Here is a 109,903-nt window from a genome sequence, read left to right as displayed (position 1 = left end):
AGAGACCGTCTTCACTTGGCCGTTGGCGTCGAAGCGGCGCTCGACCATGCAGCGGAACGAGGTGACGCTAAAGAATTCCGGCAGACCGTGCAGCATCTTGCGCGCCAGCAGCTCGAAGCTGGCGTCGGCGCCTTCATAGGCATAGCCATCGGCCTCGCGTTCCTTGACCACTGATATCAGCGCGTCGAGCCGGTGGTCGTCTTTCGGCATGTCGATGCCGCGCCTTTTCAACTCGGCGAGGAAATTGGCTTTGCCGCCCTGGTCCGAGACCATGACGCGGCGGCGGTTGCCGACCGCTTCCGGCGGCACATGCTCGTAGGTGGCCGGCTCCTTGGCCAGCGCCGAGGCATGAATGCCGGCCTTTGTGGCGAAGGCGGAAGCGCCGACATAGGGCGCCTGCGCCTCCGGCGCGCGGTTCAGCAATTCGTCGAAGGCGCGGGACAGGCGCGATATCCCAGCCAATGCTTCGGCCGAGATGCCTGTCTCGAAGCGGTTCGAAAAGGCCGGCTTCAGCGCCAGCGTCGGCACGATCGAGATCAGATTGGCGTTGCCGCAGCGCTCGCCGATGCCGTTCAGCGTGCCCTGGATCTGGCGCGCGCCGGCCTCGACGGCGGCCAGCGAATTCGCCACCGCCTGGCCGGTGTCGTCATGGGCATGGATGCCGAGATGGTCTCCGGGAATGCCTGAGGCGATGACCTTCTCGACGATGGCGCGCACTTCCGACGGCTGCGTGCCACCATTGGTGTCGCACAGCACCACCCAGCGCGCGCCGGCGTCATAGGCGGTCCTGGCGCAGGCGAGCGCATAATCGGGATTGGCCTTGAAGCCGTCGAAGAAATGCTCGCAGTCGACCAGTGCTTCCTTCCCGGCGCCAACCGCCGCCTCGACCGAGGCTTTGATCGCCTCGAGGTTTTCCTCGTTGGTGCAGCCCAGCGCGACGCGGACATGGTAGTCCCAGCTCTTGGCGACAAAGCAGATGGCGTCGGACTTCGACTGGACCAGTGCGGCAAGGCCTGGATCGTTCGAGGTCGACACCCCTGCCCGCTTGGTCATGCCGAAGGCGACGAATTTGGCACTGGCCGTGCGGTGCTCGTCGAAGAAAGCGGTGTCGGTCGGGTTGGCGCCGGGATAGCCGCCCTCGACATAGTCGACGCCGAACTCGTCGAGCAGCCCGGCGATGGCGATCTTGTCCTCGACGGAAAAGTCGATGCCCGGGGTCTGCTGGCCATCACGCAGTGTCGTGTCGAAGAGATAGAGGCGTTCGCGGCCCATGATCATTTCCCCGCAAACCGATCCGTCGCCCGGATCAGCCGGTCGAGGATGCCCGGTTCCGAATAGGCATGACCGGCGCCCTCGATCAGATGGAAGTCCGCCTTCGGCCACGCCTTGTGCAGCGCCCAGGCGTAGCGCGCCGGGCACGGCATGTCATAGCGGCCGTGGATGATGGTGCCGGGGATGTCCTTCAGCTTGAAGGCATCACGCAGCAGTTGTCCTTCCTCCAGCCAGCCGGCATGGACGAAATAATGGTTCTCGATGCGGGCGAAGGCCACTGCGTAGTCGTCTTCGCCAAACGGGCTGCTGGTTTCCGGATCGGGCAACAGCGTGATCGTCTCGCCTTCCCACAGGCTCCAGGCGCGGGCGGCCTCGACCTGTGCGTTGCGGTCGCTGCCGACCAGCCGCTTGCGATAGGCGGCCATCATGTCGCCGCGCTCGGCCTCGGGGATCGGCGCCAGGAAGCGCTCCCATTTGTCGGGGAACATTTCCGAGACGCCGAACTGGTAATACCATTCGAGTTCCGCGCGCGTCAGCGTGTAGATGCCACGCACAACCAATTCGCTGACCCGCTCGGGGTGCGTCTCGGCATAGGCCAGCGCCAAGGTCGAGCCCCACGAGCCGCCGAACACCAGCCATTTGTCGAAGCCGCACATGTCGCGCAGGCGCTCGATGTCGGCGACCAGATGCCAGGTGGTGTTGGCCTCGAGCGAGGCGTTGGGCGTCGACTTCCCGCAGCCGCGCTGGTCGAACAGGATGACATCGTAAAGCTTCGGATCGAACAGCCGCCGGTGCTTCGGGGAAATCGTGCCACCCGGTCCGCCATGCAGGAATACGGCCGGCTTGGCACCCCTGGTGCCGGAACGCTCCCAGTAGACCTGATGGCCGTCGCCGACATCCAGCATGCCGGACTCGTAGGCCTCTATCTCCGGATAGAGGGTGCGCAGTTCACTGCTCATAATTTCAGGCCCTGCTGCGGCCAATTGGCCGTCTCGTGATCCGGATGCTGGAAGGAGATGATCGATTCCTGCCGGGTGTAGTAGTCGGGATCGTCATGGACCGGCGCGTCGAAGATCTTCTCCACCCATGGCAGCCGGGCGGCGTAGTTGATCTGGATCTGCGTTGCGAGGTCGGAGCGATCGTCAAAAGCGCCGATGGCGATTTCGAGCCCGCCGGGCTGCCGATAGGTCAGTGGCGTGCCGCAGCGGGCGCAGAAGCCGCGATCGATGTTGACCGACGACTGGAAATAACTCGGCTCCTCGCGCACCCATTCGACGCCGTCCTTCGGCACCGTCACCAGCGCGCCGAAGAAGGAACCGAACTGTTTCTGGCACATGCGGCAATGGCAGATGGACGGGCGTCCAAGCGCCCCACGAATGCGAAAACGTACGGCGCCGCACTGGCAGCCGCCGGTTCGAACGGTTTCAGTCATGATCTTTCCTCCGGCGGCCATTGTTCGGTGTCGTGGTCGGGGTGTTGGTAAGAGATGAGATCGGCGAGATAGGAGGCCGACGAAATATCGGCCATCGTGTCCTCGCCGGGCAATTCGTGGATGTGATCGACATAGGGGAGTTTTGCTTCGGTGCCCCACTGGATGGTCGGCGCGATCTCCTCCGCATGGTCGAAGGCCGCGACGGTAAGCGCGATGCCATCGGGCGCCTCGAAGGTCAGCGGCGTGCCGCAATCGGCGCAAAAACCACGCCAAGCGGCGTTGGAGGAGCGGAAGCGTTTGGGCTCGCCGCGCGTCCAGTCGAGTTTTGCGCCGCGCACGGACACCAGCGGCAGGTAGAAATTGCCGCTTGCCTTCTGGCACATGCGGCAATGGCAGACGGAGGCGTCGCCCAGCGCGCCTTCGACACGGAAACGCACGGCGCCGCACTGGCAGCCGCCTGTATAGACCGGTCTGTTGTCTAGGCTCATCGTTTCACTCCGGGGCATGGCAGACGGCTTCGACATTGTTGCCGTCGGGGTCGAAGACGAAGGCGCCGTAATAGTTCGCGTGATAGTGCGGGCGCAGGCCCGGCCCGCCATTGTCCTTGCCGCCGGCAGCGATGGCGGCTGCGTAGAAGGCATCGACCTCGGCGCGGTTGCGCGCGGTGAAGGCAACGTGCTGGCGGTCTTTCGGCTTGTCCTTGCCGGCATGCAGCCAGAACACCGGCCGGTCGCGACCATAGCCGCCAACCTTGGCACCGCCGGTGTATTCCTGCGGCACCATGTAGAGCAGTGAGGCACCGAGCGGCGCCATCGCCTTGTCGTAAAAAGCTTTCGACACGTCGAAATCGGAAACGGTGATGCCAAGATGGTCGATCATGGAACTACCTCCCTTGCTGGTTCGCCGGCCGGCATTTCGGCAGCGGCCAGGCCGGCTTCGATCACTATGTGCTGGCAGACATTGTCGATGTCGCGAATGACGTCGTCGTTCCAGAAGCGCAGGATGGTCCAGCCGCTGCTCTTCAAATTGGTGCTGCGTGTTGCATCGCGCTCGGCGTGTTCAGTTTCCGCGTGCTGGGAGCCATCAACCTCAACGACCAAGCGGTGCGTCGGACAGGCAAAATCAACAATGTAAGGTCCGATCGGCACCTGCCGGCGAAAGCTCAGCCCCATCAGTCGATGGGCGCGAAGCTCGTTCCAAAGTCTCAACTCGGCGTCGGTCATCACATGACGCATGGACTTTGCGTTCTTGCGCTGACGCGGCGGAACGAGATCGTGACCCATCAGGCACCCGAGTCTTCGTGATTGGCGAAAGCGTCGATGAGAGCCGATCTCCCCCCTTGCGGGGGAGATGCCCGGCAGGGCAGAGGGGGGTGCTGTCCCTCCAGCCTATCAACGAATTGCTGCCATGCCCTCAAGCTGGTCCGGGGTTGCGAATGGGTAACGTCGAAAGTTGGTGATCCTTCCCACCCCCCTCTGTCCTGCCGGACATCTCCCCCGCAAGGGGGGAGATCGGCCATCACAAAAGCCGTCGCCAGCCTTGCATACATTTCGACCTCCACCCTCACCGCTTTACCTCCCAGGTGGTGATGCGGGTGCCGGAGACGGGGTCCTTGCCGTCCTTCAACTGGATTCCCTGCGCCAGCAATTCGTCGCGGATGCGGTCGGCCTCGGCCCAATTTCCAGCGGCGATCAGTGCAAGCCGTTTGGTGATCGCCTTGGCGATGGCGTCTTCATCAACCTTGGCCGGCGCGACGTCGAAGCCGAGGAACAACAGTGCCGCCTTCAGCGAAGCGGCAGCATCGTTGCCCGCTGCGGCAGCGTTGCCGCCAGCAGCAGCACTGAAATCCACAGCCTCGCCGGCCAACTGCGTCAGCACCTGGAACGCAGAATAGGTTGCGAGATCGTCCGACAGGGCTTCCACCACTTCCACCGGCAATTGCTTTGCCGCCGCCGGTGCCAGATCCGCCGCCCGCTTCCATTTGCGCAGCGTGTTTTCCGCCTCTTCCAGCTTGCGCACGGAAAAGTCGATCGGCTCGCGATAATGCGTCATCAGCATCGCCAGCCTGAGCACCTCGCCCGGCCATTTGCGGCCGCCAAAGGTATCTGTCTCCAGCAACTCGTTGATCGAGTAGAAGTTGCCCAGGCTCTTGGACATCTTCTGCCCCTCGACCTGCAGGAAGCCGTTGTGCATCCATACCTTGGCCATCACGTCAGTGCCGTGGGCGCAGCGCGACTGGGCGATCTCGTTTTCGTGATGCGGGAAGATCAGGTCGAGCCCGCCGCCATGGATGTCGAAGACCTCGCCGAGATAGGCGGCCGACATCGCCGAGCACTCGATGTGCCAGCCCGGCCGGCCTCTGCCCCACGGGCTTTCCCAGCCCGGCTCTTCCGGCGAGGACAGCTTCCACAGCACAAAATCGCCAGGGTTCTTCTTGTGGGGATCGACGGCGACGCGAGCGCCGGCCTGCTGTTCGTCGAGATTGCGCTTCGACAATTGGCCGTAGTCCGGCATCGAGGCCGTGTCGAACAGAACTTCGCCTGCCGCAACATAAGCATGGCGGCGTTCGATCAACCGTTGAATCAAGGAGATCATGTCGACTTTGCCATCGGCGCGCGGCTCGACGAATTCAGTGGCGCGTGGCTCGACCGTCGGCTCCAGGCAACCGAGCGTCGCCACATCCTTGTGGAACTGGTCGGCGGTCTTTTCTGTGACCCGACGGATCGCCTCGTTCAGCGACAGTTTTCCCGAGGCAATCTCGCCGCCGAAATCACGCAAGGCGCGGGCGTTGATCTTGTCGTCGACATCCGTGATGTTGCGCACATAGGTGACATGCGCGTGCCCGTAGAGATGGCGCAGCAGGCGGAACAGCACGTCGAAGACGATCACCGGCCGCGCATTGCCGATATGGGCAAAGTCGTAGACCGTCGGGCCGCAGACATACATGCGCACATTGCGCGGATGGATCGGGAAGAAATCCTCCTTGGTCCGCGTCAGCGTGTTGTAGAGGCGCAGGCCCTTCGATGCGTCAGACATTCGTGCCTTCCCGGTGCGTTACCTTTTGGTTGGGGCCACTTGCGCTGAGACGCAAATCAGGCACCAGCCTGCTGGCCGGGGCGTTTGTCCACTCTAGAAGGAAGATAGGCGAAAACGTCCGGACCAGCGCGAAGCTAGCCAATAATGCAAATGCCACAAATGGCGAAAGACGTTCTCATGAGCGGCTTTATCGCCTCAGCCAGTGTTGCCGTCAAGTCGCAACTTTCGGCAAAAGAGTCGCTGGATCACAGGTAATGACGCGGTGAAACATTTTATTAAACATGTCGGCACAGTCATGAAACATTCGCCGGCTAGATCACCAGATGTCACGATTTGGTCGGATTCGACTAGCAAACGCGGACACGAAGATGTTACCAGGGAAGAGAAAAATGCCCCGAACCAAGCAGGACCCCAGCAGCGACAAGCAACCGGCGCTCGCCAGCCAATACCGGGCGATCGGCCCGGCCGCGATCGTCGCCGCCCTTCTCCACACAGCGAAGAAGAAAAAGCCGGTGCAGAAGATCATATCGCCGCGCGCTGCCTGATGTGACGTGCGGCCGGCCGGTCGCCAGCAGTGGGGCGCCGGCAATGAAGGCGCTGAAGCGCCCCAGGAAATAGCAGCTACTGCTAAAACCCAGCTACTGCTAAAACAAGGTCATCTGACTGTCGTCCGCGCCGGGCTTCTGGCGCCTGGCCTTCTCGGGCGCCGGCCCCACGATGCCCCTTTCCTGAATCTCCGGTCCGGTGTTGGCGACTGTGTTGACGAGGTCGGAAACCGGGATAGCCTCGAAGAAATCGAGCTGAGCCGGTCTGAGCAGGTCAGCCACGTCGCGCGGCTCCAGCGTGCGGCAATCCAGCCAGCGGGCGAAGTCCTGCGGATTTATCACCACTGGCATCCGGTCATGGATATGAGCGATGCCAGCATTGGCGTTGACGGTCAGGATAGCGCCAGTGTCCATTTCCGAACCGCCCGGCTCGGCATAAGTCTCGATCAGCCCGGCGAAGGCGACAAGCCCGCCATGCTTCGGCCGCACCCAATAGGGCTGTCCCCTCTTGCCGCCTGGCTCTTTGCGGTTCGTTTGGCGCCATTCGTAGAAGCCGGAAGCCGGCACCAAAGCGCGGCGATGGCGCATGGCGGTACGAAACGAGGCCTTTTCCGTTGCTCCCTCCGATCGGGCGTTGAACAGCAGCGGAAACTCACGCGTGTCCTTCACCCAGGTCGGGATCAGCCCCCAGCGCACCAGCATCGGCTGCCGATCGGGCAGGTTCGAGCCTGGCGCCTGCGGCAAGCCTGCAATCGCCATCAGGACCGGCTGCGTCGGCGCGATATTGTAGCGGGCTGGAAAATCCTCCAGCTCCGCCAGACCGAGAAAAGCGGCAGTCTGGTCCGGCGTGGCGGTCAAGGCAAAGCGTCCGCACATAAACTAAAACTCGTTGAATTGGTCGGATGCGAAGGTGGCGATGGAACCGGCGTTGCGCAACCGTTAATGCTTCTTCACGCCGGACCGGTCCACAACCGGCTGCAGCAAATGACGATCGGAGATCCATGGACGAGATGCGTAAGATACTCCCGGCTGTCTCGGTCGCCATTGTCCGCGGCGACACGGTGCTGCTGGTCAAGCGGGCGCGGCAGCCTTCGCAGGGATTTTACGCGTTTCCGGGCGGGAAGGTCGAGGCCGGCGAAACGCTGGAGGAAGCCGCACAACGCGAATTGCTGGAAGAAACCGGATTGGAGGCGCACAACTACCGCCCCCTTCGGGAAATCCATATTGACGGCAACAGCGACGGGCACCCGGTCGACTATCTGCTGACGGTGTTCGGCGCCACCTATGCCGGCGGCGACCCTGTGGCCAGCGACGACGCCGAGACCGCCGCCTTCTATACGCTCAGCGAAATGACGGCGCTGCCGCTTGCCGCTTCGGTGTTTGCCATTGCCGACGAATTGCTCAGGAATGCGGGGGCGTAGTCTCCAAAATCGCCTTGCAGGCGACAAATTGTTTGGCCACATAGACTTATGATCCGCGCATCGCTTTTCCTTGCAGCTTGCCTCGCCGCCAGTACGGCAATCGGGGCGCGGCCGGCTCTGGCCGCCGAGTCGCCGTTCGAACCGGGGCTGATGCGGCTGGCGGAGGTGCTCGGATCGCTGCATTTCCTGCGTAATCTATGCGGCGAGAAGGGCGACCAGTGGCGGGTCGAGATGGAGAAGCTGATTGCTTCGGAAAACCCGGATCCGGAGCGGCGCGCCCGCTTCATCGCCAGCTTCAACCGCGGCTACCGCTCCTTCGGCGGCACCTACACGCAGTGTACCGCCTCGGCGACCGAAGCCATCAGCCGCTACATGAAGGAAGGCGAGACGCTGTCGCGCGACATCGCCTCGCGCTACGGCAACTGACTTTCGTACCTCTGCTTGTGCCGGTGGCGTCTTAGTGCAATCCTTATGTTGCACTTCTGCAACGGTATTAACGAAACGTTACGGCGCGGATGTGGAATTAACTCAAACTGAAGGTTTTCATCCCGCTCGCCGGCCTAATCGGCTAAGTTTGAATCGGATCGAACGCAGGTTTGCAAAACGTGACCAGCCCTTGTCGAAACGACCCTATAAATGTCGTATTTACAAGTACTTACTTAACCTGCGTGTAAAAGGGACAGCCCAAGCGCTGATCCGCATCTGCCGGATCGCCGCTTGAAAAGGGTGGACATCGCAATGGAACATGGCGTCAACGACATCGACGCGCTGGTCAGGGAAGAAAAGCGCCTGACCGCCGTGGAAAGCCACAGCGAGGCCTGGGCGGAAGGGCTTTCGGCCGGAATCGAGCCGGAAATCATCGCCGAGGCGGCCCTCGAAACCGCGTTCGGCGAAATGCTGCGCGCCAATGGCGAGACCTCAGCCCTTGCCCTGCTCGACCGCATGCGTGAAAAGGTAATTGCCGGGGCCTTCGAACCAGGACGGCTGCGGCACTGAACCGGCATCAGGATCTTTGACCACGGCGTGCCGCTTGGGCGTCACGCCCCGAGTATACCTGGGCGGGCCTGGGCACCTGGGCGGGCCTGGGCACCTGTAAGGGCCTGGGCAACTGGACGGAATCATGGAGAGGCAGACGGTGAATTTTTCGACGTCAGGCCAGCCGCGCGGCTTAGCCCTCAGCATCCGGCTCGCCGCTTTTTGCACCGCGGTTCCGCTAGCGCTTTGCCTCGCAAGCAGCCCTGTTTATGCGCTGAGTGAAATCAAGCGCGAGGACCTGCCCTCGCCAGTCATGCCGCCCGCCGATGATGACATGTCGCCGCCCGGAACCGCGGTGCCGATGCCCGACCCGCCCGGCACGGCACCGCCTGCGGCCAGCCAGCCGACGTCGCCCGACGAACGGCAACAGATCAAACCAGGCGGGCCAACAGACGATGGTGGCATCGCCAATCCGCAAGCCGATCCGGATGAACCCTTGCCCGAGGTCGTCTACGATCTCGGCAAGCTGCCGGAGCCGGTCAGGCGCATGCACGATCTGATTATCGGGGCCTGCAAGAGCGGCGACATCGAAAAGCTCCGGCCGCTGATCGGCCAGGGCGATAGGATGACCCAATTGTCGCTGAGCGAGATCGAAGGCGACCCGATCACCTTCCTGAAAGGTCTTTCGGGCGACACGGAAGGCCAGGAAATCCTCGCCATCCTGGAAGAGGTGCTCAGTGCCGGCTACGTCCATGTCGATGTCGGCACGCCGCAGGAGCTCTATGTCTGGCCATATTTCTTCGCGCTGCCGCTGGACAAGCTCGACGCCAGGCAGCGGGTCGAGCTGTTCAAGATCGTCACCGCCGGCGACTATGACAGCATGAAGCAGTTCGGCGCCTACATCTTCTACCGCGTCGGCATCACGCCGGACGGACAGTGGACTTTCTTTGTCGCCGGAGACTGAGCAGCATTTCGCCCTGCCTAAAGCCCGCCTAAATTTAGAGCATTGGACCCTAAATAGGTTTTGGGAAATCCGATGCTCAAAGAAAGAGATAGAGCGGCGGTACGATTCGAAGTCCACCGCTCTAATTTAGACCGGCAGCGCCTCGGAGAACTCCACCGCCCGGCCCTGCCCTGGCGTGACGATCTCGCCTTCCCACATCACACGCCGGCCACGCACGATGGTGCCGACCGGCCAGCCGGTCACTTCTCTGCCGTCATAGGGCGTCCAGCCGGCCTTCGAGCCTGCCTGCGCATTTGTGATGGTCTCGCGTCGCTTCAGATCGACGATGGTGAAATCGGCGTCGTAGCCGGCAGCGATGCGGCCTTTCCTGGCCATGCCGAAGGTACGCTGCGGGCCGTGGCTGGAGAGGTCGACGAAACGTTGCAACGTCAGCCGGCCGGCATTGACGTGATCCAGCATGATCGGCACCAGTGTCTGCACGCCGGTCATGCCGGACGGCGAGGCCGGATAGGGTTTTGCCTTCTCGGCCAGCGTGTGCGGGGCGTGGTCGGAACCCAGCACATCGACAATGCCTTGCGCAATGCCATGCCAGATGCCGTCGCGGTGGCGCGATGCGCGCACCGGTGGGTTCATCTGGATCAGCGTGCCAAGCTGCGCATAATCGTCCGCGCTCAGCGTCAAGTGATGCGGTGTCGCCTCGCAGGTCGCGACGTCCTTGTGCCGTTCGAGGAGGGCGATCTCCTCGGCGGTCGAGATGTGCAGCACATGGATGCGCGCGCGAGCCTGGCGCGCGATGCGCACGAGGCGCTCGGTGCAGCGCAAGGCGGCGATCTCGTCGCGCCACACCGGATGCGAGGACGGGTCGCCCTCGATCCGTTCGCCGAACCGCTCGCGCAGCCGGAATTCGTCCTCGGAGTGAAAGGCGGCGCGGCGGCGCGTATTCCTCAGGATCGAGGCGACGCCCTCGTCGTCCTCGACCAAAAGGTCGCCGGTGGACGAGCCCATGAATACTTTTATACCGGCAGCACCGGGTAGCCGCTCCAGTTCGCCGGCATCCCCGGCATTGTCGCGGGTGCCGCCGACCCAAAAGGCAAAATCGCAATGCATGCGGCCGGTGGCGCGCCGAACCTTGTCGGCAAGGGCTGCTTCGCTAGTGGTCAGCGGATTGGTGTTGGGCATCTCGAAGACGGCGGTGACGCCGCCCAGCACCGCTGCCCGCGAGCCTGTCTCCAAATCTTCCTTGTGCTCCAGCCCCGGCTCGCGGAAATGCACCTGGCTGTCGACGACGCCGGGCAGGATGTGCAGGCCGCGACAGTCGACTGTCTCGCCGGCGGAAGCCTGGCCGAGATCGCCGATGGCGGCGATGCGCCCGCCGTTGATGCCGATGTCGCGCCGGCCCTCGCCATCGTGGTTGACCACCGTGCCGCCTGTCAGGATGAGGTCGTAGGTCGTGGCCATGCTGATCCGGTCTCTTGCGGGGGGAGTGTCAGCGGCTTACGTAATGGCCGACTGTTTTGCAAGATCAGGTTGTTTTCCGCCTATGCCCTTTGCCCTACTGAAAGATCGCGCACTCGTTTCCGTGTCAGGCCCGGATGCAGAGAACTTTTTGCAGAACATTCTGACCACCGACCTCGACACACTGGCTGCCGGCGAAGCAAAGCCTGGCGCCTTGCTGACGCCACAAGGCAAGATTCTGTTCGACTTCCTGATCTCCCGCGCTGGTGAGAATTCCTTCCGCCTCGATTGCCAAGCCGATATATCAGATGATTTCATCCGACGGTTGATGCTCTACAAATTGCGCGCCAAGGTCGAGATCGCCAAGGCAGATCAAGGGCTTGTCGCTGTTGCGTGGGGTAACGATTCAACCACTTCGCAATTTGATTCAACACCGGTTGCCGATGCACGGTTCCTCGACGCAGCCGTCAACCGCTTTTATTGCGTCACCGCCGCGGGCGGCGATCCGGCCGCATGGCAAGCTCTGCGCGTCGCCCATGGGATTGCCGAAAGCGGCAGCGACTATCAGCTCGGCGACGCCTTCCCGCATGATGTGCTGCTCGACGAGACCGGCGGTGTCGGCTTCAGGAAGGGCTGCTATGTCGGCCAGGAGGTGGTCTCGCGCATGCAGCATCGCGGCACCGCCAGACGGCGGGTCCTGATCGTTTCGGCCGAACGGCCCCTGCCGGCTCCTGGCGCCGAACTGACAGTTGCCAGGCGACCGGTCGGCACGCTTGGCACTGTCGCCGGCACGGCTGGCCTCGCGATCGCCCGTATCGACCGCGTCAAGGCAGCGCTCGACGCCGGCCAGCCGATCATGGCGGATGACGTCCCTGTGTCGCTCACCATTCCGGCCTGGGCGAAGTTCACTTTTCCGCTGGAAACCGTTGGCCCGCAGGAATCCGTCGGCGCGGAGGAGGCCTGATGGCGGCCGACCGTGCGGGCGCGCCACCACGCGCCTGGCAGCGTATGCTGTCGGGCCGTCGGCTGGATCTGCTTGACCCCTCGCCGCTCGACATCGAGATTTCGGACATCGCCCATGGGCTTGCCCGCGTCGCCCGCTGGAACGGCCAGACCAGCGGCGATCACGCCTTTTCCGTTGCCCAGCATTCGCTGCTGGTCGAGGCGCTTTTCGGCGAGCTGGTCCCGGACGCCCCGGCCGACGCGCGGCTGGCGGCTTTGCTGCACGACGCGCCGGAATATGTCATCGGTGACATGATCTCACCGTTCAAATCGGTGATGGGCGGCAGCTACAAGGAGTGCGAACTGAGGCTGCAGCGCGCCATCCATCGGCGCTTTTCGCTGCCGGTCGAACCTAGTGCGGGCCTGCGCAAGAAGATCAAGCGCGCCGACCAGATCGCCGCCTATTTCGAGGCAACGCTGCTTGCCGGCTTTTCGACCGCCGAGGCAACCGAATTCTTCAGCCGGCCGCGCGGCTTCAATGCCGACCGCTTCGATTTCACCCCACGTTCGGTGACCTGGGCGCAAAACGCGTTCCTCAAACGATATGCGGCAATCGAGAAATCGCGGCGCCAAACGCTGCAGCCGGCCCACTGAAAAACGGTAAATTAACCGGAGGGGATCACAGTGCCGTGTTCGATCACGGTCTGCAGGCAGCCTCATGTCCGTCACTCATGTCAAGGCTGGTTCGCCCGTCCGCGGACGGAGGGCCGAAGGCATAAGTCTGCCGCGACGGATAGAAGACGAACTGCGCAAACAGAATGATCGTTTTTCGGCCGCCGTCGAGAACATGTCGCATGGGTTGTGCATGTTCGATGCCGACGAGCGCATGATTATCTGCAACGGCAATTATATCAGCATCTTCTGCCTTGACGCCGAGATCGTGCAGCCCGGTATCCGGTTTTTCGACATCCCAGCACAGCGTCGACATCGGCGTCGCCGCGCACAGCGCCGAAGAACTCTACGCCATCCGAAAGCCCTATATCGACCGGGCGAAACCCTCGACCTACGAGGAAACGCTGTCTGATGGCCGCATCATCAACATCTCGCACCGGCCGCTGGCTTCAGGCGGCTGGGTGTCGATCTATGAGGATATCACCGAACAACGGCGCGCCGAGCAGGAGCTGAAGGAGCAGCATCGACGCTTCGACGCGGCACTCGCCAACATGTCGCAGGGCCTTTTGATGTATGACGCGGACAGCAGGCTGATCGTGCGCAACGAACGTTTCCTGGAACTCTACCTCGTGACCCCGGCCGATTTTCCGCTTGGCATGAGCCACGGCGACGCGCTCGAGCAGCTCGTGCGCCTGGGTATTTATGCAGAGATCGACATCAAAAGCGAAATCTCGAAAACCGCGGCCTGCCTTCAAGCCGGGGAAATGCGGTCAACCTACCGCCATCTTGCCGATGGCAGAACTCTTTTGGTCGTGCGGCAGCCGATGAGTGGCGGCGGCTGGGTCGCAACCTTCGACGACGTCACCGAGCGCAGGCGCGTCGAAGAGCGCATGACCCACCTTGCACATCACGACACGCTGACCAACCTGCCCAATCGCTCGATGTTCCGCGAACGGCTTGACCAGGCCTTGGGCGAGGCCAAGGACCTGGCGATATTTTCGCTCGACCTCGACCGCTTCAAGGCTGTCAACGACACCTGGGGGCACCCGGCGGGCGACTGGCTGCTGAAATGCGTGGCCGAGCGGCTGCAAAATTGCCTACGCAACGAAACGGACGTGGTCGCCCGTTTCGGCGGCGATGAATTCGTCATCATCCAGTTCAATACAAAAGGTGCCGGCTCAAAAGGTGCCGGCGATGCGGAAAAATTGGCAAAACGCATTGTCGACATTATCGGAAAGCCATTTCGCGATAAAAGCCGCGACATGCATGTCGGCATCAGCCTTGGCATCGCCCTTTTCCCCAATGACGGCAGGGACGCCGACACGCTGCTAAAAAACGCCGACATGGCCCTTTACAGAGCGAAAAGCGAAGGGCGCAACGTCTATCGATTCTTCGAGCCAGGCATGGATGCGATGGTGCGGGCACGGCGCGCACTCGAAACCGACCTCGAGACAGCGCTGCCGCGGCGGGAATTCGAGCTTGATTTCCAACCGATCATGAACATCGCCTCCAGCGAGATCGTCGGCGCCGAAGCCCTGATGCGGTGGCACTCGCCGGCACGCGGCTTGGTGCCGCCAGAGGACTTCATCCCGGTCGCCGAAGAAATTGGGCTGATCGCGCCGCTCGGCGAATGGGCGCTGAGGAAAGCCTGCACGGTGGCGGCGGGCTGGCCGCATGGGCTGCGCATCGCGGTCAATGTCTCGGCTGTGCAGATCAAAAGCGGCACCTTTGCCCGCAGCGTGATCTCCGCGCTGGCATTTTCCGGCGTGCCGGCCGATCGGCTTGAATTGGAAATCACCGAAACGGTGTTGATGGATGAGAGCGATACCGTGCTCAAGACGCTCAGGCAGTTGCGCGACCTCGGCATCCGTATCGCGCTGGACGATTTCGGCATCGGTTATTCGTCGCTCGGCTATCTCCGCCGCTTCCCTGTCGACAAGATCAAGATCGACCGCTCCTTTATCCGCGACATCGACAACCGCGACACGGCCGCGATCGTGCGCACGATCATCGGGCTGGGTGCGCAGCTTGGTATGACCGTCACCGCCGAAGGCGTCGAAACCGAAGCGCAACTTGAATTCCTGCGCAGGGAAGGCTGTGTCGAGGCCCAAGGTTACCTGATTGGCATGCCGTCGAATGCGGCGGACATCCAGCGCCTGCTGAGATCGAACGAGACGCTCAGCCAATCCGGTTGAGGCATTGAAATCCGCTGGATGGATTCAGTTCCCGTCTACACCGCTTGGTGCCCTACCGTCCCGGCCGGTCGAGCCGCTCCAGGAACCATTGCGTCAGCCGCACCCAGACCTCGTCTTTTTCGCCGGAATCTTCCCAGCCATGGTCGAGGTTGGGATTGTCGTTGACCTCGATGACGAAGACACCGTCCTTGGTCTCCTTCAGGTCGACGCCGTAGAGGCCGTCGCCGATGCAGCGCGCCGCCCTCACCGCCGTCTCGACGACATGGGCCGGCGCCTCTTTCAAGGTAAAGGTCTTGATGCCGCCCTGGTCGGGCTTGCCGTTGGCCTTGTGGTTGACGATCTGCCAGTGCTTCTTGGCCATCAGATAGTGCACGGCAAACAGAGGCTGGCCACCGAGCACGCCGACGCGCCAGTCATATTCGGTCGGAATGAATTTCTGTGCGATCAAGAGATCGGAATCCTCCAGCCATTCGGTGGCAAGCGTTTTCAGCTCCTCGAAGGTGGCGCATTTTTTGACGCCGCGTGAAAACGACGAGTCCGGGATCTTCAGCACCAGCGGAAAGCCCAGCGTCTGCGCCGCAACTTCGAGATCCGAGGTGCCGGCGATCATCACCGTCGGTGGCACCGGAACCTTGTTGTAGGTCATCAGCTCGTTGAGATAGACCTTGTTGGTGCAGCGGATCATCGACAGCGGATCATCGATGACAGGCATGCCTTCCTGCTGGGCGCGGCGCGCGAAGCGGTAAGTGTGGTTGGAGATCGAAGTGGTCTCGCGGATGAACAGCGCGTCGTAGTTGGCGAGTTTGGCCAGATCCTTTTTGGTGATCGGCTCGATTTCGACGCCCATTTTTTCGGCGATCTTGGCCCAGTAGCGCAGCGACGAGATCTCCGATGGCGGCAACTCCTCATGCGGATCGACCAGCGTGGCGAAGGTGTAGCGCGCCGGCGTGCGGCCCTTGGTGTCACGCCACTCGCGGTTGGTGTAGGTCTCAAGGCACTGAAGGAAGCGCTTTTCTTCCTCCTCGGTCATCCTGGCCAGCGGATGGAAGCCGATCTTGCGGATCGATGCCCATTCGGCGCTGTCCGTAATGTGGACTTCCAAAGCCGGCGCTCGGAACCAGTCGAACAAAAGCTTGGCGAAGCGATCCCATATCCTCGACGGGCCGATGCCGAAGAAGATGCAGACTTTTTGCGGAAAGGCGCCGCCCAGATCCTTGCGGCATTTGTTGAGCGCGAGTTCCAGCTCCGGCAGCGCATGATCGTAGAGCTTGCGCTCGGACAGGTCGATCATCGTCTCGACCGTCGGGATGACCTTGTGGCCGCGCGAACCGGCGAGCAGCGAGGCATAGTAGCCGCGGCTTTGGTAGCCGTAATTGTTCGACAGGTTGATGACCTTCGGCCGCTGGCCGCGGAACAGCGCCGGATGGGCAAGATAGTCGCGATTGGTGATGATCTTGTGCGGTGTCGCCACCTGATCGAGATCGTTCTGCCGGCCGGTAAGGATGACCCAGGTCATTGTCTGTCGCGCTTTCCGAGGGTGATGGCGGCACGCAATCCATCGCGGCCGAACTGCGCCATATTCATGAAGATGCCGTAAGGCACGGGAATGTTGGCGGCATCAAGAATGGTCTCCTGTCTCTCGTCTTCGACCCAGGGATCGTGGATCAGGATATGGTCGCCGTCGTCGCCGATGGCCAGCACCCAGTGCGGAACCTTCTTGCCGAACATCAGGAAGCCGCTGATCAGGACCAACACCAGTTTCCCATCGGCGATCGCGGTGCGGATGTCGTCGATGGCGAATGGACGGTAATTCACCGGGATGCCGTAAAGTTCCGCGCGCCGGCGAAAGTCGACCTGCGCCAGTTCCATCACCCGGCGCTTGTCTTGGCTGCGCACCGACTGCAGGAACAGCGCGCCATGGAAGGATACATATATCTCGGCAGAGAGCCCGCTTTCGTGGCCGGCAACGGCGAGGCCGAACGGCTCGCAGCCGCCAGGCCCCGACATCATGAAAACGGTGGTCGCCTCGCGCCACAAACGGATTTCCATGACCGGGTCGGGCACGAAGCCGGGCTCGAAATTGGCCATTGCCATCATCAGGCAGCACGGGCCGCAGGTGAATTCGCAGGTCTGCTGGTAGAACGGCACCTTGGTGGCGACCGGAATGTCGCCCCGCAAGGTCTTTTCGTAGCGCAGCGCAGTGGCGCCGTCCTCGTAATAGCCCGGTTCGCGGCCGATCTTGCGATAGCCGCTCTGCTCGTAGATGCGAATGGCTCGGCTGTTGTCCTCGCGCACCTCAAGGCGCAGCATCATGCGGTTGTGTTCGAAGGCGGTCTCCTCCGCCGATGCCAGCAGCATGCGGCCAATGCCGAGCCCGCCGAAAAAGGGACCGATGGCGATGGAATAGAGCCGCGCGACGCCGCTGCCTTTGCGAAACAGCACAACCGCATAGCCGGCGACGCGGCCGTCGCTTTCGGCAACCAGCAGCTCGGCCCTTTCGCGTTCGATCAGCTGGCGAAAGGAGCGGCGGGAAATGCGGTCGCTCGAGAAAACAGCCTTCTCGATGACGGCGAGGTCATCGACGTCGGACGCGCGGGCCTTGCGAATCTCGGCAGGCATGCGGGCTCAGAAAACCTCGATTGGGTTGTGGAAAAGGCCCTGGTCAGAAGTGTCGACAACACAGCCGAAGCGCCAGCCTCCGTCAAGCGCTATCGCACCTCGATTCGGGCTCAATTGTGACAGTTTCGGCTGGTGCATGACCCCGAAAATCGAAATCGATTTTCGGAAAGGATCATGCACAAAAAACAGGCGCAGCTCAGCTGGCCCGCCCGGCCAGAAGCTGGCTGTAGGCGCTTTTGGCCACCGCAGTCAGCTGCGCGCGCGGCAGCGAGCCGACGACGGCGCAGCCATAGCCCTTATCCAGCCAGTAGACGGCCTCGGGGCCGTTCTCTTCCGACCCATAGGTGCCCTTGGCCTTCTCGGCCGATTCGGCCGTGACGAACAGCGAGATGCGCTCGCCTTTGTCGTCCTCATAAAGCAGCATCGCGGCCTTGCTCTCGCCAGCGGGCAGCAGCCGGCCGCCGACGAGCTGGAATCCTTGCGCCGCCAGATCCGGTGCAACCAGCTTCAGGCCGACCCGATTGGACAGCCAGGTCTGCAGATGATCCTTGTCGCTGGCGGGCACTTCCACCGCATGCCGCTGCTCGGCGGCATAGATGACATGGGCTGCGATCGCCTGCTCGGCGAGCTGGTCCTCGGCGGGGTCTTCCAGACCGAGATGGTCGATGCCGGCGACATAACCGCCAACACCGCCAATCGCGAGCATCACCGCTGCGGCAGCCGCGAGCCACCAGCGCGAGCTCAATGCCGCCGTCTTGACCGGCGCCTCGCCGAGCACGGTCTTCTGCAACCGCGCCGGCACCGGTTCGTCGAGCACGCCGGCGAAGGCGGCACGAAGGGCTGCGCGGTCGGCGATATAGCGGGCGCTCCTCGCCTTCATTTCAGGATTGGCGTCGAGCCAGACGTCGTACGCCGCGCGCTCGTCAACCGGCAACTCGCCATCGAGAGCCATATGGATGTCGCGTTCGGAAAAATCGCGCCGGGTCATTTCTCGACAATCCTTATCGTCCGGCGACGCGCGGCGTCATCCAGCAGCCCGCGCAACTCATCACGCCCGCGCGCGATGCGCGACATCAGCGTGCCGGCCGGCACTCCGAGGATGTTGGCGGCCTCGGCATAGGAAAAGCCTTCGATGGCGACCATGACCAGTGCTGCGCGCCGGTCGGGACTGATCGCCTGTAATGCGTCGATAATCTCGCGCGAGGCGATGCTCTCCATCTGCTCGGCGGGTGCTGCCTGCGCTTCACCCGCTTCCAGTGGCAGCATCGCGGCTTCGCCGCGCCGGTTCACCTTGCGCATCTGATCGATGAACAAATGATGCATGATCGTAAACAGCCATCTCCTAGGGCTTTCTCCAGTCTGCCAATTGTCGAGCCGCACAAGCGCCCGTTCGAGACAGTCCTGAACGAGATCGTCGGCGGAATCGCGGTCGCGCAGCAGCGAGCGCGCATAACGGCGCAGGCGTGGTATTTCGCCAAGGATTGCTGCCTTCTTTTCGTCCATGACCGCTGGTTCTGAGGTCGCCCTTGTTCAGCCGATTGAACGCGCCTTCGCGGCGCGGCGCAAGCGGCCGGCGCGAAACGGTCCGCCGCCCCGGTCACCCAAGCAATGCAATAACGCTGGCGCGGACCGGTTTATTCCCGGCCGGCGCTGGTGCCACCCTGTCAAGGCGCTGCACGCTATGAAGAGAAGCCTGAGGTTGAAGCGCGCCCTGAAGGGCGTATATTCTGAGTCGTATATTTGGTATATTCGAACTTGGATATACGTTTGGAGAATCGATTTGTCTCTGTACATCCGCGATAACGAGGTCGACGCGCTGGCTCGTCAGTTGCAGTCCGCCATCAAGGCCCCAACTAAGACTGAAGCGGTGCGAATCGCTCTCAAGCGCGAGCTTGAACGAGCGAACTCTGTCCTTCCGCTGAGCGAGCGTATCAAAAAGTATCAGGATGCCGCGAGGGCACTCGGTCCCGATGACCCCACCTTCGATATGAAGAAATTCATGGACGAGGCCTGGGGGGAACCCGATGTTTCTTGATGCTTCCGCCATTATTGCGCTGATTTTGAGAGAGGCAGATGCGGAACGTCTGCTGAGAAGGATTGAAACTGCCGAGACGCTCTATTTCTCGCCGAGTTCCGCTTTTGAAGCTATCCTCGGAATCGCCCGCAGGAAATCTGTGGCTGAAAGCGGCGATCAAGCTCCGACACCGCCTGCTCTGATCGATCAATGCCAAACCATCGTCATCGGCTTCTTGGCCGAACTCAAGGCCGTGGAAGTTCCACTGGATGGTGCCATTCGCGAACTCGCAGTCAAAGCCGCGCGCGACTACGGTCGATATGTCGGCCATCCCGCCAAGCTGAATTTCGGCGACTGCTTCAGCTATGCATGCGCCAAGGCCTACCGGGTACCTACAAGGGCAATGATTTCTTGCAGACCGATCTGGCCTGAATACTATCCGGCTTCGGATTTGGCTGCTCTTGTCAGCAGCCGCTGGTAGAACAGGCCGATGCCGATCAGTACCGCGCCGAGGCCGATGAAGGACAGCGCCCTCAGCACGCCTTCCAGTTCCGACATATCGAAGAGGAAGACCTTCAACACGGCGACCGAGATCAGCGCGGCCGACGCGATGCGCAGCACCTGCGACTTCAGCCAGACGCCGGCAGTGAGCAGCGCCACACCGATGATCAGCCACAGCGCGGAATAGGTGTAGGTCTCGAGCTGACCGAGGCCGCTCCACAGGCCGATGAACTCGCCCCTGAACAGCCGCCGCACCGACAGCGTCGCATAGACGAAGGCAAGCAGTGCTGCCACCAGCGCCAGCATCGCGGCATACCATTTCGGCCGCTTGTCTCTGCTATAGAGCGCGAGCCCGCCGGCAGCGGCGGCCGGCAAGAGATAGGCGAGGAACAGCAGGTTGAACACCGGGATTCGCCCGGTCGATTCGTCGGTGAACAGCGGGTTCAGCGCCAAGAAATGCTGGACGACGATGAAGGCGACCGAGACCACGCCCGCGGCAAGCGAACCATAACGCAGCACCGAGCTTGGCGAGCGCATGTCGATGGCGACCAGGATGGCGCCGGCGCCAAGGGCGATCAACGTGTAGATCGCCTGCTCGGCGAGCGTCGCAGCACCCGTGTCGATGACGCCGTCATGCATGGCGTGGCGGACCAATATGGCAACCGTGAGCAGCGCAAACAGTGCTGCGCCCGCTTCCATGGCGAGGCGCGGCCGGCCATTGGTGGTGCGGGCGAGCTGCCAGGCAGCAAAGCCGAAGGCCAGCGCCGGCACGCCGTACCCTGGCAGCAGCCAGTTGAACACCGGCGTCGTCGACAGGAATTCGGCGCCGACGATTGTCGGATCGAAGGCGATACGGCCGAGTACGGCAATGACCGCGCCGACCGAAATCCAGCCGAGCACCGGATAGGCGCGCCAGCGGGTGACCAGCGCCGGCACGATGGCCGCGGCTCCCAGGAGGATGGTGGTCCAGCCGGACCCAAAGGCCATGTAGAGCATCAGCAAGGCAGCGACTGCTGCCCCGCCAAGCGCGAACGAGACGGCAGCACCGCCCCGTAGCGGCGGCTGTTCACCGCGCGCGATCCACTCGCCGCCGGTGGCGAAGACCACCACCAGAAGGGCTGCAATCGCCGCGTAGACAAGATCGCGGTCGAGATTGCCGAAGGTGAACCAGAGCGCCAACAGAATGACCAGCGGTGAGACAGCGCCCCATGCCGCCCATGAGGCGGCGCGGATTTGTGCCGACGCGGCAAATTTGCGCGCTGTCCAGAAGCCGGCGCCGATGAACACAACTCCAAGAAAGATACCGATCCTGAGCATCAGCGTATCGGCAACTGCCGCCGGCAGACCTTCGACGCCGAGAACGCCACCTGAAAAGTCTGAAGCGACGGAGGTTGGCGGAATGATGCCGAGATAGACCAGCACCGTCGCCAGCCCTGCGGCGTGCAGAAGCGCCAGCGCCAGCGGCCGGTAAAGCGCTACCGCGACCAGGGCTGCGATAAGGGCTGCTCCCGGCAGAGCATCGCCGGCAGCGTATGCCGGGTCGACGAACAGCGACATCGCCGAAAGGCCGACGAAGAAGCCAGGTGCGATCGACGGCCAGTCGAAGCCCCTGGCGGGCTCTGCTTCGCCACCGCGACGGCCGAGCCAGATGAAGGCAAGTACGGCCAGGGTCACCGCATTGATGAAGAGAATGACAGGCAAGTTGGTGCCCGGCGCATCAGTCATGTAAAGAATGGTCCACAGGCCGGTGCCGACGAACGCTGCCGTCATCAGCAATTTCCAGTCGCGCACGCGGGCGATGACGCCGGTGGCGGCGAGCACGATCGCCAAATAGCCGAACAGCGCCCAGGGATTAGGCGCCTGCGAAGCGACCAGCATCGGCGTCACCACCGCGCCGAGCAGGCCGACGCCGGCCAGCGCCTGACCGTGGACGAGCGCGGCCGCGATGGTCGCCACACCGATGGCGCCGAGCAGCGTGAAGGCGAGCGCCGGCCCGATGAAGCCGTAAACGCCATGCGCGGCATAAACCGTGCCGAACAGGATGAAAGCACCGGCCGCCGTCAGGATCGCCGGAATATAGGCGCCGGCGACGCCCTGCACCGGCACCCTGAAGCCGGTGCGGCGGATGAACTCGCCGACGGCGACCAGCACCAGCCCGAGCATTGCTGCCATGCTCAGCCGCACACTGGGACCGAAAATGCCGGCCTCGATGGTGTAGCGGATCAGGAACAGGCCGCCCAGCGCCAGCGCGATGCCGCCGACCCAGACCGCCCAGCGGGTGCCGAGCGCCGTTTCGATGTCGGGCTTTTTCGCCGCTTTCGCCGTCGCGGTGGCCGGTTGCGCAGGTGCAGATCCAGCCGGCGCCGCTTCGCCTGCAGCCCACGGGCCGGATGCAATCTCCCCGGCTTCAACCTCTGTGGACGGCTTTTCCTCAGCCTCGCCCGCCGGTGGCGGGACAATATCGGTCACGGCCGCAACTGCCGCGTCTGCTGGCATGCTGTCGTTTGCAGCCTGTTCTACCGGCTTGGCCTGTGGCGGGGCCACATGCGCGCCCGAAAGCACGAGACTGCGCAGTGCACCAAGTTCGCGCTCGATCAGGCCGATGCGGCTCTGCTGGCGCGAGACAATGACGAACAGCGCGATGATCGCGACTAGACCGATCAGGCTTTCGAACATGGCGGTTCCCCCAAACCAGGCCAGTAGTTACTGACAAATACGGCCAGACGGCCAGCCGAGTCAGCGCGCCGCCAGATTGGCGGCCGGAAAGATCGAGCACGTTTCGGTACCGAAAGCCAGCAGCGGCGCCGGGTATTTGTTGCCGATGATGCGCTGGAGCAATTCCAGGCCGGTATATTTAGGGATGTCGCCGCGCGGATTGGTGCCAAGGCCGAGCGGCGAGACCCGGCCGGGATAGAGTTCCACTTCGCTCATGTAATGATTTCTCTGGCGGCGGTCTCGGCGCCAATCTCCTTGCCCGCTGCGTGGTGCTTGCGCAAGGCGACGAGAAAGCCGGCGCGGGCACCGGGCGCCTCGATCCCGCGCGGCTCGTAGACATGGCGGGTAAAAAAGAAGCCGGTCAGCCGGAACGCGTCCTCGATCGCCGCCGGATCGGCGCGCAGGCTGGAGCCGCGCTGTAGGAAGGCGGGGAGCACCAGCATCTTGTCGCGCCATGGCGCGCCTGCCGCGCGTGACACGGCACGCCCGGATTTCGGCGAGACATAGGCGAGGTCCTGCCTGGCGCCGGTCGCCGCACACTGGCTGAGATCGAGGCCGAAGCCGAGTTCGTCGAGAATCAGCAATTCGAAGCGTGCCACCAGCTCGCCGGCAGCGTCTGCATCGTCGAGATGGGCGATCATCACGGCCAGCGTCTCGTAGAGGCCGTCATGGGCGTCGCGCTCGGGCAGCAGGCGCAGATGCGCAGCCATAGTCTGCAGCCCATAGATGGCGACGGCGCTGTCCATCAGCCGGGCGGCGTTCATCTCGATCGCCTCGACCTGAAAGGTGCCGAGGTGTTCGTCGAGCCGCGCCCGCCACAACAGGTCGACACGGTTCCCAGGCTGCAGAACCGGCTGCTGCTTGCGCGAGCGGCCGCCGCGCACAAGGCCGAGATGGCGGCCGTGCGCACGCGTCATGACCTCAAGAATGGCGCTGGTTTCGCCATGCTTGCGGGTGCCGAGAATGATTCCCTCGTCGCGCCACTCCATCAACGGAGCTTGTCACCGGTTCGGTGGCGAAATCAAGATTGCTGAGCCTCGGATGCCAAGGCTCCAATCTCGGGGTTAACAAAGAGCCGTGACAGTCACGCCGACGAGTGGCGCAACCTGAAACAAAAAAACCGCCGCGGCGGCGGTCGCTGGCGCAAATCAGCACTATGCTGAATTACTAGAATAACTGACGGCACAAAGCAAGAACAAAATCGCTTCAGCTGCGCTGCCCCTCATTGCCCTGCCGGGCATTTCTCCCCGTATAGTGACCTATCGCATTCACACATCTCGGTTGCGCTTTGGGGCGAAGCTCGATTCTATTTCGGCGGGAAAGACGAAGGAGGTTTGAATGACCGGGATCGAGTACGGGCTGGGGCGATTTGGCGATCGCCGCCTGGAAAAAGGGGGGCCTGCTTGCATGCCGCGCTGGTCGCGCGGCCCGGATCGTGTATCCGCCGGCTCGGCGGTAGGCGGGCGGGCGAGATGCAGTTCACGCGATTTCTGCGCAATCGCTCAGTGAGCGCTGCGGAGATGTCGCGGCATGCCAGCGAACAGACCGGGCGGCGCGCGGCCGGTCGCCATGTCGTTGCCGTGCAAGACAGCTCGGAATTGGTGCTGGGTTCTCGGCGGGCGCGGGCAGGCTATGGGCCGGTCGGCAATGGCAATGCAGCAGGTCTGCTGCTGCACCCTGTGCTGGCGGTGGAGACCGGCACGGGAGCGCTGCTGGGCCTGGTCTCGATGCAGGTCTGGAACCGCAGCGCAGGAGAACTGGCGCCGCGGCGCAAGCGGGCGACGGCGAACAAGGAATCGCAGCGCTGGATCGACGCAACCAAGCAGGCCGGCGCGGTTTTGGAAGGGGCGGCCAGCATCACCATGGTGTCGGACCGCGAGAGCGACTTTTACGAGCTCTTCGCGGAGCGCCCGCACAATGTCGAGCTGATCGTGCGAGCCTGCCAGAACCGGCGGATCGAGGCCTCGCAGGAAGAGCCAGGCTTGCTGTTCGCCTTCATTGACGCCCAGCCTGAGCAAAGCCGCTTTGCAGTGACCATCCCCGCCGCGCCCGGACGACGCGCACGCGATGCCGAACTGGCGGTGCGCTTCGCGCCGGTGACGGTGCGGCGACCGTGCAACGGAGCCGATCCGGCGTTGCCCGAGACGCTCGGTTTGACACTGGTCGATGTTCGCGAGGTGTCGAAGCCGAAAGACGGCAGCGAACCGGTGCATTGGCGGCTTTTGACCACCCATAGTGTCACCACCGCGGCCGAAGCGCGCCGTGTTGTCGACCTCTACCGGTCGCGCTGGACCATCGAGGAGTTCTTCCGCACCCTCAAGACGGCAGGCTTCGATATTGAGGCGGCCGACATCGGCGACCCGCACGCCATGATCAACTTCGCCGCCGCCGCCACGATCGCCGCCGTCACCATCAAGCAACTCGTGCAGGCCCGCGACGGCAACACCGATCAGCGCCTCGGCGATGCTTTCGATCCCGACGACCGTCCCATTCTCGAAGCCGTCTCAGCCAAGCTTGAAGGCAAGACCGAGCGACAACGCAATCCCCATCCCAAAGGATCTTTGGCCTTTGCAGCCTGGGTTATCGCTCGCCTCGGCGGTTGGACCGGCTACTACGGCAAGCCAGGCCCCAAGGTCATGCGCATCGGTCTCGCCGAATTCTCCGCCATCAAATACGGAGCCACGCTCGATGTTCATAATGTGTGAATCCGATAGGTATAGTGACGGGGAGAAGAGGCTGGCCGTAGCTTTGTTGCACTTTCTGCATTGGCGATTGGCGAAACCGTCGATGGTGGCGTCCTTCGCCCCGTTTACGGGGAGAAGATGCCGGCAGGCAGATGAGGGGCGGCGCAGACGTTCGCAAATGCTGCGCCAGCCTCGCAAGCGGGCCAGTCGGGCCAATCAACCTGCGTGAACATACCCGGGCAACAAAAAAGCCCGCGAACCTTGCGGTCCGCGGGTTGCTGTCAATTGCTGCCGATCAGCTCTTCAGCGCGGCATTGCAAAGGCTGTAGAAGCCGCCGCCCTTCTGGATCCACTTGAGGCCACCCAGCGTATCGGCCTCCTTGTTGGCGTGGTACTGGTCGCGGCAGGTATGCATACGGGCCTTGGACGGGGTTTCGCTGCTGTATTTGGTGGAGATCGCCTTCGGAAACGTCACACCCTGGGGAGCGGTGACGGTCGGCTTTTCCGGCTGGCTGGTGAGGCTTGCCTGATCGGCTGCCGGCTTGGTGTCGTCGTCGAAAGCACTGGCACCGCACTGGCTTATGCGGAAGTCATTCCATTTCATGCCGTTCAGCGTGTTGGCGGTCTTGGCCGCCCGATATTTGGCGCCGCACTCCGCCCTGCTGAGGCCGCTGCCTGCCTTGGCAGTTGCCGCTGCCTTGGTCGTCGCAGCGGCGGCCGCATCGTCGCTGGCAGCGCTGGTGCTGTCCGCCGCGGCTGGCGTGGCGTCGGCGGCGTCGGTACCGCATTCTGCCTTGCGGAACTGGTTCCAGTTCTGCCCGCCAAGTGTTCCGGCGTCCTTTGCCGCGTTATACTTGGTGCTGCATTCAGTCATGGTCAGCGCATTGGCGGGCGCCGCCAGGAATAAAGTCACGACGGCGAGACCCGTCAAAGTGGCAAGTCGATGGATGAGCATGCGTCTTCTCCCTCCGATGTTCACGATATGTACCAAGTGAGCAATAGCACTCAACGACTGGTTGCGCCAGAGGCTAAATGGCGTAAAAGCTGTCGGAAAGTGCATTATTTCGATAAAGTCGTAGCCAGCTCCTGTCCGCCAGGTAAATTTTCCCGAGCGCTTTTGCACGGAAAGCGCGCATAGAGCGGCCCCACAGTGAGGGACTGCCTGACATGGCGGGTTGGATCGAGTGTCGCCGGTGCGGCGCAATTGAATGCCCGATCCAGGGCCACTCGACCCGCGGATTACGAATTCAGTGCCTGCTGACTGACACAACAAAGAATCCAGATGCAGTCTGAAGTTCCTGAACGCTGCTGCCGCAACCAGCGCAGGAAACTTGAAAATCCACGCACGAGCGTGACACAAAACACACAAAACAACAATTTTCTAAGGATTGGTGACCTATAATCATGCATTGTGATGATAGGGCTCGGGCCAATTTATGGCATGACGTGCCGGAAAAGAACCATCGGGAAGCTGGCTAGCATGGCAGGAAGTTATTTCGGTACGGACGGCATTCGCGGGCGCGCCAACAGGTTTCCAATGACGGCTGAGGTCGCCATGCGGGTCGGCATGGCCGCCGGCCTTTCGTTCCAGCGCGGCAACCATCGCCACCGCGTCGTGCTCGGCAAGGACACCAGACTTTCCGGCTATATGATCGAGAATGCGATGGTGTCGGGCCTGTGCGCCGCCGGCATGGACGTGTTCCTGCTCGGCCCGATTCCGACGCCCGCGGTCGCCATGCTGGTGCGCTCGTTGCGCGCCGACATCGGCGTGATGATCTCGGCCTCGCACAATCCTTACTACGACAACGGCATCAAGCTGTTCGGCCCAGATGGCTACAAGCTCTCCGACGAGATCGAGGAGCGCATCGAGGGGATGCTCGACAGGGATATCGACCTGGCGCTCGCCGATTCGGACGGGCTCGGCCGCGCCAAGCGCGTCGACGGCGTCCATGACCGCTACATCGAATTCGCCAAGCGCACGCTGCCACGGTCGATGTCGCTTTCGGGCCTGCGCATCGTCGTTGACTGCGCCAACGGCGCTGCCTACAAGGTGGCGCCCGAGGCGCTGTGGGAACTCGGCGCCGAAGTCGTTGCCATCAATGTCGAGCCCAACGGCTTCAACATCAACAAGGAATGCGGCTCGACCCATCCGGCCGGCCTGCAGAAGAAGGTGCACGAAGTGCGCGCCGATATCGGCATCGCGCTCGACGGTGATGCCGACCGCGTCGTTATCGTCGACGAGAATGGCGCGATCGTCGATGGCGACCAGATCATGGCACTGATCGCCGAATCCTGGCACCAGAGCGGGCGGCTGGCCGGCGGCGGCGTCGTCTCGACGGTGATGTCCAATCTCGGCCTCGAACGCTTCCTCGGCGACATGAACCTGCAGTTGCACCGCACCAAGGTCGGCGACCGCTATGTCGTCGAGCACATGCGTGCGCACGGCCTGAATGTCGGCGGCGAACAGTCGGGCCACATCGTGCTGTCCGATTTTTCCACCACCGGCGACGGCCTCGTCTCGGCGCTCCAGGTGCTCGCCTGCATCAAGCGGCAGAACCGGCCGGTCAGCGACCTGTCGAAGAAGTTCGCGCCGGTGCCGCAGCTGCTGAAGAACGTTCATATTTCCGGCGGCAAGCCGCTCGAGGAAGCCCTGGTCAAGGCGGCGATCGAAGATGGACGCCACCGCCTGGGCAAGGCTGGGCGCCTGGTCATCCGGCCGTCCGGCACGGAACCGCTCATCCGCGTCATGGCGGAAGGCGACGATCAGCAACTGGTCGAGGCTGTCGTCAACGACATCGTCGAGGTCATTTCGGAAACGCGCAGCGCCGCCTGATCCTGCAGCTTTTGCCAGTTTGAAAGCCCGCCTTCCGGCGGGCTTTTTATTGGGTTGCACTCCAATTAATCCATGGGAAATGACGCGAAATCCTGAAAGATTTGGAGATTCATGGTTAAGCGATACGGTTAAACGCGTTTTAACTTTTCCAATTCATTATCCACAACTGAAGCCAATCAGATTCGGACGCGTTCGCTGTGCCGAGGGTTCTCAGGGGTGACAAGCATGTTCAATACAGCAAGAATGGTCCTCTTTGCCGCGCTGCTCGCGGGCGTGGCCGGACCAGTGTTCGCTGCCGACTTCGTCGAGCCGCCTGTGGTCGAGCCGGCCCCGCCGCCGCCCGTCTACGAGCAGCCGGTCGAATATGGCGGCTGGTACATTCGCGGCGATATCGACTACCACTGGTCGAAGTTCCGCGGCGGCGACTACATCACTTATAGCGCGGCCCCGCCGCAGAATCCCGGCAGCTTCGACAGCGGCAAACTGGAGGGCGCCTTCTCGGCCGGTGCCGGCGTCGGTTACCAGATCAACCAGCATTTTCGCACCGATCTCACTCTGGACTGGATGAGCAAATCCGATTTCCGCGGCTCGACCAGCGGCTTCTGCGGCATTAATCAAACGCCCTGCACCTCAACCGACACCTCGTCCTATTCGGCGCTTCTGCTCCTGGCCAATGCCTACGTCGATATCGGCACCTGGCACGGCATCACGCCCTATGTCGGTGCCGGCATCGGCGGCGCCTGGGTCAAGTGGGATACGCTGCACAACAGCGATATCGACGGCGATTTCGAGCATCATGGCGGCAAGGACTGGCGTTTTGCCTATGCTGCCATGGCGGGCGCATCCTACTGCCTGACTGATCGGGTCAAGCTCGATCTCGGCTACCGCTTCAGCCATATCGAAGGCGGCAAGATGTTCGACTACGCTTCAGACAGCAATGTCGGTCCCGGCTATGACAAGGGCATCAATGTGCACGAAGTACGCGGCGGCCTGCGCTATCAGTTCGGCAACTCGGACTGCGCCCAGCCGGAGCCGATCGCCTACGAACCCGAACCGGTCTACACCAAGTAATCGCTTCGAAAGCAGGTTTGCGCATCGCCCGGCGAAAGCCGGGCGGTTTCCGTTTGTGTCGGGAAAGCGCATCAAAATCAATTCGCTAACCCCTTGTTATCCTTAACCGCCACTTAACCACTATGGTTAACAATGCTTCCTGAAACGGCGCTCGCGATCGCGAATGGCGCCACCTTCGGGAGTCGGGATCATGACAGTCAAATCGCGTATAGCGCTGGCGCTTGCAGCAATCGCCCTGACGCCGCTGTCGCAGGCACTTGGTGCCGACTACGATCCGCCGATCTATGTCGACCAGGCGCCGGACTATGTGCCGGTCGAAGTCGGTTCGGGATGGTATCTGCGCGGCGATGTTGCCTATTTGCCGGAAAAGAGCTTCGAAGATGAGGATTTCGCCTTCACACCGGCGAGCTTCAGCGACAATGAGGATCCGATCTTTGCCAGCATCGGCTTCGGCTACCATTTCAATGACTATCTGCGTGCCGATCTCAATTTCGGCTATCTGCCCGGCAATAAGATCGGCGTCGGCTATGATGACGGAACGACCGTGGCATCAGCGTCCCTGAAGAACTACGCCTTCTCGGGCATGCTCAATGGCTATGTCGATCTTGGCACCTATGTCGGGATCACGCCCTATCTCGGCGCGGGTATCGGTGTCGTCCAGAGCAATCGCAAGCTTTCAGCGAGCTATTTCACCGACAACAATGACCCTACCGACGATTTCGTTCTGCAGGACGACAAGACCCAGTATTCCTTCGCTTACACGCTGAATGCAGGCCTTGCCTATCAAGTGTCCAAGAATGTTTCCGTAGACCTGGGCTATCAGTATTTTTCCGCGCCCGACGCCGAATATGCGACTGCCGAGAGCCTGACTTCCTATCCGATCGACAAAGGGATCAGCAATCATCAAGTCAAGCTCGGGTTGCGTTACGACCTCTGGTAGGTGCTGCGCACGCGGCAATCTAGACGGCGGATCTTCGGGGCCGCCGTTCGTGTTTCGAGGCCATGACATTCTCATCACAAGTGATCAGTATCCCGACAGCGACAAAAACTTTCCCCTTGACGCCTGACGCCTGAACGCATATCGCCGTCCGTGGGCCACCCCTCCCCAACGAGGGGCCACTATCTGGAAGGATAGACCACGATGACGACGCATACGAAGCCCGGACTCCGTCCGGCAAATCCCAATTTTTCCTCAGGTCCCTGTGCAAAACGTCCCGGCTGGTCGGTCGAGGCGCTGACCAATGCCGCGCTCGGACGCTCGCATCGCGCCAAGATTGGCAAGACCAAGCTCGAACAAGCGATCGAGTTGACGCGAGAGATCCTCCAGATTCCCGCAGATTACCGCATAGGCATCGTGCCGGCGTCGGACACCGGCGCGGTCGAGATGGCGCTGTGGTCGCTGCTTGGCGAACGCGGCGTCGACATGGTCGCCTGGGAGAGTTTCGGTTCCGGCTGGGTCACCGACGTGGTCAAGCAGCTGAAGCTCGCCGACGTGCGCAGGATCGAAGCCGGTTACGGCGCGTTGCCGGATCTGACAAAAATCGACTTCGACCGCGATGTGGTCTTCACTTGGAACGGCACGACATCAGGCGTGCGTGTGCCGAACGGCGATTTCATTCCGGCCAGCCGCAAGGGCCTGACCATCTGTGACGCGACGTCGGCGGCCTTTGCGCAAAAGCTCGATTTCCAGAAGCTCGATGTCGTCACCTTCTCCTGGCAGAAGGTGCTGGGCGGCGAAGGCGCACACGGCATGCTGATCCTCAGCCCGCGCGCCGTCGAGCGGCTGGAAAGCTACAAGCCTGTCTGGCCGCTGCCGAAAATCTTCCGCCTGACCTCGGGCAGTAAGCTCATCGAAGGGATATTCAGGGGCGAAACCATCAACACGCCATCGATGCTGTGCGTCGAGGACTATCTCGACGCGCTGCGTTGGGCGAAGTCGATCGGCGGGCTCGATGCGCTGATCGCCCGCGCCGACGCCAATGCCGCCGTTCTCGACGGTTTCGTCGATAAATCCGCATGGCTCGGCCATCTGGCCACCGACCCGGCGACGCGGTCGAACACATCCGTCTGTCTTTCCTTCACTGACCCGGATGTCGCCGCGCTCGATGCGGACGGACAAGCGGTGTTCGCCAAGGGCATCGTCTCGACGCTCGACAAGGAAGGCGTCGCCTACGATATCGGCGCCTATCGCGATGCGCCGCCCGGCCTGCGCATCTGGTGCGGCGCGACGGTCGAGACCTCCGACCTAGAAGCGCTGCTGCCGTGGCTCGACTGGGCCTTCGCCGCACAAAAGGCGTCGCTCAAGGCGGCCGCCTGATTTTCCCGTGGCGGCCCCCGGGGCCGCCCATTCCCAAACGGATCAAATCTCATTTGAAGGAGGCCGCCATGGCGCCCCGCGTTCTCGTCTCAGACAAACTCTCCACCACTGCCGTGCAGATCTTTAGGGATCGCGGCATCGACGTCGACTACCTGCCCGATCTCGGCAAGGACAAGGAAAAGCTGCTCGAAGTGATCGGCCAGTATGACGGCCTTGCCATCCGTTCGGCGACCAAAGTTACCGAGAAGCTGATCAACGCTGCCACCAAATTGAAGGTGGTCGGCCGCGCCGGCATCGGCGTCGACAATGTCGACATCCCGGCGGCGAGCCGCAAGGGCATCATCGTCATGAACACGCCGTTCGGCAATTCGATCACCACCGCCGAGCATGCCGTCGCCATGATCTTCGCGCTGGCCCGCCAGATACCGGAAGCCAATGCCTCGACCCATGCCGGCAAGTGGGAAAAGAACCGCTTCATGGGAACCGAGATCACCGGCAAGACGCTGGGCATCATCGGCTGCGGCAATATCGGCTCGATCGTCGCCACGCGCGGCGTCGGCCTGAAGATGCATGTCATCGCCTTCGACCCGTTCCTGTCGGACAGCCGTGCCGAGGAGCTCGGCGTCGAGAAGGTCGAACTGGACGAGTTGTTCGCCCGCGCCGATTTCATCACCCTGCACACCCCGCTGACCGACAAGACGCGCAACATCATCGACGCCGCAGCGATCGCCAAAATGAAGACCGGCATGCGCATCATCAACTGCGCCCGTGGCGGGCTAATCGTCGAGGCCGACCTGATCGCGGCGTTGAAAAGCGGCAAGGTGGCGGGCGCTGGCATCGACGTGTTCGAGGTCGAACCGGCGGAGAAAAGTGAGCTGTTCGGCATGGAGCATGTGGTGGCGACGCCGCATCTCGGTGCGTCGACGATGGAGGCGCAGGAGAATGTCGCCCTGCAGGTCGCCGAGCAGATGGCCGATTATCTGATCAAGGGCGCCGTTTCCAACGCCATCAACATGCCGTCGATCACCGCCGAGGAGGCGCCGCGCCTAAAACCTTTCGTCAAGCTGGCCGAAGTGCTCGGCGCCTTTGTCGGCCAGGTCACCGAGGACCCGATCAAAGAGGTCGAGATCCTGTTCGACGGCTCGACCGCGACGATGAACACGCGCGCCCTGATCAGCGCCACCCTTGCCGGGCTGATCCGGCCGCAGGTCTCCGATGTCAACATGGTGTCGGCGCCGATCATGGTTAAGGAGCGCGGCATCATCGTCGCCGAGGTCAAGCGCGACAAATCGGGCGTGTTCGACGGCTATATCAAGCTGACGGTCAAGACCGAGCATAGGACACGTTCGATCGCCGGCACCTGCTTCTCGGACGGCAAGCCGCGCTTCATCCAGATCAAGGGCATCAACCTTGACGCCGAGGTCGGCCAGCACATGCTCTACACGACGAATGCCGATGCGCCCGGCATCATCGGCCTGCTCGGCACGGTCTGCGGCGAGAACGGCGTCAACATCGCCAATTTCCAGCTCGGCCGCAACCGGCCTGGCGGCGATGCCATTGCGCTGCTCTATCTCGATGCGCCGTTTCCGGAAAACGTGCTGGAACAGGTGCGGGCGCACAAGTCGATCGACTCCGCCAAACGGCTGCATTTCGATGTGGGCGGCGCCTGAATCGTGCCCGCGCGCCCGCGTGCTCTACAAGCACACGGGGCGTTTCGACAATAATGGCTGCCAGGCTCTGGATTGCACCATCCCCTCTCGGCGTCGAATATTTGCCGGCTAAATCGCCATCTTCCTTCCGCTGTATTCGGCGAGGCTGATACCGCCGAGCACCAGCACGAGGGCCAGTCCTTGATAGAGCTGGAACGTCTCACCGACGATCAGCACCGACAGCAGCGTGCCGAAGATCGGCACCAGGTTGATGAACAGGCCGGCCCGGTTGGCGCCGATCAGCTCGTTGCCCCTGATATAGAAGATCTGCGAGACGACTGAGGCGCCGATCGCGGTGTAGAACGCTATCGCCCAGCCGCGCGCATCGGGGACGAGGACCTTGCCGGCGGCCGCTTCCCACAGGAAGAAAGGCAGCGAGGTGACAAGTGCGGCAATCGACAGCGCCAGCATCAGGCTTTGCCAGCGTATGGCCGGCTTCAGCCGCAGCCCGACCGAGTAGAAACTGTAGCAAAGCACCGCGATCAGCATGATGGCGTCGCCGAAGTTGAGATCCAGCTTGAGAAGCTGGCGCAGGTCGCCGTGGCTGGCGGTCACGGCGACGCCGATGATCGTCAGCACGACGCCGGCGATCTGCACCCGGTTCACACGCAGGCGAAACAGCACGAAATTGGCGAGGATGATCACGATCGGTATCGCCGCCTGCTCGATCGAGACGTTGATCGCCGTCGTGTAGTTGAGGGCCGTGTAGAAGATCGCGTTGAAGAAGGTGAAGCCGCAAGCGCCGAGCCCGCCAAGCAGCAACCAATGCTGGCGCACCACCGGCCAGTCCTCGCGCAAAGTTCGCCAGCCGATCGGCAGCATTATCAGAACGGCCAAAACCCAGCGCAGGAAGACCAGCGTCATCGGCGAAATATGGTCGACTGCAAGCTTGCCGGCCACGGAGTTGCCGCCCCACAGCAAGGTGGTGAACAGCAGGAACAGATAGGCGGTTCGATACATAGCTAAAATTTCCAACCGGGAGGGCAGGCGAAGGGTCTTTTGCCGACCTAAAGCGCGTCGCGCCTGAACGGAGCATATGCGACGCGCTTTAGGTTCTTGTTTCTATGCAGGTCGTTATCGCAAAACCGCTGCGCACTTTTGCGCGACATGCATTATTGTGGTGGTTCGCCCAAGTAAATGATGTCAAAGGCGAAAATTGTTGTGCCTCAGGGCGCTTTCGGCGGCAAAGAATGGTCGCGCTTGCCGGGTCTTGAGGTTATAGAAGCCTGTCGTTTCGAACCATTTCAAGCCGCTCCGGGCGGCGCCTCAAGGGAAAAGAAACATGGCCAATGTGGTGGTCGTCGGCTCGCAATGGGGCGACGAGGGCAAAGGCAAGATCGTTGACTGGCTGTCGGAGCGCGCCGACGTCGTCGTACGTTTCCAGGGCGGCCACAATGCCGGCCATACGCTGGTCGTCGATGGCAAGGTCTACAAGCTGTCGCTGCTGCCGTCCGGCGTGGTGCGGCAAGGCAAGCTGTCCATCATCGGCAATGGCGTCGTCTTCGATCCGCATGCCTTCGTCGCGGAAGTGGCGAAATTGAAGGCGCAAGGCGTCGAGGTGACGCCGGAGCGCCTGAAAATAGCCGAAAACACCGCGCTTATCCTGTCCTTGCATCGGGAGCTGGACGGATTCCGCGAAGACGCCGCCTCCAATTCCGGGACGAAGATCGGCACGACCCGTCGCGGCATCGGCCCCGCCTATGAGGATAAGGTGGGCCGGCGCGCGGTCAGGGTGATGGATTTGGCGGATTTGGAAACGCTGCCCTTGAAGGTCGACAGGCTGCTGACGCATCACAATGCGCTGCGCCGCGGGCTCGGCCACGGCGAAGTCACGCATGACGCAATCATGAGTGAGCTGATTTCGGTCGCCGACGAGATCCTGCCGTATATGGACCGTGTCTGGAAGATCCTCGACGACGCGCGCCGCGCCGGCGAACGTATCCTGTTCGAGGGCGCGCAAGGCACGCTGCTCGACATTGACCACGGCACCTATCCGTTCGTCACCTCGTCCAACACGGTCGCCGGTCAGGCCGCCGCCGTATCCGGCGTCGGCCCGGGTGCGATCGGCTATGTGCTTGGCATCACCAAGGCCTATACGACGCGTGTCGGCGAAGGTCCGTTTCCGACCGAACAGAAGAACGAGATCGGCGAGTTCCTGGGCACGCGCGGCCACGAATTCGGCGTCGTCACCGGACGCAAGCGCCGCTGCGGCTGGTTCGATGCCGTGCTGGTTCGCCAGGCCGTCGCCGTCAACGGCATCAAGGGCATTGCGTTGACCAAGCTAGACGTGCTCGACGGGCTGGACGAGATCAAGGTCTGCACCGGCTACCGTCTCGATGGCGAGGCAATCGATTATCTGCCGGCCAGCCAGGGTGCGCAGGGGCGCGTCGAACCAGTCTACGAGACGCTGGAGGGCTGGAAAGGCACCACCGCCGGCGCCAGAAGCTGGAACGATCTGCCGGCCCAGGCAGTCAAATATGTCCGCCACATCGAGGAGCTGATCGGCGCGCCGGTCGCACTCCTTTCCACCAGCCCTGAACGGGACGACACAATACTTGTGACCGATCCGTTTCAAGACTAGATTCTCAGCCGTTCCGGGCATCGCGGCCGATTTGCGGGGGCCGGCCCAGAAACGAAATGCAGGTCAACTGAAGCATGGCAGATTTTGTTGGTGCTCTGAAAAAGACGCTCGATAAACTCGACAACCCGACGCCGGAGACACGCGCGAGAGTCTATGACAGGGCTCGCTCGACGATCGCGGACAAGCTGGCCAAGAACATACCGCCGCTGGCGCCTTCGGTCGTTGCCCAGCATAAGCGCACCCTGGAAGACGCCATCGCCAGCGTCGAGCGGGAGTACGCCAAGCCTGCGCCGGCATCCGATCCGCTGTCGGAGCTGGAGGACATCTTCTCCTCCATCGACCGCAACAAGAACCAACCCAGCCATGTCCGGCAGCCGGCAAAGGCCAAGCCGGCATGGCAACCGGCAAAGACCGAGCCGACATGGCAGCCGGCGCCTGCTGCCAAAGCCGCGCCGAATTGGCAAAAACCGCCATCCGTTGCTTCTCCTCCAGAGCGCACCGATGCGGTGCCTTCGGACGCGGATTTTCCGGCGGCGGACGAGAAGAGCGATACCTTTAGAGACGATGTCTTTCCCAACGACGAGGAGCCGGCGCACACCTTTCAGCGCCTGCGTCCTGCCGAGCGCAAGCGCAGCTATGGCGGGCTGATCGCCGCTGTCGTCGCTTTGCTCGTCGTCGCCGGCGGCGGCTACGGCGTCTGGCTGAACAAGGACGCGTTCAGCAACATGCTGGGCCTCAACAGCACGACGGTTGCAACCATAGAACCGTTGGTGAAGCCAACCCCCGCCGAGCCGGCTACCGATGCTGCGGCAAGGCCCCCAGCCGCAGCGGTTCCAACAGACGCCGAGGGCACAAAGTTCACCCAGCGGCTGACACCGGAGGGCGGTGAGGTCGATCCCGGCCCCGGTTCAGGACAAAGCGGTATCGGAGAGGGCGAATCCGTCGCAGCACTGACCACACCGCCGCCGGCCGCACCTGCGCCTGCAGCGCCGGCCGGCGATCCGCCAGCCACGACTGCGCCCGCCACGCCGGGCGCTGCCCCCACAACACCGCCTGCCGATCAAGCAACGCCGGCGCCGGCGGCGCCGACCGATAGCGCAGCCGCCCCGGCAGCGCCGGCTCCTGGTGCTGCGCCGGCCGCGCCGACAGCCGCGCCTGCGGAAACCGCGCTGGCGGTCGGCCAAAAGGCAATCTTCTACGAGGAGCGGACCAGCACCGCCCAAGGCTCGGCCGAGCCCGGCAGCATCGTCTGGTCGCTGGTGCAGGAATCGCCCGGCGGCAATCTGCCGCCCGAGCCGGCAATCCGCGCCGAAGCGAGCATTCCGGGCAAGGATGTGCAGCTGCGCATGACCATCCGCCGCAACACCGACCAGACACTGCCCGCCAGCCACATCATCGAGATGATTTTCCTGACGCCAGATGGTTTCGAAGGCGGCGGCGTCGACAACATCCTGCGCGTCGCCATGAAGGGCTCTGAACAGGATGCCGGCAGCCCGCTGATCGGCATCCCGGCCAAGATCGCCGACGGCTTCTTCCTGGTCGCTCTCAACGACACCAAGGCGGACGAAGACGCCAATCTGACCCTGCTCCGGGGGCAGAACTGGATCGACGTGCCGGTCGTCTACAAGACCGGACGGCGGGCGCTGCTCACCATGGAAAAGGGCATTCCCGGCGAGAAGGTGTTCGACGAGGCGCTGAAGGCCTGGCAAACAAAGACGGCGGGCTGAGGCCGGCTAACGAACCTAACTCCCAACGGTTCAGAAGCCTTGGAACAGCATGTCGAGCGCGGCCACGATGTCATCGTGATGCCTCGTCAGATTCAGCCGGCTTTCGCCCAGTTCAGTCGTTGCAACCGTGGCGATCAAATGGGTAGCCATGACCAATTTCCGCCCATTGATCTCGAAAATGGGATGAAGCTTTCGCATTGGCGATGGCGCCGTCGCGACCGGCAGAAGCGGGACGACCACCCGGGTCTTGAAATGGTCGCAGATCGGCCTGGACGTCGAGGAGATAGCCGCCGTCAATGCTAGCTGCGAAGGCGTCATACCGCGCCATCAGAACTGCCGATGTTCTGCCAGTGGAATGCCGTGTTTTTCAACATATTCGTTCCACGCATCTATCGTTGCGCGGTTCTCAAGCTTCCACAGCCGTGTCTTTTCGGCGGCCACTGCCTCCGCAATGCCGGCTTCGGCGGCGCGCGAGACATTCACATCGAGCCCCTTGGCTTCCTTCATGAGCTTTGAGTCGATCGACAGATTTGCCGGCTGACGAACCGCATTCATAGCTATCTTTCGCATGATAACCGCCGCAGCATGCGCATAATGTATGCGCATTTTCGTATTGGAGCAACGGCGAAGCGTCTACCCCTCCATCTCCTCGCGCAGCATTTCAAGTTCCAGCCATTCCTCCTCGATCGCCGCCAGCGTGGCGCGCTCCTTGTCGAGGGCGGCGATGGTCTTCTGGAACGAGGCCGGGTCGCGCTCGTAATAGGCCGGGTCAGCAATGTTGTTCTCCAGCCGTGAGATCGAGGCGTTCACCGCCTCGATCTTCTTCGGCAGCGATTCCAGCGCAAATTTCTGCTTGAACGACAGTTTCTTTGCTGGACCCTTCGGCGCAGCTGCTTCGGTCCTGGCTGCCACCGCCACTTCGCTGGTCTCCGCCTTTGGCCGCGCCTTGCGGTCGTCCAGCCTGGTGCCGCCGCGCTGCGCAAGCATGTCGGAATAGCCGCCGGCATATTCGATCCAGCGGCCGCCGCCGTCCGGCGCGATCAGGCTGGTCACGGTGCGGTCGAGGAAATCGCGGTCGTGGCTGACCAGGATGACGGTGCCGGCAAAACCGGCGACCAGTTCCTGCAGCAGTTCCAGTGTCTCCATGTCGAGATCGTTGGTCGGCTCGTCGAGCACCAGCAGGTTTGCCGGCCGCGCCAGCACACGGGCGAGCAGCAGCCGCGCCCGCTCGCCGCCCGAAAGCTCGCGCACCGGCGTGCGCGCCTGTTCCGGCTTGAACAGAAAATCCTTCATGTAGGAGACGACGTGGCGCTGCTCGCCGTTGATGACAAGGTTCTCGCCGCGGCCGTCGGTGAGATACTGCGCCAGCGTCTCTTGCGGATCGACCGCCTCGCGCTTCTGGTCGAGCGTGGCGATCTCCAGATTGGTGCCGAGCCGCACCGTGCCTGAGTTCGGCTTCAATTCGCCGGTCAGCATCTTCAGCAGCGTCGTCTTGCCTGCGCCGTTCGGGCCGACCAGGCCGACGCGGTCGCCGCGCTGGATGCGGGTCGAGAATCCCTTGACCACGGTGAGATCGCCAAAGCTCTTCTCGATGTTCTTGGCCTCGATCACCAGCTTGCCGGATTCGGCGGCGTCGCTGGCCACCATGGTCGCCGCACCTTCGGCGCCGCGATGACCGCGAAAGCGCTGGCGCATGGTCTGCAGTTCGCCGAGCCGGCGCATGTTGCGCTTGCGCCTTGCCGTGACGCCGTAGCGCAACCAGTGCTCCTCGCGCACGATCTGGCGGCCAAGCTTGTGCTGCTCGCGCTCTTCTTCCTCCAGCACCGTATCGCGCCATTCCTCGAAATGGCCAAAGCCCTTGTCCAGCCTGCGGGTCTGGCCGCGATCGAGCCAGACGGTGGCGCGCGATACGCGCTCGAGGAAGCGGCGGTCGTGCGAGATGACGATCAGCGCCGAAGAGGTGCGGGCAAGCTCCTCCTCCAGCCACTCGATGACCGACAGGTCGAGATGGTTGGTCGGCTCATCAAGGAGGAGAATGTCGGGCTCCGGCGCCATGACCCGGGCAAGGGCAGCACGGCGCGCCTCGCCGCCGGAGAGATCGTTAGGCTGCTCCTCGCCGGTCAGGCCGAGATGCTCCATCAGATAGGTGGCGCGGTAGGGATCGTCGGCGGGTCCGAGCCCCGCCTCGACATAGGCGCGGACGCTGGCGAAACCATCCATGTCCGGCATTTGCGGCAGGTAGCGCACTGTCGCCGAAGGCTGGCGGAACACCTCGCCGTCCTGCGGCTCGATCAATCCCGCAGCGATCTTGAGCAACGTCGACTTGCCCGAGCCGTTGCGGCCGACCAAAGCAATCTTGTCGCCCGCCGACGCCGTCAGCTCCGCCCCGTCGAGCAGCGGCGTGCCACCGAAGGTCAGTTTTATCCCGTCGAGATTGAGAAGTGGCGGCGCCATGTCAGCTTTCAGGTAAGGGGAATGGGTGGGCGAGCAACAACGCGCGGCCGCTGCCCAGCGCGATTTCGAGCCGGCCCTTGACCTCATTGGAAATGGTCAGTGACGAGCCGAATGCCACCTCGACATGGTTCAGCGGCCATTTGGCGCCGGTCACGGTCAGGCCGGCAAGGTCGGAGAAGCCGAGAATCGAAAACAGCATACCGTCGGCGTAGTCGAAGCCGGCCTTTCCGCGAAGCAAGGGGATGCCTTCTTGTGCGCCGCTGGTCAAAAGCACCTCTGTCCCTGCCTCAGCCAGCCGGACGCCGAGTGCCAAGTGAAGGAAGGGGTGGTCGGTGCGCTTGCCGCCGAACGCGCCGGCGAGCACGAGGCTGGTCGCGCCGCGTTCGAGCGCGGCGGCGATAGCCAGTTCGCCGTCGGTCTTGTCCTTTTCTGCCGGAAACACCTGGCGGGGCACGGCGGCCAGTTCGTCCGGCAAATCCGCCGGCACCGAATCGAAGTCGCCGACCCAGAGTTCCGGCGTCAGGCGCAGCGTCTGGGCATGGCTGATGCCGGCGTCGGCGGCGATGACACGGGAGCCTTCGACCTGGCGGTCGAGCAGCGGCGTGCGGATTAGATCGCCGCCAAGCAGGATGGTGAATTTGCTCATATGCGTGGCCCTTACCAGCCCTGCTTGCGAAACGGAAGGCCGCGTTCCCGGATGCTCGGCAAACTTCCGCTTGCGCCGCACTTGGGCCGGGCCTATGTGTCGAAACGCTCTAACGGGGTGCTGGACGCGATCTTCGCGGGCCAGCTGAGAGGCAACCATGCCAACCCGCTGAACCTGATCCGGTTTGTACCGGCGGAGGGATTAGACGTTTCGGACAGCCCGACGCCTCAATTCCTTTCAACACCAACGAAGGAGGCGCCGATGCGCACGTTTTTATACACTCTTGTTTCGGCAGTGCTGCTTGCGGCGTCCGTTCTCGCCGGCACCGGGCCAGCATCCGCGCAGGAAAAACTCACCGTGTATACCTATGAGAGCTTCACCGCCGACTGGGGTCCTGGCCCCGCGGTGAAGAAGGCCTTCGAGGCCGAATGCGGCTGTACTCTCGAATTCGTCGCGGTCGCCGACGGCGTCGCCCTGCTCAACCGCGTCAGGCTGGAAGGGGCCGCTACCAAGGCCGATATCGTGCTAGGGCTCGACACCAATCTGACGGCGGAAGCCAAGGCCACCGGCCTGTTTTCGCCGCATGGTGCCGTCATGGATGTCAATGTGCCGGGCGGCTGGAGCGACGATGTTTTCGTGCCGTTCGACTATGGCTATTTCGCCGTCGTGTACGACACCGAAAAGCTGAAGACCCCGCCGAAGAGCCTGAAGGAATTGGTCGAGGGCGATGCCGATGAGAAGATCGTCATCCAGGATCCACGCACCTCGACGCCCGGTCTCGGCCTGCTGTTGTGGGTGAGGTCGGTCTATGGCGACAAGGCCCCGGAAGCCTGGGCCAAGCTTAAGGCAAAGGTGCTCACCGTGACGCCGGGCTGGAGCGAGGCCTACGGCCTCTTCACCAAGGGCGAGGCGCCGATGGTGCTGTCCTACACCACCTCGCCGGCCTACCACATGGTCGCCGAAAACACCGAGCGCTATCAGGCGGCGTCCTTCGAGGAAGGCGAATATCTGCAGATCGAGGTCGCTGGCATCACCACCAAGGGCGCGAAGAATCCATTGGCGAAACAGTTCCTGACTTTCATGACCGGGCCGAAATTCCAGGATGTCATCCCAGAGACCAACTGGATGTTTCCTGCCGGCAAAACTGACAAGCCGCTCAATCCGGCCTTCGACAAGCTCGTCAAGCCGACCAAGACTTTGCTGTTCAGTCCCGAAGAGGTGGCCGCCAACCGCAAGGCCTGGGTCGACGAATGGCTGTCGGTGATGAGCGAGTAGGGCTTAGATTTCTGCATGGTGTTCGCTCCACGCCAACCCCCTCTGTCCTGCCGGCCATCTCCCCCGCAAGGGGGGAGATCGGCAGCTTCGCCGCCCCGCTCACCCCCACTGTTGTGGAGATGGGCGAACGCGGCCGAGTGCTCAATCTCCCCCCTTGCGGGGGAGATGGCCGGCAGGACAGAGGGGGGTGGGCGGGAACTCGGCCTCAGCCATATTTTCTGCTTCGACGATCGTTGAACCAGGCAGGGCGGCATGCATACTGGATATCCTGCCGATCCCCGCGTCACCGCCGGCACCATTGCGCTTGCCGCTGTTGCGCTGCTGATCGGCGGAGCGTTCGCCGGGCTCATCCTTGAAGCTACACGCGATCCGTCCGGCGCCGCGTCGGCCTTCGATTCCTACCTCTTCCGCATCGCCCGTTTCACGCTGTGGCAGGCTTTGCTGTCGACACTGCTTTCCGTCGTGCCGGCGCTGTTCGTTGCGCGGGCGCTGTCGCGGCATCCGCGCTTCTTTGGTCGCGGCCTGATCCTGCAGCTCTTCGCCGTGCCGCTTGCGCTGCCGGCCATCGTCGCCGCACTCGGCATTCTGGCTCTCTATGGCCGTGCCGGCTATTTCGCCGGCGTGCTCACCGCGATTGGCGGTCAGGGCTGGCCGGGCATATACGGCCTGTCCGGCATCCTCGTAGCCCATGTCTTCTTCAATCTGCCGCTGGCGACGCGGCTGTTCCTCGAGGCGCTGGCGACAGTGCCGGCCGACCAGTGGCGGCTGGCGAGCCAGCTCGGCATGGGCGCCAGACCCGCATTCCGGTTGATCGAATGGCCGACGCTGCGTGCGGCACTGCCGGGCGTCGCCGGGCTTGTCTTCATGCTCTGCATCACATCCTTTACCATCGTGCTCACGCTGGGCGGCGGGCCGCGCGCGACGACACTGGAGGTCGCCATCTATCAGGCGCTGCGTTTCGATTTCGATCCTGCCCGCGCGGCGACGCTGACACTGCTGCAGATCGCGCTGACCTTCATCGTGGTGCTTGCTTTGATGCGGCTTGGCGCCAACACCGTCGGCGACGCCAACCTGCCGGTGGCACCGCGCCGGTATCTTTCGGCTGGTACGGCCGAGACCGTGCTGAACGCAGCATTGATCGTTCTGGCATTGCTGTTCGTCGCCGGGCCGATGGCGGCCACGGTGACGTCAGGCCTTGGCGCCGATCTCGGCCGGCTGGCGGCCGAGCGCGCGGTGCGGCAGGCAACGCTGACCAGCGCCGTGCTCGCCTTGCTGGCGGCGCTGCTTTCAGTGGCGCTGTCGCTGTCGCTCGTCATGGCACGACGGGCGCTGGCCTTGAGGCGTCGCGTCGACGCCAAGACGCTGCTCGAATACGCCACCGATACCGGCGCCGGCTTCGTCCTCGTCGTGCCGCCCATCGTCATCGGCGCCGGCTGGTTCCTTCTCCTGCGTACTTTCAGCGATGTCTTTGCCATCGCCCCTGTCATGGTCGTCGCCGTCAACGCGGTGATGGCGATGCCGTTTGCCATCCGCGCCATTCGCCCCGGCTATGATGCGGCGAGCGAACGCCACGAACGGCTCTGCTTGCTGCTTGGCATTTCGGGCTGGGACCGGTTCCGGCTGGTCGACTGGCCGTCGCTGCGGCGGCCGCTCGCCACCGGTTTCGCGTTCGCGATGGCTTTGTCGCTCGGCGATCTCGGCGTCATTGCTATGTTCGGCAGCGACTCACTGGAGACGCTGCCGTATCTCTTGCTGTCGCGCATGGGCAGCTACCGCACTATGGACGCGGCAGGCCTGGCATTGCTGCTCGGCCTGGTCTGTCTCGCGCTTGTCCTGGCCGCGGACTGGCTGGGACGGGGGAAAAAATCATGACGCTCAACAGTAAAGACGGTACGGCTGTGCGGCTGGAAAGGATCTCGTTCAGCTATGGCGACGCACCGTTTTTACTCGATGTCGAGTTCGCCGCCTCGAAGATCACCGCCATCATGGGGCCGAGCGGCTCGGGAAAATCGACGCTGCTCAATCTGGTGGCCGGCTTCGAGGCGCCGCAATCGGGCCGCGTGCTGATCGGCGGCGCCGATTTCGGCGCCAAACCGCCTTCGGCGCGTCCGGTGTCGATGGTGTTCCAGGAAAACAATCTCTTTGCCCATCTTTCGGTCGAGCGAAATGTCGGCCTTGGCCGCTCGCCGTCGCTCAGGCTGACCGAGGCCGACCACGCTGCAATCGCCGCGGCGCTTAAGCGCGTTGGCCTTGCCGGCAAGCAACAGCGCCTCCCGCACGAACTCTCTGGTGGTGAGCGGCAGCGAGTCGCGCTCGCCCGCGTCCTAGTGCGAGACCGGCCGGTGCTCTTGCTCGACGAACCGTTCGCCTCGCTCGGACCGGCCTTGCGCGACGACATGCTCGATCTGGTAGCCGGCGTCCATGCGGAGCGGCACATGACGGTGCTGTTCGTCACGCACCAGCCGGAGGATGCCCACCGTATCGGCCAGGACATGGTGTTCCTGGACAATGGCACGGTTGCCGCAACCGGGACCGTCGCCGATTTTTTTACTAAGGCTGGACCGGAAGCCTTCCGGCGCTATATCGGTGCAGGTCCGTTTGGCGCCGGATCACGAGATGTTGCCCGGAAGCGGACATAATTTACGGCCAAACCGGCTTCAGGCGATGTGGTGCTTGCTTGCCATGGTCAAACTAGTGTGGCTAGGTCCTCCGATACTGGTCCGGCATAGGTTGTGATTTGCCACTACGGTGCCATGCGTGCTCGTGGGCGCGAAGGACGCTGTGGCAGTTGATTTTGCGCATGATCCTTTCTGGAAATCGATGCCCGATTTTCGGGGCCATGTGCTGAGACCCGAAAGGAAGCTGTTCTGCCGACCGGCACCGACAGAGTGAGAAGGAAACCGCTGGCGCGCGTCCTCGCGCTGGCCGGCTTTGCCATGGCGCTGGCAAGCTGCCAGATGTTCACGCCTCCGGACGTTCAGGAATCCGGCTTCCAGCCTTCCAGCAAACCGATCACGGTCGACAATGTCGCCGCCAACAGCAAGCTCGCCGAAATGGCGAAGGCGCAGCACCCGCGCATCCTCGCCACCTATGGCGGGGAGTATTCCGATCCCAAGCTCGAGCGCATGGTCGCCAAAGTCGTCGGCAGCCTGACCGTGGTGTCGGCCAACCCGAGCCAGACCTATCGCATCACGATCCTCAATTCGCCCAACGTCAATGCTTTCGCACTGCCGGGCGGCTATCTCTACATCACGCGCGGCCTGTTGGCGCTGGCCAACGATTCGGCCGAGCTCGCCGCGGTCATCGCGCATGAGATGGGCCACGTCACCGCGAACCACGGCTTGCAGCGCCAGCAGCTCGAGGCCGAGGAGGGGTTTGCAACCAAGGTCGTCTCTGACGTGCTCGGCGACAGCCCGACCGCCAAGGCGGCACTGATCCGCGGCAAGCTGCGGCTTGCCCAGTTCTCGCGCAATCAGGAGCTGGAGGCCGATGGCATCGGCATCAAGTCGATCGGCGAGGCGGGCTTCGATCCCTTTGCCGCCGGCCGCTTCCTGCAGTCCATGTCGGCCTACACCGATTTCCGCTCGATTAGCGGCGCCACCGACGCCAGCCTCGACTTCCTGGCGACGCACCCCAACACGCCGCAGCGCATCGACCTCGCGCAGCGTCACGCCCGCCAGTTCGGCGCGCCCGGCGTCGGCACGCGCGACCGCGACCCATTCCTCGCCGGCATAGATGGCCTGCTCTATGGCGACACGCCGGAGGAGGGCTATGTGCGTGGCGAAACCTTCCTGCATCCGGGGCTCGGCGTGTCGTTCTCGGTGCCCGATGGCTTCATTATCGACAACTCGGCCGCGGCGGTGACGGCAACCGGGCCAGGCGACATAGCGATCCGCTTCGACGGCGTTTCGATCGACAAGAGCCGCTCGCTGACCGACTACATCCGCAGCGGCTGGGTGGCCGGTCTCGACGAAAGCAGCGTGCGCCAGGAAACGATCAACGGCAACGAGGCGGCGACGGCGCATGCCAGTGCCGAGGGCTGGCAGTTCGACATCGCGGTGATCCGCGCCGGCGGCCAGGTCTACCGGCTGTTGACGGCTGCCCCCTCCGCCAGCACCTCGCTGGATGCCGTGGCGCGCGCGGTCAGCGGCTCCTTCCGTATCTTGAGCGCGGCCGAGAAAGCGGCGCTGAAGCCGCTGCATATCCGCGTCGTCACGGTGCGGCCCGGACAGACCATGGGGTCGCTCGCCGCGCAGATGGTCGGCGTCGACCGCAAGCTCGACCTGTTCAGGGTGCTCAATGCAATGTCGCCCGGCGCAGCCGTTTCGGCCGGCGATAAGGTCAAGATCATCACCGACAAATAAGAGTCAGGCGGCTGTCGCTAGAAACTCGGGGTTTTGCTTCACCAGCGCTATCTTGAGCTTTTCCATGGCGCGGGCCTCGATCTGGCGGACGCGCTCCTTGGAGATGCCGAGCGCCTCGCCGAGTGCTTCGAGCGTCGCGCCCTCGTCGCTCAGCCGGCGCTCCTCGATGATCCTGAGCTCGCGGGCATTGAGCGCGCCGAGCGCCGTTTTCAGCCAGACCGAGCGGCGTTCGACATCGATCGTGTCGCCCACGACCTCGTCTGGCAAAGGATCGTCCGAAACCAGGAAATCCATTCGCTCGGTGGCGCCCGCATCGTCGGCGAGCGGCTGGTTGAGCGAGCTATCCGGTGCCGAAAGGCGGGAGTCCATCATCGCCACGTCGGCCTCCGAGACGCCGAGCGCGACCGACACCTCGCGGTAGAGCGAGGTATTCGAGATCGGCTCGGCACCGTTAGCCAAGCGGGCGCGCAGGCGCCGCAAATTGAAGAACAACGCCTTTTGCGCCGAACTGGTGCCGCCGCGCACGATCGACCAGTTGCGCAGGATATAGTCCTGCATCGAGGCGCGGATCCACCACGTCGCGTAGGTCGAAAACCGCACCTCGCGCTCCGGTTCGAAGCGGGCCGCCGCCTCCAGCAGGCCGACATGGCCTTCCTGGACCAGGTCGCCCAAGGGCAGACCATAGTGGCGGAATTTCGAGGCCATGGAAATGACCAGCCGCATATGTGCCATGGCGATTTGGTGCAGCGCCTGCTGGTCGTTGTCTTCCTTCCAGCGCAACGCGAGAAGATGCTCTTCGTCGCGCTCGAGATAGGGGGCTTTCATCGCCGCGCGGACCATGGTTCGCCCTGCCGTATCTTCCATCATGCCACGCTCCCTGTTCCGGGCGTTGCGGTGCGATCACTCGACCCTGAGCTGGCATCGTGGTTGAATTGGCGACGCCGCGCCCTACAACAGCCAAGAACGTGCCACGCGAGTGAATGGTTCCGCCGCTGATGTCGCGCGGATTGCACTGTCCGAAAGCTCGCTACGCGGTCGGTTGGCGTGACTCGATGTGGTTTTGAGAATTGGATTTCGAAAGCGTCTCATTTTTGAAATCTGGTTCCTTATTTCGCCAGCCTGCATCTGTCAGTTTCCGGCGCTCACAAATGCGCCGGACGCCGGCCAATGACGGGATCACAGAAAAATGAAATGGCTCAAATCGCTTATCGTCGCCGGAACACTGCAGGTACTGGTCGTCACAACAGGCCATGCCGGCGCCAACCTCGATCAGATCAAGCAGGCCGGTGTCTTCAAGATCGGCACGGAAGGTACCTATGCCCCCTTCACCTATCATGATGCCTCGGGCGCATTGGTCGGCTTCGACGTCGAGATCGCCAAGGCGATCGCCGAGCGCCTCGGCGTCAAGGCCGAATTCCTCGAAGGCAAATGGGATGGGCTGATCGCCGGCCTCGACGCCAAGCGTTATGACGCCGTCATCAACCAGGTCGGTATCACCGAGGAGCGCAGGGCCAAGTATGATTTCTCCGATCCCTACATCGCTTCCAAGGCGGTGCTGATCGTGCGCGGCGACAATACCGATATCAAGGGCTTTGCCGACCTCAAGGGCAAGAAGGCGGCGCAGTCGCTGACTTCGAATTTCGGCAAACTCGCCGAAACGAACGGCGCCGAGCTCGTCGGCACCGATGGTTTCGACCAATCGATCCAGCTGCTTCTTACCGGCCGCGCCGACGCCACCATCAACGACAGCCTGTCCTTCCTCGATTTCAAGAAGCACAAGCCCGACGCCAATGTGAAGATCGCCGCGCAGGAAGAAAACGCCGACTATTCCGGCGTCCTCGTGCGCAAGGGCGATCCGGAACTGGTCGCCGCCATCAATCAGACGCTGGCCGATATCAAGGCCGACGGCACGTACCAGAAGATCGCCGACACCTATTTCGGCCAGGATGTTTCGAAGTAAGCACGTTTCAGAGAGCGGGCCGGTTGGCGGCCCGCATGGCAAGTATCGCGGCGAGCCGTCTTTGACGGCCGCCGCTTTTCGCGTGATATGACGACCGAATGATCGCGTCTCGATGCTGCCGGGCCGGTTCTGGGCGGCAATCTCGCAAGGAGGGTTTTCGTGCCGCACTGGCTGCAATTGATGCTGGACTCGTTGCCCACGTTGCTGTGGGCCGCGCTGATCTTCACCGTGCCGCTGACGCTGCTGTCGTTCGCCTTCGGCCTCTTCGTGGGATTGATCGCGGCGCTTGTCCGACTGTTCGGCCCGAAGCCGCTGGTCGCCGTGGTCCGCTTCTACGTCTGGATCTTCCGCGGCACGCCACTTCTGGTGCAGCTCTTCCTGATCTTCTACGGCTTGCCTTCGGTCGGCATCCTGCTCGACGCTTTTTCAGCCGCGTTGATCGGCTTCACGCTCAACATCGGCGCCTATACATCGGAGATCATCCGCGCGGTCATAGGCTCGGTGCCAAAGGGGCAGTGGGAGGCGGCCTATTCGATCGGCATGACCTGGAGCCAGGCAATGCGGCGTACAATACTGCCGCAGGCCGGCCGCGTCGCGGTGCCACCGCTGTCCAACACCTTCATCTCGCTGGTCAAGGATACATCGCTGGCCGCCGCCATCACCGTGCCGGAGATGTTCCAGGCGGCGCAGCGCATCGTCGCTACCACCTATGAGCCGCTGATCCTCTATGTCGAGGCGGCGGCTCTCTATCTGGGGCTGAGCTCCGTGCTCTCGGCATTGCAGACGCGCCTGGAAAAGCGGCTCAACCGCTATGGCGGCTTTCTGGAGGCGCGCTCATGATCGGTCTCACCGACATCGAGAAGCGCTTCGGCGACAACCTTGTGCTGAAGGGCGTGACTGTCACGATCGAGGAAGGCAGCGTCACCGCCCTTGTCGGCCCCTCGGGCGGCGGGAAAAGCACGCTTCTGCGCTGCATCAACCTGCTCGAGATCCCGACTTCGGGCACAGTGCGCATCGGTGACGACGCGCTCGAATTCCATCCCGGCGGCAAGGTTTCCGGCAGGGCCATCCAGCGCCTGCGGCTGCAGACGGGCATGGTGTTCCAGAATTTCCAGCTGTTCCCACACCGCACCGCGATCGAAAATGTCATGGAGGGGCTGGTGACGGTGCTGAAATGGCCGGTCGAGCGAGCGCGCGAGCGGGCGCTCGCTCTGCTCGAAAAGGTCGGGATGGCACACAAGGCCGATGCTTGGCCGGCGACGCTGTCAGGCGGCCAGCAGCAACGCGTGGCGATCGCCCGGGCGCTGGCGCCGTCGCCGAAAGTGCTGCTGTGCGACGAGCCGACCTCGGCGCTCGATCCGGAACTGGCGCAGGAGGTGGTCGACGTGCTCAGCCAACTCGCGCGCGAGGGCACCACCATGGTGATGGCGACGCACGACCTGCGCCTCGCATCGAAAATCGCGCAGGAGGTGGTGTTCCTCGACGCTGGCGCTATCGTTGAGAAAGGCCCCGCCGCTGTTTTGTTCAGCAATCCGGAGCGCCAGCGGACCAAGCGGTTCATCGCGACGCTGAAACAGGAAGCGGAGAAGGAAGGCGGCGGCGAAGGTTAATGCGTGCCGCCCAAAAAGCGCGTAGCGGTTTTGGGTGACGATCACCCGGAAACAAAAAACCCGGCGCGAGGTCGGGTTTTTCAAAATTCGAAGGCGAAAAGCGCTCAGGCTGCTTCTTCCTGCTCGGCTTCTTCGTTGTCGGCCTTGGCGCCGCGCTTCGGACCCTTGTTGAGGTTCACTTCGATGAGGCGCACCGCTTCGGTTTCCGACATACGGTTGACGGCCGCGATCTCGCGCGCCATGCGGTCGAGTGCCGCCTCATAAAGCTGGCGCTCGGAATAGGACTGCTCCGGCTGGTTGTCGGCGCGGTAGAGGTCGCGCACCACTTCCGAGATCGAGATCAGGTCGCCGGAATTGATCTTCGCGTCATATTCCTGCGCGCGGCGCGACCACATGGTGCGCTTGACGCGGGCGCGGCCCTGCACGACCTTCAGCGCGCGATCGACATAATCTTCTTCCGACAGCTTGCGCATGCCAATGGAGGTCGCCTTGGCAACCGGAACCTTCAGGCGCATCTTGTCCTTCTGGAAGTCGATGACGAACAGTTCCAGCTTGTGGCCCGCAACTTCCTGCTCGTCGATCGAGACGATCTGGCCGACGCCATGCGCCGGATAGACGATGTACTCGCCGGTCTTAAAACCGTGACGCGCTGCGCTGGACTTCTTCTGCGGGGTGATTGTTGCCATTACGCCATGAACTCCTTGGTGTGGTACCGGCATTCTGCCGGCCGAACTCGCGCGATCGGGTAACCGATCATTAGCCGCACAACTATGAAGCCACCGGAAAAGCCGCGGCCGGCAAACCGCATAATTGCGACGGCCTGCCCCAGATCACTCTGGTCCGGATTGAGAAATTCACCTTTCAGTGATTTGGGGCGTTTGCGCCATAAATCGACGTTGTGTCACCGGCATGTTTGGTTGATGTAGCACAAAAAGTCGGAAGAATCAAGGTTTTGCTGCACGCGCGAAGGCCATGCGTCATCGCCGCCTGTCAAGGCGGTTAATGTGCCGTGCCTATTACGCGGCGTCATGCTGGCTGAATCAGCGGTCTTGTCAGTCGCCTTCGCCGGGCTCGGCGGAGAAATATTTCTCGAACTTGCCGGCCTCGCCATCAAAGGATTTGGCGTCGGCCGGAGGCTCCTTCTTGGCGGTGATGTTGGGCCATTTGTCAGCGTATTCGGTGTTGATCTGCAGCCATTTGTCGAGGCCCGGCTCGGTGTCCGGTTTGATCGCGTCGGCCGGGCATTCCGGTTCGCAGACGCCGCAGTCGATACACTCGTCGGGATGGATGACGAGCATGTTCTCGCCTTCGTAGAAACAGTCGACCGGACAGACCTCGATGCAGTCCATGTATTTGCATTTTATGCAATTGTCGGTCACGACATAGGTCATCGGTCGGCTCCGGGACGTCCCGTTTTTGTTAGGCTTTTTGGTGAGGTAACGTCTTTACCCGCCGCTTGCAAGGGCAGCCATTGCGCGCGATACCGGTGTTTCCGGAATGGAACTCCAGAGGGCTATGCGGCGAAACCCGGTTATGCGTCAGTCGTCGCCGAACAGCCGGTCGGTCTCCCGGCGTTCCTTCTTGGTCGGGCGGCCGCTGCCGGCATCGCGCAGCGCGGGGATCGCATCGCCAACGGCTTCGCCCTTCGGCGCGGGTGGCGGCGACATATCCTCGTAGAGCGTGCGCGCTTCCTCTGCGGGGCCGCGCCGGATCCCGGTGCCGAGCACTTTCCAGACGAAGATGCGCCGCTCGAGAGTGATGGTCAGGACGTCGCCGGCCCGGACCAGATCGGAGGCCTGCGCTGCTTTGTCGCGATTGATGCGGACGCGTCCGGCCACCACCAGCTTCGCTGCCAGCGAGCGCGATTTCACCGCACGCGAAAAGAACAGCCATTTGTCAATGCGCTGGCGGGCATCAGTGACCATCGGAGCGAGCGAACTTACTTCTTCAGCTGGTCGCGCAACGCGGCGAGCTTGGCGAATGGAGAATCCGGGTCGAAGCGCACGGGACGCTCCTCGCGAGGCTTAGGCTGGAACGCGGGCTTTCCACCTGGCGCGCCACCCTTGCCGTCTTGCCTGCCGCCCTTCCAGTCAGGCCGGCTTTCGCGACGATCGGAACGCTCGCCCTGCGGCTTGCCATCGCGCCGCTCTCCCGTCTCGCCCTGGGGCTTGGGCTTGAATTTGCTGCGATCGAAGCGCGGCTTGCCGTCGCCGTCGCGGCGTCCTTCGTGGGCGGGCCGGCTGCCTGGAGCGCCGGCCGGTTGTCCGCCGGTGGCATCTGCCGGTGCGTCGCCACGGCCATCGCGCGCGGCTTGCCCGCTGCGCGGGCGATTGTCCCTGTCACGGGACCGGTTGTCGTGGTGGCGGTGGCGCGGACGCTGGTCGAAGCGGCCCTGCCGCCACAACAGGATGGGTTTTGGCTCTTCGGCCTCTTTCTCGGCCTCTGGAGCACCCTCGCCGGTGGCGGCCTCCGCCGCCGCGGCAGGTTCGGCCGATATCGCTTCCGTTGCGGGCGAGGCTTCGGAAGCCGGTTCCGCCGGTGCGACCTCAACCTCGGCGGCTTCGGGTTCTGCCTCTGGCCGAGCCGCTGATACCGCAGGCACTTCAGCTGCAGGCAGCTCCTCTTCCGTGACCTCACTCTGAGTTTCCAGCTGAGCTTCCGCGACAGGTTCCGCTTCGGTGGCGGGTTCCGCGGGAACTTCGGCTGCTGCCTCTGCCACGGCAGCCGCATCCGCACCCGAACTCTCGGCCGGCGCCTCGGCAGCTGCGTCCGCAATCGCGGCTGCCGCTGCCTTGGCCTGCTCGGCTTGCTCTTCCGCCGCCTGCTTGGCCGCGGCGGCTTCACGCGCGGCATTGTCCTGTGCCTCGAGCCGCGCCCTCACCTCGACCGCCGGCTTCGGCTCCGCCCGGTAGCCGAGGCCCTTCAAAATCTCTTCCATGTCGTCGGCCGTGGCGCCGAGGATCGACATCATCGGCGGCGTCACCATGAAGGACTGACCGTCATAGGCGCCGTCGGGGCGCTGGCCGAGGCCCGGCTTCCAGTTGGTTGCGGGCCGGATCAGGTCGGCCAGCCGTTCAAGGATGTCGACGCGCACCGCGCGACGGCCGAGATTGCGGTAGCCGCCCAGTTTGTAGAAGGCCTTGTCGAAGGTGGGATCGATGACCACCGAGGTGCGGCCGGAGGCCAGCGCGTGAACCACGTCGCCAAAGCCGGGCTTGTCCTTGCCGTCGTTTCTCAGCGCCCACAACAGCGTCACCAGTCCGGCCGGGGCCGGCTTGATCAGCGCGGGCACGAAGACGTGGTAGGCGCCGAAGCGCACGCCGAGCCGGCGAAGGGCGGCGCGGCCTTCCTGATCGAGCGACTTCATCTCCTCGGCGATGTCGCGGCGATTGATGAGGCCGAAATGCTCGACGAGCTGGAAGGCGATGCCGCGGCCGATGCCGGTGATCTGCTCAGCGTTCTTGAGGTCGACCAGCGGCTTCAGCAGGGACTCGATCTGGAAATTGACGAAGCGCTCGGCGCGCGCCGCGACCTTGTCGCGGGCGGGGCCGGTGAGCTGCTCGTCGGCCAGCAGCACAAGGCGCGGCTTCAACGGCTCCTCGCCGGCGACCAGCGTGCCGATCGGCGCGCCGATCCAGCGCAGCGTGCCATCGGAGCCGAGCGCGATGTCGCCATTGGCCGAGGCGCCGAAGCGTTCGGCCCGCGCCTCGAATTCGGCTGCAAGCGCCTTCTGGGCTGCTGTGCGCACCGCCTTGGCGTCCTCGCCGCCGGCGCTCTGGTCGGCGGTGAAGCGGAACCCCTGCAACTCGCCGACATGATGGCCTTCGACGAGGACGGTTCCGGTTGGACTGATTTCGGCTTCAGGCATGGTATTTTCTCTAAGGCGCCGCATGAGGACGGAAGTCCTGCGGTCTACGAAGCGTTTCGTCAACCGCTCATGCAGCGCATCCGACAATCTGTCCTCGATTTCGCGCGTCTTTTCCTGCCAGTGTGCCTGATCGGCCAGCCAGCCGGGCCGGTTGGAAACGAAAGTCCAGGTGCGGATCTGGGCGATCCGGTGCGACAGCGTGTCGATGTCGCCCTCGGTGGTGTCGGCACGGCGCACCTGCTCGGCCATGTAATTCTCGTCGACATGGCCATGCCTGGCAAGGTCCATATAGATCGAGGCGATCAGGTCGGCATGCTGGGCCGGCGCGATCTTCCTGTAGTCGGGAAGGGCGCAGGCCTCCCATAACAGCGCCACGCGTTTGGCGTCGGTGGCAAGCGCCCGGATGTCTTCATCGCGGGACAGATGTTCGAGCGCCTGCGCATCCACGGCGGGCAACGCGCGCGTCAGGCCTTCAACCGGCGCGTTGGTCTCGATCGAGCGCTTCAGCGCGTCGAGGTTGACGAAATCGAAACGCGCGGTGCGCCATTGCAGCACCTTCACCGGGTCGAAATCATGCGCTTCGATCTTCTTGACCAGTTCCTCGTCCAGCGGATCGACCTGGCCGGTGACGCCGAAGGTTCCGTCGCGCAAGTGCCGGCCGGCGCGGCCGGCGATCTGGCCGAGCTCGGCCGCGGTCAGATTGCGGTATTGGTAGCCGTCGAACTTGCGGTTCTGGGCGAAGGCGACATGATCGAGATCGAGGTTGAGGCCCATGCCGATCGCATCGGTGGCGATCAGATAGTCGACATCACCCGATTGGAACAGCGCCACCTGCGCGTTGCGGGTGCGGGGCGATAGCGCGCCGAGCACAACGGCCGCACCGCCCTGCTGGCGGCGGATCAGTTCGGCGATCGCATAGACCTCATCGGCGGAAAAGGCGACGATCGCCGTGCGTCGCGGCAGGCGGGTGAGCTTCTTCGAGCCGGCATAGGCGAGATGCGACAGCCGTGGCCGCGTCACCACCGACACGCCCTTCAGCAGACGCTGGAGGATGCCGTGCATGGTGGCTGCGCCGAGCAGCAGTGTCTCCTGGCGGCCGCGCAGATGCAGGATGCGGTCGGTGAAGATGTGGCCGCGCTCGAGATCGCCGGCCAGCTGGACCTCGTCGATGGCAACGAAGGCGGCGTCGGTCTCGCGCGGCATGGCTTCCACGGTGCAGACCGAATATCTGGCGCCGTCGGGCTGGATCTTCTCCTCGCCGGTAATGAGCGCCACCTTGTGAGCACCGACCTTCTCGCAGACGCGTGAATAAACCTCGCGGGCGAGCAGCCTGAGCGGCAGGCCGATAATGCCGCTTTCATGCGCCACCATGCGCTCGATGGCGAGATGGGTCTTACCGGTGTTGGTCGGCCCGAGCACGGCGGTCACATCGCGGCCCGACAGGATCAGCGGTTCAGTGTGTTTCGGCTGGATGTTCATCGACCTGGAAATAAGGCTCTCTGCCTCGCGTTGTCGGGAGCGCGCCCCGTTCTGGCGCGTGTGACAAGCGACACATAGGGATTTCGGGCGCGAAGCGAAAGCGGAATGTTCCGACGGCAGATCGAAGGCTCTCGTCTGGTGTTGTCAAACGGTCCTGATTTAACAGTTAGAACGAGTCTGGAACGAATCGGCTACGAATCGCTGACTCTCGCTGATTCAGGTTTTGTTCACGGCTATATCTGGATTTTTCGCCGGCGAGTCTCACCATATGCTGAATCGCCGAACTGGCCCGATTCATGCAGGACGGATGTAGCCGTTAACCTTTGCCGTCGAACGAGCGACGCAGGTCGGCGGGCGTCATCCAACATTTCGAAATCATTAATTTTTCCTAAACGCGCCTTAACGATTCGGGGATGTTCTCAGCCTTTGTCGTTAACCTTCCGCTCAAAGCCGGAACGAAACGGCGACGAATCAGCCTTGGCGGATGTTTCCCGGTTTGTTCACCCCAATATGTTGTGTCGTGAACAGGTTTTCCACCGGGTATCCACAGGCAGGAAAGAAGGTTTTGCACAGCTGCGCCGCCGCCGTTAACCTTTGCGTGCCGCTTCGGCACAGATCGGCGCCGCGTCCATCGGTCGACGCAGTCGCTGCACGAGGACCAGACCAAAAATCCTGAACGGCTGGTTCAAGACACTTCCTCTCCCACGGCATAGCGCTGCAAAGTAGGGCCGACGTTCTGGATAATTTCGTCGTGGGACAGGGCGACGACGGGCGGAAGCCGCAGCAGGTATCGGCACATCGCCAGACCCAGCAACTGGCTCGAAACGAGCCCGGCACGTCGACCCGCATCGGCGGGGTCAGCGACCGCCGCAACCACCGGCCTCACCTGGTTGGCAAATACGTCACGTAACTTTTCGGCGGCGAATTCGTTCGACGTCGCCGAACGCAGCAGAATTGCCATGCCAGGACCGCTGGCCGCGCCCTCCCAGATTTCGAGAAAACGCCTGATCAGCGTTTCACCGATGGTGCTTCGATCGATCACCCGCAGTGCCGGCAATTGCAGGTCGACGACCGCCGCCCTGGCGAACAGCTCGTCCTTGCTGCGGAAATAGCGGATCACCATGGCCGGATCGATCGAGGCCTGCGCTGCGACGTCGCGGATGGAGGCGCCGTCATAGCCGTGCTCGGCGAACAGGAGCCTCGCGGCCTCGAGGATTTGGGCGCGCGTGCGGTCCGACTTGCTGGGTTTCTTCGGCTGATTCTCGGTCATGAAATCAATATGCCAACGGCCGTTGACAAATGCAATGAGTTCGACTAGAAAGTCAACGATCGTTGACAAATGGAGAGAAAAAATGTTGCCCGATACAACCGAAGTCCTGATCATCGGCGCCGGCCCGACCGGCATGGCGCTGTCCATCGTGCTGCACCAGGCCGGTGTCGATCACGTTCTGATCGACAGGCTGGCGCAGGGCCTTCGGACCTCGCGGGCTGGCGTCATCCACGCCCAGACGCTGGAAACGCTGGAGCCTCTCGGCGTCACGCAGCGGCTAAGCGAACTTGCCCTGAAGCTGCAGAATTTCGCCATCCGCGACCGCAATCGGGCGCTGCTCAAGCTCGATTTCAGCAAGCTTCCGTCAAGGCATCCCTATCTGATGATGCTGTCTCAGAACCTGACCGAGCAGGTGTTCGCCGAACGGATCGCCGCCCTGGGCGGCGTGATTCACCGCATGGTCGAGGCCAAGGCGGTCGTTCAGGATGCTGACGGCGCGCGCGTGACGGTGGTCGAGAATGGCCGCGAGAGACCGATATCGGCACGCTATGTCGTTGGTGCCGACGGCATGCAAAGCCTGGTGCGCAGGTCGACCGGCATCGAGTTCGACGGCGCGGCCTATGACGCTTCGTTCGTACTCGCCGATGTTCGTCTCGACTGGCCGGTTGGGCCGACGGAAGTGTCGCTGTTCTTTGCACCGGCCGGGCTGGTGGTGGTGGCGCCGCTTCCGGACGGATCGTACCGGGTCGTCGCAACGATGGATGACGCACCGGAAAAGCCCGAAATCGCCGATATCCAGGCGCTGCTCGACAGCCGTGGACCGACCAAAGAAAGAACGCGGGTGCTCGAGCTATCGTGGAGTTCGCGTTTTCGCGTGCATCACCGCCTGGTCCGCTCGTACCGCAAGGACCGATTGTTCCTCATAGGTGATGCCGCTCACGTGCATAGCCCGGCGGGAGGGCAAGGCATGAACACCGGCATCATCGATGCGGTCGTGCTTGGCCAGTTGCTTGGCGACGTGGTGAACGGCGTGCGCCCGGAAGCGGAGCTCGACCTCTACGAAACACTGCGGCGCCCGGCGGCCCGAGAGGTGCTTGAACTGGCGGGCACGATGACAAACATGGCGCTTACCCGCAGTCCGGCTAAGCGGTTCGTCCGCAATCTCGTGCTTTCGGTGCTGAACCTCAACCCATTCTTGAAACGTCGCATCGCCTTGAAACTGTCAGGCCTCAGCCGGGCGCCGCTTGCCCGCCTGCCGGCACCTTTGCGCGAGCCGGGTCCGATCACCCAGACCAAGCCTGCAGCCGAACCAGGGCTGAAGCTCGTCGCCTGACCGCCGCGATTGTGCGGCTCCCAACCTCGGTCTTGGCCGTGTGGGCGTTGGGCCGGTACATCAGTTACCGGCCATGGGCCGACGCCTCAGGTGATGTACTGGCCGCCATTGGCGGAGATGGTCGAGCCGGTGATGAAGCCGGCATCGTCGGAAGCGAGGAAGACGACGCAGCGTGCGATCTCTTCCGGCTCGCCGAGGCGGCCGACCGGGATCTGCGGGATGACGCGCTCGTTGAGCACCTTCTCGTCCATCGCCCTGACCATCTCGGTGGCGATATAGCCGGGGCAGATGACATTGACGGTGATGCCGGCCCGCGCCCCTTCCTGGGCGAGCGCCTTGGTGAAGCCGATGTCGCCGGCCTTCGACGCCGAATAGTTGACCTGGCCGGTCTGGCCCTTCTGGCCGTTGATCGAGGAGATGGTGATGACGCGGCCGAACTTGCGGTCGCGCATGCCGCCCCACAGCGGGTGCGTCATGTTGAAGACGCCGGAAAGATTGGTGTCGACGACCTCTTTCCATTGCTCGCGCGTCATCTTGTGGAACATGGCGTCGCGGGTGATGCCGGCATTGTTGACCAGAACGGAAACCGGGCCGAGATCGGCCTCGATCTGCTTGATGCCGGCGGCGCAGGCATCGTAGTCGGCGACCGACCATTTGTAGACCGGGATGCCGGTCTCTGCCTTGAATTTCTGCGCCGCTTCGTCATTGCCGGCGTAGTTCGCGGCAACATGATAGCCGGCGTTCTTCAGGCCGATAGAGATCGCGGCGCCAATACCACGCGACCCGCCGGTGACGAGTGCTACCTTTGTCATGATGTCCTCCCTTTTAATTCGTGAGTGACGGGCGGGGAACGCTCTAACGGCGATTGAGCCCCGTTCGCCCCCGACTATTTCATGGCTTGCCTTGCGCATGAACCCCGAAAATCGAAATCGATTTTCGGAAAGCTACAGCGTCCTTTGGGCGTCCCAAGGGACGCCCGGCGCTGTAGTCTGTCTTCATAGCGCTTCCACGCACATGGCAACGCCCATGCCGCCGCCGATGCACAGCGTGGCGAGGCCCTTCTTGGCGCCGCGGCGCCTCATCTCGTAGACCAGCGTGTTGAAGATGCGGGCGCCCGAAGCGCCGATCGGATGGCCGATGGCGATGGCGCCGCCATTGACATTGACGATGGACGGATCCCAGCCCATGTCCTTGTTGACGGCGCAGGCCTGGGCGGCGAAGGCCTCGTTGGCCTCGACCAGGTCGAGATCGCCGACCGACCAGCCGGCCTTGGCCAACGCCTTGCGCGAGGCGGGAATAGGCCCGGTGCCCATGATCTGCGGATCGACACCCGCGGTCGCCCAGGACACGATGCGCGCCAGCGGCGTGATGCCGCGCTTTGCGGCTTCGGCTTCGGTCATCAGCAGCACAGCGGCGGCGCCGTCATTGATGCCAGAGGCATTGGCGGCGGTCACCGTGCCGTCCTTGTCGAAGGCCGGTCTTAGCTTGGTCATGGCGTCGATTGTCGCGCCGTGGCGAATGTATTCGTCCTGGTCGACGATGGTGTCGCCCTTCTTGCCCTTGACGGTGAAAGCTACGATCTCGTCCTTGAACTTGCCGGCCTTCTGCGCAGCCTCTGCCTTGTTCTGGGAGGCCAATGCGAGCCGGTCCTGGTCCTCGCGGGTAATCTGGAACTGGCGAGCGACGTTTTCGGCTGTGTTGCCCATGTGGTAGCCATTGAAGGCATCCCACAGCCCGTCCTTGATCATGGTATCGATCATCTTGTAGTCGCCCATCTTGACGCCGGCACGCAGGTGTTGAGCATGCGGGGCCAGCGACATCGATTCCTGCCCGCCGGCGACGATCACCTTGGCATCGCCGGTGGCGATCTGCTGCATGCCAAGCGCGATGGCGCGCAGACCTGAGCCGCAAACCTGATTGAGGCTCCAGGCGGTGGTTTCCTTTGGCAGGCCGGCATTGATAGAGGCCTGGCGGGCGGGGTTCTGGCCCTGAGCCGCGGTCAGCACCTGGCCGAGGATCACCTCATCGACCTCCGCCGGCTCGACACCGGCACGCGACAGCAGTTCCTTGATGACCACGGCGCCCAGTTCATGCGCCGGGGTGGCGGCAAAGGCGCCGTTAAAGGAACCGACGGGCGTGCGCGCCGCGCTGGCGATGACAATGGCATTGGAAGCGGACATGTTCTTCTCCAGACTTCAGGGGGTATGGTTAGGGCTTTTCTTGCCCTTTCCATGACCCAAGTCAAACCGGAAATGGGCGTGCCGGCCATGCGCCGCAAGCAGGTTGCGCATCGTGATGGAAACAGCCCGCCCATTGCTGCGCAGCATATTTAGGCTGCCCTGCAGCATTAATTGATCCCGCACTGCACAAACCACTTGGAATTGTGACGCTTTTGCGCATATCCTTGAAAAGGCGCAATCGTTACCGGCAGCTTACTCAAGTGCGCCGGTGTCCTGGGAGGATGCTGATGGCCGCGAAAGACGAACCGATTATCATCAAGAAATATGCCAATCGCCGCCTCTACAACACCGGCACCAGCACTTATGTGACGCTCGAGGACCTTGCCGAAATGGTCAAGAAGGGCGAGGAGTTCACCGTCCAGGACGCCAAGACCGGCGACGACATCACCCATCCTGTGCTGACCCAGATCATCTTCGAACTGGAGAACAAGGAGGGGCAGAACATGCTGCCGATTCCGTTCCTGCGCCAGTTGATCGCCTTCTACGGCGACCAGATGCAGATGATCGTGCCGAGCTTCCTCGAACAATCGATGATCGCCTTCTCAAAGGAACAGGAACGCTTCCGCGAGCAGATGAAGGGTGCCTTGGGCAAGTCGCCGCTGGATATGATGAAGATCGCCACGCCGATTAAGGCGCTGGAAGAGCAGACGCGCCGCAACATGGAGATGTTCCAGAACGCCATGCGCCTGTTCACGCCATTCCCACCCGCAGGCTCGAATGGTTCTTCCCCAGCGCCGGCAGAGCCGGCCAGAAAAGAAACGTCGGAAAAACCCGACGACCTTCAGGAGTTGAAGGAACAGATCGCCGCCATGCAGCGCAAGCTCGACACTATGTCGTGATCGCCGGCCGGACTAAGCCCGGCCGAATTCTCTCATCAGCAGGTCGTGTCAGAGCCTCTCCGCCTCGAATAAGGCTGAGTGCCTCCGGCCACGCTATTTCGTCGTCACCGTCACCAGCGCGGTAACGCGTTTGCCGTCCACAAGAATGGGCTTGTGATGATCATCGGCAAGTAGCACGCCGATCACGTGCTTGCCGGCGGCATCCGGACAATGGCCGAAACGAGCCTCGATAAGGTCGCCGCCAAAGTCGCTGTTCATGCCGTTGTACGGCTTGCCGGGAATGTTGCAGGTATCTCCGGCGGGATCGACCTTCATATGCACGTGGCCGCATTGGCTGACGCCGTCGCATTCACCCGCAGGCAGCAACGTGAAGTTGCTCCTGACGACGACGCCTATCGCCTTCTCGGGATCGGCGCCGAGTTCGATGACTGAACCGGCCTCCGGCCAGACGATTTGCAGGGTTGGCCGATCTTCGGCCTGGGCAGACCCGAGCGACAATAAGGAGAAAGCGAGGGCAGTCGTTGCGATGATGCGAAGCATGGTAACCTCCGTTAATTGTGTAATCACTGATTACATATGAATCGCTTGGACGCAAGCAAATAATCGGTGATTACATTTCGGCCTCGTGCTATTGGGCAACATGACCAACCCCACGGATTCCGGCGAAGCCGCCAACCCTAAGCGCTATCATCACGGCAATCTGGTTGAGGCCTTGATCGCTGCTACCGTGGAGATCATTGAAGAGCGCGGAGCAGAGCATGTATCGGTGCGTGAGGCAGCAAAGCGTGCAGGCGTCTCGCCCGGCGCGCCATTCCGGCATTTTCGGTCGAAAACAGCACTGCTGACCGCGGTCGCCGAACAGGCCATGAACCGGCTGACTGAGGCCGTTGCTGATGCACAGTCAAAAGTCGGCAGCGCAGATCCCATAGGGGCCTTCGAAGCGATCGGACAAGGCTATCTGGAATGGGCGATCAGCAATCCGACGCATTTCCAGATCATCAGTTCTCGAACGCTGATTGAGTTCGACGCGTCGGATAGTCTTCGTGATCAGAATGAAGCCGTTCGCCGGAAGATGGTCGACCTGCTGACCCAAGCGCAACAACAAGGTCGGCTTGCTCCGGACACCGACTTTGACCATCTGGTGCTTGCCGCGCGCGCCTTTGTCTACGGGTTGGCGCGCATGGCGATCGATGGTCATTTCCCGGAGTGGCATCCGTCCGAGCCGCCAGCCCTCGCCGCGCGGAGGGCTCTCCATCTTTTCATGAGCCGGATTTCATCCAAAACGCAATCTCGGGAGCACCCCAAAGTGGCTCCCCGGGATCGTTGACAAAACTGCTTTCACACTGTCTGTCAGGCGCACAACTTCGAGTGAGGGTGTCCTCATTCATGACAAAAATTTCATGTCATCGCCAATCCGCGCCGCTGTTCTTGCGCCGCACGAGACATATATGCTGCACTGCAATATGCTTCCGTTAGCACCCGTACTGAAGGATTTCGCCTTGCCCAGCAGAAAAACCGCCATCATCACCGGTTCCACCTCGGGCATCGGCCTGGCCATCGCCCATGCGCTCGCGGCCGACGGCTGCAATGTCGTCGTCAACTCCTTTTCCGACACTGCCGACGACCGTGCCATCACCGATGCGATCGCCAAACATCACGGCGTGAAGGCCGTCTATATCAAGGCAGACATGTCGAAGCCGGCCGAATGCCGGGCGCTGGTCGCGAAAGCAGCCGAGACATTCGGCTCGGTCGACATCCTGGTCAACAATGCCGGCATCCAGCATGTCGCGCCGGTGGAAGAATTTCCGATCGAGAAATGGGACGCGATCATCGCCATCAATTTGTCGTCGGCCTTCCACACCATCGCCGCCGCGATCCCGCTGATGAAACAAACCGGCGGCGGCAGGATCGTCAACATCGCCTCGGCCCACGGGCTGGTCGCCTCGCCGTTCAAGTCGGCCTATGTCGCGGCCAAACACGGCATCATGGGGCTGACCAAGACGGTCGCCTTGGAACTGGCGCGCGACAAGATCACCTGCAACGCCATCTGCCCCGGCTATGTGCTGACGCCGCTGGTAGAGGCGCAAATCCCCGACCAGATGAAGGCGAACAAGATGGATCGCGACACGGTGGTCCGCGAGGTCATGCTCGAAAAGCAGCCGACCAAGGAATTCGTCACGGTCGAGCAAATTGCCGCTGCCGCGGTGTTCCTGTGCTCGGATGCGGCAGCGCAGATAAACGGCACGCATATTTCGGTCGACGGCGGCTGGACCGCCCAGTGAATTTGGCGTGCGAAACAAATCTGGCCGACAAATCAAGGGCAACGCCATGACGACGAACGGCAAGGTGGAGGAGCCCAAGAAGATCAACGTCGCGCTGCAGGGTGGCGGTTCGCACGGGGCCTTTTCCTGGGGCGTGCTCGACCGATTGCTGGAGGACGGGCGGCTCGACATCGCGGCGGTTTCGGGCACCAGCGCCGGCGCGATGAACGCAGTGGCGCTGGCCGACGGCTTCGTCCGTGGCGGCGTCGAGGGCGCGCGGCGGAAGCTCGACGATTTCTGGCGCGCGGTGGCGCTGAAGGGTCGGTTCAGCCCGGTGCAGCGCATGCCGTGGGACGTGGCCTGGGGCAACTGGTCGATCGAGAACACGCCGGGCTATCTCTTTTTCGACACCATGTCGCGGGTGTTTTCGCCCTATGTCGCCAACCCGCTCGGCCTCAATCCGCTGCGCGACGTGATCGAACAGGAGATCAATTTCGGCAATGTGCGCGCCTGCAAGTCGATGGAGCTGTACATCTCCGCGACCAATGTCGAGACCGGGCAGTTACACGTCTTTTCCGACGGCGAGATCGATCTCGACACGGTGATGGCATCGGCCTGCCTGCCGCAGCTGTTCCGCGCCGTCGAGATCAAGGGCGTGCCCTACTGGGATGGCGGCTATGGCGGCAATCCGGCGCTGTTCCCGTTCTTCAAGTCGGCTGCCGCCGAGGACGTGCTGTTGGTGCAGATCAATCCGGTGGTCCGCGAGGGGACGCCGAAGAGCGCCAACGAAATCCAGAACCGCATCGACGAGATCGCCTTCAACGCCGGGCTGCTGCGCGAATTCCGTTCGATCGCCTTCGTCAAGGAGCTGATCGCCGCAGGCCGGCTGCCGCATGGCGAATACCGCGACATCCGCATGCACCGCATCGATGCCGACGAGGCGTTCAAGGATCTGTCGGCATCGTCCAAGGTCAATGCCGAATGGGCGTTCCTGACCTATCTGCGCGACCTTGGCCGCACCGCCGCCAGCGACTGGCTGGAGGAGAATTACCACGCCGTCGGCAAGCGGCCGACGCTTGATCTCTCAGGCGAACTCGACGACGGCTTCAAGCCGGTGCGTGGTCCAGCACCGGGCCGGCGGGTCAAGGAGTTCCTCGCGGCACGCATGAAGCCCGAGGCAGCGCGTCGCCAAGCCTGAGGCGTTTTGGATTGTCAGCTTTTTTGCAAGGCTAGATCGATCACCTTGATCAGTGCGGCCGCCGCTTGCCGCTGTTCGTCCGGATCGCTGATGCGCGTCTTCATGCCTTCCAGCCCGTCGAGCAGCATGTCGGCCAGCAATTTTGCCGACAAGCCCTTGGCGGCGAGATCTACGCCGTTTCCCACGGCCTCTTCCTCGATCGCCGCGGCGACATGCTCGACAAGGCCGCCGCGCCAGCGTCCTACCAGATCGGCCACACTCGACTTCATGTCGAGGAGTTCGGCGCCATGTGGCGAGGTGACGACGGCGCGCATCATCGAGATCAGCGCTTCGTCGATTGCCCGCGTCATGCGCTCAGCGAAGGTGCCGTCGCCATTAAGCGCCGTTTTCGCCTGCTCGATCGAACGGCCGAGCAGCATCATGGCTATGGCGCGGAAAATATCGGTCTTGTTCTTGAACTGGAGATAAAGCGCCGGCCGCGACATGTCGGCGGCACGCGCAATGTCGTCCATGGTGGTGCGGGCGAAACCATAGGCCAGAAACACCTTCATCGCGCTGTCCAGAATTCGGGCGCGCTTGGGGTCGGTGGCGATGTCCTCGGACTCAATCATGCTGCAACCTTATCCTGTATAAGCTCTGTTGACAAAATGACGGAATTTGTCAATATGTATGAGGAAGAAGTGGCCGAACCGGCCTTTCGCCTTGGGCCGCGGACGACAACAAAGGGTATCCCCATGCGCCTCACCGTCGACGGGCAGGCACTCGACATCAATGCCGATCCCGAAATGCCGCTGCTGTGGGCGCTGCGCGATCTCATGGGCAAGACCGGGCCGAAGTTCGGCTGCGGCATTGCCGCCTGCGGCGCCTGCACGGTGCATGTCGACGGCCAGCCCGTGCGCTCCTGTTCATTGCCGGTCGGTGAGGTCACCGGCACGGTCACCACGATCGAAGGCATCGGCACCGAAGGCAGGCTGCATCCGGTACAGCAGGCATGGCTGGAAGAGCAGGTCGCCCAATGCGGCTACTGCCAGGCCGGCCAAATCATGAGCGCGGTGGCGCTGCTCGACGAGGTTGCCGAGCCGACCGATGCCGACATCGACAATGCCATGGGCGGCAATCTCTGCCGCTGCGGCACCTACCCGAAGATCCGCGCGGCGATCAAGCGGGCGGTCGTCCTCAAGACGGCGGGGATCTGACCATGGCCAGTGTCGCAAAGATCGCCCGCCGCACCTTTCTCATCGGCGCGGCTGCCATCGCGGGCGGTGTCGCCGTCGGCTACTATTACTACCGCAAACCCTATCCGAATCCGCTGGAAGGCGACCTCGCCGCTGATGAAGCGACCTTCAACCCTTTTGTGAAGATCGGCGCCGACAACACCATCACCATCATCGCGCCGCGTGCCGAGATGGGCCAAGGCATCTCAACGACGCTTGCCGCCATGGTTGCCGAAGAGCTCGATGTCGACCTCGGCCAGGTCAAGGTCGAGCACGGCCCGGCCTCCTACGCCTATTACAACTCAGCGATCCTGGAAGAGGGCGGTCCGTTCGCCTTCTTCGACGAAAGCATGACCGCGGAAATAGTGCGCGCCGGCATGGGCGTGGTCGGAAAATTCCTCGCCCTGCAAGGCACCGGCGGCTCGGCCTCGACGCGCGACGGTTTCGACAAGATGCGGCAGGCCGGCGCCGCCGCTCGGCAGATGCTGATTGCAGCGGCCGCGCAAAAACTCGGTATAGCTGCCGCCGATCTGGAAACGGCCAATGGTTCGATCCTGCACAAGGCGTCGGGCAAGTCGCTGACCTACGGCGCTGTCGCCGCGACCGCCGCGACAATGGCGCCGCCCGCGGATATCAGTCTCAAAGACAAAGCCGACTGGAAACTGCTCGGCAAACCGCAAAAACGCATCGACATGCTGGCCAAGGTCACCGGGGCGCCGATCTTCGGCATCGACGTGACGTTGCCGGAGATGCTGTACGGCACGGTCAAGATGAGCCCGCGCTTCTGGGCCAAGCCGGTCAAGGCGGATCTCTCCAACGCCGAGAAAATGCCTGGCGTGATCAAGATCGTGCCGATCGAAACCAATTACGGCCACGGCTTCGGCATCATCGCCGAAAACACCTGGGCGGCGTTCAGGGCGGCGGAGGCGATCGACACCGAATGGACCGATCCCGAATATCCGCTGGACAGCGCCGGCATTTCAGAGGTGCTGAAGCAGGCGCTCGGCACCAAAGGGTCGGTGATGCGCGACGATGGCGATGTCGATACCGCCTTCGCCGACGCGCCGCGAGAAAGGATAGTCGAGGCCGACTATGCCGTGCCTTACCTGGCACATGCGACGATGGAGCCGATGAACGCCACGGCGCGGTTGAAGGACGGCGTCCTCGACATCTGGTGCGGCAACCAGGCGCCGACCTTGGTGCGGCAGCTTTGCGCCAATGCTGTCGGCGTCGAACAGGACAAGGTCAGCGTCCACACCACCTTCATGGGCGGCGGCTTCGGCCGACGTGTCGAGGTGGATTATGCGCTCTGTGCCGCGCTGATGGCGAAAGAAACGGCAGGCCGGCCGATCAAGGTGATCTGGACACGCGAGGAAGACATGCGCCACGACGCCTACCGCCCGGCTTCCGTCGGCAAATTCCAGGCGCGGCTTGGCGAGGACGGCATGCCGGTCGCCATCGACATGACGATTGCCTCGCCATCGCTGATAGCCAGCACCTTGCGCCGGCTGTTTCCCTCGATACCACCGCTCGGCCCCGACAAGTCCATCGTCGACGGAGCCTATGACCAGCCCTACACGATCCCGAACTATCGGGTGACCGGCGTCGCCGCACCCGTCTCCATCCCCGTCGGCTCCTGGCGATCGGTCGGCAGTTCAATCAACGGTTTCTTCCATGAAGGATTTCTGGACGAGATCGCCGTCGCCGGGAAAACCGACCCGGTCGAACTGCGCAAGACGCTGATGGCTGCCTATCCGGCGGCGGTGAAAGTTGTCGAGAAGGTCGCCGAAATGGCGAAATGGGGCGAGGCGCTGCCCGCCGGCAGGGCCAAGGGCATGGCGTTCACGCTGTCCTTCGGCAGTTGGGTCGGCGAGATTGTCCAGGTCGCCGACACGCCATCCGGAATCCGCATTGAGAAGGTATGGATCGCCGCCGATGTCGGCACCGCACTCGATCCCGGCATCATCGAGGCGCAACTCATCTCCGCCGCCATTTATGGCCTGTCGGCGGCGATGGGTCAGGAGATTACTTTCGCCGACGGCATGGTCGAACAGTCGAATTTTCACGACTACGATGCCATGCGCATCTTCCAGTGTCCGGCGTTCGAAGTCGCTATCCTGGAGAATTTTCACAAGATGGGCGGCGTCGGCGAAGTCGGCACACCGCCGGCGGCACCGGCACTGGCCAACGCCATCTTCGCACTGACCGGCAAGCGCATTCGGACACTGCCCTTGTCGAAGGAGGTGACCTTTGCATGAAATATTCCCATCATGCTGACAGCTGCTGCCATGCTGTTTCGATGGCGCCTCCCGAGCGGCAGAGGAAAGCCTAAGGCACGGCAACGATGACGGTTGATGCACCCAAGGGCTTGTCCGAGGGACGCGGTCTAGCGGTTACTTTCGCATCCGCGCTGCGCCGACCGCCATGTGGCAGACGGAACGGCTGCGCTGATCCGGCGCGCGTCATGGCGGCGGGCGCATCCTGCCCAGCGAAGTATTACCCATCAACTTTTCTGACTATATTGCGGTGCAACTTTGATGTAGAAGCTCGTTCGCCGATCACGGCAAGTTGAACACGGCCTTGCGCGCACCCATATCGGCGACGCGCCGAGTTAGAAGACGCGGCCTGGCCGAACCCCGCGCACTGGAAAAACGACGATGCCGAAATACAGGTTTCACAAGCTTGCAGCTATTGTTGTGCTTGTCGGGTTCGCTGCATGGATGGTAACGGGCGAGTTCTCGTCCGTCGGCAGCGCGGCCGCCGACAACGAACCCAAGGCGGGGGAGGCAGAGCAGCCAAAGGCGGCTGACGCCGGCAAGGCGAAGCCCGCTGAAGCAGAGCAGCCCAAGGCGCCGTTGCGCACCGTCGCGATCATAACTCCGCCTAGGCGTACCTATGCGCGCGCTATTCGCATTTCCGGACTGACCGAAGCCGACAAGCGCGCGGTCCTGGCGACCCGCGTCGCCGGCGTCATCAACAAGCTGCCGGTCAAGCAGGGACAGCGCGTCAAGACCGGCGACCTTGTGCTGATGCTCGCAGCCGAGGAAAAGCTTTCGGCGGTCAGCAACGCCAAGCAGCTTCTGGTTCAGCGTCAGGCCGAACTCGATGCAGCATTGCGGCTGATGAAGACCGGCAATCTGCCCAAGCTGCAGCTCGATACGGCCCGCTCCAACCTGACGCTGGCCCAGTCGCACCTGGAAGCCGCGCAGGCCGAGCTTGATCGCAACGAGGTGAAGGCGCCCTTCGACGGCGTCATCGACCGGGTGCCGGTGGAGCTTGGCAGTTCGGTGATGCAGGGCGGCGAAGTGGCGACCATTCTGAGCCTCGATCCGGTGATCGCCCGCGGCGAGGTCAGCGAACGGGATCTCGGCTATCTGAAGATCGGCGACAAGGCGAATGTACGGTTGGTCAGCGGCCAGAATGTCGAGGGCACCGTGCGCTATATCAGCCGCGACGCCTCGTCCGCCACCCGCACCTTCCGCGTCGAGATCGCAATCCCCAACCCCGAGGGCACTATTCCGGCCGGGATGACCGCCGAGATCGCGCTGAGCGCACAGCCGACCGACGCCGTCATGCTGCCGCGCTCCGTGGTGACGCTCGGCGACAAGGGCGACCTTGGCATCCGCGCCGTCGACAAGGACGACAAGGTCGTGTTCTTCCCGATCGATCTGGTAGACGACACGCCAACCGGCCTGGTGCTTGGCGGCATCCCTGCCGATGCGCGCATCATCGTCGCCGGCCAGGAACTGGTGAAGGAAGGCGAAGCGGTCAAGCCGGTCGAGGCCGATCAGGCGACCATCCAGAAGCTGTTGGGCGAAGCGACGGCCGGGACGCAGTAATCATGGATATCGTCAAACTCGCAATCAACAATGCCCGGCTGACCATTTCGGTCCTGGTCTTCCTCATCCTGGCGGGTGCGGTCGCCTACCAGTCGACGCCGAAGGAAGCGGAACCCGACGTTCCGATTCCGATGATGTATGTCAGCCTGATCTATCAGGGCATCTCGCCCGAGGATTCGGAGCGCCTTCTGCTGCGGCCGATGGAAGCCAAGCTGAAGAGCCTCAAGGGTCTCAAGGAGATGCGCTCGGCCGCCTTCCAGGGCGGCGGTTATGTGCTGGTCGAATTCCACCCGCAGACGGATCTGGCGACGGCGTTGCAGGACACGCGCAGCAAGGTCCAGGATGGCAAGGCCGACCTGCCTCAGGCAGCTGAGGAGCCTGTAGTCTCCGAAGTCAACGTCTCCGAATTCCCCGTCCTTGTCGTGACGCTGTCGGGCGAAGTGCCCGAGCGCATGCTCACGGCGGCCGCGCGCGAGTTGCGGGACCGCATCGAGGAAGTGCCGGGCGTGCTGGAAGGCGCGCTGCAAGGTGCGCGCGACGATCTCGTCGAAGTCGTCATCGATCCGATGAAACTGTCTTCCTACGGGCTGCAGCTCGACCAGCTGATCGGTGCGGTCGGCGATTCCAACAGTCTTGTCGCCGCCGGCAACATCGAAGGGTCCGAAGGCAAATACGCGGTCAAGGTGCCATCGCTGATCGAAACGCCGGAGGACGTGGCGGCGCTTCCGATCGTCGCCGGCCCCAATGCCGTGGTGCAGGCCAAGGATATCGCCACCGTCCGCTCCACCTTTAAGGACGCCGAGACTGTGACCCGTCTCGACGGCAAGCCGGCAATCGCCATCGAGGTGAAGAAGCGCATCGGCTCCAACCTGATCGACACGATCGCCCAGGTGAGGACCGTGTCCGATGCCTTCATAAAGACCATGCCGGAAGGCATGCACGTCACCTACACGCAGGACAAGTCGGTCTTCGTCAACCAGTTGCTCGGCGATCTGCAGAACCACGTCATGATCGCCGTGATCCTGGTGTTCATCGTCATTCTCTATGCACTGTCGGGCCGTGCCTCGCTGCTGATCGGACTGGCCATTCCATCGTCCTTCCTGATCGGCATCCTGCTGTTGGCCATGATGGGCTACATGATCAACATGATCGTGCTGTTCAGCCTCATCCTGGCGGTCGGCATGCTCGTCGACGATGCCATCATCGTCACCGAATTCGCCGAGCGACGGATGAGCGAAGGCATGCCGAAGGCACAGGCTTTCGAGCTTGCCGCCAAGCGCATGGCCGGTCCGGTCATCGCGGCGACGATGACGCGCATCGCCGCCTTTTCGCCGCTGCTGTTCTGGCCGGGCATCATCGGCGACTTTATGAAATACATGCCAATCACGCTGATCGTCACGCTCTCGGCCTCGATGCTTTACGCACTGGTCTTTGCGCCGGCGCTGGGCGCCTTGTTCGCCAAGGCGCCGCCGCATCACGAGAATGACAACCGCGACGGCTGGTACATGGCCGTGGTCAAGCAGGCGGTGCGCTTTCCCATCACCGTGCTTCTGCTCACCGTCGGCCTTTTGTTCGGTGTCGGTTTTGCCTATTCGAAATATGGCGCCGGCGTCGAGTTTTTCCCGAATGTCGAGCCTGACTACGGCCTGCTCTATGTGCACGCCCGCGGCAACCTTTCGCTCGCCGAAATGGATGCTGCCACGAAGACCGCGGAAAACCGGCTTCTCGGCTGGCCAGGGGTGAAATCGGTCTATACCCGTGTCGGCAAGACGCAAGGCGGCGGCCAGGACATTCCTGAAGACGTGGTCGGTGTGATCCAGTACGAGTTCGTCGACTGGCGCGAGCGCAAATCGGCGAACGCGATCCTGGACGAACTGCGCGGCGTCATGGCCGGCATTCCCGGCGTTGACGTCGAGGTTCGCGTGCCCGAGGCCGGCCCGCCCACCGGCAAGCCGATCCAGATCAGGCTTTCGGCCGTCGACCCGAAAGGTCTCGACGACAAGGCGCGCGCCGTCGCCGCGCGCATTGCCAAGGTGCCAGGCGTCATCGACATTTCCGACGGCCTGCCCCCGCCCGGCGTCGACTGGGCGCTCGACGTTGATCGCGCCAAGGCGGCGCAATACGGCATCAGCCCGACCTCTGTCGGAACGGTAGTGCAACTGGTGACGAACGGGCTGAAGCTCAGTGAATACCGGCCAGCCGGTGCTGACGACGCCGTCGACATCAGGCTGCGACTGCCCGAGGACCGGCGCACGCTGTCGACACTCGACGACCTCAGGGTGCAGACTTCGCAAGGGTCGGTGCCGATCTCGAATTTCGTCGTTCGCAAGCCCGAGCCGACTGTCGGCATCCTCAACCGCATCGACGGCGCGCGCACGGTGGTCGTCCAGGCCAATGTCGCCGCCGGCGAGCAAGTCGCTTCTGTCCAGCAGCAGGTCACCCAGGCGGTCACCGATATGGAGCTCGGCAGCGGCATACGCTGGAAGCTTGCCGGCTCTAACGAAGATAGCGCCGAGGCCAGCGCCTTCCTCAGCAAAGCCTTCGGTGCCGCGATCTTCCTGATTTTCCTCGTGCTTCTGATGCAGTTCAACAAATTCACCAGCGTCTGGCTGGTGCTGTCCTGCGTGGTTATGGCGACGGTCGGTGTGTTCCTGGGATTGCTGTTGACTGGAGAGGCGTTCGGCATCGTCATGTCGGGCATCGGCGTCATCGCGCTGGCCGGTGTGGTGGTGAACAACAACATCGTGCTGATCGACACCTATGACCGGCTGCGCGAAGAAGGCTGGGATAAGATGGACGCGGTTCTGCAGACCTGCCGTGAACGTGCCCGCCCGGTCGTCCTGACCGCGGTGTCGGCGATCCTCGGCGTGCTGCCGATCGCTTTCGGCCTCGGTCTCGAAATCTTCCATCACGAGACGACGATCAACGCGCCGTCGACGCAATGGTGGATTTCACTGTCGTCGGCGATCGTCTTCGGCCTGTCCTTCGCCACCTTGCTGACGCTGGTGGTGACACCGTCGATGCTGATGGTGTTCACGCGTAGTAAGAACAGCCGCTTCTATGCATTCTTCCGTCGGGTGTTCCGACGCGGCAAGACAGTCGGTGCGACTGTAGAGACTTCCGCAAGACCGGGCTCGCTTGACGAGCCGGCGATCGCCTTCCCGAAGGCCGCCGAATAGGCCAACTTTGCTTGGAGCGCCGCGCGTATTCTGAACGCGCAAAGAAAAGGCCGCCGGGAACAACCCAGCGGCCTTTTGCATTGTCTGTCATGCAACACCTCAAAGCGGGGAGTTTCCCATGACGCTCAGCACCATTCTCGTTATCATTTTGATCCTCATTTTGATCGGCGCGGTGCCGGCATGGCCTCATTCGCGTGCTTGGGGTTATGGTCCCTCCGGCATCGTCGGCGTCATCCTGATCGTCCTCTTGGTGTTGCTGCTGATGGGCAGGATTTGACCCGGAGTTTTGGTGCGCACGAATGCTACAGCGCTGCGCGTCCTTTTGGACTCACAGCGCTGTAGCATTTGATTTTGCGCATGGTCCTTTCCGAGCCTTCGGTTCGGATCATGCGTTGGGTAATGGCCGCTCTCCGTTTCAGGCAGCTTTCGAAACGCCATCAATCGTGGCCACACCGATATCATCGAGGGCTTCTGCCACCGCCCTATCCAGCGGCGTATGCGGGATCGTGCCGATTATGCCTTCCAGCCTTGCCGAGACGAGCTGGTGTGGCTCGAAGCGGAGATAGGACATCGAGACGAACTCGCGCCACATCGCCACGAAACCGGCTGCCGGCGCGCAGCACCCACCACGGCATCGACGTGAGTTTCAGCGTGCGCCCGAGCGCCTGTTCCGCGGCCGCCTTGATCTCCAGATCGGTAACGGCGTGGCCGGGAAAGTTCAGCGCCTCGTAGGCGCCGAGCTTGTTGAGATTCTCAGTCAGTGACCGGCGGGGCCGTCCGCGCGAGCCCGGCGATCTTGCCGGCCACGACCTGATCGGCCTCGACCGCAGCGATGAGATCATTCGCGGCTTTGCCCAGTTCGGCGTCCCGCTCACCCGCAATGCCTTCCGTTTCAGGACCGACAACCAAATCGTGATGTGGGAAGCGGTGCGGGCGGGAAACGGCATCGGCTTTGGCCAGGAACCGCTGGCTGACCGCGATCCGCTGGTGGAGACAGTGCTGCCGGGCCTCGCGCTGCCGACGCTGCCGGTATGGCTGGCCATGCACCGCGACGTGCGCACCAGCGTGCGCATTCGCCGTGTCGCGGATTTCCTCTATGAGGAGTTGAAGCGCTATTCGGCCGGTGCTGCGTCGGGGGCGAATTCGGCGCGGTGAGCGAGCCCGGCCATCAAAAATACGACGACCAGCAGCCCCGACAAAGCGACGAAGATCGGACTGAAGCTCGAATGCTCGGCGATGAAGCCGATCGCCGACGGCGCCACCAGAATGCCGGAATAGCCCATCGTGGTGACGACGCTCATACCGGTGCCGGACGACATGCCTTCCTGGTTGCCGCCGGCAGAAAACAGGATCGGCACCATATTGGCGATGCCGAAGCCGCAAAAGGCAAAAGCTGAGATGGCGAGCCAGGGCGAGGGCGCCAGCCCAGCCACCAGCATGCCGGCGGCGGCGACGAGGGCCGAGACCCGCAGCGTCGTTACCGCACCGAAACGGTTGCGGACGCCGTCGCCAACGAAGCGCATGACGGCCATGACGCCGGAAAAAGCGGCATAGGCCAAACCAGCTATGGCGAGGTCGGTGCCGAGTTCCTGTTGCAGGTAAAGCGCCGCCCAGTCGAGCACCGCACCCTCGGAGATCATCGTCATCAGCGCCATCAGCCCGACCAGATAGACCAGCGGATTTCCAGGCAGCGCGAATTTGCGATGTCCGGTAATCCCTGATGATCCTTGGGGCGGCTTGCCCTCGGCGATCAGGTATCGAACTGCCACCGCGATCATGGCAAAGGCAAGAGCCGTTACCACCGCCGCATGGGCGAGATGGCCGTAATTCTGGATGGCGAACCCGCCGAGCGCGCCGCCGGCGAAACCGCCAAGGCTCCAGAAGCCGTGCGAGGACGACATGATGGCGCGGGACAACCGCCGTTCCACCGTGACCGCATTGGCGTTCATGGCGACATCCATGCCGCCGATCGAAGCGCCGAAGATGAACATGGCGATGGCCGCCAGCGGCACGTTGGGGGCAAGCGCCACAACCAGCAGGCCGAAGCTGCCGATGAGACCGAACCAGCGCAGCACGGTGCGCGAACCATGCCTGGAAATCAAGTGGCCGCACCAGGTCATGGCTGTGACCGCACCGGCGCCGAACAGCAGGATCAGCAGGCCGAGCGTAAACTTGCTGATATCCAGCCGGGTCAGAACCACCGGGATCTGCGGCGCCCAGGCGCCGGTCAGAAAGCCATTGGCCAGGAAAATGACCGCCACGGCCCATCGTCCACGAATTGCGGTTTGCATGACGCTTGGCGTGTCCATCGTCTAGAATCCGATGCGAAAATGGCTTCGCGCGGCAAATTAGATCGATTCAATCCTCAGTCAAGCGCTCGTTCTTGGAAGTGCTTGGGCCAAGCGACTCGCTCGAACCCGAGGTTGATGAGAGCCGATCGGGACAGGGCTTTTTGTTCGACCATGATCTTATCCGAAAACCGGATTCCACTTTTCGGGATCGTGGTCTTAGTGATCCCTGGGGCGTCTTGCCTCGAACTCCGCCTTCTTCGCATCGGAGGCCTCGGTCTGGTTGAGCGCCTGCCATTCGGCATAGGCCATGCCATAGATAATCTCGCGCGACTGGTCCTTGCTGAGATCGACGCCCTCGGCCTCCGCGGCGTCGCGATACCAGTTGGAGAGGCAGTTGCGGCAGAAGCCGGCGAGGTTCATCAGGTCGATGTTCTGCACGTCCGTGCGTTCGCGCAGATGCGCGACCAGCCGGCGGAAGGCGGCGGCTTCGAAATCGCGTTTCTGTTCCTCGCTGAGTTCGGTCATCAAAAACTCCTTAGAGCGGCCCGGTGCGCGAGCCGAATCGTCTGACCTGATGTATATCGGGACGGCGGTTGATTGCGTCAATGATCGGCGCGAGCCGTTCGGCCCAGGCGACCGCATCCTTCCGATCGGCAATCAGGTCCTGACGGATTTCGATCAGCGCATGGGCAAAGCCGTTGACGATGGCATGCCTGGACATGGTGTCGCCGCGCAATGCGCCGTCATAGGGCTCGTTGTCGCCGACGATAAGGCTTTTGTCCTCGGCGAGCATGTCGATCAGCGGTCGCGCCACCCGGTCGTCGCGATCCCACAAGACTCCAACATGCCAAGGGCGCACGAATCCCTGCATGAACGGGGTGAAGGAATGTACCGAAAAGATGAAGGGGGCGCTTGAGGAAGCCTGCGCCACCGATGCGATCATGGCGCCGATGGCATCGTGATAGGGCCGATAGAAGCGGTCGAGCCGCCTTTCACGTTCTTTCAAGGCAAGTGGATAATTCCCCGAAATGACGGTGCCGTCATAGAGTTGGCGGATTAGCGTCGGATCGTCGTCGCCGCGATTGGGATCGATCAGAAGTCGCGAAAAGTTGGCGAGTACCGCCGGCACGCCGAGCAAAGCCGCCAGTTCGCGCGTCACCGTCTCGACACCGATGTCGTAGGCGATATGGCGGTCGAATTCCGCCGCCGGCAAGCCGAGGCTGCCATACTCTTCCGGCAAGTCGCGACGGGCGTGATCGGCCAAAAGCACGATGCCTCGCTTGCGGTCGCCTTCGACGATGTCGAAAGGCGCGAAAACTGTGGATCGGGTCATTGGCGGGAAATGGTCTGTTCGCTGGCTTCCAGGGAGGATGGTATCGTCTTTCCACGAAGAGGACGACTACGCAATGCCGTCGTTTGGCCACGGTTTCTGCGGAAATCTGGCAGAAGGCGACAGATCGTGCGCGAAGCCTTTCTAAATCGATTGGAATTGAGCAAAAGGGCGCGTTGACATGCGCCCGGACTTTTCCGAAAAGGGGCGTTGAGAGATGCAAATGTGGTTCTTGAGGGATTTCAGGATGGGTTCCGCCGGCAGGCCGCGCGTGCGCTATGCCTTCGCCATGCCGCTCCTGACCCTTGCTGTAGGCCTCGCCGCGATGCTTGCTGCCTCGCCGGCGCATGCCGATTTCCGTGTCTGCAACGCCACGCAGAACCTTGTCGGCGTCGGCATCGGCTATCGCGCCAAGGCCGGCTGGATCACCGAAGGCTGGTGGCACATCGAAGGATCGAGCTGCAAGACGCTGATTGAAGGGCCGCTGTCATCAAGATTTTACTATCTTTATGCAGAAGACGCCGAGCGCGGCGGGCGCTGGGATGGCCCGATCAACATGTGCGTGGCCGAAAAAGAGTTCAAGATCGCCGGCGTTACCGATTGCGTCGCCCGGGGCTTCCAGCGCGCCGGATTCCAGGAATATGACACGGGCGAGCAGGCAAGCTGGATGGTCCAGCTGACCGATGACCCCGCAACGGGGGGCGTTCCAGCCGCCCCGGGAACAAATAGTCAATGAGACGCAGCCGCAAGGTCAAGATACTCGCCACCATCGGTCCGGCCTCCTCCTCCGAGGACATGCTGAAGAAGCTCTTCGAAGCCGGCGCCGACGTGTTTCGCATCAATATGAGCCACACCGATCATGAATTGATGCACACACTTGTCGGTCGCATCCGCGCTGTCGAGAAAGCAGTCGGCCGGCCGATCGGTATTCTCGCCGACTTGCAGGGGCCCAAGCTGCGCGTTGGCAAATTCGCCAGCGGCAAGGAGGCGCTGACACTCGGCCAGACTTTCACACTCGACGACAGTCCCGAGCCCGGCAATTCGACCAGGGTCTATTTGCCCCACCCCGAAATCCTGAGGTCGGTCGAGGCCGGTCACCGTCTTTTGATCGACGACGGCAAGCTCGAGCTGAAGGCGGTGAAGAGCGACGGCAAGGCGATCGTCTGCACCGTGGTGGCCGGCAGCAGCATCTCCGACAAGAAGGGCGTCAGCCTGCCCGACACCGACCTGCCGGTCGGCGCGCTGACCGAAAAGGACCGCAGGGACCTCGATGCGGTGCTGGCCACCGGCGTCGACTGGGTAGCGCTGTCGTTCGTGCAGCGGCCGGAGGATTTGGCGGAAGCGCGCAAGATCGCGCGCGGCCGGGCGCTCATCATGGCCAAGATCGAAAAGCCGCAGGCCGTCGCCCGGCTGGCCGAGATCATCGAACTTTCGGATGCACTGATGGTTGCCCGCGGCGATCTCGGCGTCGAAATGCCGCTCGAAGCCGTGCCCGGTATCCAGAAGCAGATCACCCGCGCCGCGCGCCGCGCCGGCAAGCCGGTGGTGATCGCCACGCAGATGCTGGAATCGATGATCACCGCGCCGGTGCCGACCCGCGCCGAGGTGTCGGACGTCTCGATCGCCGTGTTCGAAGGCGCCGACGCCATCATGCTCTCGGCGGAGTCCGCGGCCGGAGCCTACCCGGTCGAGGCGGTAGCGATGATGAACCGCATCGCCAGCAAGGTCGAAACCGACCCGACCTATGCCGGCATCATCAATGCGCAGCGCTCGGAGCCGGAAGCGACCGGCGCCGACGCCATCTCGCTCGCCGCCCGCGAAATCGCCGAGACGCTGAAACTGTCGGCGATCATCAGCTATACGGCGTCGGGCACGACCGGCCTGCGCGCCGCGCGCGAGCGGCCGCAGGTGCCGATCGTGGCGCTGTCGCCGATCGTCAACACGGCGCGGCGGCTGTCGCTTTTGTGGGGCACGCATTGTGTCGTCTCGCCCGACGCCATCGACCTCGACGACATGGTCGACCGCGCCTGCCGCATCGCTTTGGACGAAGGGTTCGGCAAGCCGGGCGACCGGGTCATCATCACGGCCGGCGTGCCGCTGAGGACGCCGGGCTCCACCAACATGCTGCGCATCGCCTATGTCGGGTCGGACGTGCAGGCCCGCCGCTAGGCCGCTCACACTGGGCGGATTCGCGGCAGGGAGATCCTGTTCTCCGTGTAGCGACCATTGGAGGCCACATGAGATCATGCGGGCGTCTGGACCCGCACGTCGAGGGTCATCAAGCCCGGCTCGAATACCTCTACGCGGTCTTCAGGGATCCGACCGCGCTCGTCGCCTGGCTGCCGCCGGCTGAAATGACGGGCGTCATCCACGAATTCGACGCGCTTCGGCGAGGTTGCTCTAAATCGGCGCGAGTTCGGCTTCCGGCGCTTTGATGTCGGCGCATTTGCCGGCGCCGTAGGTGTCGCCGGCAATCCTGACTTCCACGGCCTTGGCCATTGCCTGAAGATCCACGTCCCTGCCGGCGACCTTTTCGATCGCACCGACAACGAGATCGGGTGCTATCCAGTCCGGCTTGTGGCCGAGATTGCGGACCCAGACCAGTTCGGCCCCGGCGATATCGCGGACAAGGCCGACCGAATGGATCGTTGCATAGACCACCTTGTCGCGGTCGCCCGAGATGACCACAGTCGGCGCCTTGATATCGCGGTAGTGCGGTGCGGCATCGAGCGTGTAGCGATAAAGCCCGGCGACATCGGTGGCGTTGGCACGAAAGGCGTTCGGCCGAAGCACCAGCGGGATCGCGACCGCGGCGACATAGAAGTCCGGCACCTTGTTGGGGGCAAAGACGCAGGCGGTGGCGGCATTCATCTGCAGCGTTCCCGACGGATAGGTCAGCGTTTCGGAAAAAAGCCGGCCGACGATCGGAATGGTCGTCAAATTGTAGTACCAGGCGGTCGCGCCGCCCGGCCAGGGATGGGTGGCAGGCGCCATGAACACGAGGCCGAGCGTCTTGTCGGGATGCTCGCGGCCGAAGGCGGTGGTCACCGAGCCGCCGAAGGAATGGCCGGCGATGATGGCTTTCCTGATGCCGAGATGGTCCATCAGCGCTGCGATGGTGCTGGCCTGTGCCGATGGGGTCTCGTTGTTGCGGGGGCCGCGCGCCGACCAGCCTGCACCCGGGCGGTCGAAGAACAGCATCTCGGCACGGCCTTCCAGCAAGGGCCTCAACGGCAGCATCTGATCCCTGAGATTGGCGCTGGCGCCGTGGATAAAGACAATCGGCGGCAGTTCGGCGTTTTCCCGCGCCGGAACGTGAACGTAGTGGATGCGGGCACCGTTAATATCCGCGAAGTTGCCGATCGGCGGATTGCGGCGCTCGATCAGCCATGAACCGGCGCGGGTGACACCTGCAAGGGTGAACACAAGCGCCAGGAGGAAGGCGAGCGCGGCGTAGATCGGGTTCATGGAGAGAGGTACGGACCGGAGCGAAATTAGTTCACAGTCTAGCTAAAAAGACTTTCACTCAAGTGGAATTGTCCGCCAACCTCATATCCCTTCGCCGGCAAGTTCTTCCGAAAGCGTACCGACCTGATCCTGGGCGCTGCGCATCATCGGGTAGATGCTGAGCACGCGCTGCCAGGCTTCCAGCGCCGACTGCTTGTGGCCGGTTACCGCCATAATCTGCGCCAGCCCGGACAGCGCGCCAAAATGGCGCGGCTCGAGCTGCAGCGTGCGGTCGATGTCCGACATCGATTTCCCAAAGTTATTCATCATGAAATGTACGGTGGCGCGCCGGTTCCAGCCTTCCGCATAGGCCGGTTGCAATGTCACCACCTGGTCGAGGAAGTCGAGCGCCACGTCGAATTTCTTGTCTTCGGTAGCCTTTTGTGACCATTGCATCATCAGGTCGATCGAGGCGCTGCCCGATTGCGACCACTCGTGCGAGATGCGCGCGGCGATGCGCTCGGCAGCTTTTTCATTGCGCTGGCGCTTCAGGTCGACAAACAGCTGGTCGAGCCTTGCTTCCCTGGTCGTGGGGACCGGAGGGGTGACCGGGTCTTCCGCTCGAGCCGGAAGCGGGGCGAAACCGAAAAGAAAAAGCGCCGCGAAGAATGCAAAAAGAATCCGCATGACCGGAATCTAACCCCGGACAGCGGATCGTCAAATTGAATTTAGCGTGAGAGGCCGTCAGGCCGGCAAAATTACATCATGCAGGCGCGGAGGCAGGCGCCCCCACGCGAAAGACTCAGCCCTGGCGCGCCTTGTAGCGCGGAGCGGTCTTGTTGATGATGTAAACGCGGCCCTTGCGGCGAACCAGCTGGTTGTCGCGGTGACGCGCCTTGAGCGCCTTGAGCGAATTCTTGATCTTCATGGTCTTGCCCGTCGGTCTGGGCCCGGTCTTGGGCCGAATTATTAAGGCGCGCTCGGAAAGCGCGCCTCTCAACTTGTGCGTGGCTCATAAACGAGGAGCCTTGTCCGTGTCAACCGCAAGCGTGCTTCATGGACGAAGCTAGTGTGGCGGATTTGAGTTTCTGCCATCGACGGCGTTACAGCGACGCCGTCCAATAGCCCTCAACGGTGACGGCTCATTCGCGTAAAATGGCCCATCTTGCGGCCGGGACGCGCTTCGGCCTTGCCGTAGAGATGCAGCATCAGATCGGGCTCGGCGAGCAGGGTCGGGACGCGCAAGACATCGTCGCCGATCAGGTTCTCCATGACGCAGTCGAAATGGCGGCCGGGATTTCCCAGCGGCAGGCCGGCGACGGCGCGAATGTGCTGTTCGAACTGCGAGACGATGCAGGCGACTTCCGTCCAGTGGCCGGAATTGTGAACGCGCGGCGCGATCTCATTGGCCAGCAGCGCGCCGTCGGCAAGGACAAAGAACTCGATGCCGATGACGCCGACATAGTCGAGTGCGGCAAGTATTTCTGCTGCTGCCGCTTGCGCCGAAACCGCTGTTTCGGACGTTATTCCAGCCGGCAGGGTCGAGCTGTGCAGGATGCCGTCGCGGTGGACGTTTTCTGCCGGATCGTAGGCGGCGAGCGAACCGTCCATGCCGCGCGCAGCGATCACCGAAATCTCGCGTTCGAAGGCGACGAAGGATTCGAGGATCAACGGCACGTTGCCCATCGCCTCGCAGGTGCCGGCAAAGCCGCCCGTTTCCATGTTGCGGAAGACGCGCTGGCCCTTGCCGTCATAGCCCATGCGCCGCGTCTTCAATATGCCGCTGCCGTCGAACTTTTTCAGCGCCGCCGTCAATTCGTCGTCATTGTCGACGGGACAGAAATCCGCCGTGGGAACGCCGATGCCGTTGAGGAATTTCTTCTCCGCCACCCGGTCCTGCGCGACTTCCAGCGCGCGCGCCGGCGGATAGCCCGGAACCGTGACGGCAAGCGCGCTGGCAGCCATGACCGGCACGTTCTCGAACTCATAGGTGACGACGGCGCTGACTGCAGCCAGTTCGGCGAGCGCAGCCGTGTCGTCATAGGCGGCGGCGATCTGTTGGTTGGCGACCTGTGCCGCCGGGCAATCCGGCTGTGGCTCCAGCACGACCGTGCGGTAGCCGAGGCGGGCGGCGGCCATGGCCAGCATGCGGCCGAGCTGGCCGCCGCCGATGATGCCGATGGTCGATCCGGCAGGCAGGCTCATGGCGTGTCCGTGGGCTCTGCGGCGACCTTGGCGGTCTGGGCAGCGCGCCAGGCATCGAGCCGGGCGGCGAGCTTTTCGTCGGTCAGCGCCAGCACTGCCGCGGCCAGAAGGGCGGCATTTGTGGCGCCCGCCTTGCCGATGGCCAGCGTGCCGACCGGAATGCCGGCCGGCATCTGGACGATGGAGAGCAGCGAGTCCTGTCCGGAAAGCGCCTTCGATTCTACCGGTACGCCAAAAACGGGAAGCGGCGTCATCGCCGCCGTCATGCCGGGCAGGTGCGCCGCACCGCCAGCGCCGGCGATGATCACCCGAAAACCGGCCGCCTTGGCGCCCTTGGCGAAGTCATAGAGCCGGTCGGGAGTGCGATGAGCCGAAACGATCAGCCGCTTATGTGGGATGCCCAGCGCCTCCAGCGTTTCGGCGGCGTGGCGCATCGTCGCCCAGTCGGACTGGCTGCCCATGATAATGGCGACGTCGGCGCGTTGATCGGTCAAGGTGTGGCTCCGCGACGGCAAAGGCGCGCATTAGCGGAATTCGTGGAGAGCCGCAAGGATGCGATGCCTTTGCGCAGCATTCGGGCGCACGGCGCCATCGTTACCTAATCCGGCCAGCGCAAAGCGCCGGCGCTATCCTTCCGTGCCGATTTCATGGCATCCGCCGGGCGGTCACTTGCGCTCAACACTGCCCTCAGGCGCTCGGCGACGATCTCCGCCTCACCGGGATGCAGGTTGCAAGGGTCGAGGAAGAAGTGACCGCGCTCGACCTCGTGGTTGCGCACGATAATGGGAGGCGAACCTGCCGCCAGCGCCGAGGCAAGGCCGGCGGCGGTGAACCTGCTTTCGGGCGTAACAAGCACCTGCAGGCGGTCAAGCGGATTGGCGGTCGGGTCGGGAATGATATGCGCGGCGATGCCGGGCAGGCCCTGCAATGCGTCCTCCCACAGATGCAAAGCCGCTTCCTCCCGCTTGCGGATGCCAGCGTGATCGCGACGCTCCCAGGCCTCCAGCGCGGCCATGGTGCCAGCGATGCTCTCCTTGCCGACCTTCATGGCCCGCGCAACGCCACGATTCTGGAGATACGCGGCCCGCACCAGATCCTTGCGCCCGGTGACGATGCCGCTTGTCGGTCCTGAGAGAAATTTGTGTCCGCTGTAGACGACGATGTCGGCGCCACGTGCGAGAAAGCCGCGCAAATCGTATTCCGAGGCCGCGTCGACGACCACCGGGATACCCTTGGCGTGGCAGATCTCGCAGAACTCTTCGAGCGAGAGCATGCCGTATTGCACCGTGTGATGCGCAACGACGTAGAGGCCCGCCGCGGTGCGGTCGCGGATCGCCTCGCGGACATGATAATCCTGCGTCACGCTGACCGTGCCGGCGGGTATTGTCTTTGCCCCGGCCAACCGGATCGACTGGTCGATAGGCGCGCCGTAATTGACGATGTGGCCGAGCTGGACGATGACCTCCGACTTGAGGCCCTCGGTGTCGTCGGGCAGCCGCTCGATCGCGAGAAGGTTGGTGCCGGTCATTGTGCCGGCAATCGCCATGGTGATGCCGCTGGCGCAACAAGCCGTGACGAAGCCGGCCTCGCCCCCTGTGAGGCGCGCGACGACCGTGCTTGCGGCGCGCTGCAGATCGTCCATCTCCACCCACTGCGACGCGATTTCCGACATTGCGGCGATCGCTTCCGGGACGATGATCGAGGCGCCGAGCGCCGTCATCGTGCCGGAAACGTTGATGATCGGGCGAAGGCCCAGCCGTTCGCGAATTGTCGTGTTGGAGCCGTTTTCGGAATAGGTTTTCATCTCTAGAGATCCCTTGGTAGACGTCAGGCAGCGATCTCGACGACCGCCTCGATTTCCACGGTGATGTTTCCCGGCAAGGAGCCGACACCGATCGCCGAACGGGCGTGCCCGCCGATATTATCAAAGACAGCGGCGAAAAGATCGGAGCAGCCGTTGACCACCTTCGGATGGTCGCTGAAGGTCGGGACGGCGTTGACGAAGCCAAGCAGCTTGACGACGCGCACGATGCGGCCGAGGTCGCCTGCCGCGGCATGCATGACGGCGAGCAGGTTCAGGCCGGTGAGACGGGCATGCTTATAGGCCTCTTCAACCGTGACGTCCTCGCCCACCTTGCCGGTGCAAAGCGTGCCGTCGGCGCGCAACGGCCCCTGGCCGGAAAGGAAGATCAGCCGTCCGCTCTCGGCGTGGGTGACGAAGTTGGCGATCGGCGTCGGCGGGTCGGGCAGCGTCAGGCCCAATTCGGCGAGCCGGATGTAAGGCGTCATGAAAAAGGCTCCTTGCGACAGCTTTCGCCGTCATGTCAGAAATGTGAGGCACGAAACCGCGCCAGGAAGTTGCGGAGACGCTCGTTTTCGATCTCCGCGCCCAGAATCTCGGCAGGCGGGCCTGCGGCGCTGACGCCGCCATCCGCCATGAAGACGATGCGGCTTGAGGCGTCGCGCGCAAAGGCCATCTCGTGCGTGACCATCACCATCGTCATGCCGTCCTCGGCCAGGCTGCGCACGACCTCGAGCACCTCGCCGACGAGTTCCGGATCGAGCGCGGAGGTTATCTCGTCGAGAAGCAGGATTTTCGGCTCCATCGCCACCGCACGGGCAATGCCGACGCGCTGCTGCTGGCCGCCGGAAAGCTCGGCCGGCAGGCTGTCGGCCTTGTGGGCGAGGCCGACCCGGCCGAGCCAGTGCTCGGCAATGGCACGGGCCTCGGTGCTGCTCTTGCCGCGCACCTTGCGCAGGCCAAGCATGATGTTGCCGGCCGCCGTCAGATGCGGAAACAGATTGAAACTCTGGAACACCATTCCGGTCTCGGCGCGCATCTTCGCCAGGTCGCGCTCGCTGCGGCGCTGGCGTGTTCCCGTCTCGCGGAAGCCGACCTCCCTGCCGTCGATGCGGATGGAGCCGCTGTCGTAGCTCTCCAGAAAGTTGACGCAGCGCAGCAGCGTGGTCTTGCCGCTGCCGGAAGGCCCGATGACAGTCACCACCTCGCCGCGCGTCACCTGCAGGCTGACGGAGCGCAGGACCGCGACGGATCCGAAGGATTTGGAAACCTCGGAGACATCGAGAAGCGCCGGATTGGCGGGCGTGGCGATGGGCATCTTGCTATTCCCGGATGAAGGAGAAACGCCGCTCCAACCGTCGGCTGGCCAGGGAGAGGGCGTAATTGACGGCGAAGTAGATGACCGCGCCGAGGATGTAGAGCGGCATTGCTTCGTAGGTGCGACCGATGACCTGGTTGATGGCGTGCATCAGGTCGGTGATGCCGAGCAGCGAGACCAGCGCGCTGCCCTTCACCGCATCGGTGACGCCATTGATCCATGGCGGCAGGAAACGCCTGAACGCTTGCGGGAAGATGACGTAAGCCAGTCGTTGGCGAAAGGTCAGCCCGATCGCCATCGCCGCTTCGGATTGCCCCTTCGGTATGGAACTGACCGCACCGCGCAGATACTCGATGACCTGCGCCGTCTTGAACAGGGTGAGCGCCAGCACGGCTGCCCAGAAGGATTCCAGATGGAGGCCGACGGCAGGCAGGCCGTAATAGACGAAAAAGATGAGCACCAGGATCGGAATGCCGCGAATGGTATCGCTGAAAATGCGCACTGCCCAGCGCAGCGGAGCCGGGCCGTAGACAAGGCCGACGCCCATCATCACGCCGGCGACGAGCGACAACACCACGACCAGCAGCGACACCCACAGCGTCACCGCAAAACCCTGGGCCAGGAAGGGCAAGGCATAGGCGATCTGGCCAAGCATCCTAGTGCGCTGCCCTGAATCGGCGCTCGACAAGCCGAAGTGCATAAAGAAGCGCGTAGCCGGTCAAGAGGTACATCGCCGTCACCACAAGATAGACCTCGACGATGCGGAAGGTGTTGAAGTTGATCCACTGGGCGCCGTAGGTGAGTTCCGGCACCGAAATGACCGACGCAACGGACGTGTCCTTGAATAGCGATAGAAACGTGTTGGAAAGCGCGGGCAGCGTTATCCGCAGCATCGTCGGCAGGCGCACATGGACCAGCCTTTGCCAGGGCGTCAGGCCGATCGCCTTGCCGGCGTCGATTTGTCCGCGCGGAACCGCTTCGAGGCCCGAGCGGAACACCTCGACCAGATAGGCGCCGCTATAGAGCGACAGCGTGGCAATGAATGAGGTCTGCGCACTGTAGGCGATGTCGACCACCGTCGGCAGGCCGTAGAAGACGAGATAGACGAGCAGGATCAGTGGCACGTTGCGGATGAACTCGACATAGGCGGCGATGACGGTCCGCACCGCACGCCCGGCCGACACGTACCAGACCGCCAGAAGCAGCCCGATGACGATGCCGATCGCGATGGAGATCACGGCCAGCTCGAGGCTGAGCAGCAGCCCGCCCCAAAGCTTGTCGAAATGCCGCCAGATGAGATTGAAGTTTAGGGTATAGCCCATGTGTCCCTGTCATATCGAGGGCTGTCGACAAGAAGGAGGCGGAAGGGCGCGGCCCTCCCGCCGGCTTGCATCAGATGACCGGGAAGCCGGGATGGCGCGCCGGCGGCTCCTGTCCGAAATAGTCCTTGAATGCAGCGTCATAGAGCGCCGTCTCATGGCCGAACATGGCGGTGGTGAAGGTCGTGTTGACGAAGGTCAGCCAGTCGAGGTCGCCTTGCCGAAGTGCGGCGCCGTAAAGCATCGAGAACCAGCTCTTGCCGGCATCGAAGTATTTGTCCGGATTACGCGAGGCGAGCCAGCGGACCGTCGACAGATCGACGGCGGCGCCGTCGACGCGCTTCGATTCCAGTGCCTGCAGCACGTTGGCCTGCGTGTCTATCTGCATCACCTGCGCCTCCGGCAGGACGATTCGCACATTTGTCTCGGCATCGACGTTCTGCAGGATGGAAATCCGCGTCGCCGAACCGCCGGCAAGCAGCTTGTCGAAGGTCTTGTTTTCGGCGTTCGGAAGGGTCAGCAAGGCGATGCCTTCGACGTAATAGGGCCGGGAGAAGTGGATCAGCTGTGAGCGCTGGGCGGTCATGGTCATGAACTGGATCGAGATGTCGACCTTGTTGGTGGTTACGTTCGGAATGCGCTGTGCCGGATCCTGCATGACGAACTCGATCTTGGTCGTATCGTCGAAAAGCCCCTTGGCAAGAATGCGCCCCATGGTGATGTCCATGCCGACCAGTTCGCCGGCATCGTTTTCGAAGTGCCAGGGCGCGTTGGTGCTGCCGGTGCCGACGATCACCTTGCCGCGGTCGAGAACAGTGCGCAGCAGACTGTCCGGTGCAGCTTGCGCTGCCGCCTTCTGAACATCGACCGTTGCTGCTGCGCCCACCACTCCGGCCGTTGCAAGCCCGGCCATTCCCAGTTTCAAAAATTCACGTCTTTTGGATGTGTCGTTCACGGCGACCTCCTTCGTGTTGTGTGTTCCCCTTTGCCGATACATGCGTCGATGATCTGCTGGATTGTCTCTTACAAAAGACACATGTATCCTGTACAAGACAGATACTAACATCAGGAATCAGTAATGCAAGATGGCAATGCCTTGGCAGTTCGGCCGGACGCTGGTCCGGACGAAGACAAGATTTCGGGCTCCCGCGAGAAGGGTCTCAACCGGGTGCTCCATATCCTGGAGTTTCTTCACGCGAACCAGCGCGCGATCGGGATTGGTGATCTCGCCAAGGGAGTGAATGCGCCGCGCTCGACGATCTACACGCTCGTGCGCTCGCTCGTGGATGCGGGCCTGCTGGAAATGGCCGGCGACGGCAATCGGGTCTATTTCGGGAAGAAGCTTTATCTCTACGGAATGGACTATGTGCGCGGCAACGACTTGCTCAGGCGAGGGCGTCAGGAAGTCGACAATCTGTCGCGCGAAACAGGCGAGACATCCGAATTGTGCATGCTGCAAAGCGGCCGCTACACGATTGTCCATTCAAGCCCGGGCACCAGGCCGTTCCGGATCAGTTCGGCCACAGGTCTGCAGATCCCGCTTCCCTGGACCGCATCCGGGCGGTTGCTTCTCGCCGGTTTCGAAAGGGCCGTAGTCGAAGACATGGTGTCTGAGGACGATCTCGTCCTGCCAGACGGCCGCAGATTGCTGCTGGACGACTTCATAGCCGATATCGCTACGGCTGGGGCTGCCGGCTACTGTGTAACCTCAGGTCTTGTCGACGCCTATACAAAATGCCTTGCCGCGCCAGTCTTTTCAGCTGCCGGCAAGGTCGAGGCGACGATATGCCTGGTGGTTCCAATCGACACTTCCGAGGAGAAGACCGGCGATCTCATCGCCCTGCTGCGCGAACGCGCCGCGAGGCTTTCGATCACCGGATGAGCAGGTTTTTGCCGCAACGGTAAGTGGGATTCGCTCACGCGATGATGTCGGGGATGATCCGGTCTTCCAGCGCCATCAGCCGGTCTTTCAGGAAAAGTTTTTTCTTCTTCATGCGCTGGATCTGCAGAGGGTCGCAATTCATGGCGATCATCGCGTTGATGGCCGCGTCGAAATCGGCGTGCTCCTGCTTCAGCCGAGAATATTCGAGGCGGATATCAGCCTGTTCCTGTTCGGACATTATCTACCGTCTGCACGTCTGCGGCGCCCAAAAATGGGCCTGATTGGGCGAGGCCGGAGGTATCTTGCACCGGCGCGCAGCCAATATCACATTTCGTATTGTCGTGGAATGCTACCACGCAGCATTCGACATCGATGCCCGATAGTGGCACACTGTCATTATGCCGTCACAGAAGCGGACTTGCGGTGGACGCGCCTTGACGGCTGCAATCGAGGAAACCATGAAAGGGAGAACCAATCATGTCTCTTGCATCCCATCTTGATGAGCTGCAGCGGAAACACGGCGACATCGAACGCGAAATCGATGATGCGATGAACCATCCATCGGTCGACGACCTCGAAATCGTGAATCTCAAGCGGCGCAAGCTGGCACTCAAGGACGAGATTGAAAAACTGAAGGCGAAACCGACCAAGCACTGACGCTCTTCTACAGCGCCGCGCGTCATTTGGACGCGCAAAGGACGCTGTAGTACTTCTGATTTGACGCATGATCCCCAGCGAAAATCGATTCCGATTTTCGGGGGCATGCGCAGGGGTAGCTGCGCCCCTTTCGGCGCGCGACCATCCTTCCGGTGGCAGCCATGCCGCTGGAATCCCCTTTATTTTGTTCGAGCGACATGGACACGACAATGGTTGGCGCCGTCTTCCTGCTATCGATTTAGCAGGTCTGCCTGCCTGCCGCCATTGACAAGCCATCTTTGCTCCTCCACCTCATGCCCGGACCTTCTACAGCGCCGCGCCTCCTTTCGGACCCGCGAATGACGCTGTATTTTGATTTTTGCGCATGATTGTTTCCGGAAACCGATTCCGGAATTCGGCGCTAACAAAGGGCAGCCGGCCATGACCGGATATTTTTCTTCTCCCTTCCTGCGCCGCACGTCGGTCGGTGTCGATGTCGGCGGCGTGATGGTCGGCGGGGGTGCCCCTGTCGTCGTGCAGTCGATGACCAACACCGACACCGCCGATGTCGACCAGACAGTCGCTCAAGTTGCGGCCCTGCATCGCGCCGGCTCCGAGATCGTGCGCATCACCGTCGACCGTGACGAGAGTGCTGCCGCTGTGCCCGCCATCCGCGAGCGGCTCGAACGGCTCGGCATCGATGTGCCGCTGGTCGGCGATTTCCACTATATCGGCCACAAGCTGCTCGCCGACCATCCGGCTTGCGCCGAGGCGCTGGCCAAGTACCGCATCAATCCCGGCAATGTCGGCTTCAAGGACAAGAAGGACCGGCAGTTCACGGCGATCGTCGAGATGGCGATCCGGTACGACAAGCCGGTGCGCATCGGCGTCAACTGGGGGTCGCTCGACCAGGAGCTTCTGACCCGGCTTATGGACGACAACCAGCGCCAGGGCTTTCCGCTGACCGCGCAGGAAGTGACGCGCGAGGCGATCGTGCAGTCGGCGATCCTTTCGGCCGAAATGGCCGAGGAGATCGGTCTTGGCCGCGAGAAAATCATCCTCTCGGCCAAGGTCAGCGGCGTACAAGACCTGATCGCCGTCTACACCGAGCTTGCCACCCGCTCCAATCACGCGCTGCATCTCGGCCTCACCGAGGCCGGCATGGGTTCGAAAGGCATCGTCGCCTCATCCGCGGCGATGGGCATCCTTCTCCAGCAAGGCATTGGCGACACGATCCGCATCTCGCTGACACCGGAGCCGAATGGCGACCGCACCCGCGAGGTGCAAGTATCGCAAGAACTGCTGCAGACCATGGGATTCCGGCAGTTTGTGCCGATCGTCGCCGCCTGCCCCGGCTGTGGCCGCACGACTTCGACCGTGTTCCAGGAACTCGCCCAGAATATCCAGGCGGATCTGCGCAAGAACATGCCGGTGTGGCGTGAAAAATATCCCGGCGTCGAGAACCTCAAGGTCGCGGTGATGGGCTGCATCGTCAACGGTCCAGGTGAATCCAAGCATGCCGATATCGGCATTTCGCTGCCCGGCACCGGCGAGACGCCGACGGCGCCGGTGTTCGTCGACGGCAGGAAGGCGGCGACGCTGCGCGGCCCTTCGATTGCCGCCGACTTCGAAAAAATGGTCGCCGATTATATCGAGCAGCGGTTTGGGCAACCTGGCAAGGCTGCGGCGGAGTAGGTCGATGCGGCGCTTCCCCTGGGCGACGCCGGTTTTGCTTGGTGGACTGGTTTTGCTTGGCGGGCTCGGCTGGGCGACAGCCGCTCACGCCGATCCGCCCCGCCCCGCCAAGCAGCGGCTGCTAGACCGGGTTTGCAATCTGATCGAGGCCCATGCGGATCAAAACGGCCTGCCCAAGGATTTCTTTGCCCGGCTGATTTGGAAGGAAAGCCGCTTCGATCCGAATGCGGTCAGTCCGGTCGGCGCCGAAGGCATAGCCCAGTTCATGCCGGGTACCGCCAAGATACGCGGTCTCGCCAATTCCTTCGATATCGAGCAGGCCATCCCGGCCTCGGCAAAATATCTCGCCGAAATGAAAACCGGCTTCGGCAATCTCGGCCTGGCGGCCGCCGCCTACAATGCCGGTGAAAACCGGGTATCGCGCTGGCTGAGTTCCGGCGGCTTCCTGCCGATGGAGACCGAAAACTACGTTCTGGACATCATGGGCGAGCCGGCCGACAGGTTCACCGACACCGCCTATGCCGGCACCATCCGGCCGCTCGACAAGAAGGCGAGCTTCGCGGTCGCCTGCCGCAGGCTGCCGGTCATCAAGTCCCAAACCGTGGCCATGGCGTCGATCAACATCAAGCCGTGGGGCGTGCAGGTGGCCGGCAATTTCCGCCGCGCCGCGGCGCTCAATCAATGGAATGGTGTGAAGCGCCGATTTCCGGCCTTGCTGAAGGGCCATGATCCGGTGGTCAGTCGGGTGCGCTCGCCGATCGGAAGGCGCGGCATCTATGCGGTCCGGATCGGCGCCGACTCCAAAGCCAAGGCCAACAACATCTGCCAGAAACTGCAAAGCGTCGGCGGTGCATGCATTGTCGTGCGGAATCGGTAAGGGTAACCGCCGATTGGCCGCCAAACCGCCGAAGCTGTGCTTTCATTTCACGAATTCTGCTGCTCCATGGCTCCAGCTATAGGTTTACCATGACCGATCGTCTCTACAGCGATCCCGACCTCGTCCAGTTCTACGATATCGAGAACGAAGGTGGGGTGGACTTCGACTATTGCATCGGCTTTGCCAAGGATGCCGGCTCGGTTCTCGATCTCGGCTGCGGCACCGGGCAATTGGCCGCCGCGCTCGCCGACCGGCGCAGCGTGACCGGCGTCGATCCGGCGCCGGCGATGCTCGATATCGCCCGCCGCAGAGCCGGCGGGCAGAGGGTCGACTGGATCGAAGCCGATGCGCGCAACGTCCGGCTCGGACGACGCTTCGACCTGGTGATTTTGACCGGGCACGCCTTCCAGGTGTTTCTGACGCCAGAAGATCGAGAGGCGGTGCTTCGCACGATCGCTGTTCATCTGGCTGCCGACGGGCGCTTCATCTTCGACACGCGAAATCCGGCCACCGACGAATGGCTCGAATGGACGCCGGGACGGTCGCAACGGGAACTCAGTCATCCCGGATTGGGCAAGGTAAGAGCGTGGAACGATTTCCGCCGTGATCCCGCTACCGGTGTCGTCACTTACTCGACCCATTACGAAGCTCCCGACATCGGACGGGTGCTCAGCGCCGAATCGAAAAGAGCCTTCCCGACAAAGGAAAGCCTTGCGCAAATGCTGGACCAGACCGGACTGGTCGTCGACGAATGGCTCGGCAACTGGCGTGGCGAGCCATACGGTCCGACATCGCCGGAAATCATTCCGATCGGCCTGCTGCGCTAGCCGGACGTTGCTTCGCCTTGAGCGGTTCCCCATCCTTTGACGTGACCGACTGAGCACAATACGAAGACATAACCGGCCAATTGCGGCGCTGCGCTGGCGACGTGCCCACCGATGCAACTCGTGTGCGTCGCGCAGATTTGGCTGTTCTGAACATCGCACATTCGATGGCCCGGACGGTCCGTATCCGCAGCCCGATAGAGGCTAACAGCACCGAAGCCCTACGCCGGCTGGCGCTCGCCGGTGTCGGCATCATTCGCATGTCGGACTATTGGTCGGGCCGGACATCAGAATAGGCAGACTGACCGCATTGCTCACCGGATACAATCATCATGACGGGCCGCCAATCTGCGCTGTTTATCCGCCTGGCCGAATTCTGTCGCCGCGTGTGCGCGTGTTCGTGGATTTCCTGGCCGAACAGCCTCCTTGGCTACACGGTGCGCCGTAAGACGTCGGGAATACAGCTTGGAACAGCGTCAGCTGTTGCGGGCCACCACGAATTCCGCTGCCTGCTTCAGAAGCACGGCCTCTTCGCCATAGGGATGAAGTAAGGCGTGGGCCTGGTCGACGAGGCCCTGAAGCTGGTCCCGCGCCCAATTGGCGCCGTGCAGCGCCACCAGCGTCGCCTTGCCGGCGGCGGCATCCTTGCCGGTCGCCTTGCCCATCTGATGCGCGTCCGCCGTCAGGTCGAGCAAATCGTCGGCAAGTTGAAAGGCAAGTCCGATCGCCGAGCCGAATTCCGCCAGTCTTTCACGGTCGGCCGCTGGCGCGCCGGCCAGGATTGCGCCCGCCTCGCAGGCAAAGCGGATCAGTGCGCCGGTCTTCATCTCCTGAAGCCGGATGATGCCGGCTTCGTCCGGCCTGAAACGCTCGGCTTCGAGATCGAGCATCTGGCCGCCGACCATGCCGCCGGCTCCGGCGGCACGGGCCAGCGCCAGCACCAGCGCCGCCCGTCGCTCGGCCGGCAGCATTGTCGCTTCGTCGGCAATGATGTCGAAGGCGAGCGCCAGTAAGGCGTCGCCGGCGAGGATGGCGGTCGCCTCGTCGAAAGCCTTGTGCACGGTCGGCTGGCCACGGCGCAGATCGTCGTCGTCCATGGCCGGCAGATCGTCATGGATCAGCGAATAGCAATGCACGCATTCGAGCGCCGCCGCCACGCGCAGTGCCGCCTCGCCGTTGGCGGAAAACAGCGCGGCGCTTTCCATGACCAGGAAAGGGCGCAGCCGCTTGCCGCCGTTCAGCACGCCGTGGCGCATCGCCTCCATCAGACGTTGCGGCCGCGCGATCTCGCCTGAAAGCAGGCGGTCGTCGAGCAGTTGCCTGAGCAGCGCCTCGACCGGACCTGTGCGCGCGACAAGCGCTGCCTCGAACGGCATTTTATGGTCTTTCGTCATGCCGGGGACGGGTAGCCGACACTCAGACGTTGCGCAAGAAGCCAAGCGCCATTATGCCGGGGCAGGGAGCAGCATGGATTGAGCGGCTTGGCGGAACCGATCGTCGATCACGAAACCGAAGGGCTGGACATGGTGAGGCCGAAACGCGGCAACCGCATCGGTCTCAAACGTTGGCCCCGGCACTGGGTCCGGCGCGGCATCACCGTCGCCGTCGTGCTGGCGCTGATGCCGGTGGTGCTGACCTTTCTTTATCTGCCGCCGTTCGTGCATCCGGTATCGACACTGATGCTGAAGGATCTGGCGACGTTTTCCGGCTATGACCGGCGCTGGGTCTCGATCGACGATGTGGCGCCGGCGCTGGCGAATTCGGTCATCATGTCGGAGGACGGGCAGTTCTGTTTCCATCGCGGCATCGACCTTGGCGAGTTGAGGGGCGTCGTCGACGACGCGCTGGCCGGCGAGATGACGCGCGGCGCATCGACCATCACCATGCAGACCGTGAAGAACCTCTATCTGTGGTCGCGGCCGCTGGGCTCGGTCCGGAAGGTCGTCGAGTTGCCGCTGGCCGTCTATGTCGACATGGTGATGTCGAAACGGCGCATCATGGAAATCTATCTCAATATCGCCGAATGGGGGCCGGGCATCTATGGCATCGAGGCCGCCGCCCAGCACCATTTCGGGGTTCCGGCAAAACGATTGTCCCGTCGCCAGGCGGCGCTGCTTGCCGTCACCCTGCCGAACCCAATCGCGCGCAACCCTGCGAAGCCCGGACCGGGGCTGAGACGGCTGGCCTCGCTGATCGAGCGGCGCGCAGGCCGCTCCGGCGCCTATGTCGGCTGTCTGCGATAGCTTTAAAAAAATTCGCGGCGGCGCTGGCCAAAACGGCGCAGGGCGTGTATAGGCACGCGACTTTCTCCGATTCCGGCCCCTGACGCGGCCCTTTCACGAGGGCAGCCGGGGCATTTTGACCATGTAGTGGAGCATATCCATGGCCGTACCGAAACGAAAAACCTCTCCGTCGAAGCGCGGCATGCGCCGTTCGGCCGATGCATTGAAGGCCCCGACCTATGTCGAGGACAAGAATTCCGGCGAGATGCGCCGCCCGCACCATATCGACCTGAAGACCGGCATGTATCGCGGTCGCCAGGTTCTGGAGCCGAAGGAAAGCTGAGAACGCTTTCGACGGTTTGTGCCTATCGAAGGACCGGCCATCGCGCCGGTCCTTTTCCGTTTTGGCGCAGATGATCGCCCACCGGATCATTTTCGAACAGCCCAGCAGCCATGCCGGATGGCAGCCGGGCCGGCTGGCACTGTTATTTCGCACGTTCTTTGTCCGTGTTCGCGGTCGCATACGAAAATTCTTGACGGCGAACGCCGAGCGCATACTAGAGAAGGTTGTCCAACCGGAGCCTTCTGATGTTCGGTGCCATCCCGCTGCTGATCGTGCCCTTCGTCCTCTATAATCTCGGGCTTCTGGGAATATTCGGCGGCGGCGACGATCCCTGGGCAAGCCAAATATTCTCGATCCGCATGATGTCGGGCGGAGTGTTCTCAATGACGCTCGGCGATCTGATCTTGCTGATCGGGCTGCTTCTCTTCTTCGTCGAAATCGTGAAATCGACGCGCACGAGAAACGCCTCGATCATGGACCACCTGTTGTCGACCTTCGTCTTCGTGGCGTTCCTGGTCGAGTTCCTGCTGGTGAAGGGCGCGGCGCACTCGGTTTTCTTCACGCTGATGGTCATCGCACTGGTCGACGTCTTGGCCGGCTTCTCGGTGTCGATGCGAGCGGCCACCCGTGACATAAACATGGGCTAGAGGCCCGGCCGCAACCTGGGTCGGCGGTGAAGCCAACCGCTTGGATGCCGGCGATGGCGGCTGTTTCATCATTATCCAACGTATCGGTGGAATGCGGACAGTGCCGGTGACGGCGCCGGCATTGTCACGGACCGCGCCGATCGTCCGGTTCCAGGGCCACGCCCGGGGAACCAGCGCTATTTTTTCTTGGCGCGCGCCGGCTTCTTCACCGGGGCAGGCGGCGCATTGGCGAGGTCTTCCGCTTCCTTGGCAAGACGAAGCGCCTTCAGTTTGTTGGTCTTTATCTGGCGGGCGTCGCTCTCGGCCACATATTCCGCCATCGCCTTCTGGCGAACCGTGGCTGCCTCTTCCTGCTTCTTAAAACGCAAATCTGCTCGCGCGCGGGCAGTATCCTTAGAGTTCTCAACCAAGGGTTTTTCCAATCCCGTAAATTATAGTTTTCATTTCTTTAATAGCAGAGCCGGCCTGCAATGGGGAAAATAAGTTGGTCAGGCGCGGGAATCGCACCTGGCGCCCGGCGCCTTTCGGGCGGCAACCGCCTCATATCCGGCCTGCAGGGTGGCACGCACGGTGGCATCCGGGGGCGTGTCGGAGGGCGTGCCCAGATGTTCGTGGCGCAGTTCGTCCATGAACTTTTCCCACATCGGCGGGCCGCCCTTCTCCAGAAGCTCGGCGCGGATCGAGAGCTCCTCGCTGACAGGCAGCCAGACGCGACCCCAGGCGCCGAGATGCGCCAGGATCGGCACCAGCGTGATCGCCATTTCGGTCAGGCTGTAGATCGCCTTCTGCTTGTGGGTGGGATCGTCGGCCCTGGTCAGCATGCCGAGCTCCATCAGCCGCTTCAGCCGATCGGCGAGGATGTTGGAAGCGATTCCTTCCAGCGACCCATTGAGCAGGTCGCGAAAGTGGCGTTTGCCGCCGAAAATCATGTCGCGAAGGATGATCAGGCTCCACCGGTCGCCAAACACTTCAAGCGACAGGTTGATCGGGCACCCAGACCGGCGATCGATGCTCATGCGATTCTCCGATAGAAACCGGTTGCATCATCATATCAGTTTTATTATCGTGCAACTGATTGCAAAAAGCAATCGGATTTAGGAGGAGATTGCGATCATGATGAAGGCTGCGGAACCCGAAATCGCGTCCCAGACGTTTGGCGACCCCGCGCACCCACCGATGCTGCTGATCATGGGTGCCATGGCTTCGATGCTCTGGTGGCCGGAGGGGTTCTGCCGGAAACTGGCCGGCAAGGGCCTGTTCGTGATCCGCTATGACAATCGCGATACTGGCCGTTCAACCAAATATGCGGCGGGCGAACCGCCTTACACTTTCGACGACATGGTGGACGACGCCATCCGCGTCCTCGACAGCTATGGCATCGCGAAAGCGCACGTGGTCGGCATGTCGATGGGCGGCATGATCGCGCAGCTTGTGGCGCTGAAGCATCCGTCGCGAGTCATCTCGCTAACGGCGATCAGCACTTCGCCTGTAGGAATCGACACGTCGCATCTGCCTGGCACGACCGAAGCCTATATGAAGCACTCGGCCGAAGGCGCTGATGTCGACTGGTCGAACCGTGACCAGGTGATCAACTTCGTCGTCAAGGACGCGCACGCAATCGCCGGCACCGCGCATCCCTTCGACGAGAAGGGGACGAGGGCGTTCGTCGAACAGGATTATGACCGATCCGGCGGGTTGTTGAGCGCGACCAATCACTTCCTGCTCAAGAGCGGCGAAGATCGGGGCGGCGAGGACCGGAAGGGCCGTCTGCACGAATTGAAGGCCCCGCTCCTCGTTATCCACGGCACCGCGGATCCGATCTTTCCGGTCGAGCATGGCGTTGCTCTCGCAGAGGCGGTTGCCGGCGCGAGGCTTGTCCGCATCGAAGGCGGCGGGCATGAGCTGCATCCCAACGATTGGGCTGCGATCGTTGATGCCATTGTCACTCATAGCCAAGCCAGGTAAGTAGCCCTCGACGATCAATATCCGGCGGTGAGACGCTGCCACGACCGGTTGCTGCAACGCCCGTCCGTCGCCCGCGCGATCGCGGAAGCGCAGCCCTATTCTTCCCCTATGACAACGGTTAAGCCCGATGCTGCAAATACCGCCCAGCTTCAGCTTCCGGGGGAACCAAGCTGCTCTGCATCCCAGAACTGGTCGAGCCAGATGTTGAGCTTCAGGAAGCCGGCACTGCTGACCGTATAGACGCGCCTTGTCCCTTCCGGCTTGGCGTTGACCAGCCCGGCGTCGAGCAGCACTTTCAGATGCTGCGAAACAGCCGGGCGCGAGACCGGCAACCCGGCGGCCAGTTCGTTGACGGTCTTCGGGCCGCGCCGGAGCTCTTCCAAGAGATAGCGCCGGTTGGGATCGGCAATCGCCATGAAGGCGTCGGAAAACATCATGCCTTATTTGTGAGGCAAAGTTTTCCAAATCTCAACCGTTGGTTTCAGGCTTTCTGCGCGGATCGAGCCGCAAGGCTTCCGGCGTGATCGAGCGCTCGGCCGGTTGTGTCGTGAAGGCGTCACGGTCTTCGATCGGCACCGGTGCGCGCCGGCTGATGCGCAGCAGCGTATAGCCCGCCAGGCAAAGATGCGCGAGGGCCGTTGCAAGGAACAGGCTTTCCGGCCGCATCCAGCCCATCAGGCCGGCGGCCAGCAGCGGCCCGATCATCGTGCCGAAACCATAGAGCAGCAGCAGACCGCCGGACACCTTGACGAAATCCTCCGCTCGGGCGTGGTCGTTGGCATGAGCCACGGCGATCGAATAGAGCGTGTAGGCGAAGGCGCCGTAAGCGGCGGTGCAGACGATGACGAAGACGCCGGAGCGCGGCTCAAACAGGAAAAGCGCGAGAGCGAACAGCGCCGCGCCGAAGGCCAGGCCTGCCAGCACAAAGCGGCGGTCGGTCTTGTCGGAGAGACGCCCGGCCGGAAGTTGCATGGCGGCGCCCGCGACGACCACCAGGCTCATCATCAGCGCGATCTCGGCCGTGGAAATGCCGATGCGGGCGCCATAGACCGCGCCAAGCGTACCCCAGGCGCCGTTGGCGACGCCGATCAAAACGCAGGCGATCGCCGACACCGGCGAATTGACATAGAGCCCCTTGACGTCGAGCGAGACGTCCTGCAGCGGCTTGGGATGCGAAGCCGTCGACACTGCGGTCGGAATGAGCGACAGGCAGAACAGGATGCCGGTGATCATGAACAGCGAGGCCGACTTCACGTCACCGCCGGCAACGATCATCTGGCCGCCCATGATCGAGGCATAGGTGACCATCATGTAAAGCCCAAAGACGGCGCCGCGGTTCTCGTTGGCGGACTTCTCGTTCAGCCAGCTTTCGATGACCATGAAGGCGCCGGCCATGGTGAAGCCGGTGAAGGCGCGCAGCAGGATCCAGACATATTCGTCGATGATCAGGCCGGTGAGCAGTGCGACGATGGCTCCCGATGCCGCAAAGGCACCGAAAGCGCGTACGTGACCGGCCCGGCGCACGAGGCGCGGCGCAAAGAAGCAGCCGGTGACGAAGCCGCCGGCCCAGGCCGTGCCCATCAGGCCGAGCGATGCGGTCGAGAAACCTTCCAACTGGCCGCGCAGCGGCAACAACAGCCCGTGCAGTCCGGTCGCCGCCAGCAGGAAAGCGGTGCCGCGAAGCAGCGAGAGGATCGGTCGGTAGCTTGCAAACATTTAGCTGATCCGGCTGGAATTTTGGGAGGGTCTGAAGACAGTCGCATTCGAGCTTTCGGCGGCGGGCGCTTCGGCTCTGGAAACTATTCGCGGCGGAACAGCGCCTCGGCCGCTGATTTGGTGGTGCTCTTGGTCTTGAGCTCGGCTTCGAGCCGGGCGATCTCGTCGCGCAAGATGGCGATCCGCTCGGACAGTTCATCGACGGAAAGCAGCGACAGATCCTGCCCGATCTCATGCAGGCGCGCTTTCTTTTTGGGTTCGTCGTCGAAGATCGCCATCGTCGCTCCTCGCTCATGCGCAACAAATTAAACTGCTACAGCGCCGTTTGCGCGTCCAATCGCACGCCGGCGCTGCAGTGGCCATTTGCCTGATTTGGCAATCAGCATACATAGGGCAGGGGCATGGATGCAAACAGTCGGCGAGAAAACCGGCGGCCGGCAAGAAACTGGCGAAGCGAGACGGGAAAATTCATGGCGAGCGGACAGAACAAAATTCCGGCGAAGATGACGGCAATCGCGATCTCGGAACCGGGCGGACCGCGGGTGCTGAAACCGGAAACGCGCGACGTGCCCGTGCCCGGTCCCGGCGAAATCCTGATCCGGGTGCGCGCCGCCGGTATCAACCGGCCGGATGTGCAGCAGCGCAAGGGCGTCTATCCGCCGCCGCCCGGTGCGTCGGACCTGCCGGGCCTCGAAGCGTCAGGCGAAGTCGCGGCTCTTGGCGACGAGATATCGCGCTGGCGCGTCGGCGACCGGGTCTGCGCGCTGACGCCCGGCGGCGGCTATGCCGAATACGTCAAGGTCCATGCCGGCAGCGTGCTGCCGCTGCCCGCCGGCTTTACCCACACCGAAGCGGCGGCGGTACCGGAAAACTACTTCACCGTCTGGCATAATGTCTTCGAGCGCGGCGGCCTGAAGGGCGGCGAGACGCTGCTCGTGCATGGCGGCTCGTCCGGGATCGGCACCACGGCGATCCAGCTCGCCTCGGCCTTCGGCGCCTATGTCATCACCACCGCCGGCAACCAGGAGAAGTGCGACGCCTGTCTGAAGCTCGGCGCCGACCGGGCGATCAACTACCGCGAGGAGGATTTCGTCGCGGCGGTCAAGGACGCGACCGGCGGCAAGGGCGCCAACGTTATCCTCGACATGGTCGGCGGCGACTATGTGGCGCGAAACTACGACGCTGCGGCGGTGGAAGGCCGCATCATCCAGATCGCTACGCAGAGCGGGGCGGTGGCAAGCGCCGATTTCTCGAAGATAATGGTCAAGCGACTCACCCACACCGGCTCGACGCTGCGGCCGCGCACCGTCGAATTCAAGGCGGCGATCGCCGCGGCGCTGGAGGCGCAGGTGTGGCCGCTGCTCGGTACCCGCAAGGTAGCACCCGTCATGGACATGATCTTCCCGCTCAAGGAAGCGTGGCGGGCGCATGAGCGGATGGAGGATGGCGAGCATATTGGCAAGATCGTGCTCGATGTCGGCTGACGGTCGGCAAACAAGCTGAACAAAGGCTTAATTGTGCAATGCAACAAACGCATTGCGGCCATGCAAAAGCGTCTGTTCAACTTTTCATCAACGATGCCTATTTGAGCGGCATCGAAACGATGGAGGACTACCATGAACCCGATCCGTGCTTTCCGTAACTGGCGCATGTACAATGAAACCGTGCGCGAACTGAACCGCCTGAACGCCCGTCAGCTCAACGACCTCGGCATCAACCGTGGTGACATCGAGAGGATCGCCCGCAAGGCGTTTTGATCTCGAGCGTGATATCGCCCGAAAGCATCAAGCCGCTTTTTCGCGACGTGGTGCTTCGGTCCGAGATCATGCTTTAGAAGCCAGAGCCGCAGCAGACGGGGTTTCCCGTCGCGGGTTCCGAGCCCGCTGGACCCTGTCCGGCGGGTTTTGTCGTTTTGAAGTCCCTGTAGCAGCAGCTGCGATGATCGATCGGTGCCACGAAGGCGCCGGCAAGATGCTGCAAAAAGCTCCACGCCCCCAGCGGCGCAACACTCCCACAAACTTCTGCATTCTCCGTTCCTGTAGCCATGCTGCCCGCTTCATCCCCAGCCTCCGTTCGCTGGTGATAAAACCGGACAACTCATCTGCTACCTAATCCGGACAACTCATCTGCTTACGACAGGACCTTCCAAAACCGTTGCGAAACGGCAACGGAGCGGTTATATACCCAGCGATTTTCCCATTTTGGTGGCTTACCCCACCGCCCGCGCGGGAACGCGGGCGAACGAGAAGGATATTTCATAATGGCCAATACGCTGCTGATGCCCAAGGCGACCGCCGTCTGGCTGGTCGACAACACCGCGCTCTCCTTCGAGCAGATCGCGCAGTTCTGCGGACTGCATCCGCTTGAGGTCAAGGCGATCGCCGATGGCGAGTCGGCGCAAGGCATCAAGGGCATGGACCCGATCATGACCGGCCAGCTGACCCGCGACGAGATCGCACGCGCCGAGAAGGACCCGAACCATCGGCTGAAGCTGTCTGACCCCAAAGTGCGGGTGCCGGAATCCAAGCGCAAGGGTCCGCGCTACACGCCGCTGTCGAAGCGCCAGGACCGGCCCAACGCCATCCTCTGGCTGGTGCGCAACCATCCCGAGCTGAAGGACGCGCAGATCGCGCGCCTCGTCGGCACCACCAAGTCGACGATCGATCAGATCCGCGACAGAAAGCACTGGAACTCGGCCAATCTGCAGCCGATGGATCCGGTGACGCTTGGTCTCGCCTCGCAGATCGACCTCGACATGGAAGTCAATCGCGCCTCGCGTGGCCGCGAACAGGCACAACCAGCTGGCGACACCCTGTTGCCGGCGGCATTGACCGAGCGGCTGGTGCCGGCGCCTGAGAAGCCGAAGGACGAGGATGCGGAGCTCGACGCCAACGCCGTCTTCGCCAAGCTTTCGGCGTTGAAGTCGAAGGACGAGGATACGGACGACGAGAAGTAGATGAGGCGCCTCTTCCTTCTCCCCTTGTTGTGGGAGAAGGTGGATCGGCGCGCAGCGCCGGGACGGAAGAGGGGTGTTGGAAGAAATGAGGCGTCGGCGTTCCCTGGAACACCCCTCATCCGGCCGCTTCGCGGCCACCTTCTCCCACAAGGGGAGAAGGAAAGGACCGCCGCGCCTAGGTTCGTGCGGCCCGGTCCGGCGCCATGCCGTAATCCTCGCTGCGCTCCACCGCACGATAGAAATCGGCGAGCTGCTTGCCGCGCTCCGGCTTGAAGACGCGGCCGGCGATGACAACCGAAGCGATGCGGTCAATGCGGAAAGCGCGAAAATCGTCGCGCATCTCGCACCAGGCGACCAGCGTCCACACCTTGCCCCAGAACCACAGGCCCAATGGTCTGATGTCGCGCGCGGTGCTGCGACCTGCTTCGTCGGAGTAGTCGATGGTCAGCACCTGGCGTTTTTCCACCGCGCGCTCGATCAGGTCGATTGCTTCGCGGGCGGCGTCGCTCACCACCCACATCGGCGTGTGGATCTCGGTGCGGGCGATGCGGTCCTTTTCAGCATCGGGCAGCACGGCGCCGATCTTGACCAGCGCCTCGTCGGCGGCCCGCGCCATGGCAGCGCCGCCAAACGCGCGCACCATGCGGGCGCCGGCGACCAGCGCGACGATCTCGTCACGCGTGAACATCAGCGGCGGAAGGTCGAAACCCTCCCTCATCATGTAGCCGACGCCGGCCTCGCCGTCGATCGGCACGCCAGTCGACTGCAGGTCGGCGATGTCGCGGTATATTGTTCGCTCGGAAACCTCGAGCCATGTGCCCAGCTTCTGGGCGGTGACCAGCCGGCCACCGCGCAAATGCTGCACGATCTGGAAGAGCCTGTCGGCGCGACGCATCGTATCGTCCCTCGATGTTGTTTTTATGCATGTCGTTGTCCCAAAACCGGTTCCCACTTTTGGGCGACATGCATTATAGTTCGAGCCCTTCGCGCTTGCGCTGCGCGGCGACGAATGCCGCGCCGAAGGACAATTTCCCTGTTGTCGGCGTCTTTGCATCCAGCACCCGCCAGAACGGCGCGATGTCGCTCAGCGTCATGCCGCTCTTCAGATCCTCGTTGGCGGCCTCGGCGACAGTGCGCAGATGATAGCCGATAGTGACCGGACATGTCACTTCGGCACCGTGCTCGATGGCGAGCGCGGTGCGCAACGCGCGGACATCCATGGCCACGCCCTTTGGGATGGAGCGGATGAAATTATCGACCTGCCGGGCCGTAGGCACCAGCATCGGCTGGCCCTCGACGACGTCGCCAACAGTGCGCGGCGTCGGCTTGATACCGTTGATGCCTGGCGTGTTCAGCCTGTCGTTCCAGCTTTTCACCATTCCGGTTGCTTCCACCTCTAAACGAAAAGGCCGAAACTGTTGCCGTCGGGATCGAGGCAATAGGCGAATGTGCCGGCCGGGATGGAGATCGCCGGCGAGACGACCTGACCGCCGTTCTGCCTCACCCGTTCCATGGCGTCCTCGATCGGTGCGGCGACCGACAGATGGATGGTCGGGCCGGTTCCCGATGCCGCGGGTTTCCCGGGGTAGATGTGCCCGGAGGCCGTTCGGTCCTGGGCGGCGAACATGGCAATCGGGTTCGGGCCGCTCTCCTCCAGAATGAGATCGTTCTGGAGCACCGACCCATAGAAGGCGCGCGTGCGATCCATGTCGGTGACGGGGATCTCGAACCATGCCGAGGCTTTTGCAGGGATGAATGCCATGTCTGTCTCCTGATGCTGTCGCACTATTGCACGCCGCTCCTGACACCATACTGTCAGGAGGCTTCAGCATATTCCCCTTCGGCATACTCCTTGGCGAACAGCGTACGCATCTCAGCGAGGTCGCTGCTTCTCTGGGGATAGAGCGTCTTCAAATAGGCAAGAGCGAAGGTGCCGGGTGCCGAACCCGGCGCAGACACGATGCGGCCGTCGGCGACCGCATAGGGCACGTCCTGATAGTTCTGGGCGCCCGGGTAACCCGGTTCCTTTTCGTTGATCCAGTCACGACCATTGCTGGTGTGTTTGGCCTTGTCGAACAAGCCGGCACGTGCCAGTGCCAAGGTGCCGGCGCAAATGCCGCCGACCACACCGCCGCGCGCCGCAATTGCCGTCAGCAGTCCTGTGACGTCCGGCGGGGCATCGACCCACTGGTCGGAGCCGATGACCGCCACAGCGTCGAGATCGGTGTTTTCATCAACCTCGGTGGAACGGTCGGGCGTCAGCATAAACCCGCTGGCTGAGGTCACCGGCTTGCCGTTCGGCGTCAGCGACACCGCGCGTGCGCCGAACCATTCGACCGCCGAAGCCGCCAAAAGCCCGTATTCCCAGTCGGCGAAGCGATCGATGAAAAGGACGCCGATGGTCTTCTGTTCGGACATTTCCTGCTCCGTCTTTCGGCCCGCCGGGCCTATTTATCTGGGCGCCGTGGCGTCCGCATCCAACTGCTGCCGCGAAGAAATCGCCTCAATGGCCGCGGCCGTGGCGGCCTTCGTAATTATCCGGCCAACCGATGTCCTTGCGGATGCTCTGCGGCAACCCGTTCATGAAACGCCGGGTGCGGATCTCGTTGCGCATCGTCCTGATCTTGCCGACATAGTGCTGCACGCTGCGCAGAATGGTAAAACCGTTCATAGCTGGTCTCCTCTCTTTCGATGGAGACACTATCGCACACCCCTCCTGACAGCAGTCTGTCAGGAGGCTTGATGGCCTTAATGATGCTGCCGGTTGTCTTGCGGGTCTCGCCGGTGCGAGGCACGCCGGCCTGTTCGTCGCATGTCCCTGTCAGAGTTGAGATCGTTTAGCTTGCAGCGACGGACTGTCGGAATTCGCATCCTTCTGCGGTAGGGTCGGCGTTCTGATATTGAAGGAGAAAATTTTCCAGAGATCAGGGAGACGACCATGGGCCTGCAACTGACGGGAATCCACCATCTAACCGCTATCACCGCGAATGCGCCGGGAAACCTTCGTTTCTACACCGGCACTTTGGGGCTGCGGCTGGTCAAGAAGACGGTCAATCAGGACGACACGTCAGCCTATCACCTGTTCTATGCCGACGCCGAGGCGACGCCTGGCACCGATCTTACCTTCTTCGATTGGCCGGTCGGACGCGAACGGCGCGGCACCAACAGCATCGTGCGGACCAGCCTGAGGGTCGCCAGCCCCGAAAGCCTTGCCTGGTGGAAGGAGCGCCTGGCCGGCGAGACCGTCGCGACGGGAGAGATCGGCGATGTTGGCGGCTACCCGTCGCTGGATTTCGAAGACCCAGAAGGCCAGCGCCTGCGTCTCGTCAGCGATGGCGGCAAGGGCGACAGTCATCCCTGGGTTCAAAGCCCAGTCCCAGTCGAGCACCAGATACGCGGGCTCGGTCCTATCGTCATCAGCGTTCCCGACATCACCAACACCGAAGCCGTGCTGACCAGGGTGATGAACATGCGCACGGCGCGGGGCTATGCCTCGCCGGATGGTCAGGGTCAGGTTCATGTCTTCGAAATGGGCGAAGGCGGGCCATCGGCGGAACTTCATGTCACGGTCCAGCCGGGCCTTGCGCCGGCACGGCAAGGCGCTGGGGCGGTCCACCACGTGGCGTTCAGGGCGCCGGACCAGGAGACCTTGCACCAATGGACGGCGCGACTGGCCGAATTCCGCCTGCCGTCGAGCGGTGAGGTCGAACGGTACTACTTCCGTTCGCTCTATTTCCGCGAGCCGAACGGTATACTGTTCGAGATTGCCACCGACGGCCCCGGGTTCACGGCCGACGAGCCGCTGGAAACGCTGGGCGAAAGGCTGGCCTTGCCACCGTTCCTCGAACCGAACCGGGCTGCGATCGAGGCCGGCCTCAAGCCGCTATAGCAACTCTATCGGGAGCGAACGAAAGGAGCGATTAACAGCCCACCGCGATGCTGGAGCGTCCTTTGAATCTACGCATCGTGCTTTCCGAAATCGATTTCGATTTTCGGGCCGATGCGCTAGTCAAAAGCGGCATGTCGAAACTCCTCGCGCTCGTTATCATTGCCATGATGGCCATCCAGCTGATCAAGCCGCTCGGCTGGCCGGGGCTGAAGCGGCGCAGCGACTTCTGGAAGCTGGCGGTGCTGGCGATGGCGGCAATTTCGATAACAGCGGCGCTGGGGCATTGGACCTAAAGCGCGTCGCGTTCGACCGACCTCACGCGACGCGCTTTAGGTTGTTGGTTTATGCATGTCGTTTTCGCAAAACCGCTGCACACTTCTGCGCGACATGCATTAGGGCTGGCGGCCGCTACGCGAGGCGTGGTTCGTTGGCCAGTACCAGGTCGACCAGATGTTCCGCCCAGGCCCGGTAGCCGGCTTCCGAGGCATGAAATCCGTCGGAGGCAAAACCGGCTTCGGCATCGGTGATCGGCAGGCGCGGCGCCGGCACCGCGCCTCGTTCGAGGCAGAGGCGCTCGCCCATCCGATTCATCTCGGCGGCGCGGATCTCCAGGATCTTTCCCAGCAGCGGCGGCATTGCCGGCGCCCGGGTGAATTCCAGCACCGGCGACCACACCACGCGCGCCTCAGGCCATTTGGCGCGCAGCGCGTAGAGCAGGCCGCCAAAATCGCTCTTGAAGCGTGGCACCGAGTGAAAGTTCTTAGTGTCGTTGGTGCCGATGGCGAGCACGATATGCGTCCAAGGATCAGCCGACAGATTGGGCAGCACGTAGTCGCGGATCTGGCCTGAGGTCGCCGAGTTAAAGCCGGCTGCCCGCCAGCGCACCGCACGGCCAGTGCGTTTCGAGATCAGCTCGGCCAGTTGCGCGGCCAGCCCGTACTCGGAATTGCCGATGCCGACTGAGGCGGCGGAAGAATCGCCAAGCATCAGGAGCGAGAGCGCCGGCGCCTGGCCTGATATCTCGTGCATGACCGGACCTTGCGCCGGCAGCATGCGGGTGGTGCGGCGGCGCACGCCGAGCCCCTGCCAGACATAGACCGGAAAGGCGAGCCAGGTGAGGAGGGCAAGAAAGCGCTGCATCGCAAGTCCATTAAAGGGCATGGCGAGCAGCACTTAGCGCATATCGGCCTAAAGGCGAAAGACCTTGCGTCGACTGCCCGTCGTCAATAGCAACAGGCGTCCTGCATCTCGGGCCTGTGTGCATATTCGTCGTGCAGCCGCACCCAATCCATCAGGCTGTGGTGGGGACCGGTCTCGTTGCGGCCCTTCGGCGTCAGGTCGAGATAGTGATAAGCGCCGCCCTTGTTTGGCCTCGAAGACATAGTCCTTCCGGACCTTCATCCAAGGCAATTCCCGCCGTTCGGCGGCGATGCTGTCGCGAAATCGCGTCAATTCCTTCTCGCGCGCCAGATGCGCCTTGTGCGCCTGGAACCAGTCTTCCCGTGAAACGATCTTGTTGTTTGGCATCAGCCTGCTCCTCGTTCAAGGACGTGTAGGCTCAACGCAAGCCGACAGGGCCGTCGCGTTTTTCTGGAGCATTTTGGAGCAGATCGAACCCAGGCCATATGGCCCGGGTTCGGACGAAGGTAGAAAAAACCGGTCAGGCGGCCTGTTCCAGCTCCGGCTGCCATTTTCCAAGCGCGGCCAGATGATTCATGTGGGCGCGGTGGGCAAAGGCGGCCTGGGCAGCGGCGACGTTGGCCGCCTTGCCGCTCCACGCCTTCTGTGGCGCCGCCTGCAAGGCGCGGCCGTAGGAGAAAGTCAATTTCCATGGATGCGGGCCGATGGCATTGATGGCATTGAGGTTGGCGGTCGCCTCCTCGTCCGATTGCCCGCCGGAGAGAAAGGCGATGCCCCCAATCGCGGCCGGCACAGTTTCGCGGAACAGTTTTATGGTCTTTTCGGCGACTTCCTCGGGGCTGCTGGGCTTGCCCGACTTCTTGCCGGCCAGAACCATGTTCGGCTTCAGGATGGTGCCTTCGAGGACGACGCGGGCCGCGTAGAGCTCGGTGTAGAGTTTCGTCAGCGTTGCCTTGCTGATCTCGTAGCAGGTGCCGATGTCGTGGGCGCCGTCCATCAGCACCTCCGGCTCGACGATCGGCACGATGCCGGCCTCCTGGCAAAGCGCCGCATAGCGGGCGAGTGCATGCGCATTCGAACCGATCGACGTGGCGGAAGGCACGCCCTTGGCGACGTCGATGTCGATCACCGCACGCCATTTGGCGAAACGGGCGCCGAGCTTGTAATAGTTGGCGAGCCGCTCGCGCAGGCCGTCGAGGCCTTCGGTGATGGTGTCGCCAGGGTACCCGGCGAGAGGCTTGGCGCCGGCATCGACCTTGATGCCTGGGATGGCGCCGGTCGCCTTGATGATGTCGACCAGCGGCGTGCCGTCGGCGGCGTTCTGCCGGATGGTCTCGTCATAGAGGATGACGCCGGAGATGTATCTGGTCATAGCCACCTTGGCGCGGAACATCATCTCGCGATAGTCGCGGCGGCTGTCGGCGGTCGATTCGACGCCGATCACGTCGAAGCGCTTTTTGATGGTGCCGGAGCTTTCGTCGGCGGCCAAAAGACCCTTGCCGTCGGCCACCATCGCGGCGGCAATGTCCTCAAGACGTTCGCTCATTGTGCATCCTCCTGAAACGGTTGTTCAAGCTAGCAGATCACTAGAGCAAGGCAGGTTCAAGTCGAACCATTCCGAGCGGGAAAGCTCGAATCGATTGAAACGCTCAAACGCCCCTCGTTTGACTGTCCGCCTCAGGGCCTCAGCGCTTCAGCACATCGACACCGGGCAGCGGCTTGCCCTCCATCCACTCCAGGAAGGCGCCGCCGGCAGTCGAAACATAGGTGAAGTCGTCGGCGACGCCGGCATGGTTGAGTGCTGCCACCGTGTCGCCGCCGCCGGCGACCGAGATCAATTTGCCGGCCTTGGTGCGCGCCGCGGCGTGCTTGGCTGCCGCCACCGTCGCCCGATCGAACGGCTCGATCTCGAAGGCGCCAAGCGGACCGTTCCAGACCAGCGTCGCGGCGCGGTCGATCCAGTCGGCAACGGTCTTCACCGTCTTTTCGCCGACATCGAGGATCATAGCGTCGGCCGGCACCTCTGATATGGCGACGGTTTCGCTGGCGGCGGCCGCCTTGAATTCCCTGGCGACGACACCGTCGACCGGCAGGATGACGGCGCAGCCGGCTTCGGCCGCCTCGATCATGATCTGCTTGGCGGTGTTGGCGAGATCATGCTCGCACAGCGATTTTCCGACATCGGTGCCGCGGGCGGCGAGGAATGTGTTGGCCATACCGCCGCCGATGACCAGCGCGTCGACCTTCTTCACCAAATTCATCAGGAGGTCGATTTTGCTCGACACCTTGGCGCCGCCGACGATGGCAACGACAGGGCGGGCGGGATTGCCGAGGCCCTTTTCCAGCGCGTCGAGTTCGGCCTGCATGGTACGGCCGGCGAAGGCCGGCAGCAGGTGCGCAAGACCTTCCGTCGACGAATGGGCACGGTGGGCGGCGGAAAAGGCGTCGTTGACGAAGATGTCGCCATTGGCGGCGAGCTTTTCGGTGAAGGCCGCGTCGTTCTTCTCCTCGCCCTTGTAGAAGCGGGTGTTTTCGAGCAGCAGCACGTCGCCGTTGTTCATGGCGGCGACGGCGCTCGCCGCTGCGTCGCCGATGCAATCCGGCGCGAAGCCGACAGGGCGGCCAAGCACCTCCGCGGCCGCCTTAGCGATCGGCTCAAGCGAGAATTCGGGCGAGGGTCCATCCTTGGGC

The 109,903-nt window shown here is 62.8% G+C and carries 114 protein-coding genes, 4 pseudogenes and 1 riboswitch (1 of these 119 cut by a window edge); of the genes and pseudogenes, 53 read left to right on the top strand and 65 right to left on the bottom strand.

What is annotated here, in order from left to right; all coding sequences use genetic code 11:
- From cimA to cysS, 7 genes are all read right to left on the bottom strand, one after another.
- A protein-coding gene (gene cimA, locus NKH12_RS05425) for a citramalate synthase (protein ID WP_352952177.1) crosses the window boundary here: on the bottom strand, positions 1–1,272 show its 5' portion. The gene continues 345 nt to the left of window position 1, outside the view; only the first 1,272 of its 1,617 coding nucleotides appear in the window; it begins with the start codon at positions 1,270–1,272; its stop codon lies beyond the left edge, outside the window.
- Between the two features lie 2 nt (positions 1,273–1,274).
- Positions 1,275–2,231: a prolyl aminopeptidase gene (pip, locus tag NKH12_RS05420; RefSeq protein WP_352952176.1), complete on the bottom strand. Its 957-nt coding sequence runs from the start codon at positions 2,229–2,231 to the stop codon at positions 1,275–1,277.
- On the bottom strand, positions 2,228–2,704 hold the full coding sequence (locus NKH12_RS05415) for a GFA family protein (RefSeq protein ID WP_352952175.1): 477 nt from the start codon (positions 2,702–2,704) through the stop codon (positions 2,228–2,230). Before NKH12_RS05415 ends, pip begins: the two co-directional genes overlap by 4 nt.
- Positions 2,701–3,192 carry a GFA family protein gene (locus tag NKH12_RS05410; RefSeq protein ID WP_352952174.1) on the bottom strand — a complete coding sequence of 164 codons (492 nt, stop codon included), beginning with the start codon at positions 3,190–3,192 and terminating at the stop codon, positions 2,701–2,703. The genes NKH12_RS05415 and NKH12_RS05410 overlap by 4 nt, the downstream gene beginning before the upstream one ends.
- A 4-nt stretch (positions 3,193–3,196) precedes the next feature.
- Positions 3,197–3,583, bottom strand: coding sequence for a VOC family protein (locus NKH12_RS05405; protein ID WP_352952173.1), 387 nt, complete (start codon positions 3,581–3,583; stop codon positions 3,197–3,199).
- On the bottom strand, positions 3,580–3,987 hold the full coding sequence (locus NKH12_RS05400; protein ID WP_352952172.1) for an endonuclease domain-containing protein: 408 nt from the start codon (positions 3,985–3,987) through the stop codon (positions 3,580–3,582). Before NKH12_RS05400 ends, NKH12_RS05405 begins: the two co-directional genes overlap by 4 nt.
- A 280-nt stretch (positions 3,988–4,267) precedes the next feature.
- Positions 4,268–5,740, bottom strand: a complete 1,473-nt coding sequence (gene cysS, locus NKH12_RS05395; protein ID WP_352952171.1) for a cysteine--tRNA ligase — start codon at positions 5,738–5,740, stop codon at positions 4,268–4,270.
- Positions 5,741–6,129: 389 nt separating this feature from the next.
- Here cysS and NKH12_RS05390 point away from each other — a divergent pair, with 389 nt between their 5' ends.
- Positions 6,130–6,285, top strand: coding sequence for a hypothetical protein (locus tag NKH12_RS05390; protein ID WP_352952170.1), 156 nt, complete (start codon positions 6,130–6,132; stop codon positions 6,283–6,285).
- A 99-nt stretch (positions 6,286–6,384) separates the two neighbouring features.
- Here the strand turns inward: NKH12_RS05390 and NKH12_RS05385 are convergent, their stop codons facing one another.
- On the bottom strand, positions 6,385–7,161 hold the full coding sequence (locus tag NKH12_RS05385) for an SOS response-associated peptidase (RefSeq protein WP_352952169.1): 777 nt from the start codon (positions 7,159–7,161) through the stop codon (positions 6,385–6,387).
- A 125-nt stretch (positions 7,162–7,286) separates the two neighbouring features.
- On the opposite strand from NKH12_RS05385, the gene NKH12_RS05380 reads away from it, so the two are divergent.
- The 4 genes from NKH12_RS05380 (at position 7,287) to NKH12_RS05365 (ending at position 9,645) form a co-directional block, all read left to right on the top strand.
- Positions 7,287–7,706: an NUDIX hydrolase gene (locus tag NKH12_RS05380; protein ID WP_352952168.1), complete on the top strand. Its 420-nt coding sequence runs from the start codon at positions 7,287–7,289 to the stop codon at positions 7,704–7,706.
- A 48-nt stretch (positions 7,707–7,754) separates the two neighbouring features.
- Positions 7,755–8,132 (top strand): TIGR02301 family protein, encoded by a 378-nt coding sequence (locus NKH12_RS05375; protein WP_127313528.1) that lies wholly within the window; start codon positions 7,755–7,757, stop codon positions 8,130–8,132.
- Between the two features lie 312 nt (positions 8,133–8,444).
- Positions 8,445–8,702, top strand: a complete 258-nt coding sequence (locus tag NKH12_RS05370; protein ID WP_077381793.1) for a hypothetical protein — start codon at positions 8,445–8,447, stop codon at positions 8,700–8,702.
- Between the two features lie 139 nt (positions 8,703–8,841).
- Positions 8,842–9,645, top strand: coding sequence for a hypothetical protein (locus tag NKH12_RS05365; protein ID WP_352952186.1), 804 nt, complete (start codon positions 8,842–8,844; stop codon positions 9,643–9,645).
- A 126-nt stretch (positions 9,646–9,771) separates the two neighbouring features.
- Here NKH12_RS05365 and NKH12_RS05360 read toward each other — a convergent pair whose 3' ends face one another.
- Positions 9,772–11,103, bottom strand: a complete 1,332-nt coding sequence (locus tag NKH12_RS05360) for a dihydroorotase (RefSeq protein ID WP_352952167.1) — start codon at positions 11,101–11,103, stop codon at positions 9,772–9,774.
- An 82-nt stretch (positions 11,104–11,185) separates the two neighbouring features.
- Here NKH12_RS05360 and ygfZ point away from each other — a divergent pair, with 82 nt between their 5' ends.
- From ygfZ to NKH12_RS05340, 4 genes and pseudogenes are all read left to right on the top strand, one after another.
- Positions 11,186–12,064, top strand: coding sequence for a CAF17-like 4Fe-4S cluster assembly/insertion protein YgfZ (ygfZ, locus tag NKH12_RS05355; protein WP_352952166.1), 879 nt, complete (start codon positions 11,186–11,188; stop codon positions 12,062–12,064).
- Positions 12,064–12,696, top strand: a complete 633-nt coding sequence (locus NKH12_RS05350; protein WP_352952165.1) for an HD domain-containing protein — start codon at positions 12,064–12,066, stop codon at positions 12,694–12,696. Before ygfZ ends, NKH12_RS05350 begins: the two co-directional genes overlap by 1 nt.
- 64 nt (positions 12,697–12,760) lie before the next feature.
- Positions 12,761–13,160 (top strand): annotated as a pseudogene (locus NKH12_RS05345) (PAS-domain containing protein); the annotation flags it as partial.
- A gap of 105 nt (positions 13,161–13,265) precedes the next feature.
- Positions 13,266–14,909, top strand: a complete 1,644-nt coding sequence (locus NKH12_RS05340) for a putative bifunctional diguanylate cyclase/phosphodiesterase (protein WP_352952185.1) — start codon at positions 13,266–13,268, stop codon at positions 14,907–14,909.
- 52 nt (positions 14,910–14,961) lie between these two features.
- Here NKH12_RS05340 and NKH12_RS05335 read toward each other — a convergent pair whose 3' ends face one another.
- From NKH12_RS05335 to NKH12_RS05320, 4 genes are all read right to left on the bottom strand, one after another.
- Positions 14,962–16,425, bottom strand: coding sequence for a RimK family ATP-grasp domain-containing protein (locus tag NKH12_RS05335; RefSeq protein ID WP_352952164.1), 1,464 nt, complete (start codon positions 16,423–16,425; stop codon positions 14,962–14,964).
- Entirely contained in the window at positions 16,422–17,528 is a 1,107-nt protein-coding gene (locus NKH12_RS05330) for a peptidase C39 family protein (protein ID WP_352952163.1), read from the bottom strand. Before NKH12_RS05330 ends, NKH12_RS05335 begins: the two co-directional genes overlap by 4 nt.
- A 196-nt stretch (positions 17,529–17,724) precedes the next feature.
- Positions 17,725–18,516, bottom strand: coding sequence for an anti-sigma factor family protein (locus NKH12_RS05325; RefSeq protein ID WP_352952162.1), 792 nt, complete (start codon positions 18,514–18,516; stop codon positions 17,725–17,727).
- The gene (locus tag NKH12_RS05320; RefSeq protein ID WP_352952161.1) at positions 18,513–19,031 is read right to left on the bottom strand and encodes a sigma-70 family RNA polymerase sigma factor; all 519 of its coding nucleotides are present in this window, start codon (positions 19,029–19,031) and stop codon (positions 18,513–18,515) included. Before NKH12_RS05320 ends, NKH12_RS05325 begins: the two co-directional genes overlap by 4 nt.
- 277 nt (positions 19,032–19,308) lie before the next feature.
- Between NKH12_RS05320 and NKH12_RS05315 the strand changes: the two genes are divergently transcribed.
- Both NKH12_RS05315 and NKH12_RS05310 read left to right on the top strand, forming a co-directional pair.
- Positions 19,309–19,563, top strand: coding sequence for a type II toxin-antitoxin system VapB family antitoxin (locus NKH12_RS05315; protein WP_352952160.1), 255 nt, complete (start codon positions 19,309–19,311; stop codon positions 19,561–19,563).
- Positions 19,553–20,023 (top strand): type II toxin-antitoxin system VapC family toxin, encoded by a 471-nt coding sequence (locus NKH12_RS05310; protein WP_352952159.1) that lies wholly within the window; start codon positions 19,553–19,555, stop codon positions 20,021–20,023. Before NKH12_RS05315 ends, NKH12_RS05310 begins: the two co-directional genes overlap by 11 nt.
- Here the strand turns inward: NKH12_RS05310 and NKH12_RS05305 are convergent.
- The 3 genes from NKH12_RS05305 to recO are packed head-to-tail and all read right to left on the bottom strand — an operon-like array spanning position 19,978 to position 23,747.
- On the bottom strand, positions 19,978–22,719 hold the full coding sequence (locus NKH12_RS05305; RefSeq protein WP_352952158.1) for a DUF2339 domain-containing protein: 2,742 nt from the start codon (positions 22,717–22,719) through the stop codon (positions 19,978–19,980). The two genes, NKH12_RS05310 and NKH12_RS05305, sit on opposite strands and share 46 nt — an antisense overlap.
- A 60-nt stretch (positions 22,720–22,779) precedes the next feature.
- Positions 22,780–22,974 (bottom strand): hypothetical protein, encoded by a 195-nt coding sequence (locus tag NKH12_RS05300; protein ID WP_352952157.1) that lies wholly within the window; start codon positions 22,972–22,974, stop codon positions 22,780–22,782.
- Positions 22,971–23,747 carry a DNA repair protein RecO gene (recO, locus tag NKH12_RS05295; protein WP_352952156.1) on the bottom strand — a complete coding sequence of 259 codons (777 nt, stop codon included), beginning with the start codon at positions 23,745–23,747 and terminating at the stop codon, positions 22,971–22,973. Before recO ends, NKH12_RS05300 begins: the two co-directional genes overlap by 4 nt.
- A gap of 483 nt (positions 23,748–24,230) precedes the next feature.
- Between recO and NKH12_RS05290 the strand changes: the two genes are divergently transcribed.
- Positions 24,231–25,463 (top strand): IS4 family transposase, encoded by a 1,233-nt coding sequence (locus NKH12_RS05290; RefSeq protein WP_352952155.1) that lies wholly within the window; start codon positions 24,231–24,233, stop codon positions 25,461–25,463.
- A gap of 274 nt (positions 25,464–25,737) precedes the next feature.
- Here NKH12_RS05290 and NKH12_RS05285 read toward each other — a convergent pair whose 3' ends face one another.
- Positions 25,738–26,397, bottom strand: a complete 660-nt coding sequence (locus NKH12_RS05285) for a hypothetical protein (RefSeq protein ID WP_352952154.1) — start codon at positions 26,395–26,397, stop codon at positions 25,738–25,740.
- A gap of 525 nt (positions 26,398–26,922) precedes the next feature.
- Between NKH12_RS05285 and glmM the strand changes: the two genes are divergently transcribed.
- The 5 genes from glmM to serA all read left to right on the top strand — a co-directional run bounded on the left by glmM (position 26,923) and on the right by serA (position 33,333).
- On the top strand, positions 26,923–28,275 hold the full coding sequence (gene glmM, locus NKH12_RS05280) for a phosphoglucosamine mutase (protein WP_352952153.1): 1,353 nt from the start codon (positions 26,923–26,925) through the stop codon (positions 28,273–28,275).
- Between the two features lie 225 nt (positions 28,276–28,500).
- Positions 28,501–29,346: an outer membrane protein gene (locus tag NKH12_RS05275; protein ID WP_352952152.1), complete on the top strand. Its 846-nt coding sequence runs from the start codon at positions 28,501–28,503 to the stop codon at positions 29,344–29,346.
- A gap of 190 nt (positions 29,347–29,536) precedes the next feature.
- Positions 29,537–30,286 (top strand): outer membrane protein, encoded by a 750-nt coding sequence (locus NKH12_RS05270; RefSeq protein WP_352952151.1) that lies wholly within the window; start codon positions 29,537–29,539, stop codon positions 30,284–30,286.
- A gap of 201 nt (positions 30,287–30,487) precedes the next feature.
- Positions 30,488–31,663, top strand: coding sequence for a phosphoserine transaminase (locus NKH12_RS05265; RefSeq protein ID WP_352952150.1), 1,176 nt, complete (start codon positions 30,488–30,490; stop codon positions 31,661–31,663).
- Positions 31,664–31,731: 68 nt separating this feature from the next.
- Positions 31,732–33,333: a phosphoglycerate dehydrogenase gene (gene serA, locus NKH12_RS05260; RefSeq protein WP_352952148.1), complete on the top strand. Its 1,602-nt coding sequence runs from the start codon at positions 31,732–31,734 to the stop codon at positions 33,331–33,333.
- Between the two features lie 108 nt (positions 33,334–33,441).
- Here the strand turns inward: serA and NKH12_RS05255 are convergent, their stop codons facing one another.
- The gene (locus NKH12_RS05255) at positions 33,442–34,332 is read right to left on the bottom strand and encodes a DMT family transporter (protein ID WP_352952147.1); all 891 of its coding nucleotides are present in this window, start codon (positions 34,330–34,332) and stop codon (positions 33,442–33,444) included.
- Between the two features lie 322 nt (positions 34,333–34,654).
- Here NKH12_RS05255 and NKH12_RS05250 point away from each other — a divergent pair, with 322 nt between their 5' ends.
- Together NKH12_RS05250 and NKH12_RS05245 are read left to right on the top strand one after the other, a co-directional pair.
- Complete coding sequence (locus tag NKH12_RS05250) at positions 34,655–35,953, top strand: adenylosuccinate synthase (RefSeq protein ID WP_352952146.1); 1,299 nt, start codon at positions 34,655–34,657, stop codon at positions 35,951–35,953.
- Positions 35,954–36,027: 74 nt separating this feature from the next.
- Positions 36,028–37,680 carry a hypothetical protein gene (locus NKH12_RS05245; RefSeq protein ID WP_352952145.1) on the top strand — a complete coding sequence of 551 codons (1,653 nt, stop codon included), beginning with the start codon at positions 36,028–36,030 and terminating at the stop codon, positions 37,678–37,680.
- 30 nt (positions 37,681–37,710) lie between these two features.
- On the opposite strand, the gene NKH12_RS05240 is transcribed toward NKH12_RS05245, so the two are convergent.
- The 4 genes from NKH12_RS05240 to NKH12_RS05225 all read right to left on the bottom strand — a co-directional run bounded on the left by NKH12_RS05240 (position 37,711) and on the right by NKH12_RS05225 (position 40,780).
- Positions 37,711–37,998, bottom strand: a complete 288-nt coding sequence (locus tag NKH12_RS05240; protein WP_352952144.1) for a CcdB family protein — start codon at positions 37,996–37,998, stop codon at positions 37,711–37,713.
- A 9-nt stretch (positions 37,999–38,007) separates the two neighbouring features.
- The gene (locus NKH12_RS05235; RefSeq protein ID WP_258121622.1) at positions 38,008–38,250 is read right to left on the bottom strand and encodes a type II toxin-antitoxin system CcdA family antitoxin; all 243 of its coding nucleotides are present in this window, start codon (positions 38,248–38,250) and stop codon (positions 38,008–38,010) included.
- Positions 38,251–38,313: 63 nt separating this feature from the next.
- Positions 38,314–40,134: an ABC-F family ATP-binding cassette domain-containing protein gene (locus NKH12_RS05230; RefSeq protein WP_352952143.1), complete on the bottom strand. Its 1,821-nt coding sequence runs from the start codon at positions 40,132–40,134 to the stop codon at positions 38,314–38,316.
- 1 nt (position 40,135) lies between these two features.
- Positions 40,136–40,780 carry a thiamine diphosphokinase gene (locus tag NKH12_RS05225; protein WP_352952141.1) on the bottom strand — a complete coding sequence of 215 codons (645 nt, stop codon included), beginning with the start codon at positions 40,778–40,780 and terminating at the stop codon, positions 40,136–40,138.
- A gap of 103 nt (positions 40,781–40,883) precedes the next feature.
- A riboswitch (TPP riboswitch) is annotated at positions 40,884–40,998 on the top strand.
- 43 nt (positions 40,999–41,041) lie between these two features.
- Here NKH12_RS05225 and thiB point away from each other — a divergent pair.
- The 4 genes from thiB to NKH12_RS05205 all read left to right on the top strand — a co-directional run bounded on the left by thiB (position 41,042) and on the right by NKH12_RS05205 (position 46,419).
- On the top strand, positions 41,042–42,055 hold the full coding sequence (gene thiB / locus NKH12_RS05220) for a thiamine ABC transporter substrate binding subunit (RefSeq protein ID WP_352952140.1): 1,014 nt from the start codon (positions 41,042–41,044) through the stop codon (positions 42,053–42,055).
- 252 nt (positions 42,056–42,307) lie between these two features.
- Positions 42,308–43,927 (top strand): thiamine/thiamine pyrophosphate ABC transporter permease, encoded by a 1,620-nt coding sequence (thiP, locus tag NKH12_RS05215; protein ID WP_352952139.1) that lies wholly within the window; start codon positions 42,308–42,310, stop codon positions 43,925–43,927.
- Positions 43,924–44,694: a thiamine ABC transporter ATP-binding protein gene (thiQ, locus tag NKH12_RS05210; RefSeq protein WP_352952138.1), complete on the top strand. Its 771-nt coding sequence runs from the start codon at positions 43,924–43,926 to the stop codon at positions 44,692–44,694. Before thiP ends, thiQ begins: the two co-directional genes overlap by 4 nt.
- 297 nt (positions 44,695–44,991) lie before the next feature.
- Positions 44,992–46,419 (top strand): M48 family metalloprotease, encoded by a 1,428-nt coding sequence (locus NKH12_RS05205; protein WP_352952184.1) that lies wholly within the window; start codon positions 44,992–44,994, stop codon positions 46,417–46,419.
- 3 nt (positions 46,420–46,422) lie between these two features.
- Here NKH12_RS05205 and NKH12_RS05200 read toward each other — a convergent pair whose 3' ends face one another.
- Positions 46,423–47,286, bottom strand: coding sequence for an RNA polymerase factor sigma-32 (locus tag NKH12_RS05200; RefSeq protein ID WP_095487366.1), 864 nt, complete (start codon positions 47,284–47,286; stop codon positions 46,423–46,425).
- Between the two features lie 319 nt (positions 47,287–47,605).
- Between NKH12_RS05200 and NKH12_RS05195 the strand changes: the two genes are divergently transcribed.
- The 3 genes from NKH12_RS05195 to NKH12_RS05185 all read left to right on the top strand — a co-directional run bounded on the left by NKH12_RS05195 (position 47,606) and on the right by NKH12_RS05185 (position 49,989).
- On the top strand, positions 47,606–48,379 hold the full coding sequence (locus tag NKH12_RS05195; RefSeq protein WP_352952137.1) for an amino acid ABC transporter substrate-binding protein: 774 nt from the start codon (positions 47,606–47,608) through the stop codon (positions 48,377–48,379).
- 159 nt (positions 48,380–48,538) lie between these two features.
- Complete coding sequence (locus NKH12_RS05190; protein ID WP_352952136.1) at positions 48,539–49,219, top strand: amino acid ABC transporter permease; 681 nt, start codon at positions 48,539–48,541, stop codon at positions 49,217–49,219.
- Positions 49,216–49,989, top strand: a complete 774-nt coding sequence (locus NKH12_RS05185) for an amino acid ABC transporter ATP-binding protein (protein ID WP_352952135.1) — start codon at positions 49,216–49,218, stop codon at positions 49,987–49,989. Before NKH12_RS05190 ends, NKH12_RS05185 begins: the two co-directional genes overlap by 4 nt.
- A gap of 104 nt (positions 49,990–50,093) precedes the next feature.
- Here NKH12_RS05185 and NKH12_RS05180 read toward each other — a convergent pair whose 3' ends face one another.
- From NKH12_RS05180 to NKH12_RS05160, 5 genes are all read right to left on the bottom strand, one after another.
- On the bottom strand, positions 50,094–50,675 hold the full coding sequence (locus NKH12_RS05180; RefSeq protein WP_027152934.1) for a CarD family transcriptional regulator: 582 nt from the start codon (positions 50,673–50,675) through the stop codon (positions 50,094–50,096).
- 366 nt (positions 50,676–51,041) lie between these two features.
- Positions 51,042–51,380 (bottom strand): ferredoxin FdxA, encoded by a 339-nt coding sequence (gene fdxA, locus NKH12_RS05175; protein WP_095487362.1) that lies wholly within the window; start codon positions 51,378–51,380, stop codon positions 51,042–51,044.
- A gap of 147 nt (positions 51,381–51,527) precedes the next feature.
- Entirely contained in the window at positions 51,528–51,914 is a 387-nt protein-coding gene (locus NKH12_RS05170) for an RNA-binding S4 domain-containing protein (protein ID WP_352952134.1), read from the bottom strand.
- Positions 51,915–51,928: 14 nt separating this feature from the next.
- Entirely contained in the window at positions 51,929–55,336 is a 3,408-nt protein-coding gene (locus NKH12_RS05165) for a helicase-related protein (RefSeq protein ID WP_352952133.1), read from the bottom strand.
- Between the two features lie 685 nt (positions 55,337–56,021).
- On the bottom strand, positions 56,022–56,720 hold the full coding sequence (locus NKH12_RS05160) for a TetR/AcrR family transcriptional regulator (RefSeq protein ID WP_352952132.1): 699 nt from the start codon (positions 56,718–56,720) through the stop codon (positions 56,022–56,024).
- On the opposite strand from NKH12_RS05160, the gene NKH12_RS05155 reads away from it, so the two are divergent.
- Entirely contained in the window at positions 56,689–57,939 is a 1,251-nt protein-coding gene (locus NKH12_RS05155) for an FAD-dependent oxidoreductase (protein WP_352952131.1), read from the top strand. The two genes, NKH12_RS05160 and NKH12_RS05155, sit on opposite strands and share 32 nt — an antisense overlap.
- A gap of 86 nt (positions 57,940–58,025) precedes the next feature.
- On the opposite strand, the gene phbB is transcribed toward NKH12_RS05155, so the two are convergent.
- From phbB to NKH12_RS05140, 3 genes are all read right to left on the bottom strand, one after another.
- Positions 58,026–58,751 carry an acetoacetyl-CoA reductase gene (gene phbB, locus NKH12_RS05150; RefSeq protein WP_258121636.1) on the bottom strand — a complete coding sequence of 242 codons (726 nt, stop codon included), beginning with the start codon at positions 58,749–58,751 and terminating at the stop codon, positions 58,026–58,028.
- Between the two features lie 183 nt (positions 58,752–58,934).
- Complete coding sequence (locus NKH12_RS05145) at positions 58,935–60,119, bottom strand: acetyl-CoA C-acetyltransferase (protein ID WP_352952130.1); 1,185 nt, start codon at positions 60,117–60,119, stop codon at positions 58,935–58,937.
- Positions 60,120–60,134: 15 nt separating this feature from the next.
- Positions 60,135–60,287: a hypothetical protein gene (locus NKH12_RS05140; protein ID WP_352952129.1), complete on the bottom strand. Its 153-nt coding sequence runs from the start codon at positions 60,285–60,287 to the stop codon at positions 60,135–60,137.
- A gap of 119 nt (positions 60,288–60,406) precedes the next feature.
- Between NKH12_RS05140 and phaR the strand changes: the two genes are divergently transcribed.
- Positions 60,407–61,018: a polyhydroxyalkanoate synthesis repressor PhaR gene (gene phaR, locus NKH12_RS05135; protein ID WP_352952128.1), complete on the top strand. Its 612-nt coding sequence runs from the start codon at positions 60,407–60,409 to the stop codon at positions 61,016–61,018.
- A 93-nt stretch (positions 61,019–61,111) separates the two neighbouring features.
- Here the strand turns inward: phaR and NKH12_RS05130 are convergent, their stop codons facing one another.
- Positions 61,112–61,558, bottom strand: a complete 447-nt coding sequence (locus tag NKH12_RS05130) for a hypothetical protein (RefSeq protein ID WP_352952127.1) — start codon at positions 61,556–61,558, stop codon at positions 61,112–61,114.
- A 100-nt stretch (positions 61,559–61,658) separates the two neighbouring features.
- Here NKH12_RS05130 and NKH12_RS05125 point away from each other — a divergent pair, with 100 nt between their 5' ends.
- From NKH12_RS05125 to NKH12_RS05115, 3 genes are all read left to right on the top strand, one after another.
- Complete coding sequence (locus NKH12_RS05125) at positions 61,659–62,345, top strand: TetR/AcrR family transcriptional regulator (RefSeq protein ID WP_352952126.1); 687 nt, start codon at positions 61,659–61,661, stop codon at positions 62,343–62,345.
- 172 nt (positions 62,346–62,517) lie between these two features.
- Complete coding sequence (locus NKH12_RS05120; RefSeq protein WP_502910757.1) at positions 62,518–63,300, top strand: 3-hydroxybutyrate dehydrogenase; 783 nt, start codon at positions 62,518–62,520, stop codon at positions 63,298–63,300.
- A gap of 46 nt (positions 63,301–63,346) precedes the next feature.
- A complete protein-coding gene (locus NKH12_RS05115; RefSeq protein ID WP_352952125.1) occupies positions 63,347–64,477 on the top strand; it encodes a patatin-like phospholipase family protein in 1,131 nt (376 codons plus the stop codon).
- Between the two features lie 14 nt (positions 64,478–64,491).
- Here the strand turns inward: NKH12_RS05115 and NKH12_RS05110 are convergent, their stop codons facing one another.
- A complete protein-coding gene (locus NKH12_RS05110; RefSeq protein ID WP_352952124.1) occupies positions 64,492–65,088 on the bottom strand; it encodes a TetR/AcrR family transcriptional regulator in 597 nt (198 codons plus the stop codon).
- A 123-nt stretch (positions 65,089–65,211) separates the two neighbouring features.
- On the opposite strand from NKH12_RS05110, the gene NKH12_RS05105 reads away from it, so the two are divergent.
- From NKH12_RS05105 to NKH12_RS05085, 5 genes are all read left to right on the top strand, one after another.
- Complete coding sequence (locus NKH12_RS05105; protein WP_352952123.1) at positions 65,212–65,673, top strand: (2Fe-2S)-binding protein; 462 nt, start codon at positions 65,212–65,214, stop codon at positions 65,671–65,673.
- Between the two features lie 2 nt (positions 65,674–65,675).
- Entirely contained in the window at positions 65,676–67,949 is a 2,274-nt protein-coding gene (locus NKH12_RS05100) for a xanthine dehydrogenase family protein molybdopterin-binding subunit (RefSeq protein WP_352952122.1), read from the top strand.
- Positions 67,950–68,348: 399 nt separating this feature from the next.
- A complete protein-coding gene (locus NKH12_RS05095) occupies positions 68,349–69,530 on the top strand; it encodes an efflux RND transporter periplasmic adaptor subunit (protein ID WP_352952121.1) in 1,182 nt (393 codons plus the stop codon).
- Between the two features lie 2 nt (positions 69,531–69,532).
- Positions 69,533–72,709, top strand: coding sequence for an efflux RND transporter permease subunit (locus NKH12_RS05090; RefSeq protein ID WP_352952120.1), 3,177 nt, complete (start codon positions 69,533–69,535; stop codon positions 72,707–72,709).
- Between the two features lie 118 nt (positions 72,710–72,827).
- Positions 72,828–72,986 (top strand): DUF3309 family protein, encoded by a 159-nt coding sequence (locus tag NKH12_RS05085; protein WP_352952119.1) that lies wholly within the window; start codon positions 72,828–72,830, stop codon positions 72,984–72,986.
- Positions 72,987–73,124: 138 nt separating this feature from the next.
- On the opposite strand, the pseudogene NKH12_RS05080 reads toward NKH12_RS05085, so the two are convergent.
- Positions 73,125–73,473: pseudogene (locus NKH12_RS05080) on the bottom strand (oxidoreductase); the annotation flags it as partial.
- On the opposite strand from NKH12_RS05080, the pseudogene NKH12_RS05075 reads away from it, so the two are divergent.
- Positions 73,463–73,864, top strand: a pseudogene (locus NKH12_RS05075) (LysR substrate-binding domain-containing protein); the annotation flags it as partial. The pseudogenes NKH12_RS05080 and NKH12_RS05075 sit on opposite strands and share 11 nt — an antisense overlap.
- On the opposite strand, the gene NKH12_RS05070 reads toward NKH12_RS05075, so the two are convergent.
- The 3 genes from NKH12_RS05070 to NKH12_RS05060 form a co-directional block, all read right to left on the bottom strand.
- The gene (locus tag NKH12_RS05070) at positions 73,822–75,018 is read right to left on the bottom strand and encodes an MFS transporter (RefSeq protein WP_352952118.1); all 1,197 of its coding nucleotides are present in this window, start codon (positions 75,016–75,018) and stop codon (positions 73,822–73,824) included. The pseudogene NKH12_RS05075 and the gene NKH12_RS05070 overlap by 43 nt on opposite strands.
- A 198-nt stretch (positions 75,019–75,216) precedes the next feature.
- On the bottom strand, positions 75,217–75,525 hold the full coding sequence (locus NKH12_RS05065; protein ID WP_352952117.1) for a DUF1244 domain-containing protein: 309 nt from the start codon (positions 75,523–75,525) through the stop codon (positions 75,217–75,219).
- Positions 75,526–75,535: 10 nt separating this feature from the next.
- A complete protein-coding gene (locus NKH12_RS05060; protein WP_352952116.1) occupies positions 75,536–76,333 on the bottom strand; it encodes an N-formylglutamate amidohydrolase in 798 nt (265 codons plus the stop codon).
- Positions 76,334–76,619: 286 nt separating this feature from the next.
- Between NKH12_RS05060 and NKH12_RS05055 the strand changes: the two genes are divergently transcribed.
- Both NKH12_RS05055 and pyk read left to right on the top strand, forming a co-directional pair.
- Positions 76,620–77,066, top strand: coding sequence for a DUF1036 domain-containing protein (locus NKH12_RS05055; protein ID WP_352952182.1), 447 nt, complete (start codon positions 76,620–76,622; stop codon positions 77,064–77,066).
- Complete coding sequence (gene pyk / locus NKH12_RS05050) at positions 77,063–78,499, top strand: pyruvate kinase (protein ID WP_352952115.1); 1,437 nt, start codon at positions 77,063–77,065, stop codon at positions 78,497–78,499. Before NKH12_RS05055 ends, pyk begins: the two co-directional genes overlap by 4 nt.
- A gap of 231 nt (positions 78,500–78,730) precedes the next feature.
- On the opposite strand, the gene NKH12_RS05045 is transcribed toward pyk, so the two are convergent.
- The 11 genes from NKH12_RS05045 to NKH12_RS04995 form a co-directional block, all read right to left on the bottom strand.
- Positions 78,731–79,798, bottom strand: a complete 1,068-nt coding sequence (locus NKH12_RS05045; protein ID WP_352952113.1) for an alpha/beta fold hydrolase — start codon at positions 79,796–79,798, stop codon at positions 78,731–78,733.
- Between the two features lie 81 nt (positions 79,799–79,879).
- Positions 79,880–80,464 (bottom strand): tetratricopeptide repeat protein, encoded by a 585-nt coding sequence (locus tag NKH12_RS05040; RefSeq protein WP_352952112.1) that lies wholly within the window; start codon positions 80,462–80,464, stop codon positions 79,880–79,882.
- 115 nt (positions 80,465–80,579) lie between these two features.
- Entirely contained in the window at positions 80,580–80,705 is a 126-nt protein-coding gene (ykgO, locus tag NKH12_RS05035) for a type B 50S ribosomal protein L36 (protein WP_006327841.1), read from the bottom strand.
- A 200-nt stretch (positions 80,706–80,905) separates the two neighbouring features.
- Complete coding sequence (locus NKH12_RS05030; RefSeq protein ID WP_352952111.1) at positions 80,906–81,982, bottom strand: 5-(carboxyamino)imidazole ribonucleotide synthase; 1,077 nt, start codon at positions 81,980–81,982, stop codon at positions 80,906–80,908.
- A complete protein-coding gene (gene purE / locus NKH12_RS05025) occupies positions 81,979–82,476 on the bottom strand; it encodes a 5-(carboxyamino)imidazole ribonucleotide mutase (protein WP_352952110.1) in 498 nt (165 codons plus the stop codon). The genes NKH12_RS05030 and purE overlap by 4 nt, the downstream gene beginning before the upstream one ends.
- A 104-nt stretch (positions 82,477–82,580) precedes the next feature.
- Positions 82,581–83,786 carry an aminotransferase class V-fold PLP-dependent enzyme gene (locus NKH12_RS05020; protein ID WP_352952109.1) on the bottom strand — a complete coding sequence of 402 codons (1,206 nt, stop codon included), beginning with the start codon at positions 83,784–83,786 and terminating at the stop codon, positions 82,581–82,583.
- Positions 83,787–83,809: 23 nt separating this feature from the next.
- A complete protein-coding gene (locus NKH12_RS05015) occupies positions 83,810–84,271 on the bottom strand; it encodes a RidA family protein (RefSeq protein ID WP_352952108.1) in 462 nt (153 codons plus the stop codon).
- Positions 84,272–84,306: 35 nt separating this feature from the next.
- Positions 84,307–85,101: an amino acid ABC transporter ATP-binding protein gene (locus tag NKH12_RS05010; protein WP_352952107.1), complete on the bottom strand. Its 795-nt coding sequence runs from the start codon at positions 85,099–85,101 to the stop codon at positions 84,307–84,309.
- A gap of 4 nt (positions 85,102–85,105) precedes the next feature.
- Positions 85,106–85,756, bottom strand: a complete 651-nt coding sequence (locus NKH12_RS05005) for an amino acid ABC transporter permease (protein WP_352952106.1) — start codon at positions 85,754–85,756, stop codon at positions 85,106–85,108.
- A 1-nt stretch (position 85,757) separates the two neighbouring features.
- Positions 85,758–86,423, bottom strand: coding sequence for an amino acid ABC transporter permease (locus tag NKH12_RS05000; protein WP_352952105.1), 666 nt, complete (start codon positions 86,421–86,423; stop codon positions 85,758–85,760).
- A gap of 70 nt (positions 86,424–86,493) precedes the next feature.
- Positions 86,494–87,375, bottom strand: a complete 882-nt coding sequence (locus NKH12_RS04995) for a transporter substrate-binding protein (RefSeq protein ID WP_352952104.1) — start codon at positions 87,373–87,375, stop codon at positions 86,494–86,496.
- A 123-nt stretch (positions 87,376–87,498) separates the two neighbouring features.
- Here NKH12_RS04995 and NKH12_RS04990 point away from each other — a divergent pair, with 123 nt between their 5' ends.
- Positions 87,499–88,302, top strand: coding sequence for an IclR family transcriptional regulator (locus NKH12_RS04990; RefSeq protein ID WP_352952103.1), 804 nt, complete (start codon positions 87,499–87,501; stop codon positions 88,300–88,302).
- Positions 88,303–88,336: 34 nt separating this feature from the next.
- Here the strand turns inward: NKH12_RS04990 and NKH12_RS04985 are convergent, their stop codons facing one another.
- A complete protein-coding gene (locus tag NKH12_RS04985) occupies positions 88,337–88,540 on the bottom strand; it encodes a YdcH family protein (protein WP_077380473.1) in 204 nt (67 codons plus the stop codon).
- Between the two features lie 239 nt (positions 88,541–88,779).
- Between NKH12_RS04985 and NKH12_RS04980 the strand changes: the two genes are divergently transcribed.
- The 4 genes from NKH12_RS04980 (at position 88,780) to NKH12_RS04965 (ending at position 92,337) form a co-directional block, all read left to right on the top strand.
- Positions 88,780–88,959 (top strand): YdcH family protein, encoded by a 180-nt coding sequence (locus NKH12_RS04980; protein WP_095495322.1) that lies wholly within the window; start codon positions 88,780–88,782, stop codon positions 88,957–88,959.
- 420 nt (positions 88,960–89,379) lie between these two features.
- Positions 89,380–90,633, top strand: coding sequence for a flavodoxin-dependent (E)-4-hydroxy-3-methylbut-2-enyl-diphosphate synthase (gene ispG / locus NKH12_RS04975; protein ID WP_352952102.1), 1,254 nt, complete (start codon positions 89,380–89,382; stop codon positions 90,631–90,633).
- 4 nt (positions 90,634–90,637) lie between these two features.
- Positions 90,638–91,510 carry a lytic transglycosylase domain-containing protein gene (locus tag NKH12_RS04970; protein WP_352952101.1) on the top strand — a complete coding sequence of 291 codons (873 nt, stop codon included), beginning with the start codon at positions 90,638–90,640 and terminating at the stop codon, positions 91,508–91,510.
- 89 nt (positions 91,511–91,599) lie between these two features.
- Positions 91,600–92,337, top strand: a complete 738-nt coding sequence (locus NKH12_RS04965; protein WP_352952100.1) for a class I SAM-dependent methyltransferase — start codon at positions 91,600–91,602, stop codon at positions 92,335–92,337.
- 473 nt (positions 92,338–92,810) lie between these two features.
- On the opposite strand, the gene NKH12_RS04960 is transcribed toward NKH12_RS04965, so the two are convergent.
- The gene (locus tag NKH12_RS04960) at positions 92,811–93,728 is read right to left on the bottom strand and encodes a polyprenyl synthetase family protein (RefSeq protein ID WP_352952099.1); all 918 of its coding nucleotides are present in this window, start codon (positions 93,726–93,728) and stop codon (positions 92,811–92,813) included.
- A gap of 78 nt (positions 93,729–93,806) precedes the next feature.
- On the opposite strand from NKH12_RS04960, the gene NKH12_RS04955 reads away from it, so the two are divergent.
- The 3 genes from NKH12_RS04955 (at position 93,807) to NKH12_RS04945 (ending at position 95,546) form a co-directional block, all read left to right on the top strand.
- Positions 93,807–94,577: a biosynthetic peptidoglycan transglycosylase gene (locus tag NKH12_RS04955; protein WP_352952098.1), complete on the top strand. Its 771-nt coding sequence runs from the start codon at positions 93,807–93,809 to the stop codon at positions 94,575–94,577.
- 139 nt (positions 94,578–94,716) lie between these two features.
- The gene (gene rpmF / locus NKH12_RS04950; RefSeq protein WP_006203806.1) at positions 94,717–94,899 is read left to right on the top strand and encodes a 50S ribosomal protein L32; all 183 of its coding nucleotides are present in this window, start codon (positions 94,717–94,719) and stop codon (positions 94,897–94,899) included.
- A 245-nt stretch (positions 94,900–95,144) separates the two neighbouring features.
- A complete protein-coding gene (locus NKH12_RS04945) occupies positions 95,145–95,546 on the top strand; it encodes a hypothetical protein (protein WP_352952097.1) in 402 nt (133 codons plus the stop codon).
- 176 nt (positions 95,547–95,722) lie between these two features.
- On the opposite strand, the gene NKH12_RS04940 is transcribed toward NKH12_RS04945, so the two are convergent.
- Positions 95,723–95,968: a hypothetical protein gene (locus NKH12_RS04940; protein WP_352952096.1), complete on the bottom strand. Its 246-nt coding sequence runs from the start codon at positions 95,966–95,968 to the stop codon at positions 95,723–95,725.
- A 66-nt stretch (positions 95,969–96,034) separates the two neighbouring features.
- A complete protein-coding gene (locus tag NKH12_RS04935) occupies positions 96,035–96,562 on the bottom strand; it encodes a winged helix-turn-helix transcriptional regulator (protein WP_352952095.1) in 528 nt (175 codons plus the stop codon).
- 97 nt (positions 96,563–96,659) lie between these two features.
- On the opposite strand from NKH12_RS04935, the gene NKH12_RS04930 reads away from it, so the two are divergent.
- The gene (locus tag NKH12_RS04930; RefSeq protein ID WP_352952094.1) at positions 96,660–97,511 is read left to right on the top strand and encodes an alpha/beta fold hydrolase; all 852 of its coding nucleotides are present in this window, start codon (positions 96,660–96,662) and stop codon (positions 97,509–97,511) included.
- Positions 97,512–97,660: 149 nt separating this feature from the next.
- Here the strand turns inward: NKH12_RS04930 and NKH12_RS04925 are convergent, their stop codons facing one another.
- From NKH12_RS04925 to NKH12_RS04915, 3 genes are all read right to left on the bottom strand, one after another.
- Positions 97,661–97,948 (bottom strand): ArsR/SmtB family transcription factor, encoded by a 288-nt coding sequence (locus NKH12_RS04925; RefSeq protein ID WP_352952093.1) that lies wholly within the window; start codon positions 97,946–97,948, stop codon positions 97,661–97,663.
- 31 nt (positions 97,949–97,979) lie between these two features.
- Positions 97,980–99,227, bottom strand: coding sequence for an MFS transporter (locus NKH12_RS04920; RefSeq protein WP_352952092.1), 1,248 nt, complete (start codon positions 99,225–99,227; stop codon positions 97,980–97,982).
- A gap of 83 nt (positions 99,228–99,310) precedes the next feature.
- Positions 99,311–99,505 (bottom strand): DUF1192 domain-containing protein, encoded by a 195-nt coding sequence (locus tag NKH12_RS04915; RefSeq protein WP_292512196.1) that lies wholly within the window; start codon positions 99,503–99,505, stop codon positions 99,311–99,313.
- A gap of 192 nt (positions 99,506–99,697) precedes the next feature.
- On the opposite strand from NKH12_RS04915, the gene NKH12_RS04910 reads away from it, so the two are divergent.
- The 3 genes from NKH12_RS04910 (at position 99,698) to NKH12_RS04900 (ending at position 102,183) form a co-directional block, all read left to right on the top strand.
- The gene (locus tag NKH12_RS04910; RefSeq protein ID WP_352952091.1) at positions 99,698–100,711 is read left to right on the top strand and encodes an NAD(P)H-quinone oxidoreductase; all 1,014 of its coding nucleotides are present in this window, start codon (positions 99,698–99,700) and stop codon (positions 100,709–100,711) included.
- A gap of 132 nt (positions 100,712–100,843) precedes the next feature.
- Positions 100,844–100,984, top strand: a complete 141-nt coding sequence (locus tag NKH12_RS04905; protein ID WP_352952090.1) for a DUF1127 domain-containing protein — start codon at positions 100,844–100,846, stop codon at positions 100,982–100,984.
- A 503-nt stretch (positions 100,985–101,487) separates the two neighbouring features.
- Positions 101,488–102,183, top strand: coding sequence for a DUF1013 domain-containing protein (locus tag NKH12_RS04900; RefSeq protein ID WP_352952089.1), 696 nt, complete (start codon positions 101,488–101,490; stop codon positions 102,181–102,183).
- A gap of 175 nt (positions 102,184–102,358) precedes the next feature.
- Here NKH12_RS04900 and NKH12_RS04895 read toward each other — a convergent pair whose 3' ends face one another.
- From NKH12_RS04895 to NKH12_RS04875, 5 genes are all read right to left on the bottom strand, one after another.
- Positions 102,359–103,078, bottom strand: a complete 720-nt coding sequence (locus tag NKH12_RS04895; protein ID WP_095487267.1) for a helix-turn-helix transcriptional regulator — start codon at positions 103,076–103,078, stop codon at positions 102,359–102,361.
- Positions 103,079–103,151: 73 nt separating this feature from the next.
- Positions 103,152–103,562: a hypothetical protein gene (locus tag NKH12_RS04890; protein ID WP_352952088.1), complete on the bottom strand. Its 411-nt coding sequence runs from the start codon at positions 103,560–103,562 to the stop codon at positions 103,152–103,154.
- Between the two features lie 17 nt (positions 103,563–103,579).
- The gene (locus NKH12_RS04885) at positions 103,580–103,945 is read right to left on the bottom strand and encodes a VOC family protein (protein WP_352952087.1); all 366 of its coding nucleotides are present in this window, start codon (positions 103,943–103,945) and stop codon (positions 103,580–103,582) included.
- A gap of 53 nt (positions 103,946–103,998) precedes the next feature.
- A complete protein-coding gene (locus NKH12_RS04880; RefSeq protein ID WP_352952086.1) occupies positions 103,999–104,601 on the bottom strand; it encodes a DJ-1/PfpI family protein in 603 nt (200 codons plus the stop codon).
- An 85-nt stretch (positions 104,602–104,686) separates the two neighbouring features.
- Complete coding sequence (locus tag NKH12_RS04875; RefSeq protein ID WP_082982284.1) at positions 104,687–104,854, bottom strand: hypothetical protein; 168 nt, start codon at positions 104,852–104,854, stop codon at positions 104,687–104,689.
- Positions 104,855–105,121: 267 nt separating this feature from the next.
- Here NKH12_RS04875 and NKH12_RS04870 point away from each other — a divergent pair, with 267 nt between their 5' ends.
- On the top strand, positions 105,122–106,072 hold the full coding sequence (locus NKH12_RS04870; protein ID WP_352952085.1) for a ring-cleaving dioxygenase: 951 nt from the start codon (positions 105,122–105,124) through the stop codon (positions 106,070–106,072).
- A 62-nt stretch (positions 106,073–106,134) separates the two neighbouring features.
- Positions 106,135–106,365 carry a hypothetical protein gene (locus NKH12_RS04865; RefSeq protein ID WP_352952187.1) on the top strand — a complete coding sequence of 77 codons (231 nt, stop codon included), beginning with the start codon at positions 106,135–106,137 and terminating at the stop codon, positions 106,363–106,365.
- Positions 106,366–106,480: 115 nt separating this feature from the next.
- On the opposite strand, the gene NKH12_RS04860 is transcribed toward NKH12_RS04865, so the two are convergent.
- The 5 genes and pseudogenes from NKH12_RS04860 to NKH12_RS04845 form a co-directional block, all read right to left on the bottom strand.
- Positions 106,481–107,212, bottom strand: coding sequence for an SGNH/GDSL hydrolase family protein (locus tag NKH12_RS04860; protein ID WP_352952084.1), 732 nt, complete (start codon positions 107,210–107,212; stop codon positions 106,481–106,483).
- An 83-nt stretch (positions 107,213–107,295) separates the two neighbouring features.
- The gene (locus NKH12_RS30555) at positions 107,296–107,454 is read right to left on the bottom strand and encodes a DUF899 family protein (RefSeq protein ID WP_502910756.1); all 159 of its coding nucleotides are present in this window, start codon (positions 107,452–107,454) and stop codon (positions 107,296–107,298) included.
- Positions 107,426–107,599, bottom strand: a pseudogene (locus tag NKH12_RS30550) (DUF899 family protein); the annotation flags it as partial. The gene NKH12_RS30555 and the pseudogene NKH12_RS30550, both read right to left, overlap by 29 nt.
- A gap of 133 nt (positions 107,600–107,732) precedes the next feature.
- Positions 107,733–108,758: a class I fructose-bisphosphate aldolase gene (locus NKH12_RS04850; RefSeq protein WP_352952083.1), complete on the bottom strand. Its 1,026-nt coding sequence runs from the start codon at positions 108,756–108,758 to the stop codon at positions 107,733–107,735.
- Positions 108,759–108,897: 139 nt separating this feature from the next.
- Positions 108,898–109,903 (bottom strand): phosphoglycerate kinase (locus tag NKH12_RS04845; RefSeq protein ID WP_352952082.1); only part of this gene is annotated, 1,006 nt, incomplete at its 5' end.

Origin of the sequence: Mesorhizobium sp. M1322, from assembly GCF_040318085.1 — a bacterium.
In the GTDB taxonomy this organism is placed as follows: Bacteria; Pseudomonadota; Alphaproteobacteria; order Rhizobiales; family Rhizobiaceae; genus Mesorhizobium.
The sequence above is the reverse complement of the archived record's forward strand: the minus strand, read 5'-3'. Positions and strand labels throughout refer to the sequence as shown.

Excerpts from the sequence above, each read along its gene's own strand:
- NKH12_RS05125 (WP_352952126.1), top strand. The coding sequence starts at position 61,659 with ATGACCAACCCCACGGATTCCGGCGAAGCCGCCAACCCTAAGCGCTAT.
- NKH12_RS05010 (WP_352952107.1), bottom strand. The coding sequence starts at position 85,101 with ATGCCCATCGCCACGCCCGCCAATCCGGCGCTTCTCGATGTCTCCGAG.
- NKH12_RS04905 (WP_352952090.1), top strand. The coding sequence starts at position 100,844 with ATGAACCCGATCCGTGCTTTCCGTAACTGGCGCATGTACAATGAAACC.
- NKH12_RS05380 (WP_352952168.1), top strand. The coding sequence starts at position 7,287 with ATGGACGAGATGCGTAAGATACTCCCGGCTGTCTCGGTCGCCATTGTC.
- pyk (WP_352952115.1), top strand. The coding sequence starts at position 77,063 with ATGAGACGCAGCCGCAAGGTCAAGATACTCGCCACCATCGGTCCGGCC.
- NKH12_RS04980 (WP_095495322.1), top strand. The coding sequence starts at position 88,780 with ATGTCTCTTGCATCCCATCTTGATGAGCTGCAGCGGAAACACGGCGAC.
- NKH12_RS04945 (WP_352952097.1), top strand. The coding sequence starts at position 95,145 with ATGTTCGGTGCCATCCCGCTGCTGATCGTGCCCTTCGTCCTCTATAAT.
- NKH12_RS05085 (WP_352952119.1), top strand. The coding sequence starts at position 72,828 with ATGACGCTCAGCACCATTCTCGTTATCATTTTGATCCTCATTTTGATC.
- NKH12_RS05195 (WP_352952137.1), top strand. The coding sequence starts at position 47,606 with ATGAAATGGCTCAAATCGCTTATCGTCGCCGGAACACTGCAGGTACTG.
- NKH12_RS05070 (WP_352952118.1), bottom strand. The coding sequence starts at position 75,018 with ATGGACACGCCAAGCGTCATGCAAACCGCAATTCGTGGACGATGGGCC.
- phbB (WP_258121636.1), bottom strand. The coding sequence starts at position 58,751 with ATGACAAAGGTAGCACTCGTCACCGGCGGGTCGCGTGGTATTGGCGCC.
- NKH12_RS05155 (WP_352952131.1), top strand. The coding sequence starts at position 56,689 with ATGTTGCCCGATACAACCGAAGTCCTGATCATCGGCGCCGGCCCGACC.
- NKH12_RS05285 (WP_352952154.1), bottom strand. The coding sequence starts at position 26,397 with ATGCTCATCCATCGACTTGCCACTTTGACGGGTCTCGCCGTCGTGACT.
- NKH12_RS05235 (WP_258121622.1), bottom strand. The coding sequence starts at position 38,250 with ATGCGAAAGATAGCTATGAATGCGGTTCGTCAGCCGGCAAATCTGTCG.
- pip (WP_352952176.1), bottom strand. The coding sequence starts at position 2,231 with ATGAGCAGTGAACTGCGCACCCTCTATCCGGAGATAGAGGCCTACGAG.
- NKH12_RS04965 (WP_352952100.1), top strand. The coding sequence starts at position 91,600 with ATGACCGATCGTCTCTACAGCGATCCCGACCTCGTCCAGTTCTACGAT.
- NKH12_RS30555 (WP_502910756.1), bottom strand. The coding sequence starts at position 107,454 with ATGTCTTCGAGGCCAAACAAGGGCGGCGCTTATCACTATCTCGACCTG.
- NKH12_RS05000 (WP_352952105.1), bottom strand. The coding sequence starts at position 86,423 with ATGGGCTATACCCTAAACTTCAATCTCATCTGGCGGCATTTCGACAAG.
- NKH12_RS05105 (WP_352952123.1), top strand. The coding sequence starts at position 65,212 with ATGCGCCTCACCGTCGACGGGCAGGCACTCGACATCAATGCCGATCCC.
- NKH12_RS04895 (WP_095487267.1), bottom strand. The coding sequence starts at position 103,078 with ATGCGTCGCGCCGACAGGCTCTTCCAGATCGTGCAGCATTTGCGCGGT.
- NKH12_RS04900 (WP_352952089.1), top strand. The coding sequence starts at position 101,488 with ATGGCCAATACGCTGCTGATGCCCAAGGCGACCGCCGTCTGGCTGGTC.
- NKH12_RS04930 (WP_352952094.1), top strand. The coding sequence starts at position 96,660 with ATGATGAAGGCTGCGGAACCCGAAATCGCGTCCCAGACGTTTGGCGAC.
- NKH12_RS05415 (WP_352952175.1), bottom strand. The coding sequence starts at position 2,704 with ATGACTGAAACCGTTCGAACCGGCGGCTGCCAGTGCGGCGCCGTACGT.
- NKH12_RS05385 (WP_352952169.1), bottom strand. The coding sequence starts at position 7,161 with ATGTGCGGACGCTTTGCCTTGACCGCCACGCCGGACCAGACTGCCGCT.
- rpmF (WP_006203806.1), top strand. The coding sequence starts at position 94,717 with ATGGCCGTACCGAAACGAAAAACCTCTCCGTCGAAGCGCGGCATGCGC.
- NKH12_RS05110 (WP_352952124.1), bottom strand. The coding sequence starts at position 65,088 with ATGATTGAGTCCGAGGACATCGCCACCGACCCCAAGCGCGCCCGAATT.
- NKH12_RS05400 (WP_352952172.1), bottom strand. The coding sequence starts at position 3,987 with ATGGGTCACGATCTCGTTCCGCCGCGTCAGCGCAAGAACGCAAAGTCC.
- NKH12_RS05230 (WP_352952143.1), bottom strand. The coding sequence starts at position 40,134 with ATGGCGCCGCCACTTCTCAATCTCGACGGGATAAAACTGACCTTCGGT.
- NKH12_RS05030 (WP_352952111.1), bottom strand. The coding sequence starts at position 81,982 with ATGAGCCTGCCTGCCGGATCGACCATCGGCATCATCGGCGGCGGCCAG.
- NKH12_RS05245 (WP_352952145.1), top strand. The coding sequence starts at position 36,028 with ATGGCAGATTTTGTTGGTGCTCTGAAAAAGACGCTCGATAAACTCGAC.
- NKH12_RS05225 (WP_352952141.1), bottom strand. The coding sequence starts at position 40,780 with ATGAGCAAATTCACCATCCTGCTTGGCGGCGATCTAATCCGCACGCCG.
- glmM (WP_352952153.1), top strand. The coding sequence starts at position 26,923 with ATGGCAGGAAGTTATTTCGGTACGGACGGCATTCGCGGGCGCGCCAAC.
- NKH12_RS05205 (WP_352952184.1), top strand. The coding sequence starts at position 44,992 with ATGGCGCTGGCAAGCTGCCAGATGTTCACGCCTCCGGACGTTCAGGAA.
- thiP (WP_352952139.1), top strand. The coding sequence starts at position 42,308 with ATGCATACTGGATATCCTGCCGATCCCCGCGTCACCGCCGGCACCATT.
- NKH12_RS05360 (WP_352952167.1), bottom strand. The coding sequence starts at position 11,103 with ATGGCCACGACCTACGACCTCATCCTGACAGGCGGCACGGTGGTCAAC.
- NKH12_RS04890 (WP_352952088.1), bottom strand. The coding sequence starts at position 103,562 with ATGGTGAAAAGCTGGAACGACAGGCTGAACACGCCAGGCATCAACGGT.
- NKH12_RS04910 (WP_352952091.1), top strand. The coding sequence starts at position 99,698 with ATGGCGAGCGGACAGAACAAAATTCCGGCGAAGATGACGGCAATCGCG.
- NKH12_RS04860 (WP_352952084.1), bottom strand. The coding sequence starts at position 107,212 with ATGCAGCGCTTTCTTGCCCTCCTCACCTGGCTCGCCTTTCCGGTCTAT.
- NKH12_RS04970 (WP_352952101.1), top strand. The coding sequence starts at position 90,638 with ATGCGGCGCTTCCCCTGGGCGACGCCGGTTTTGCTTGGTGGACTGGTT.
- NKH12_RS05200 (WP_095487366.1), bottom strand. The coding sequence starts at position 47,286 with ATGATGGAAGATACGGCAGGGCGAACCATGGTCCGCGCGGCGATGAAA.
- NKH12_RS05090 (WP_352952120.1), top strand. The coding sequence starts at position 69,533 with ATGGATATCGTCAAACTCGCAATCAACAATGCCCGGCTGACCATTTCG.
- NKH12_RS05300 (WP_352952157.1), bottom strand. The coding sequence starts at position 22,974 with ATGAGCGAAGTGGAACTCTATCCCGGCCGGGTCTCGCCGCTCGGCCTT.
- NKH12_RS05180 (WP_027152934.1), bottom strand. The coding sequence starts at position 50,675 with ATGGCAACAATCACCCCGCAGAAGAAGTCCAGCGCAGCGCGTCACGGT.
- recO (WP_352952156.1), bottom strand. The coding sequence starts at position 23,747 with ATGGAGTGGCGCGACGAGGGAATCATTCTCGGCACCCGCAAGCATGGC.
- NKH12_RS05370 (WP_077381793.1), top strand. The coding sequence starts at position 8,445 with ATGGAACATGGCGTCAACGACATCGACGCGCTGGTCAGGGAAGAAAAG.
- NKH12_RS05390 (WP_352952170.1), top strand. The coding sequence starts at position 6,130 with ATGCCCCGAACCAAGCAGGACCCCAGCAGCGACAAGCAACCGGCGCTC.
- NKH12_RS05325 (WP_352952162.1), bottom strand. The coding sequence starts at position 18,516 with ATGACCCGGCGCGATTTTTCCGAACGCGACATCCATATGGCTCTCGAT.
- NKH12_RS05270 (WP_352952151.1), top strand. The coding sequence starts at position 29,537 with ATGACAGTCAAATCGCGTATAGCGCTGGCGCTTGCAGCAATCGCCCTG.
- NKH12_RS05405 (WP_352952173.1), bottom strand. The coding sequence starts at position 3,583 with ATGATCGACCATCTTGGCATCACCGTTTCCGATTTCGACGTGTCGAAA.
- NKH12_RS04920 (WP_352952092.1), bottom strand. The coding sequence starts at position 99,227 with ATGTTTGCAAGCTACCGACCGATCCTCTCGCTGCTTCGCGGCACCGCT.
- NKH12_RS05350 (WP_352952165.1), top strand. The coding sequence starts at position 12,064 with ATGGCGGCCGACCGTGCGGGCGCGCCACCACGCGCCTGGCAGCGTATG.
- NKH12_RS05185 (WP_352952135.1), top strand. The coding sequence starts at position 49,216 with ATGATCGGTCTCACCGACATCGAGAAGCGCTTCGGCGACAACCTTGTG.
- NKH12_RS05130 (WP_352952127.1), bottom strand. The coding sequence starts at position 61,558 with ATGCTTCGCATCATCGCAACGACTGCCCTCGCTTTCTCCTTATTGTCG.
- NKH12_RS04875 (WP_082982284.1), bottom strand. The coding sequence starts at position 104,854 with ATGAACGGTTTTACCATTCTGCGCAGCGTGCAGCACTATGTCGGCAAG.
- NKH12_RS05330 (WP_352952163.1), bottom strand. The coding sequence starts at position 17,528 with ATGCCTGCCGAGATTCGCAAGGCCCGCGCGTCCGACGTCGATGACCTC.
- NKH12_RS05335 (WP_352952164.1), bottom strand. The coding sequence starts at position 16,425 with ATGACCTGGGTCATCCTTACCGGCCGGCAGAACGATCTCGATCAGGTG.
- NKH12_RS05005 (WP_352952106.1), bottom strand. The coding sequence starts at position 85,756 with ATGCTTGGCCAGATCGCCTATGCCTTGCCCTTCCTGGCCCAGGGTTTT.
- NKH12_RS05055 (WP_352952182.1), top strand. The coding sequence starts at position 76,620 with ATGCCGCTCCTGACCCTTGCTGTAGGCCTCGCCGCGATGCTTGCTGCC.
- NKH12_RS04850 (WP_352952083.1), bottom strand. The coding sequence starts at position 108,758 with ATGAGCGAACGTCTTGAGGACATTGCCGCCGCGATGGTGGCCGACGGC.
- ispG (WP_352952102.1), top strand. The coding sequence starts at position 89,380 with ATGACCGGATATTTTTCTTCTCCCTTCCTGCGCCGCACGTCGGTCGGT.
- NKH12_RS05065 (WP_352952117.1), bottom strand. The coding sequence starts at position 75,525 with ATGACCGAACTCAGCGAGGAACAGAAACGCGATTTCGAAGCCGCCGCC.
- ykgO (WP_006327841.1), bottom strand. The coding sequence starts at position 80,705 with ATGAAGATCAAGAATTCGCTCAAGGCGCTCAAGGCGCGTCACCGCGAC.
- NKH12_RS04870 (WP_352952085.1), top strand. The coding sequence starts at position 105,122 with ATGGGCCTGCAACTGACGGGAATCCACCATCTAACCGCTATCACCGCG.
- NKH12_RS05170 (WP_352952134.1), bottom strand. The coding sequence starts at position 51,914 with ATGGTCACTGATGCCCGCCAGCGCATTGACAAATGGCTGTTCTTTTCG.
- NKH12_RS05340 (WP_352952185.1), top strand. The coding sequence starts at position 13,266 with ATGTCGCAGGGCCTTTTGATGTATGACGCGGACAGCAGGCTGATCGTG.
- NKH12_RS05095 (WP_352952121.1), top strand. The coding sequence starts at position 68,349 with ATGCCGAAATACAGGTTTCACAAGCTTGCAGCTATTGTTGTGCTTGTC.
- NKH12_RS05290 (WP_352952155.1), top strand. The coding sequence starts at position 24,231 with ATGCAGTTCACGCGATTTCTGCGCAATCGCTCAGTGAGCGCTGCGGAG.
- NKH12_RS05060 (WP_352952116.1), bottom strand. The coding sequence starts at position 76,333 with ATGACCCGATCCACAGTTTTCGCGCCTTTCGACATCGTCGAAGGCGAC.
- NKH12_RS04990 (WP_352952103.1), top strand. The coding sequence starts at position 87,499 with ATGCAAGATGGCAATGCCTTGGCAGTTCGGCCGGACGCTGGTCCGGAC.
- phaR (WP_352952128.1), top strand. The coding sequence starts at position 60,407 with ATGGCCGCGAAAGACGAACCGATTATCATCAAGAAATATGCCAATCGC.
- NKH12_RS04880 (WP_352952086.1), bottom strand. The coding sequence starts at position 104,601 with ATGTCCGAACAGAAGACCATCGGCGTCCTTTTCATCGATCGCTTCGCC.
- NKH12_RS05015 (WP_352952108.1), bottom strand. The coding sequence starts at position 84,271 with ATGACGCCTTACATCCGGCTCGCCGAATTGGGCCTGACGCTGCCCGAC.
- NKH12_RS05375 (WP_127313528.1), top strand. The coding sequence starts at position 7,755 with ATGATCCGCGCATCGCTTTTCCTTGCAGCTTGCCTCGCCGCCAGTACG.
- NKH12_RS05160 (WP_352952132.1), bottom strand. The coding sequence starts at position 56,720 with ATGATCAGGACTTCGGTTGTATCGGGCAACATTTTTTCTCTCCATTTG.
- NKH12_RS05020 (WP_352952109.1), bottom strand. The coding sequence starts at position 83,786 with ATGAAAACCTATTCCGAAAACGGCTCCAACACGACAATTCGCGAACGG.
- fdxA (WP_095487362.1), bottom strand. The coding sequence starts at position 51,380 with ATGACCTATGTCGTGACCGACAATTGCATAAAATGCAAATACATGGAC.
- thiQ (WP_352952138.1), top strand. The coding sequence starts at position 43,924 with ATGACGCTCAACAGTAAAGACGGTACGGCTGTGCGGCTGGAAAGGATC.
- NKH12_RS04960 (WP_352952099.1), bottom strand. The coding sequence starts at position 93,728 with ATGACGAAAGACCATAAAATGCCGTTCGAGGCAGCGCTTGTCGCGCGC.
- NKH12_RS05165 (WP_352952133.1), bottom strand. The coding sequence starts at position 55,336 with ATGAACATCCAGCCGAAACACACTGAACCGCTGATCCTGTCGGGCCGC.
- NKH12_RS05100 (WP_352952122.1), top strand. The coding sequence starts at position 65,676 with ATGGCCAGTGTCGCAAAGATCGCCCGCCGCACCTTTCTCATCGGCGCG.
- NKH12_RS04915 (WP_292512196.1), bottom strand. The coding sequence starts at position 99,505 with ATGGCGATCTTCGACGACGAACCCAAAAAGAAAGCGCGCCTGCATGAG.
- NKH12_RS04925 (WP_352952093.1), bottom strand. The coding sequence starts at position 97,948 with ATGATGTTTTCCGACGCCTTCATGGCGATTGCCGATCCCAACCGGCGC.
- NKH12_RS05145 (WP_352952130.1), bottom strand. The coding sequence starts at position 60,119 with ATGTCCGCTTCCAATGCCATTGTCATCGCCAGCGCGGCGCGCACGCCC.
- NKH12_RS05115 (WP_352952125.1), top strand. The coding sequence starts at position 63,347 with ATGACGACGAACGGCAAGGTGGAGGAGCCCAAGAAGATCAACGTCGCG.
- serA (WP_352952148.1), top strand. The coding sequence starts at position 31,732 with ATGGCGCCCCGCGTTCTCGTCTCAGACAAACTCTCCACCACTGCCGTG.
- NKH12_RS05255 (WP_352952147.1), bottom strand. The coding sequence starts at position 34,332 with ATGTATCGAACCGCCTATCTGTTCCTGCTGTTCACCACCTTGCTGTGG.
- NKH12_RS05410 (WP_352952174.1), bottom strand. The coding sequence starts at position 3,192 with ATGAGCCTAGACAACAGACCGGTCTATACAGGCGGCTGCCAGTGCGGC.
- NKH12_RS04885 (WP_352952087.1), bottom strand. The coding sequence starts at position 103,945 with ATGGCATTCATCCCTGCAAAAGCCTCGGCATGGTTCGAGATCCCCGTC.
- NKH12_RS05265 (WP_352952150.1), top strand. The coding sequence starts at position 30,488 with ATGACGACGCATACGAAGCCCGGACTCCGTCCGGCAAATCCCAATTTT.
- NKH12_RS05320 (WP_352952161.1), bottom strand. The coding sequence starts at position 19,031 with ATGGACGAAAAGAAGGCAGCAATCCTTGGCGAAATACCACGCCTGCGC.
- NKH12_RS05140 (WP_352952129.1), bottom strand. The coding sequence starts at position 60,287 with ATGCTGCAGGGCAGCCTAAATATGCTGCGCAGCAATGGGCGGGCTGTT.
- cysS (WP_352952171.1), bottom strand. The coding sequence starts at position 5,740 with ATGTCTGACGCATCGAAGGGCCTGCGCCTCTACAACACGCTGACGCGG.
- ygfZ (WP_352952166.1), top strand. The coding sequence starts at position 11,186 with ATGCCCTTTGCCCTACTGAAAGATCGCGCACTCGTTTCCGTGTCAGGC.
- NKH12_RS05040 (WP_352952112.1), bottom strand. The coding sequence starts at position 80,464 with ATGCGGATTCTTTTTGCATTCTTCGCGGCGCTTTTTCTTTTCGGTTTC.
- NKH12_RS05240 (WP_352952144.1), bottom strand. The coding sequence starts at position 37,998 with ATGACGCCTTCGCAGCTAGCATTGACGGCGGCTATCTCCTCGACGTCC.
- thiB (WP_352952140.1), top strand. The coding sequence starts at position 41,042 with ATGCGCACGTTTTTATACACTCTTGTTTCGGCAGTGCTGCTTGCGGCG.
- NKH12_RS05305 (WP_352952158.1), bottom strand. The coding sequence starts at position 22,719 with ATGTTCGAAAGCCTGATCGGTCTAGTCGCGATCATCGCGCTGTTCGTC.
- NKH12_RS05275 (WP_352952152.1), top strand. The coding sequence starts at position 28,501 with ATGTTCAATACAGCAAGAATGGTCCTCTTTGCCGCGCTGCTCGCGGGC.
- NKH12_RS05045 (WP_352952113.1), bottom strand. The coding sequence starts at position 79,798 with ATGAACCCGATCTACGCCGCGCTCGCCTTCCTCCTGGCGCTTGTGTTC.
- NKH12_RS04985 (WP_077380473.1), bottom strand. The coding sequence starts at position 88,540 with ATGTCCGAACAGGAACAGGCTGATATCCGCCTCGAATATTCTCGGCTG.
- NKH12_RS05310 (WP_352952159.1), top strand. The coding sequence starts at position 19,553 with ATGTTTCTTGATGCTTCCGCCATTATTGCGCTGATTTTGAGAGAGGCA.
- NKH12_RS04935 (WP_352952095.1), bottom strand. The coding sequence starts at position 96,562 with ATGAGCATCGATCGCCGGTCTGGGTGCCCGATCAACCTGTCGCTTGAA.
- NKH12_RS05250 (WP_352952146.1), top strand. The coding sequence starts at position 34,655 with ATGGCCAATGTGGTGGTCGTCGGCTCGCAATGGGGCGACGAGGGCAAA.